The sequence below is a fragment of the Actinomadura rifamycini DSM 43936 genome, assembly GCF_000425065.1.
GTDB classification, from domain to species: domain Bacteria; phylum Actinomycetota; class Actinomycetes; order Streptosporangiales; family Streptosporangiaceae; genus Spirillospora; species Spirillospora rifamycini.
In genome coordinates this window covers 111,583-223,720 of record NZ_AULB01000011.1, presented here as the reverse complement: position 1 = coordinate 223,720, position 112,138 = coordinate 111,583, and the positions used below count along the sequence as shown (strand labels likewise).

Sequence of the window (112,138 nt, the reverse complement as noted above, 5' to 3'; positions counted from 1 at the left end):
GCGGCCGAGGCCGGGGACCCGGTCGGCCGCCGCACCGCGCCGCTCCGTCCGTCCGGCGGACGGTCGGCGGCCGCGGCGTCCGGGAAGGGCGGGCGCGCGAAGGGGGCGCCGAAGGGCTCCGCGAAAGGCTCGGCCAAGAGCGGCGCGAAGGGCGCGAAGGCCACCGGGAAGGGCTCGCGGCGGGGCCTGCTGCCGGTCCGCGAGCAGGTGCACCAGGCGCTGACGCTGCTCGGCGTCCCGTCCGCCCCCAAGCTCGTCGGAACGGTCTACGCGGCGTTCTTCCCCGGCGAGATCGCGGCGGGCCGCCTGTCGAGCCTGCGCCGCGACGAGGAGCGCTCGTTCCGCACCGCGCCGTACGCCCGGCCGTACTACCTGTGCGCCGCGCTCACCGCGGACCTGCTCGCCCCCGCCCGCGGCCTGCTCACCGTGAGCACGTGGCCGCTGGAGCGCCGCATCGTGGGCCCGCTGAGCCCGCGCACCGATTTCCTGACGTCCGCGATCCGGCTGGCCGAGCACGCCGATGCCCGGCGGACCGGACGCGGCGAACCGAACCCCGACGTGCAGCGGCTGCTGTGGCGTTTCGCGTCCAACATTCCCGGTGCGGTCGACGGTACGGTCGGTACAGTCGATCCGGCCGTGCTCGCCGAGGCCGCCCGGGAGGAGCTGGAGGTGCACCGGGAGGCGGACCGGCGGCGGCGCGAGTCGGCCGCCGGGCGCGCCCTGGACCGGCTCGACGACGCGGAACGGCTGTTCGGCAGCCGGCTGCGGGCCCTGCAGGACGCCCCACGGCGCCCTGCCGTCAATGGAGAGACGGACCGATGACCGAGACCGCGCCGGACCTGGACCGGCTGCGCGGCGGCGCTCCCCCGCGCAACCATGACGCACGCACGATCGCCGCGCTGACCGGCAATCCCGGTTGCGCCCGCCGCGGGGTGATGGACGCGGCGGGCGTCGACAAGGACGCGGTGGCGCGGGCGCTCGGGTTCCCGGCGCCGTTCGGCCAGTCGCAGTTCGCGATCACGCGCGGCAACGCGTTCGAGGCGCAGGTGAAGGCCGACGGGTGCGCGGAGCTGCTGACGCTGCTGCGCGACCGGCTCGGGCTCGCCGTCCCGGAGGTCGCCTACGACGACCTCGAGGTGGTCGCGGGCAACGAGGGCCGCGAGCTGCGGCACACCCGGACGCGGCGGCTGATCGCACGCGCGCTGGAGTCCGGCGAGGGCACGCTGTTCGACCACCCGCTGCTGCGCCTCGACATCGCCGGGCAGCCCGCCTACCTGGAGCCGGACGTCATCGCGTTCCAGCTCGCCGGGCGCCTGCACGTGATCGAGATCAAGTCGTTCGCGGTCGTCGACGGGCAGGCCGAGCCGGAGCAGGTCGCGGCGGCGGCCCGGCAGTCGGCGGTGTACGTGCTGGCGCTGCGGCGCCTGGTGGAGGAGCTGGGGCACGACCCGGCGCGCGTGTCGCACGAGGTGTTCCTCGTGTGCCCGGAGAACTTCTCGAACCGGCCGACGGCGACGCCGCTGGACGTCCGCCCGCAGCTCGCCGTCCTGCGGCGGCAGCTCGCGCGGATCACCCGCATCGACCGCATCCTGGACGCGCTCCCGGACGACCTGACGTTCGAGCCCGGCGACGCGCTCGCCGAGTCGGTGCGCGCGGTCGAGGCGCGGTACGCGCCCGAGTGCATGGCGGGCTGCGAGATGGCGCTGTTCTGCCGCGACGAGGCGCGGGCGTGCGGGGCGACGGGCGCGCTGGGCCGCTCGGTCCGCGACGACCTCGGCGGCGTGGACGCCATCGGGACCGCGCTGGCGCTCGCCGACGGCGTGCTGACGCCCTCCGACGACCTGGCCGAGACCGCCGAGCAGCTGCGCACCGCGGCCCGGCTGCGCGCCGAGGCACTGGCCGGAGCGGCGCAGGGCGCCGCGTGATCGGCACATGAGCGCGCTGTCCTCGCTCGCCCGCCTGCAGGCGGCGGCCGCCGGGCTCGCGCAGCCGCTCGCCACCGTGCGGCACTGCCACGTCTCGGCGGCGCCGCTGGTGCTGATCCCGCTGCGGCTCGCCGGGGAGGCGGCGGCGCCGCTGGCGATGATGCTGGGCAGCGACCGGGACGACCCCTCGCTGCTGGTCGTCCCGCAGCCGCGCAACCGCGACCTGCGGTTCGCGTTCGCCGCCGAGGCCGCCAAGCTCGTCCTGAACCACATCGAGACCAGCCGCGGCCCGGTGGAGACGCTGGCGCCGAGCAGGTCCGCCGCCAAGTCCGGGGAGATCGAGGAGCGGATCCGGTACGGGGACGCGCCGCAGGTGCTGGTGCCGAACCGCGGCGGCGTCACGTTCCTGCGGCTGCTCGGCCGCTCCACCCGGTTCCGCGGCACGGAGGGCCCCTACGCGGTGGATCCGGCGGTGCCGGTGCTCGGCCGGTGGCTGACCTGGTTCGCCGACCGGTACGACCATCCCGGGTCGTCGCTGCTGCTGGCGATGACGGAGGCGCTGCGGCTGCACTGGGCGACCGGGCAGAGCTCCCTGGAGGACGGGAACCTCGCGGCGCTGCTCGGCTGGATCGACCCGCCGGACGGCATGGACGGCCCGGCCGCCGCCGCCCGCGCCGAGGACCCGGTGACGTGCCCGCCGGCGGGGCCGTCGACCGACCCGACGTTCGACAACGAGGTGCTCGCGCCCGCGATCGCCGCCTACGACCGGTCGAACGGCGCGCCCCGCGCCGAGGAGCGGCTGCGCGCCGCCGTCGCGTCCCAGCTCACCCCCACCTGGGACCTGATGTGGCGGGCGGCCGATGTGCTGCGCGCGCTGCCGGAGGGCGCGAGCGTCCCGCGCCGCTGGGAGCGCGACCGCGACGCGTTCACGTATTACCACCAGACGTTCGGCGAGGCGTATCCTCAGGCGCGCCGCGACACGCCCGTCCGGGCGGCGCGGCGGCTGCACGACCTGGAGCGCGCGCAGGACGCCTACGAGGCGCAGCGGGCGTTCGACGACCCGCTGGTCATGGCCGAGCACCGGCTGTCCGGGCAGGCGTTCGGCGGCGTCGTCACCGAGTGCGACCCGACCCGCCTGGACGAGACCGGCAAGCGGCCGAAGCTGCGCCCGTACCTGCGGGTCTCCACCGAGGACCCGGTCCGGCTCGACGTCGGCACGACCGTGTGCAACGCGGCGCGGCCCGCGCTGAAGGGGAGGATCGTGGAGTTCGGCACGGGGGGCGTGCTGCTGGAGCTGACCGGCGGGATGGGCCGCAAGCTGACCCCGGAGCCCGGCGTGGTCCCGCAGGTGGGCGAGCGGGTGTGCTTCACGTCGCTGACCGAGGGCTCGTTCGGGCAGGCGAAGTTCCCCGACCGGGAGGACACGCCGTGGACCCACGGCGGGCCGCCCGAGGACTACGTGCCGACCGACGAGGACGCCGAAGAGGAATGGTCATGACCACGGGCGAGACGACGGACCGGATCGCGCCGGGGACGCGCCGCCTGACGCCGGTGCCGTCGCCCGCCCCCGCGCCCGCGGGACGTCCGGACGGAGGGGCCGCCGGGGTCCCGGCGGAGGACCCGGGGAAGGCGGCGGCCCGCGTCGTCGACGCCGTCCTGGCGGACCTGTCGGGCGCCCACCGCGGCGTCGTCGTCGACTCCCCGCCCGGCGCGGGCAAGTCCACGCTGGTGGTGCGGGCCGCCGGGCACCTGGCGGACGCGGGCGAGCGGCTGATGATCGTCGCGCAGACGAACGAGCAGGTCGACGACCTCATCGAGCGGATCGCCGACGCGCATCCGCGGCTGACGATCGGCCGCCTGTCGGCGTCGCAGTACGTGCCGTCCGAGCGGGTGCTGGCCCATCCGCAGGTGCAGGTGCGGCAGAAGGCGGGGGACCTCGCCGAGCAGGCCGTGGTGATCGCGACGGCCGCGAAGTGGGCGACGCTGTCGGACGGCTCGTGGCCGTGGGCGATCGTCGACGAGGCGTACCAGATGCGCTCGGACATGCTGCTGCGCATCGCCGGGCGGTTCGAGCGGGCGCTGTTCGTGGGCGACCCCGGCCAGCTCGACCCGTTCTCCACGGTCGAGGTCGAGCGCTGGGCGGGCCTCGCGTGGGACCCGATGCGCAGCGCCGTGTCCGTCCTGCTCGCCCACAATCCGGACCTTCCGGTCCACCGGCTGCCGGTGTCGTGGCGGCTGCCGGCGTCGGCGGCGCCGGTCGTCGCGGACGCCTTCTACCCGTTCACGCCGTTCCGGGCCGGGACGGGCCCGGACGACCGGCGACTCGAGTTCTCCGCGGGCGGCATGGGCACCACCTACGACCGGGCGCTGGAGGAGGCCGCGGCCACCGGCTGGGCGCTGTTCGAGCTGCCCGCGCGGCACACGCTGCGCACCGACTCCGAGGCGGTCCGGGCGACGGCGGCGCTGGCCGTCCGGCTGCTGCAGCGCGGCCCGGTCGCGCACTCGGAGAAGGGGACGGCGCAGGTGGACGCGGCGCGCGTCGCGATCGGCGCGGCGCACCGCGACCAGGTCACCGCGATCCGCGCGGCGCTCGGCCCGCACGGCGCGGGGATCACCGTCGACACCGCGAACCGCCTGCAGGGCCGCGAGTACGACGTCACGGTCGTCCTGCACCCGCTGTCGGGCCGCCGCGACGCCACCGCGTTCCACCTGGAGTCGGGGCGGCTGTGCGTGCTGGCGTCGCGGCACCGGCACGCGTGCATCGTGGTGGCGCGGGCGGGCATCCCCGAGCTGCTGGACGCCCACCCGTCGGCCGAGCCCGTCCACCTGGGCGTCCCGGTGAAGTTCCCGGACGGCTGGGAGGCGAACCAGTCGGTCCTCGCGCACCTGGCCCGGCACCGGGTCGCGGCGGGCTGACGGGCGGGCCGACCGGCGGGGCGGCGGCTACGCGGGCCCGGCGGTCGCGGCCCAGCGGCCGCCGTGCCGGGTGATCGTGATCGGGTGGTCGAAGCACTCGCTGACGGACTCGGTGGTGAGCACGTCCGCGGCGGCCCCGGACGCCAGCACCCGCCCCTCCCGCAGGAGCAGGGCGTGGCTGGTGCTGGTCGGCAGTTCCTCCAGGTGGTGGGTGACGAGCACGGTCGCCAGGTCGGGCCGGTCCGCGCGGAGCCGGTCGATGCTCGCGAGCAGCCGCTCGCGCGCGGCGACGTCCAGGCCGGTGGCGGGCTCGTCGAGGAGCAGCAGCGGCGGGTCGGGCAGCAGCGCCCGCGCGATCAGCGACCGGCCGCGCTCCCCCTGCGACAGGTTCGGCCAGCGGGCGTCGGCGCGGTGCGCCAGGCCCAGCAGCGCGATCAGCTCGTCGGCGCGGCGCAGCTCGCCGGCGGACGGCGTCCAGCGCGGCACCGGCTCGATCGTGCCGGTGGCGCCGGTGAGGACGATCTCGCGGACCGTCCGCGCCGACTCCAGCGGGTGCCGGGGGTTGACGTGGCCGATCATCCTGCGGAGCCGCTGCACGTCGACGCGGCCGAGGCGGTGGCCGAGGATCTCGGCGGAGCCGCGCGTGGGATGGGCGTAGGCGCCGAGGATGCCGAGCAGGGTGCTCTTGCCGGCGCCGTTCGGGCCGAGCAGCGCCCAGTGCTCGCCGCGCAGCACCGTCATGCTCACCCGGTCGAGCAGGAGTCGGCGCTCGCGGACCAGATCGATCTTGTCGGCGTTCAGGACGACACCGGGCGCGGCGGGGGGCATCGGGACCTCCGATCAGGGTGCGGGCGCGCGGGGAGGGGCATGGAACACCGGGTCGCGGGGACGCGGACCGCGGGGCGCGCCGGAGCGGGACGGACGCGGGCGGAGGCCGGGATCGCCGGGCGCGGGCGTCGGGGAAGATCTCCAACTTATCCGCACCGCCCGGCACCCGGGTACAACGGGAGCCTCCGGACGGATACTGTGAGAGCCGGTGCCTCAGCGATCAGGGGAGGGACATGGAGGACATCGGCTTCATGTGCGCCCGCTGCGGCGGCGAGGTGCACGACGTCACGCACAACCGCGAGGGATCGCTCGACGGCGTCGGCTACCGCCACAACCGCAGGGTGGAGCCGTGGGACCACGAGCTGGAGCTCGCGGTGGGCGAGCCCGCCGCGCAGGACCGGGCGTGCGACTTCTGCGGGGGCCCGGAGACGAGCTGGCTGTACTACCCCACGCTCGACCCCGAGGACACCGACATGTTCGAGGTCGAGCTGGACACCACGCACCTGTCGGACGACGACACCGCGGTCGCCGTCCTCAACATGCTGTACCCGTGGTACGCGTGCGACACGTGCTCGGTGCTCGTCGCCGACCGCAACGTCGACCGGCTCATCGCCCGCGCCCTGGACCGCACGCCCGTCCGCCCGGACGGGCCCGTGGACGAGGAGACCGTCCGAGCGCGCCTGCGGGGGTCGCTGTCGGTCTTCTTCACCACCCGGCCGGGCCGCCCGCAGCCGTCGCGCGCCGTCTGAGCCGCCGCCCGCCGTCCGGCCGCCGCCCGCCGGACCGTTCCGCCGTCGCGGACGGGGTCGGCGCTTCGGACGTCCGACCGGCTCATTATGATCGGTCCCGTTTTTGGGGTGGATCGTGAGCACGGGGGAAACGGCAAGTGATCATCGAGAGACGGTTCCACGGCCCGGACGAGTCGGGCAACGGCGGCTACGTGGCGGGGCTCCTGGCGAAGCGGGTGCCCACCGACACCGTCACGGTGACCCTGCGGCGGCCTCCGCCGCTGGACACCGAGCTGACCGTGACGGCGGAGGACGAGCGGTGGCACAGCGTCCGGCTGTGGGACGGCGAGCGGCTGGTCGCCGAGGCGCTGGCGGGCGCGATCGTGGTGCCGCCGGTCCCGGGCGTCCCGTTCGAGGAGGCGGAACTGGCCGCGGAGAAGTACCGGGCGGCGGGGAACAACCCGTTCCCCGGCTGCTTCGTGTGCGGCCCGGACCGCGAGCCCGGCGACGGGCTGCGGCTGGAGCCGGGGGCGGTCGCCGAGGACACGGTCGCGGCGCCGTGGACGCCCGAGGAGGCCCCCGCGCGGGAGCTGGTGTGGGCCGCGCTGGACTGCCCGGGCGCCTGGTCGTTCGACGTCGCCGCCCGGCCGGCGGTGCTCGGCACGATGACCGCGCAGGTGTCCGACGTGCCCGCCGCCGGGGAGCGCTGCGTCGTCATGGGGGCGACGCGCAGCCGCGAGGGCCGCAAGACGCACACGGCGACGGCGCTGTACGGGGCGGACGGCCGGCTGCTGGGCCGCGCCGAGCAGATCTGGATCGAGATCGACCCGGAGCGGTTCGGGAGCTGATCCGGGGCCCGGCGGCCGGGCGTCCGTGCCGCCGGGCGGGCCCGCGGGCGCGGGTCACGGGCCGGTGAACAGGGGGTCCTCCCGGTCCGAGCCGTTCACGGCGCGGCCCTGGTCGGCCTGGAGTCCGTTCTGGGCCCCGGTCTGCGCGCCGTTCTGGCCGGGCAGCGGGTAGGAGGCGGCGCCCGGGGCCCCGTGCGGCCCGGTGCCGCCCTGGACGGTGCCGCTTTGGACGGGGCCGCCCTGGACGGGGCCGCCGATCGGCGGCGGGCCCGGGGGCATGCCCGGCACCTGCGGGCCGTGCGGGGGCGCGCCGTTCTGCATGGCGGTGCTCTGCATCTGCCCGCTCTGCAGCCGGCCGCCCTGCGGGGCGCCCGGCGACAGGGTGCCCTGGGTGAACTGGTCCACCTGGCGGCGGGCGCGGTCGGCCTCGGCGCGGGCCGCGTCGCGCTCCTCGGCCAGCGCGGTGAGCGCGGCCTGCTGGTCGGCGACCGACTGCGACAGCTGCCGCAGCTGCGTCGCCTGGTCGTTCAGCCGGCCGGTCAGCTCGTCCCGTTCGGCCGCCGCGGCCTGCGCCTGCGCCTGCGCGGCGTCGCGCTCCTTGACGGCCTCGTCGGCGCGGGCCTGCACGCGGACGACCTCGGCCTCGGCCTCGGACTGGGCGCGCAGCGCGGCGCTGCGCTCGGCCTCCGCCTTGCTGGCGGCCTGCATCGCGCGCTGCCGCTGCGCCTCGGCGTCCCGCATCGCGTTGCGCAGGTCCTCGGCACCCTGCTTGGCGACGGCCGCCTCGACGCGCTGCGCCTCGGCGCCGCTCTCCGCCTCCGACACCTTGGCGTGCAGCTCGACGAGCTCGGCCCGGGCGCTCTCCAGCGCCGCCAGCAGCTCGGCCTCGCGGGCGGCGACGCGGTCCCGCTCGCTCTCGGCGGCCAGCTTCGCGGTCATCGACTGCTGCGCGATCTGGTGCGCCTCCTCCCATGCCTGCTGGGCGGCGTCCCGCTTGGCGGTCGCGAGCCTGGCCTCCTCGCGGGCCCGCTCGGCGTCCCGCTCCGCGTTCTCCGCGCGGTGGCGGGCGGACGTCGCCTCCTGCCACGCCTCCTCGGCCCGGCGCTGCGACGCGTCCCGCTCGCTCTGCGCGACGGCGAGCTCGCGGGCGGCCTCGGCGCGCACCTCGGCGACGCGCCGCTCCACCCCGGCGACGCTCAGCTCGGAGGTCAGCGACTCGGCGAGCACGTCGGCGGCCTTCTCCAGCCGCTCGACCATCTCCCAGGTGGAGGCGACGTGCCCGGTGAGGCCCGGCGCGTCCCGGCCGCGCTCCCGGCGCTCGCGCGCCTCGCGGGCGCACGTGCCGTCGTCGTCCTGGCAGTAGCGGACGACGCGGGTCGCTCCGACCGGCTGCGGCACGGGGCGCCCGCAGTTCGCGCACGGCCACACCGCGACGGGGTCTCCCATGCGGGCCACCGCGGTCTCCCCCGATCCCCCGGACGCGCCGACGTCGCCGCCCGGTCCCCGGGGGACCGCGGCAGAAGACGTCGCGGCCGTCTCCTGCGGGCCGCTATTGTCGCGCTCTTGGCTGTTAGGCATGGAATGAACGATACGCACTAGTCGGCGTGGCCGCAGTGACTTGGGTGGCAGTTGTGGGGCCGCCACGACGCACCCGGCGACGGAAAACGGCCCGGGCCGCCGACCGGACGGCCCGGGCGCCGCCCCGCCGCCGCCGCGACGTCCCGTGGTCAGGGCCGGAAGGCGTCGGTCGCCTCGATCAGCCGGTGCCGGACGCCCGGTTCGGACCCGCCGTGCCCCGCGTCCTCGACGATGTGGAACTCCGCCTCGGGCCACGCCCGGTGCAGCTCCCACGCCTGGTCGGGCGGGGTCTTCATGTCGTAGCGGCCGTTCACGACGACGGCCGGGACGTGCCGGATCCGGTCGACGCCCGCGAGGAGGCCCTCGGGCGGCAGGAACCCGCCGGCGGCGATGTAGTGCTGGCTGATGCGCGCGAACGCCAGCACGGCCGAGTCGTCCAGGTCCGGCGGCGCCAGGGGCAGCAGCGTGTTGGCCGCCGTCTCCCAGTCGATCCACGCGCGGGCCGCGGGCGTCCGGACCGCCGGGTCCGGGTGGTGGATGCGGCGGCCGTAGGCGGCGACGAGATCGTCCCGCTCGTCCGCCGGGATGGCGTCGCGGAACGCCGCCCACTCGGCGGGGAAGAGCCGCGCCGCGCCGCCGGGGGCGAACGCCCACGCCTCGTCCTCGGGGCGGACGAGGTAGACGCCGCGCAGCACCAGCTCCGTCACCCGGTCGGGGTGCGCCTGCGCGTAGGCGAGCGCGAGCGTGCTGCCCCAGCTTCCGCCGAAGACGAGCCAGCGGCCGATGCCGAGGTGCTCGCGGAGCCGCTCCATGTCGGCGACCAGGTGCGGGGTCGTGTTCCGCTCCAGCGGGACGGACGGGTCCCCGGCGTGCGGGCGGCTGCGCCCGCAGCCGCGCTGGTCGAACAGCACGACCCGGTAGGCGGACGGGTCGAAGAACCGGCGGTGGTCCGGCAGGACGCCGCCGCCCGGCCCGCCGTGCAGGAAGACCGCCGCCTTGCCGCCGGGGTTCCCGCAGACCTCCCAGTAGATCTCCTCGCCGCCGCCGACGTCGAGGAATCCGGACTCATGGGGCCGAACCGCCGGATAGAACTCCCGCAACTCCATGGTCAAGTCGTATCGCCGCGTGATCACCGGTGCAACCGCCTACCATCGCGGCATGACGGCGATCAGGTGCACGCAGTGCGACGGCGCGGAACTGGACCCGGGGTTCATCGAGGACGCCGGCGAGCACAGTAAGGGCTACGCCCGCTGGATCCCCGGCCCGCTGAAGCTCGGGGTCCTCGGCGGCGCGAAACGCTTCGGCAAGGACCGCTGGCGCATCGACGCGCACCGGTGCCGCAAGTGCGGCCACCTGGAGATGTTCGCCTCCGCCCAGGCGTGATCCGGCGTCCCCGCCCCGGCGCCCGGGGCGGAGGACGCGGGTCACAGCTGCGCCATGGCCTTCCGGATGCGCTTGTCCGACACGGGGTAGCGCGTCCCGAGCTGCTGCGCGAACAGGCTCACCCGGAACTCCTCGATCATCCACCGGACGTGCCGCACCGGCTCGTCCTCGCGGCGCGCCGGATGCAGCCGCTGCAGCGTCCGGCGGTACTCCTCCTTGAGCGCCTCGACCTGCCCCGCGAGCAGCCGGTCCCGGTTCGGGTTCTCCGGCAGCTTGTCGAGCCTGGCCTGCAGGGCGCGCAGGTAGCGGACGAGGTCGGGCAGCCGCGCCGCGCCCGTCGCGGTGACGAACCCGGGCCGCACCAGCGACTCCAGGTGGCCGCGCGCGTCCGACAGCGCCGGGACGAGCGTGATGCTCTTCGTCCCGCGGATGCGGCGGTCGGCCTCGTGCGCCTCGGCCAGGATCCGCTCGACCTGCGCGACGATCCGCGCCGTCGCGTCGTGCAGGTCGGCGCGGACCCGGTCGTGCAGGGCGCGGAACCCGGCCTCGTCCCAGGCGGGCCCGCCCGCCTCGGCGATGAGCAGGTCGGCGGCGGCGGTGACGCAGTCGTCGAACAGCGCGGCGGTCGAGCCGTGCGGGTTGTGGCTGAGCGCCAGCTTGCCCTGGTTGGTGAGGCGGCTCTGGATGAGCTTCACCGGCGACGGCGCGTTCAGCAGGACGAGGCGGCGGGTGCCGCGCCACATCGCGCGGCGCTGCTCGGCCTCCGTCTCGTACATGCGGACGGCGACGGCGTCGCCCTCGTCGGTCAGCGCCGGGTACGCCTTGACGTCGTACCCCGCCTGCTTCCGCTCGTAGGTGCGGGGCAGCTCGCCGATCGTCCAGTCGGTGAGGCCGGTCCGCTCGACGGTCGACGCCGCCTTCGCCAGGGTCCCCCGCACCTTGCCCGCGAGGCGGCGCTTCAGCTCGTCCAGGTCGGTGCCCTCGCCGAGGGTGCGCGCCCCCTTCCGGCCGGGCTCGCCGCCGACGACGCGGAACGTGATCCGCAGGTGGGCGGGCAGGCGCGAGGGGTCCCACGCCTCCCGCGCCACCGGGACGCTCGTCAGCGCCGTCAGCTCGCGCTCCAGCGCGTCCAGGAGCGGTTCGCTGCGCGGCGCGACCCGGTCGAGGACCTTGCGGGCGTAGTCGGGCGCGGGCACGAAGTTGACCCGCAGCTGCTTGGGCAGCGACCGGATCAGCTCGGTGACCAGTTCGGCGCGCAGGCCGGGGACCTGCCACTCGAAGCCGTCCGGGCGGACCTGGTTGAGGACCTGCACCGGGATGTGGACGGTCACGCCGTCGGCGTCCGCGCCCGGCTCGAACTGGTACGTCAGCCGCAGCCGCAGCGGGCCCTGCTTCCACACGTCCGGGTAGTCGGCCTCGCTGACCCCGTCGGCGGAGTCGTTGATGAGCATCGACTTCTCGAACCCGAGCAGGTCGGGGTCGGTGCGGCGCGCCTTCTTCCACCAGGCGTCGAAGTGCCGGCCCGACACGACGTCCGCGGGGATCCGGGCGTCGTAGAAGTCGAACAGCGTCTCGTCGTCCACGAGGATGTCGCGGCGGCGGGCGCGGTGCTCCAACTCCTCGACCTCGTCGAGCAGGGCCCGGTTGTCGTGGAAGAACCTGTGGTGGGTCTCCCAGTCGCCCTCGACGAGCGCGTGCCGGATGAACAGCTCGCGCGACAGCTCCGGGTCGATCGAGCCGTAGTTGACGCGGCGGTCCGCGACGATCGGGACGCCGTAGAGGGTGACCTTCTCGCGCGCCATGACCGCGGCCTGCTTCTTCGACCAGTGCGGCTCGCTGTAGCTGCGCTTCACCAGGTGCCCGGCGAGCGGCTCGACCCACTCGGGCTCGATCTTGGCGTTGATCCGGCCCCACAGCCGGGACGTCTCGACGAGCTCGGCCGACATCACCCAGCGGGGCGGCTTCTTGAACAGCGCGGACCCGGGGAACACGGCGAACTTCGCGCCGCGCGCCCCGATGTACTCGTGGCCGCGCCGCGGTTTCTCGCGCTTGGCCGGGTCTCCGCGTCCCGCCCGCTCGGACCGTCCGGGCGCGTCCATCAGCCCGATGTGCGACAGCAGGCCGGACAGCAGCGACACGTGGACGCGGTCGGGCGCGGCGTCGGCGTCGTTCAGGGTGACGCCGAGGGACTTGGCGACCTGCTTGAGCTGGCCGTGCAGGTCCTGCCATTCGCGGATGCGCAGGAAGTGCAGGAACTCGTTCTTGCACATGCGGCGGAACGCGCTGCCCGACAGCTCCTTCTGCCGCTCGCGCAGGTAGTTCCACAGGTTCAGGTAGGCGAGGAAGTCGGAGGTCGGGTCGGCGAACCGGCGGTGCTTCTCGTCGGCCGCCTGCTGGTGCTCGGCGGGCCGCTCCCGCGGGTCCTGGATGGACAGCGCGGCGGCGATGACGAGGACCTCGCGGACGCAGCCGTTGCGGTCGGCCTCCAGGACCATGCGGGCCAGCCGCGGGTCGATCGGCAGCTGCGCGAGGCGGCGGCCGAGCGGGGTGAGGCGCTTGCGCGGGTCCTTCTCGGCCGGGTCGATCGCGCCCAGCTCGTGCAGCAGGTCGACGCCCGCCTTGACGTTGCGGCGGTCCGGCGGCTCGACGAACGGGAACGCGGCGATGTCGCCGAGCCCGAGGGCCGTCATCTGCAGGATGACGGACGCGAGGTTCGTGCGCAGGATCTCGGGATCGGTGAACTCCGGGCGGGACTCGAAGTCCTCCTCGGAGTACAGCCGGATGCACACGCCCTCGGAGACGCGGCCGCAGCGGCCCTTGCGCTGGTTCGCCGACGCCTGCGACACCGGCTCGATCGGGAGCCGCTGCACCTTCAGCCGGTGGCTGTAGCGGGAGATCCGGGCGGTGCCCGGGTCGACGACGTACTTGATGCCGGGGACGGTCAGGGACGTCTCCGCGACGTTCGTCGCCAGGACGACGCGGCGCCCGCGGTGCGGCTGGAACACGCGGTGCTGCTCGGCCGCCGACAGGCGCGCGTACAGCGGCAGGACCTCGGTGGTCCCCCGCTGCCGCGCGAGGTGCTTGGTCAGCGCCTCCGCGGTGTCGCGGATCTCCCGTTCGCCGCTGAGGAACACCAGCACGTCCCCGGGGGCCTCGCGGCCCAGCTCGTCCACCGCGTCGATGATCGCCTGGATCTGGTCGCGGTCCGGGTCGGCGGACGGGTCGTCGGGGTCGGTGACCGGCCGGTACCGGACCTCGACCGGGTAGGTGCGGCCGGACACCTCCACGATCGGGGCGTCGCCGAAGTGCCGGGAGAACCGCTCCGGGTCGATCGTCGCGGAGGTGATGATCACCTTGAGGTCGGGGCGCTTCGGCAGGATCTCCCTGATGTACCCGAGCAGGAAGTCGATGTTGAGGCTGCGCTCGTGCGCCTCGTCGATGATCAGCGTGTCGTACTGCCGCAGCAGCCGGTCCGTCTGGATCTCGGCGAGCAGGATGCCGTCCGTCATCAGCTTGACGAGCGTGTCGTCGCTCGACCGGTCGGTGAACCGCACCTTGTAGCCGACGGCGTCGCCCAGTTCGGTGCCGAGCTCCTCGGCGATACGGTCGGCGACGGTGCGGGCGGCGAGCCGGCGCGGCTGCGTGTGGCCGATGGACCCGAGCACGCCGCGGCCCAGCTCCAGGCAGATCTTCGGGATCTGCGTCGTCTTCCCGGACCCCGTCTCGCCCGCGACGATCACGACCTGGTGGTCGCGGACGGCCGCGAGGATGTCGTCCTTCTTCTGCGAGACCGGCAGCTCGGCCGGGTAGGTGATCGCCGGGACGGCGGCGCGGCGCCGCTCGACACGGCGCTCGGCGGCCGCGACCTCGGCGGCGACCTCCTCGGCGACCTTCGCCCGCCGCGCGGCGTCCTTGATCTTCTCGGTGCCGTCGATGCGGCGGCGCAGCCTGCTGCGGTCGCGCGTCATCAGTTCGGGCAGGCGCGCGCGCAGGTCGGCGAGCGGCGATCTCACAGGCGTCCTCATAACCGTTGACAAGGATAGGCCGCGGGCGTCGCGCCCCTGCCTCGGCCAGGTCTCATCGGGCGCCGCCCTCGGAACCTATGCACGGTAGCCGGACGGCTCCCGGCGGAGCGATCCATTTTTCCCGCGGCGCCCGAACCACAACGCGTCCACGGGCGCCGCCATTCCCTCCACGGCGGGGCGTACTTAAATCATCACGCAACGTAGTGCGCGGAAGCCTCCGATGAGTCACCATGGGTAGACGTGAGCACACCCAGCGCCGCCGGCCGCTACCGGATCGACCGCCTCCTCGGGACGGGCGGGTTCGCGTCCGTGTGGCTCGGCCACGACCCGGACCTCGACGCCCCCGTCGCGATCAAGATTCTCGGCGAGCACTGGACGCTCCACGCCGACGTGCGGGAGCGGTTCGTCCAGGAGGCCCGGCTGCTGCGCCGCGCCGACTCGCACCGGCTCGTGCAGGTCTTCGACATCGGCGAGCTGCCCGGCGGGCGCCCGTACTTCGTGATGACCTACGCCGACCGCGGCACGCTGGAGGAGCGGCTCGCCGCCGACCCGTCCGGCGGCCCGTCCGCCGGGCCGGACGCCGGGCCGGGCGCGCTCGCGGACGCCCTGGCCCTCGCCCGCGAGATCGCGCGCGGCGCGCAGGACCTGCACGACCTCGGGATCGTCCACCGGGACCTCAAGCCGTCGAACGTGCTGCTGCGCACGGCGCCGGGCGGCGGCGAACGCGTCATGATCGCCGACCTGGGCATCGCGCGGACCGGCGACCACCTGTCCAGCCTGACGCTGCCCGCCGGGTCGCCCGGCTACATGGCGCCCGAGCAGACCCAGGTCGACGGGGCGCCCGACCACCGCGCCGACGTCTACGGGCTCGGCGCCCTCGCCTACCACCTGCTCACCGGGGAGCCGCCCGGCGCCCCGGTCCGCCCGCCGGGCGAGGTCCGCCCGGGGATCCCGCCGGAGGTGGACGCGGCGGTGCTGCGGGCGCTCGAACCCGACCGGGAGCGGCGCTGGCCGACGGCGGCCGCGTTCGGGGCCGCGCTGGAGGGCCTGGAGATCCCCGAGGGGGGCGAGGTGTCCGAGGGCGCCGAGGTTCCCGAGGGGGCGGCCGGGCCGCTCCCCGCCGCCTCCCCGGCGTCCGGCCGGGACGCGCCGCGGACCGTCCCGGGCGCGGGCTCCCCGCGCCGCCGGCGCCGGGCCGTCCTCGCCGCGGCGGGCGCGCTGGCCTGCGCCGTCGCGGCGGGCGCCGCGTTCTGGGTGGTCGGCGAGGCGGGCGGCGGCGCGGCGGCGACCGGCGCGGCCGGCGCCGCCGGCGCGCGCTGGTTCCGGCCCGGCTCCGACGTGCCGGAGGAGTACCGCGGCCTCATCGTCGAGGCCGGGGAATGGTGCGAGATGCCCGGGCTGAGCCCGGCGCTGATCGCCGCGATGCTCAAGGCGGAGAGCGGCTTCGACCCGCACCTGGCGGACCCGGCGAAGGACGAGTACGGGATCGCCCGCTGGACGCCGCGCGTCCTCGTGCACTGGCAGCCCGGCGGCCTCGACAACCCCGAACCCCGCCCGGCGGAGATCACGCCGGAGCTGTCGATCCCGGCGATGGGCCGCTTCCTGTGCTACTGGGGCAAGGACCTCGAAGGCGTCCCGGGCGATCCCGCGCTGAACCTCGCCGCCACGTACCGCACGTCGTCCGAGACGGTGGTCAAGGCGGGCGGCGTCCCGGAGGAGCAGCGGGCCTACGCGGAGCGGGTCCGCCGCTACCTGGCGGACTACCGGCCGCGCTGATCGGCGGGCGCCGCCGCCCAGGCGCCGGCGGCGGCCGCCTCCTTCACGTACTCGGCGAACGGGCGGGGGTCCCGGCCGAGCGCGCGGCGGACGCCGTCGCCCACCCGGTCCCCGTCGCCGTCGCGGAGGGTCGTCAGCAGGCCCGCCAGCATCTCCGCGAACGCGGCCGGCACCCCCAGCGACTCCAGCATCGCGGTGAACTCCGGCACCTCCACCGGCGTGTACCGGATCTCGCGCCCCGACGCCTCCGCGATCATCCGCACGGCGGCGCCGAACGTCAGCGGCTCCGGCCCCGACAGCTCGTACACCTCCCCCGCGTGGCCGGCGCCGGTGAGCGCGGCGACGGCGACGTCGGCGATGTCCCCGGCGTCCACGAACGCCTCGCGCCCCTCGCCGGTGGGCAGCGCGAGCGCGCCCGCCAGCAGGGGTTCGCGGAAGAAGTCCTCGCTGAAGTTCTGCGCGAACCACGCCGGGCGCAGGATCGTCCACTCCGCGCCCGACGCGCGGACGGCGCGTTCGGCGGGCTCCTGGGCGGGCTGCGGCCCGCCGCCGGCGCCGCGCGCCGCGAGCAGCACGAGCCGCCGGACGCCCGCCGCGACGGCGGCGTCCGCGAACTCGGCGACGGCGTCCTGGTCGACGCTCTCGTTCATCGGGACGAGGTAGACGGCGCGGGCGCCGTCCAACGCGGGGCCCCAGGTGTCCCGGTCGGCCCACTCGAAGATCGTCCCGGTCGAGCGGGACGCGGCGCGGACGGGGACGCCGAGGGCGGTGAGGCGGGCGGTGACGCGGCGGCCGGTCTTGCCTCGGGCGCCGAGTACGAGAATCGGTGATTCGGTCATGCGCCCAGCACACCAGCGGGCGCCGAGACGTTCCATGGCCGTGCGTCTCGAAGGCATGTGAGATCGTCTCGGCATGGACCTTCTGGACGACCTGCTGGCCGGGGTGCGGGCCCGCGGGGCCGTGTACTGCCGCTCCGTGGCGCAACCTCCGTGGGCGGTGCGCTTCGCGGCGCCCGCGCCGCTGTCGCTCGCCACGATGCTCCGGGGCACCGGCTGGATCTCCCGCGACGGCGGGGAGCCGGTGCGGGCCGGGCGGGGGGACATCGTGCTGCTGCGGGGCGGCGCCCCGATCGTCGCCGGGGACCGGCCGGGCGCCGAACCGGAGATCGTGGTGCTGGACGCCGACCGCTGCTACGCGGTCGACGGCGGCCCCGCGACCGCCGGGCACAACTTCCGGCTCGGGCCGCGCACGTTCGGGCTCGTGCCGGACGGCTCGGACCTGTTCGTCACCGCCGAGTACCCGATGCGCGGCGACGTGTCCGAGCGGCTGCTGGAGGCGCTGCCCCCGCTGGCGGTCGTCCCGGCGCGGCCGGACTTCGCGCCGCTGCTGGACCTGCTGGCGGTCGAGGTCGCGCGGGAGGAGCCGGGCCAGCAGATCATCCTGGACCGGCTGCTGGACATGCTGCTGGTGCGGGCGCTGCGGGCGTGGTTCGCGCGGCCGGACGCCGAGCCGCCCGCCGGGTACCGGGCGCTCGGCGACCCGCACGTCGGGCGCGCGCTGCGGCTGCTGCACGAGAGCCCCGCGCGGCCGTGGACGGTGGCGGAGCTTGCGGCCGAGGCGGGGCAGTCGCGGGCGGTGTTCGCGCGGCGGTTCGCCGAGCTGGTCGGCCGCCCACCGCTGGCCTACCTCACCGAGTGGCGGATGACGCTGGCCGCCGACCTGCTGCGCGAGCCCGGCGCGACGGTGGCGTCGGTGGCGCGGCGCGTCGGGTACGCCGACGGGTTCGCGTTCAGCAACGCGTTCAAGCGGGTTCGCGGCGCCGCGCCGAGCAGCGTGCTGCGCGACGCCGCGAACGCCTGACCCGGGGCCGGCGGGCGGTCCGGGGTCAGGACGCGCCGTAGACCGGCTCGGGGGCGGGGGCCTGCGCGAGCAGGCCGGCGACGACCTCGCCGACCTCGGCCGGGTCCCAGCGGGCGCCCTTGTCGGCCGTCGGGCCGTGCCGGAAGGCGTCCATCACGCAGATCTTGCCGCCCTCGGCCTCGAAGACGCGGCCGGTGACGTCGCGGGACCCGGCCGAGCCGAGCCAGACGACGAGCGGGGACACGTTCTCGGGGGCCATCGCGTCGAACTCGCCCTCGCCGGGCGCGGCCATCGTCTGCGCGAAGACCTCCTCGGTCATCCGGGTGCGGGCGGCGGGCGCGATCGCGTTGACCGTCACCCCGTACCGGCCCAGCTCGGCGGACGCGACGAGGGTGAGGCCGACGATGCCGGCCTTGGCCGCCGAGTAGTTGCCCTGCCCGACGCTGCCGAGCAGACCGGCGCCGGACGAGGTGTTGATCACCCGGGCGTCCACGGGGCGGCCCGCCTTGCTCTCGGCGCGCCAGTGCAGGCCCGCGTGCTTGAGCGGCAGGAAGTGGCCCTTGAGGTGGACGCGCATGACCGCGTCCCACTCGTCCTCGGAGAGGTTGACGAGCATCCGGTCGCGCAGGAACCCGGCGTTGTTGACCAGGACGTCCAGCCGCCCGAACGTCTCGACGGCGGTGCGGACGAGCGCGGCGGCGCCGGCGTCGGTGGCGATGTCGTCGGTGCTGGCGACGGCCTTCCCGCCGAGCGCCTCGATCTCCCGGACGACCTCCTGCGCGGGGCCGCCGGCGGCATCCCCGGTGCCGTCGCGGGCGACGCCGAGGTCGTTGACGACGACGAGGGCGCCCTGCCGGGCGAACTCGAGGGCGTGCGCGCGGCCGAGGCCGCGGCCGGCCCCGGTGACGGCGACGACGCGGTCCTTGCAGATCATCGTGTCTCCTTGTTCACGGTGGCGGCGTCCAGGAAGGCGGGGCGCTCGCCCCCGCCGTGCAGCAGCATCTCGGTGCCGGTGACGTAGGAGGCCAGGTCGGACGCCAGGTAGACGCAGGCCCCGCCGACCTCGTCGGGGGTGCCGAGGCGGCCCATCGGGACGGTGCGGCCGACGGCGGCGATGCCCTCCTCGTCGCCGTAGTGCAGGTGCGCCGTCTCGGTGCGGATCATGCCGAGGATCAGCGTGTTCACCCGGACGTGCGGCGCCCACTCGACGGCCAGGGACCGGGTGAGGCTGTGCAGCCCGGCCTTGGCGGCGCCGTAGGCGGACGTCCCGGGCGACGGCCGGACGCCGCTGACGCTGCCGATGTTGATGACCGAGCCGCCGGTGTCCAGCTCGCGCATCCGCGGGTAGGCGGCCCGGGCCATGAGCAGCGGCGCGGTCAGGTTCAGCTCGATGATCTTCGCGTGGGTGCGCAGCTCCCCGTCGGCGAGGGGCAGGAAGGGGCCGCCGCCCGCGTTGTTGACGAGCACGTCGACGCGGTCGAGCCCGTTCATGAACTCCTCGACGGCCTCCGGCTTGCGCACGTCCAGCGAGACGAACCGCGCCGCGCGTCCGTCCGCCTCGGGCAGCGCGTCGGGGTCGCGGCGGCCGACGGCCACCACGTCGGCGCCCGCCGCCAGGAAGGCGCGGCTGATGCCCGCGCCCACGCCGCGCACGCCTCCGGTGACCACGACGGTCTTCCCGCTCAGGTCCAGCGTCAGTGACATCCCACCACCTCGGGCATCCCGCCTCCTTTTGCACCTCTGCTACGGTCAGTTCTAACAAATGTTTGGTGGAAAGGTAGCGCATGGGAGTCTCCACCACGACCCGGGACGGGGTCGCCGAGATCGTCGTGGACGCCCCGCCGGTCAACGCGCTGACCGTCGCGGGCTGGCACGAACTGGCGGACGCGGTGCTCGCGGCCGGACGGGACCCGCAGGTGGGGGCCGTCGTGCTCCGCGCCGAGGGCCGCGGCTTCAACGCGGGCGTCGACATCAAGGAGATGCAGTCCACGGAGGGGCACACCGCGCTGGTGGGCGCCAACCGGGGCTGCTACGCGGCCTTCGCGGCCGTCTACGACTGCGAGGTCCCGGTGATCGCCGCGGTGCACGGGTTCTGCCTGGGCGGCGGGATCGGGCTCGCCGGCAACGCCGACATCGTGATCGCGTCGGACGACGCCTACTTCGGGCTTCCCGAAGTGGACCGGGGCGCCCTCGGCGCCGCGACGCACCTGGCGCGGCTCGTCCCGCAGCACCTGATGCGCGCGATGGTCTACACGTGCCGCAACGTCACGGCGGACGAGCTGCACCGGCACGGATCGGTGCTGGAGGTCGTCCCGGCGGACGGCCTGCGCGACAAGGCCCTGGAGGTCGCCGCGAACATCGCCGCCAAGGACCGGTACGTCATCCGGCGCGCGAAGGAGTCGCTGAACGGCATCGACCCGGTCGACGTCAAGCGCAGCTACCGCTTCGAGCAGGGCCTCACCTTCGAACTGAACCTCGTCGGCGCGGGCGACGCCCACCGCGACGCCTTCGTGGCCAAGGGAGCGAAATGAGCAAGGTGACCACGGTCGAGGAGATCGTCGGGTCGCTGGAGAGCGGCATGACGCTCGGCATCGGCGGCTGGGGGTCGCGGCGCAAGCCGATGGCGCTCGTCCGCGCGATCTGCCGGTCGTCCCTGACCGACCTCACCGTCGTGACGTACGGCGGCCCGGACGTCGGGCTGCTGTGCGCCGCCGGGAAGGTGCGGCGCCTCGTCACCGCGTTCGTGACGATGGACTCCGTCCCGCTCGAGCCGCACTTCCGGCACGCGCGCCAGACCGGCGCGATCGAGCTGACCGAGTACGACGAGGGCATGTTCATGTTCGGGCTGTACGCGGCGGCGCACCGCCTGCCGTTCCTGCCCACCCCGGTCGGCCTCGGCTCGGACGTCATGAAGGTCAACCCGGAGCTGCGGACCGTCCGGTCGCCCTACGAGGACGGCACCGAGCTCGTCGCCGTCCCGGCCCTGCGGATGGACGCGGCGCTCGTCCACCTGAACCGCGCCGACGCCCGCGGCAACGCCCAGTACCTCGGCCCCGACCCCTACATGGACGACCTGTTCGCCAAGGCCGCGGACCGGACGTACGTGTCGTGCGAGCGGCTCGTCGACACCGCGGACTTCGCCAAGGAGGGCCCGCCGCAGTCGCTGCTGATCAGCCGGTCGCAGGTGGCGGGGGTGGTGGAGACGCCGAACGGGGCGCACTTCACCGACTGCGCGCCCGACCACGGGCGGGACGAGGCGTTCCAGAAGCTGTACGCGAAGGCGGCGGCCGATCCGGAGCAGTGGGCCGCGTTCCGCGACCGCTTCCTGTCCGGTGACGAGGCCGCGTACCAGGACGCCGTCCGGGCCTGGCGGGAGGAGAAGTGATGGCGACCAACGAGACGGCCGCGACGACGGACGCGGCGACGGACGCGACGCGGGCGGAGGTCTGCGCGGTCGCGTGCGCGGAGCTGTTCCGCGGCGACGGGGAGATCGTGGCGGCGGCGGTCGCCGGGTTCGTGCCGATGCTGGGCTCCCGGCTGGCGCGGTCGACGTTCGAACCGGACCTGCTGACGACCGACGGCGGACCGTCGCTGAGCGCGGACCCGCTCCCGCTGGGCGCGCCCGCGGACGTCGTCGAGGGCTGGCTGCCGTTCCGCGACCACCTGTGGCTGGTGCTGAACGGGCGGCGCCACGTGGTCATGGGCCCGAGCCAGATCGACCGGTACGGCAACACCAACATCTCGTGCATCGGCGACTGGGAGCGCCCCTCCCGGCAGCTCCTCGGCGTCCGCGGCGGGCCGGGCAACACGCTGCTCAACACGACGAGCTACTGGGTGCCCAAGCACTCGACGCGCGTGTTCACCGAGCGGGTCGACATGGTCAGCGGCGTCGGCTGGGACCGCGGCGCGCACGAGATCCGCGCGGTCGTGACGAACCTGGCCGTGCTCGACTTCGACACCCCCGACCGCCGCATGCGGCTCCGCTCGGTGCACCCGGGGGTGGCCGTCGACGACGTCGTCGCCGCGACCGGGTTCGAGCTGGTCGTGCCGGACGGCGTCCCCGAGACGCGGCTCCCGGACGCCGAGGAGCTGCGCGTCATGCGCGACGTCCTCGACCCGAAGGGGCTGCGCGAGCGCGAGGTCCCGTCGTGACCGGGACCGGGCAGGTGCTCGACACCCCGCTGACCCGGCTCACCGGGGTGCGGCACCCGGTCGTCCAGACCGGCATGGGCTGGGTGGCCGGGCCGCGCCTGGTGACGGCGGTCGCGAACGCGGGCGGCCTCGGGATCCTCGCGTCCGCGACGATGACGCTCGACCAGCTCGCGACGGCGATCGGCGAGGTCAAGGACCGGACGGACGCGCCGTTCGGCGTCAACCTGCGGGCGGACGCGGGCGACGCGGGCGACCGCATCGACCTCCTCATCAAAGAGGGGGTGAAGGTCGCCTCGTTCGCGCTCGCCCCGAAGAAGGAGCTGATCGCCAAGCTCAAGGACGCCGGGCTCGTGGTGATCCCGTCGGTGGGCGCGCGGCGGCACGCGGAGAAGGTCGCCGGCTGGGGCGCGGACGCCGTCCTGGTGCAGGGCGGCGAGGGCGGCGGGCACACCGGCGCCGTCGCGACGACGCTGCTGCTCCCGCAGGTCGTGGACGCCGTCGACATCCCGGTGATCGCGGCGGGCGGGTTCTTCGACGGCCGCGGCCTCGCGGCGGCGCTGTCGTACGGCGCCGCGGGCGTGGCGATGGGCACCCGGTTCCTGCTGACCTCCGACAGCTCGGTGCCCGACGCGGTCAAGCAGGTGTACCTGGAGACCGGCGAGACCGTGGTGACCCGGCAGGTCGACGGGATGCCGCACCGGGTGCTGCGCAGCGAGCTCGTGGACGGCCTGGAGTCGTCCGGCCGGGTCGGCGGGCTGCTGCGGGCGCTGCGCAACGGCGCCCGGTTCAAGAAGCTGTCCGGGATGTCGTGGCGGGAGATGGTCGCCGACGGGAAGGCGATGAAGCACGGCAAGGACCTGTCCTGGTCGCAGGTGCTGATGGCCGCCAACACGCCGATGCTGCTGAAGGCGGCGATGGTGGACGGCCGTCCCGATCTCGGCGTCATGGCGTCCGGGCAGGTCGTGGGCGTGATCGACGACCTGCCGAGCTGCGCGGAGCTGATCGGCGCGATCGTGGCGCAGGCCGCGGAGCGGATCGCCGCCCAGCAGGGCCTCCTGGTGCGCTAGGGGTCGCCGTCCGCGCGGAGACCGCGCAGCACGGCCGCCAGGCCCCGGCGGAACTCCTCGTCGGGGGCGATGGTGCGGGCGTGCCGCGCGGTCTCGGCCATGCGGGGGAACTCGTCCGGCGGCAGCTCCGCCATGGCGGCCGTCCCCTCCCCCGACAGCGGGCCGAGGTGCTCCATCTGCACCGCGCCGATCACGTAGGCGAGCAGGGCGCGCAGCGCGACGGCCCGCGCGCGCCCCTCCAGTCCCGCTTCGGCGAGGATCCCGAGCACGGTCTCCGACCAGCGCAGCACGCCCGCGGAGCGGTGCCGGTGGACGAGCGTCAGCGGAACGGTGCCGGGGTGCGCGCCGACCGCGTCCCGCACCCGCCGCGCCATCTCCTCGACCCGGCCGCGCCACGGGCCGGGAGGCGGCGGCGCGGGGTCGACCGCGCCGAGCACCAGCTCGACGACGAGGCGTTCCAGCTCCTCGCGGTCGCGCACGTACCGGTAGAGCGCCATCGTGCTCATCCCGAGCTCCTTCGCCGCGGCCCGCATCGACAGGGCGGCGAGGCCGTCCCGGTCGATGACGGCGAGGGCCGCGGCGGCGACCCGGTCCGGGGTGAGCGAGCGCGGTCGGGGCATCGCCCGAGCGTACGGCACCCGCTCACCGCGGGCGGGCGCCCGGAACCGCCCCCGCCCGGCCTGCCCGCCGCTCAGTACCGGCCGCCCACCGCGGACGGCAGCGCGTCGAGGTCCGCCAGGTCCGCGGCGGTGAGGTCGAGGCCGGCCGCGCCCGCGTTGTCGCGCAGGTAGCGGGTCTTCTTCGTGCCCGGGATCGGGATCACGTGGTCGCCCTGCGCCAGCGTCCACGCGATCGCGACCTGCGCGGGCGTGGCGCCGTGCCGCGCCGCGACCTCCCGGACGGCGTCGACGATCCGCAGGTTCGCCCGCAGCGCCTCCTCCTGGAAGCGCGGGTTGGCGGCGCGGAAGTCGGTCTCCTCGAAGTCCGCGGCGGTGACCGTCCCGGTCAGGAAGCCGCGGCCGAGCGGGGAGAACGGGACGAACGCGGCGCCGTTGGCGGCGCACCAGCCGACGACGTCGCCGGCGTCGCCCGCGCCCGCGACGCCGTCGCTCGCGCCGCCCGCGGCGCCGCCGGGGACGCCGAGCGCGTCGCGCGTCCACAGCGACAGCTCGGACTGGACCGCCGCGACGGGGTGGATCGCGTGGGCCTCCGCCGCCTGCGCGACCGTCACCTCCGACAGGCCCAGGTGCCGGACCTTGCCCGCGGCGACCAGCTCCGCCATCGCGCCCCAGGTGTCGGCCAGCGGCACCTCCGGGTCGACGCGGTGCAGGTAGTACAGGTCGATGACGTCGGTGCCGAGGCGGCGCAGGCTGTCCTCGGCGGACGACGCGACGTGCTCGGGGGTCCCCCGGCGGACGATCCGCCGGGACGCGAGGTCCTCGACGACCAGCCCGGTCTTGGTGGCCAGCACCGCCTCGTCCCGCCGCCCCGCCAGCGCGCGGCCGACGAGCGTCTCGTTGTGCCCGTCGCCGTACGGCTGGGCGGTGTCGAGGAACGTGACCCCGAGATCGAGCGCCTCGCGGATCAGCGCCGCGGACGCGTCGTCGTCCCGCTCGGACTCGGCGTACGCCCAGCTCATCCCCATGCAGCCCAGCCCGACGGCGCCGACGGGGGTGCCCGCGAACTCGCGCTTCCTCATGTGCTCTCCTCTTCGTGCTCTACGGGACGACCGTCACGCGACGGCCCCGACGAGGCCGCCGTCCACGATCAGGTCCTGGCCGTTGACGTACGCGGCGTCCGCCGACGCGAGGAACGCCACGGCGCCCGCGACCTCCTCGGACGTGCCGATCCGCCCGGACGCCACCTGCGCGCGGGTGCCCTCCACCTCGTCGGCGGGGATGGCGGCGCGGAACATCGGAGTGTCGATGTACCCCGGGCTGACCGCGTTGATCCGGATTCCGCGCGGCCCGAGTTCGGCGGCGAGGGTGCGGACCAGGCTCTGCACCGCGGCCTTCGTCGCCGAGTACAGGGACGCGGTCGGCAGTCCCCGGTGCAGCGTCCAGGACGCGTTGATGACGATCGAGGCGTCGGCCGCCAGCAGCGGCAGCGCCTTCTGGATCGTGAAGTAGACGCCCTTGAAGTTGACGTCCACGGTGCGGTCGAATTCGGCCTCGGTGACGTCCGCGGTCGGGCCGAACGCGCCGACCCCCGCGTTGGCGAACAGCACGTCCAGGCGTCCGTGGCGGTCGCGGACGGCGTCCATCAGCGCGTCCAGGTCGGTGAGGCTCGCGGCGTCGGCGCGGACCGCGAGGACCCGCTCCCCCGCGCCCGGTGCGGCGCCGTCCAGCTCCTTGGCCGCCGCGTCCAGCCTGCCCTGGTCGCGGCCGGTCACGACCACCCGCGCCCCCTCCTCCAGCAGCCGCCGCGCGGCCGCCAGGCCCATGCCGCTCGTCCCGCCCGTGATGAGCGCGACCTTGCCGTCGAAACGTGAGTCGTTCGTCATGCCGACGATGCTGCCGGGGCCCCGGGGAACGCGGCAGAGTCCGCTTATCGTGGGTGTGGCACCACCACCCTCGGCCCGCCTCAGCTCGCGGCGGCCAGGCGCCGCCGGGCCATGAGCCGTTCGAGGCGCTCCTCGGTGCCGGTCCCCGGCCGGGGGTTGTGGAGCACCAGGTCCTGGCCGGGCCGGTCCGCCAGCGGCAGCAGCGTCGACTCGAACACCAGCTCCCCCGCCTCCGGGTGCAGGACGGCCTTGACCGCCTGCGCCCCCGTGCTCACCTCGTGCCGCGCCCACAGCTCGGCGAACTCCGGGCTGACCGTGCCGAGGTCGGCGACGATCCGGGCGAACTCGGGGTCGTCGGGATGGCGGGCGGCGTCGGCGCGGAACCGGCCCACCACGCCCGGGGCCGCCGCCTCCCAGTGCAGGTGCTGCCGCCGGTAGCGCATGCTGGTGAAGAAGGTGACCAGGCAGTTGTGGTCGGTGTCGCCGTACCCGAACACCTCGCGGGCCGCGTCGTTGATCGCGACGAGGTCCCAGTGCCGCCCGCGGATGTACGCCGGGCGCGGCGACCACGCGTCCAGCAGCCGCCGCAGCTCCGGGGTCACCGGGACGGCGGGGCCGGCGGCGGCGCGCGGCGGGTTCAGGCCGGCGAGCAGGTAGAGGTGCTCGCGCTCGGCGCGGTCCAGCCGCAGGGCGCGGGCGACCGCGTCGAGGACGTCCCCGGACACCTTGATGTCGCGGCCCTGCTCCAGCCACGTGTACCAGGACACCCCGACGCCCGCGAGCACCGCGACCTCCTCGCGGCGCAGGCCGGGGGTGCGGCGCCGCCCGCCGGACGGCATCCCGACGTCGGCGGGCGTCACCCGGGCGCGGCGGGTGCGCAGGAAGTCGCGCAGTTCGGCGCGGCGGCGGTCACCGCCGGAGGACGTCTCGGGCATGCAGTCACGATAACCACCCGCTCCCCGAAGCGCAGCGGAGATCAGGGGGGCCGATCAGCCAGTTGTGCCAGATGGCGGCGTTGAGGGCGCAGACGCGCCGGCGCAGCCAGGCCGGGAAGACCGCGGCCTGCGGTGCGGGTTCGTCTTGGCGGACGGGCGGATGAGGACCTGGCCCAGGTCGGCGGCGGCCTCCTCCGCACCGGCCCCGGCGAACCCCTTGTCGCACACGATCGGGCATGGTCCCGGCGCAGGCGGCCGGGCGTGCAGCAGGTGGATCGCCTGCTTTGGTTCTTCGGGATCCTTGGCGGAGCCGGGCGACCGTCCCGGCGTCGCGGCCCAGCTCGGCGAGCACCGCGTCGGTGTGCTCGCCGAGCGCCGGGACCGGGTCCATCCGCGGCTCGGTCCCGGCGAGGGCGATCGGCGGCAGCAGCGCCCGGATCGTCCCCACCGGCGAGCCGACCTCCCGCCACCGGCCGCGCTCGGCGAGCTGCGGGTGGGCGACCAGGCCGTGCCCGTCGTTCAGCGTCGCGTTGGGCACGCCCGCCTCGTCCAGGCGCCGCAGCAGCTCCTCCCGGCCGAGCCGCGCGGTGACGGACGCGACGAGCGCGTCGACCTCCGCGCGGTTGCGGACCCGCGCCATGTTCGTCGCGTAGTCGGGGTCGGACACCAGCTCGGGGCGGCCGAGCACGCCGGTGGCGAGGGCCGCCCAGCCCGCGTCGCTCTGCACGCCGATGACGACGTCGGCGCCGTCGGCCGTCGGGTACGCGTCGTAGGGGGCGATCACCGGGTGGCCCAGCGTCGAGCGCGGCGGCACGGCGCCCGTGTAGAGCGTCGTGTACACCGTCTGGCCCATCCACTCGGCCACCGCGTCGAACATGCTCACCTCGACCGACGCGCCCTCCCCGGTCGTCCCGCGCCGGACGAGCGCCGCGAGCGCGCCCGAGAACGCGTACATGCCCGCGGCGATGTCGGAGACGGGGGTGCCCGCCTTCACCGGCGTCTCCGGGGTGCCGGTGACCGAGATCAGCCCGGCCTCGGCCTGGACGAGCATGTCGTAGGCGCGCTTGTCCCGGTAGGGCCCGCTCGCCCCGTACCCGGACATGTCGACGACGATGAGCCGGGGGTCGCGCTCCCGCAGCCGCGCGGCGCCGAACCCGAGGCGGTCGGCGGCGCCGGGCGCGAGGTTCTGCAGGAACACGTCGGCGCCCGCGATCAGGTCGTCCAGGATCGCGCGGCCCTCGTCGGTCTTGAGGTCGACCGCCACCGACTCCTTCGAGCGGTTCAGCCAGGCGAAGTGGGTGCCGAGCCCGCCGCGCACGCCGGCGTCGTAGGCGCGGGCGAAGTCGCCGCCGTCCACCTTCTCGACCTTGACGACGCGGGCGCCGAGGTCGGCGAGCTGCCGGGACGCGAACGGCGCCGCGACGGCCTGCTCCAGCGCGACGACGGTGATCCCCTCGAGAGGCAGCACCCGCTCAGTCCTCCAGCAGCCGGCGACCGATGATCATCTTCTGGATGTCGGCGGTGCCCTCGCCGATGAGGAGCATGGGCGCCTCCCGGTACAGCCGCTCGATCTCGAACTCCTTCGAGTACGCGTAGCCGCCGTGGATCCGGAAGGACGCCTCCACGACCTCCTTGCAGTACTCGCCCGCGAGGTACTTCGCCATCCCGGCCTCGAGGTCGTTGCGCTCGCCCGAGTCCTTGCGCCGCGCCGCCATCACCACCATCTGGTGGGCGGCCTCGACCTTGGTGGCCATCTCCGCGAGCCGGAACAGGACGGCCTGGTGCTCGGCGATCGGGCGGCCGAACGCCTCGCGGCGCCGCGCGTAGTCGCGGGCCAGCTCGTAGGCGCGCATCGCGACGCCGCAGCCGCGGGCCGCGACGTTCACGCGGCCGACCTCGACGCCGTCCATCATCTGGTAGAAGCCGCGGCCGGGCTCGCCCCCGAGGATCCGGGACGACGGGACCCGGTGCGCGTCGAACACCATCTCGGTGGTGTCGACGCCCTTGTAGCCCATCTTCTCGATCTTGCGCGGGATCGTCAGGCCGGGCGCGACCTCCCCGAACCCGGGCGTCTTGTCGACGAGGAACGTCGTCATGCCGCGGTGCCCCGCGTCCGGGTCGGTCTTGACGAGGGTGGCGACGAGGTTCGCGGACGCGCCGTTGGTGACCCACATCTTCTGGCCGTCGATGACGTGGTGGTCGCCGTCGGGGACGGCGCGGGACCGGATCGCGGAGACGTCGGAGCCGCAGTCGGGCTCGGACATGGAGAAGGCGCCCCGGATCTCGCCGGCGGCCATCTTCGGCAGGTAGTGCGCCCGCTGCTCGGGGGTGCCGTGCCGGTCGATCATCCAGGCCACGATGAAGTGGGTGTTGATGACGCCCGACACGCTCATCCAGCCGCGCGCGAGCTCCTCGACGACGAGGGCGTAGGTCAGCAGGGACTCCCCGAGCCCGCCGTGCTCCTCGGCGATCGTCAGGCCGAACAGCCCGAGGTCGCGCATGCCGTCCACGATCGCCTGCGGGTACTCGTCGGCGTGCTCGAGGGCGGTCGCGACGGGGAGGATCTCCTTGTCGACGAACGCCCGCACGGTCGCGAGGATCTCCCGCTGCTCGTCCGACAGCCCGTGGGTCTGCCGAAGCCGGTCCGCCATCCTCACCTCCACGTCGGCAATTTTTTATACGATATTGGCGCCGATGACGGAAAGGAAGACCTCCCGGGCCGGCCTCAGCCGGCGCCGCCGTCGTCCCAGAACCCCCGCCCCTCCAGATGCACGACCAGCAGCGTCCCGGCGTGCCGGATGTGGGCGCGCATCGCCTGCCGGGCCGCGTCGGCGTCGCCCGCCCGCAGCGCGGCGAGGACGAGGTGGTGGTCGTCCACCGACGCCTGGCTCCAGCCGTCGATGCTGGAGAAGAACCGGCGGGGCGCGTACCGCACCACGAGCTGCAGCAGCCAGGCCGTCTTCGGCGAGTCCGCGCACAGGTTGACCGTCCGGTGGAACCGGTGGTTCGCCCGCTCGATGCCCTCGGCGTCGCGCGTCCGGGACGCGTCCTCCAGCAGCTCCTGCGTGCGCGCGAGCTCGGCCAGCTCCTCCCCGGTGATCTTCTCGGCGGCGCGGGCGGCCAGCTCGCCGGCGAAGTACGCCTGCGCCTCGAAGAGGTCCTGGACGTCCCGCCGCGACAGCGGCGCGGGCATGAACCCGCGGCGCGGCACCAGCGTCACGAAGCCCTCGCCGCGCAGCGACAGCAGCGCCTCGCGGACGGGCGTGACGCTGATCCCGAGGTCGTCGGCGACCCGCTCGAGGCGGAGGAACTCCCCGTGCCGCACCCGCCCGGACATGATCAGCTCGCGGACGTACGCGGCGACCTCGTCGCTGAGCTGGCGGCGCCCGCCGAGCGAGCCGCCGGGCGGCGAGCCGGGCGGGGCGCCGCCGGCGCGGCTCTCGCCGGGGATGGGCACGGTCATCGCCTCCGGGACGGGTGTCGGGAGCTCACATTATGGACGACCCGCGTTGACAGCGAGGCAGTCGCCTATCAAATATATGAAACTGCATTCTCGGGTCGGCGAGGCGAAGGAGACGCGGCGGTGTTCGAGCTCAGCGCGGAGGAACGCGCCATCGTGGAGGTCGTCGCGGACTTCGTCGACCGGGAGGTCCGCCCGGCGGCGCGCGGGCTGGAGCACGCGAACGCCTACCCGGAGCGGCTCATCGAGCGGATGAAGGAGCTGGGCGTCTTCGGCCTCGCCGTGCCCGAGCCGTACGGCGAGGCCAAGGTGTCGAAGGCGTGCTACGCGCTGGTCACCGAGGAGCTCGCCCGCGGCTGGATGACGCTCGCCGGGGCGTTCGGCGGGCACACGGTGGTCTCGCACCTGCTGTCGGTGTTCGGCACCGAGGAGCAGAAGGCCCGCTACCTGCCGCGGATGGCGACGGGCGAGCTGCGGGCCACGATGGCGCTGACCGAGCCGTCCGGCGGCTCCGACCTGCAGGCCATGACCACGGTCGCGCGCCGCGACGGCGACCGGTACGTGGTCGACGGCGCCAAGATGTGGATCACCAACGCGCGCCGGTCCGGGCTCATCGCGCTGCTGTGCAAGACCGACCCGGACGCGACGCCCCGGCACCGCGGGATGAGCATCCTGCTGGTCGGGCACGGCCCCGGGCTGACCGTGTCGCGCGACCTGCCCAAGCTCGGCTACAAGGGCGTGGAGAGCTGCGAGCTGGCGTTCGACGGGTACGAGGCGCCGCTCGACGCGGTGCTCGGCGGCGAGGAGGGGCGCGGTTTCGCGCAGATGATGCGCGGGCTCGAGGTCGGACGCATCCAGGTGGCGGCGCGCGCGCTGGGCGTGGGCCGGGCCGCCCTCGAGGACTCGCTGCGGTACGCCCAGGAACGCGAGTCGTTCGGCAAGCCGATCTGGGAGCACCAGTCGGTCGGCAACCTCCTCGCCGACATGGCCACCGAGCTGCGCGCCGCCCGCCTGCTGACGCTCGACGCGGCGGCCCGGCTCGACGCGGGCGAGCGCTGCGACATGGAGGCGGGCATGGCGAAGCTGTACGCGTCGGAGGCGGCGATGCGGATCGCGCTGAACGCCGTCCGCATCCACGGCGCGGCCGGCTACTCCACCGAGTTCGACGTCGAGCGCTACTTCCGGGACGCGCCGCTGATGATCGTCGGCGAGGGGACGAACGAGATCCAGCGGAACGTGATCGTCAAGCAGCTCGTGGACCGGCACCGCATCTGACCCGGCGGCCCGGACCGGACGTCGGCCCCGGGCAGGGGCGCACGGGCGGGCGGACGCTCAGGAGAACGTCGCGGTCATCGCGGTGACGCCGCCCGGCGCCTCGATCGACAGCGTCCCGTCCGGGCCCCCGGCCGCCGCGAACGGCTGCCCCGCGAAGACCGGCCTGCGGGCGCGGAACGCCAGCTCGCGCACCCGCACGCCCGCTCGGCGCGGCAGCTCCAGGCACAGGATCGCCAGCAGCGGGCCGTGGACGACGAGTCCGGCGTGGCCCTCGACGGCGGTGGCGTACCGCTCGTCGTAGTGGATGCGGTGGGCGTTGTAGGTGAGGGCGCTGAACCGGAACAGCAGCACGGGGTCGGCCGCCATCGGCAGCGTCCAGGGCGCCGCGACGGCCGGGGGCTCGAACGACGGCCCGGCCGGGGGTTCCGCCGGGGGCGCGGCCGCGTCGCCGCTGCGGTAGACGAGGTCCTGCTCCTCGACCGCGATCTCGGCGCCGTCCCGCAGGAACGTGTGCCGCACGGTGACGAACAGCAGCTCGCCGGTGCGTCCCGCCTTGACCGCCGTCGCGGCCAGTTCGTCCCGCCGGGTGACGGTGTCGCCGACGCGGAGGGGTTCGGCGGCGCGGAACCTGCCCCCGGCGAACATGCGCCGCCGGTCGGGGATCGGCGGGAGGAACCGCCCGTCCCGGGGGTGCCCGTCGGCGCCGAGCTCGCGCTGCGCCGGCCGTTCGAGGAAGTGCAGCCACTGCCACAGCGGCGGCAGCTCCTCCCCCGGCGGCGGGACGTCCAGCACCCCGGCCAGCGCCGCCGCGGGCGCCGCGCCGATGACCTCGGTCGTCTCCCGCGCCTCCGGCGCCCATCCCGCGACGTCGATCACCGGCCGCACCCCTTTCATATATTTCATAGGGGATTATGCCGAACCGCCGCGGCGACCGCGGCGCACGGGGGCGGCCCGGGACGGCCGCCCCGCGGGCGCCGTCCGTCAGAGGCGTTCGATGATGGTGACGTTGGCCTGCCCGCCGCCCTCGCACATCGTCTGCAGGCCGTAGCGGCCGCCGGTGCGCTCCAGCTCGTGCAGCAGCGTCGTCATCAGCCGGGCGCCGGTCGCGCCGAGCGGGTGGCCGAGCGCGATGGCGCCGCCGTTGGGGTTGACGATCGCCGGGTCGGCGCCGGTCTCCTTCAGCCACGCCAGGACGACCGACGCGAACGCCTCGTTGATCTCGACCGCGTCGATGTCGCCGATCGTCATGCCCGTCTTCTTCAGCGCGTACGCCGTCGCGGGGATCGGCGCCGACAGCATCCGGATCGGGTCCTCGCCGCGCGCGGAGAGGTGGTGGATGCGGGCGCGGGGGGTGAGGCCGTGGTCCTTGACGGCCTGCTCGGAGGCGATCAGCAGGGCCGCGGAGTTGTCGGAGATCTGCGACGAGACGGCGGCGGTGAGGCGGCCGCCGTCCACCAGGGTCTTCAGCCCCGCCATCTTCTCCAGGGACGTGTCGCGGCGCGGCCCCTCGTCGTGCTCGACGCCCTCGAACGGGGCGATCTCGCGCGCGAAGCGGCCCTCGTCGATGGCGCGGATGGCCCGCTGGTGCGACTCGTAGGCGAACCTCTCCATGTCCTCGCGGGACAGGTCCCAGTCGCGGGCGATCATCTCGGCGCCGTTGAACTGCGACACCTCGCCGTCGCCGTAGCGCCGGACCCAGCCCTTGGACCCGACGAACGGGCCCTGCGTGAAGCCGAGCTGCTCGCCGGCGATCATCGCGTAGGAGATCGGGATCTGCGACATGCTCTGCACGCCGCCCGCGACCACCAGGTCGGACGTCCCGGACAGGACGGCCTGGGCGGCGAAGTGCACGGCCTGCTGCGAGGAGCCGCACTGGCGGTCGACCGTGACGCCGGGGACCTCCTCGGGCAGCCCGGCGGCCAGCCAGCAGGTGCGGGCGATGTCCCCGGCCTGCGGGCCGACGGTGTCCACGCAGCCGAACACCACGTCCTCGACGGCGGCCGGGTCGACCTTCGCGCGGTCCATCAGCGCCGTCAGGGCGTGCGCGCCCAGGTCGGCGGGGTGCGCTCCGGCGAGCCCGCCGCCGCGCCGCCCGACCGGCGCGCGGACCGCTTCGACGATGTACGCCTCGGCCATGGTGTCTCCTTCGTGGGGCCTTCGTGGAGGCTGGGGGTGCTGAAAGGCGGGTAAGGGTGGGGGGCGGTACGGGTCAGCTCGCCTTGATCCCTTCCAGGAACATGGCGAGGTACTGCTTGGCGATGTCGTCGGCGGACAGCCGCCCGCCGGGCTCGTACCAGTTCGCCGCCACCCAGACGGTGTCGCGGATGAACCGGTAGATCAGCGCCCGGTCGAGGTCGGCGCGGAACGCGCCCTCCTTGACGCCCCGGTCGAGGAGCGACAGCCACATCTCCTCGAACCGGCGCTGCGAGTCGAGCAGGTACCGGAACCGCTCGCCGGTCGCCAGGTGCTTGGACTCGTTCTGGTAGATCACGACGGCGGGGCGGTGCCGGTGGATCGAGCGGAACGACTCCACGACGATGCCCTCGAGGGTGTCGCGGGCGCTGCGGCCCTCCGCGAGGACCCGCTCGTACCCGGCCCACATCTCGTCCAGGAAGGTCGAGAGGATCTCGTCGGCCATCGACTCCTTGGAGTCGAAGTGGTAGTAGAGGCTGCCGCCGAGGATCCCGGCGGCGTCGGCCACCTTCCGGACGGTGGTCGCGGAGTAGCCCTGGGAGGCGAACACCTCGGCGGCCGTGGCGAGCAGCTCGGCCCGCCGCACCGCGCGGGCGGCCGCGGTGCCCTCGGAGTCGCGCCGTCGTGGACTCATGGGTTGCGCACTTCCTACGGGTGCTGGGAGGAGACGGAGACGACCTCTCCGGTCATGTACGAGGAGTAGTCGCCGGCGAGGAAGACGATGACGTTGGCGACCTCCCACGGCTCGGCGTAGCGGCCGAACGCCTCCCGGCGCGTCAGCTCGTCCAGCAGTTCCTCCGAGGTGACCTTGACCAGGTGCGGGTGCATGGCGAGGGACGGCGACACGGCGTTGATCCGGACGCCGAAGTCGGCGGCCTCCAGCGCCGCGCAGCGGGTGAGCGCCATGACCCCGGCCTTGGCGGCGGCGTAGTGCGACTGGCCGCGCTGCGCCCGCCAGCCGATCACCGACGCGTTGTTGACGATCACGCCCGAGCCCTGCCCGCGCATGATCCGCAGCGCCGCGCGGGTGCAGCGCATGGTGCCGTTGAGGGTGATGTCGAGGACGCGGTCCCACTGCTCGTCCGGCATGTCGACGAGGTCGGCGGTACCGCCGAGGCCCGCGTTGTTGACGGCGACGTCGACGCGCCCGAAGCGTTCGACGGCCAGGTCGTACAGGGCGCGGACCTGGTCCTCGGACGTGACGTCGCAGGGCAGGGACGCGACGCGGTCGGCGCCGAACTCCGCGGCGAGCTCCTGCTCGGACGCGGCGAGCCGCCGCTCGTGCGCGTCCGAGATCAGCACGCGGGCGCCCTCCTCCAGGCAGCGGCGGGCGGTGGCGCCGCCGATCCCGGCCCCGGCGGCCGCGGTGATGACGACGGCGCGGTCCTTCAGCAGGTCGTGGCCGGGAACGTAGGGGGGCGGGGTCATCCGCGGGCCTCTCTCGGGAGCCCGAGCACGCGCTCGGCGATGATGTTGCGCTGGATCTCGTTCGACCCGGCGTAGATGGTGTCGGAGCGGGAGAACAGGAACAGCCGCTGCCAGTCGTTGAGGTCGTACGGCTCGCCGTCGGCGACGAGGCCGGCGGCGCCGAGGACCTCCATGGCCAGCTCGCCGAGCTCGCGGTGCCAGGTGCCCCAGACGAGCTTGGAGATGGACGACTCGGGCCCGGGCGCCCCGGCGGCGACGCCGGCCATCGTCCGCACGGCGTTGAGGCGCATGATCTCCAGGCCCATGTGGGAGCGGACGAGCCGGTCGCGCAGCAGCGGGTCGTCGATCGCGCCGGTGCGGCGGGCCAGGTCGAGGACGCCCTCGAACTCGCGGCGGAAGCCGACCTGCTGGCCGAGGGTGGCGACGCCGCGCTCGAAGCCGAGGGTGGCCATCGCGATCTTCCAGCCGTCGCCGGGCGCGCCGACGATGTTGGCGGCGTCGGTGCGGGCGCCGTCGAAGAAGACCTCGTTGAACTCCGAGGTGCCGGTGAGCTGCACGATCGGCCGGATGTCGACGCCGTCCGCCTTCATCGGCACCAGCAGGTAGGACAGGCCCTTGTGCCGGGACGATCCGGGCTCGGTGCGGCAGACGACGAAGCACCAGTCGGCCTCGAGCGCCAGCGAGGTCCACACCTTCTGCCCGTTCACGACCCAGGCGCCGTCCCGGAGTTCGGCGCGGGTCTGGACGTTCGCGAGGTCGGACCCGGCGTCGGGCTCGGAGTAGCCCTGGCACCACAGTTCCTCGACCGCGACGATCGGGGGCAGGAAGCGGGCCTTCTGCTCCTCGGTGCCGAACGCGATGATCGTCGGGCCGAGCAGGTTCTCGCCGATGTGGTTCACCCGGGCGGGGGCGTCGGCGAGCGCGTACTCCTCATGGAAGATCACCTGCTGCCGGAGGCTCGCGCCGCGGCCGCCGTGCTCCTTCGGCCAGCCCACGCAGGTCCAGCCGGCGGCGGCCATGTGCCGCTCCCAGGCCAGCCGCTCCTCGTGCGCCTCGTGCTCGCGGCCCGGGCCGCCGAGCCCGCGGGCGTGCGCGAACTCGCCGGCCAGGTTGGACTCGAGCCAGTCGCGGACCTCGGCCCGGAACGCCCGGTCCTCGGGGGACTCGTTCTCGTTCACGTGGCGCACTCTACCAAACAGTTGTTAGAAAGAATCGCCCTCCAGGGCGGGTGCGGCGTCCCGCCCGGCGGCGGCGGGCCGGGCCGCGGGGGCCGCGGGTCGCGCCGTCCCGCGGGCGGCCTCGCGCGCGAGGCGCCCGCGCCGCGCGCGCCTCCGCTCCGCGCGGTCCCGCGCCGGGGCCGTCCGTCCGGTCGGCGCGGGGTCCCCCGCCGGGACCGCCGGGAGGTCGCGGTGCAGCAGGTCGAACAGCCGGTCCCAGTGCGCCAGCACCGCCTCCGGCCGGAACCGCCGGACGGACGCGCGCGCGTTCGCCCCCAGCTCGCGGCACAGGTCGGGGTCGTCCATGAGCCGGCCGAGCGCCTCGGCGAACGCCGCCGTGTCGCCCGGCGGGACCAGCAGCCCGGACGCCCCGTGCCCGGGCGCCCCGTCCCCGGGCGGCGCCTCTTCGAGCAGGGCGCGGACGCCGGGCGCGCAGTCGAACGCCACCGTGGGCAGCCCGTACGCCATGGCCTCCAGCACCGACATCGGGAACCCCTCGGCCCGCGACGGCAGCGCGAACACCGACACCTCCACCAGGGCGTCCTCGACGTCGGCGACGACGCCGCGGAACTCCACGGTGTCCGCGAGGCCCGCCTCGGCGGCGCGGCGCCGCAGCGCCTCCTCGTCCGGTCCGGTGCCGTAGACGTGCAGCCGCCAGCCCGGGCGCCGCTCCCTGGCCCGCGCCCACGCCTCCAGCAGCAGGTCGACGCCCTTCTCGTCCGACAGCCGCCCGACGCAGGCGACGGCCGGCAGGTCGAGCGTCGGGTACACCGTCGGCTCGACGTGCAGCGGGTTCGGGACGTGGCCGGCGTTGGTCATGCCCGCGCGGGCCCACGCGTCGGCGTCCTCCGCGGTCAGCGCGAGCAGCCGGTCCGCGTGCGCGTAGTGCTCCCGGACCCGGCCGTAGCGGGACGAGCGCCGCGTGGCCTCGAACGACTCGTGCGTCATCCCGACGACCCGCAGGCCCGAGGTGTCGGCGAGCCGCACCCACTCCATCGCCCACACCTGCGCGACGATCACGACGGCGCCCGGGCGGGCCGCGGCGAGCAGCCGGGAGAGCCGCGCGGCGCCGCGCCGCTGCGCGGCCGAGCGCCACGCGTCGCGCCCCCGCGCGGCCGGGTCCAGGCGGGCGCGCGGCGAGCGCGGCGGGAGGGCGAGGGCGGGCGGCCGCCACCGGCCGTGCAGCGCCGCCACCCGGTACGCGCCGGCCGGGTCGTGCGCGGCGGGCCCCTGACCGGCGGTGATCCCGACGAGCGTGACGCGGTCGCCGCGCTCCGCGAACAGCCGCGCCGTGTGGTGGGCCCACCGCTGGACGCCCCCGACGCCGTCGGCGCTGTTGCAGACGACGAAGACGTCCCGCCCGGCGGTGCCCCCGCCGGTCTCCCTGCCCGTCAGCATGCCCGCCCCCGATCGGCGAAGTAGCGTTCCACGACCGTGCGCGCCGCCGTGCCGCGGTCGTGCTCGCCGAACCGCGCGGCGAACGCCCGGCGGCGGGGCGCGTGCACCGCCTCCGCCGCGTCCAGGTCCGCGAGCGCGGCGACGAGTTCGTCCGCCGTCCGGGCGATCGGCCCGGGCGCGTCCCGCTCGAGGTCGACGTACCCGCCGCCGGGGTCGCCCCCCTGACCGGGCGGGACGTCCGGCAGGTGCAGCACGATCGGACGGTCCAGCAGCGCGTAGTCGAACATGATCGACGAGCGGTCGGTGATCAGCGCGTCCGCGAGCAGCAGCAGCGGGGTGACGTCCGGCACGTCGCCGACGTCCCGCATGTACGCGCGCGCGGACGGCGGGAGGCCCGCCCGGCACAGGTAGTGGGGCCGGAGCAGCAGCACGAACTGCTCCCCCAGCTCCCGGGCGAACACGTCCGGGTCGATCGGCGGCTCCAGCGTCCGGACCGGGCGGCCCCGGGGGCCGGTCGCGAACGTCGGCGCGTACAGCAGCACCCGGCGCCGGTCCCCCTCCAGCCCGAGCTCTCTGCGCAGCTCGGCGACCTCGGCGGCCGTCTCCGGATCGGCGTCCGCGCCGCGGACCAGCGGATCGTTGCGGGGATACCCGGCGGGCAGCGCCTCCGCGCGCACGCCCAGGGCCGGGCACAGGGTGCGGACGTCGTGCTCCGACCGCACCAGGAAGCAGTCGTAGCGCTCCACCATCCGGCGGAGCCGGTGCCGGCCGCCCGCGGGGCCGCCCTTGAGCCGCGGCTGGTCGAGGCCCATCAGCTTGACCGCCGAACCGTGCCACGTCTGGATGTAGGTGGTTTCGGGCCGCTTGCGCAGGCCGTCCGGGAAGCCCTGGTTGTCGACCCAGAACCGCGCCCGCGCGAGCGCCCGGTAGTAGGCCCACGAGCCGCGCCGGACGAGCCGCGCGTCGGGCGGGAACCCCTTCGGCGAGGACCGGTAGGACCACACCGCGTCCACCGCGAGTCCGGACCGGCGCAGCTCACGGTAGATGTACTTGGGGTTGTCGGAGTAGGACCGGCCGAGGTGGCTCTCGAACACCGCCAGCCCGGGCCGCACCGGAAGCCGCGTCAGGACCCGGTTGAACACCGCCGTCTTCGTCCGCCGCGACGTCAGCGCCCGGCGCGCCGACCGGTGCAGCCGCCGCGCGCGCCGCCACGAGCCCCGTCCCGCCGGGGTCCCCGCCGCGCCCCGCACGACCGCCCCCGCGAACCGCGCGCCGCGGCCGCGCCCGTCCAGGACGAACGACAGGTGCCCGGCCGCGGTCACGTGCGAGCGCAGGACGTCCCCGGCGAGGCGGGTCAGCCGCGGCCGCACCGGAAGGTCCACGTCGTTCAGCGGGGGCGAACCGGTGCCGCTCCCCGGGCGGGTGACCATCGTCTCGCCGTTCACCGTGACGCGCAGCCGCACGTCCCACAGCCGGTCGACGAAGCCGATCGGCCGGACGCACCGCCGCGGGTCGAACTCCGCCCGCCAGACCAGCCGGTCGCCGCGGTGCTCGACGTCCGCGCCGACCCGCGCCGCCGGCGCCCGCCCGCGGCGGTCCCGGAACACCAGCACCGCCGACAGGTCGGCGTCCGGCGGCACCCGGCCGAGCGGGTTCAGGACGTGCCCGGCGATGCGGGCGCAGCCGTCCCGGACCTCCAGCCGCGTCACCGTGTTCCCCGGGCACAGCTCCCGCAGCGGCCGCAGGTGGAAGCCGAACCCCGTGACGTCCAGCACGCGCCGCCCGAGCCCCCCGCGCGGCGGGCGCGCGCCCCAGTAGATCCGGCCGTCCCGCTCCGCCAGCGGCGCGCCCAGCACGGGGTGGTCGGGCCGGTGCTCGGCCGCGGCCAGCGCCGCCGCGTGGTCGCCCTCCCGGATCAGGTACGCGGCGGCCGCCGCCATCGGGTTGGCGTCCTCGAACGCCCGCGGGTCCAGCTCGGCGACGTAGCCCGCCGCCAGGTCGAGGAACCGCGCCCGGTGCCCGGGGTCGCGCCCCCGCAGCTCCCGCAGGTACAGCAGCAGGTCGTGGTTGAGGAACTTGACGTCCTTGGCGCGCTTCAGCCCGTGGGCGCCGCGGAGCGCGAACAGCATGTCGATGCGGCGGTGGATCTCCAGCCGGTCCGCGAAGTTCGCGAGCTCGGCGCGCCGGTTGGAGATCGACAGACCCGCCGCGGCGTCCTTGACCAGCCAGTTGTAGACCCGGTGCGGGATCAGCGCGGTGCGCCGGGCCGCCAGGTACGCCTCGGCGGTGAACAGCAGGTCCTCGTAGTGGAGGCGCTCGACGAACCGCAGCCCGTGCTCGTCCAGGAACTCCCTGCGGTACGCCTTGTTCGTGGACAGCGTGTCGTACAGCAGATCGGGGTTCTCGCTGAGCGAACCGTAGACGGCGCTGCGCTCGTACAGCCACGGATACCAGGGGCGCATCCGGTTCTTCGCGTCCGGCGGGCGGTTCAGGAACACCCTCGTGCACAGGCCCGAGACCAGGTCCGCGCCGGTCTCCTCGCCGGCGGACACCAGGTTGAGGCACGCGTGCCGGTCCAGCAGGTCGTCGCTGTCGAGGAACATGACGAACCGGCCGTCCGAACGCTCGACCCCGGTGTTGCGGGGACGGCCGCACCCCCCGGAGTTCACCGGCAGGTGCACGGCCCGGACCCGGCCCGGATGCGCGGCGGCGAGGCGCTCCGCGACGTCCCCGGTGCGGTCGGTGCTCGCGTCGTCCACGATCACCGTCTCCACGGAGCGCAGCGACTGCGCCAGCGTCGAGGCGACCGCCCGGGGCAGCCGCCGCGCATCGTTGTAGGCGATCACCACCACACTGACATCCGGGCGCACCCGCATGGGCCTCCCTCCGCTCCTCCGCGTGCCAGGGATTCCTTTCCAGGAACGGCGGAGGGAGGTCCAAGCGCGGCCAAAGCCTGTCAATGGTTCGCATTACCGTGCGAACGCCGAAGGCGCCCGGCGGAGCGCCGGGCGCCTTCGTGATCGGCCGGTGCCGGTCGATCAGGCGTACTCGGGGTAGCCGTAGCCCACGATCTGGCCCTTGTCGCGGACCCTTTCCTCGACGGCGTTGTTGCTGTTGCCCTCGATGGTGCTGACGGTGCCGTCGCCGTTGTCCTTCTCGACGATGCCGACGTGGTCGATGTCGCCGATGGAGCCGTCCGAACCGGCGCCCCAGTCGAAGAACACGATGGCGCCCGGCTTGGCCTTCTGGCCCCAGCGGCCCTGGTCCTCGAACCACTTGGCGTGCGACACGGTGTAGGCGTCCCAGCCCATGCCCTTGACACCGGTCTCCGCGCTGAGCCACGACACGAACATGTCGCACCACGCGGCGCCGTTGTAGGCGTCCACCGAGAAGCCGCCGCTGCTCGCGGCCGCCTCGGCGCGCGGCGTCGACGTCCACCACTCGTGGAACTTGGTCATCTTGCCCGGGCCCTCTTCCTCGATGCCGACCTGCTCCTTGGCGAGGTCGATCACCTCGGACGCCTCGACGGCGCGCGGCGGGACCTTCCAGCCCTCGGCCTTGGCCTCGGCCAGGCTCATCGTCGAGGACGACGCCGGCTCGGCCCTCTCCGCCGCGGTGTTCGTGACGGCCGCGGCCTTCTCGACGGTCGGGCCCGCGGCCTCGGTGGCCGCGCTCGCTCCCGCCATGGGGTTGAACACCGACAGCCCGACGGCGCCGGCCAGCACCGCGCCGACGGCGACGCCGACGGCCCGGTCCTCGGGGGTCACGCGCTTGATCGCGAGTTCGGGGGCCAGCCGCTTGACCGCGGACTGGGGGTTCAGGCGCTTCACGGACTCGGTAAGTCGATCGAAACGACCGGTCATGCAGGGAATCTCCTTGTCTCCCATGACGCCTACCGGGTTAGCTGACGGATTCGGGCATGGAAGAGCCCTACGGCGCGCTCGAAACGCGCCGATTCACCCCAGAAACTTGGGTCCCCGGCTCCGCTGCGGCCCTCGTGGACCTGCGCGGACTCGGCCTTCACGCCGCGCGTGCGGCGCTGGATTGTCGGATTTCTCTGAGCGACTGCTCTTGAAGGGGCGCGCGTGCATGGCGCGCGTCGCGTGCGTGGACCGCTCCGCGACCGGCGGCCGCGCCCCTGGCACGGCCGGTACAACGCGTGGATCGCGCTGCGAGATTCGGGTTGAAGGTACCAACCTTCAGAAAGAAAGCAAACCAGGCCAAAAATGATCTTTTCCCTGGTCAAGCGGCCTTCAAGGACATCCCAACGCTCACCCGCGGGCCGTTCTTCCCGATCTTTATCGGCGGTCCCGGAACCCTTGGCGCACAGGGGTTGCCGGGCACCGCCGTCCGGCGCCCCCGGAGATCGACGAGACGCCCGGCGCGGCGGCCCGGCACCGCCCCCCGGGCCGCCCACCGCCGCCTCGGCTGTGCCCTAAGTCACACCATCGCATCGACGCAGGTCAGAGGCGGCGTCCGTCACTCGACCCGGAGCGCGAACAGGGTGGTGTCGTCCGCCGCCCGGTCGTGCTCCATCCGCGCCAGCACCTCGTCGAGCGCCACCTCCGGACGGCCCGACCCCTCCTCCAGGATCCGCGTGAGCCGCTCGATGCGCTCGTCCAGATCCGCGTCCCGGCGCTCCACCAGGCCGTCGGTGTACAGGAAGACCATGTCGCCCCGCACCAGCGGAGTCTTGATCGTCGTGTACTCCCACCCCGGCATCGCACCCAGCATCGGATCCCGGACGACCTCGAGCGGCCACGCCCGCCCGCCCCGCACGAGGATCGGCGGCGGATGCCCCGCGCACGTCCACTCCATGACGCCCCGGCCCGAGTCGAAATGCCCCACGATCGCGGTGCCCGTCGCGGGCGGGTCCATCGTCCCCACCAGCTCGTTCAGCCAGCCCACCAGCCGGCCCGCCGGCTCCCCGGTGAACGCGAGCCCCAGCAGCCCGTTCCGCGTCCGGGCCATCGCCGCCGCCGCGGGCAGCCCGTGCCCCGCCGCGTCCCCGATCGCGAACAGGCCCCGTCCGTCCGGCATCCCCCGCGTCGCGAACCAGTCGCCGCCGATCCGCGCCGCGCTCTCCGCCGCGAGGCTGCGCAGCGCGATCCGCACCCCCGGCAGCCGCTCCAGCTCGCTCTCGTCCGGCAGGATCGCCCGCCGCAGCGTCACCGCGACCCGCCGCTCCTGCGCCGTCCGCGCCTGCTGCTTCAGCATCTGCCGCCGCGTGTCCGCCAGCGCCCGCTCCACGCCCCGCCGCCGCGTGATGTCCTGCGACACGATGTTCACCGACACCGGCAGGCCCGCGTCGTCCAGGACCGGCTCGGCGAACACCCAGAGGTGCCGCGGCCGCCCGTCCGCCCCGATCACCCGGTGCTCGGCCTCCACCGGCTCCCGCCGCGAGAACAGCGTCTGCAGGGCCTCCTCCACCAGCGGCAGATCGTCCTCGGCCACCACCTTCGGCAGATCGTGCGGCATCGGCGGCACCTCGTCCTGCGACACCCCGTAGTTCGCGAGCATCTGCGGCGTCCACGACGCCTCGCCCGTCACCAGGTCCCACTCCCCGAACCCCAGCTGCGCCAGCCGCTCCACCCGCTCCAGCCGCCGCGCCAGCCGGTCCTCCCTGCTGTGGTAGCGCCAGACGACGCACACCCCCGTCGGCACCCGGACGCACCGCACGCTCATCCGCGACGTCCGCGACAACCCGCTCTGCGCCGTCGTGTACATGATCGAATCGCGCTTCAGCGTCCCCGCGCCGTCGAGGACCCCCACGTACTCCTCGAACACCCCCGTCAGGGCCGCACCCGGATCCGTCTGCAGCAGCCGCCGCCCCGTCAGCTTCTCGGCGCCCCGGCCGAACAGATCCCTCGCCTGCTCGTTCAACCGCGCGTACAGGAAGTCCGCGACATTCCCCTCGGGCCCCCGCACCGGCACGAGATGCGCCGCCGAGTCCAGCGCGCCGTCCAGCACCGCCCGCGCGACCGGATCGTCCGGCAGTCCGGCCAGGATCTCCCGATCGCCCCCGGTGTCCTCCGCGGTGACCCGCCGCAGCACGTCCTCGGCCTCCGACACCACCGCCCGCCGCGTCCGCGCCACCTCCGCCCGCGGCGCCCGCCGCGCCGCCGCGACGGCCTCCGCCGCCCCGGCCCCGACGTCCTTGACCACCAGCGCCGCCGCCTCGGCGAGCTCCATGTCCAGGTCGCGCGCGAGCCAGATCAGGTGCTGCAGCGCCTCCCCGGGCGGCACCCCGAGCCTGCGCGCCAGCACGACCCGCGCCTCGGCCAGGATCGCGCGGTCATGCGCGGCCCCCCGCAGGTCCTCAAGGTCGGGCACCGCCGCGTGCACCCCCGGCGCGCGCGGCCCCTCCGCTTCGGCCAAGCCACTCCCCCGTTCGGCACGGCATGCCCCGAGAGAAAAAAGCTACATACGCCAACGAAGGACTATTCGTCCCTTTCCGGGTCTCCTACCCGTATCTTTAACCCGGTTTTCCCTGGATGCCCGAACTTCACCCGTTCCAGTGACCCTCCGGGGACCAACCCCTACCCCACCGAGTGACCCGCGTCACACCCCGCACCGTCCAGGCCGTCCCACCGCCACCCTCGGCCTTCGGATTCCCGGTACGCACAACCCCGCGGACTGCGCTAGAGTAATCAACGCCCGCCGAGACAGGCAGGCACCGGGACGTAGCGCAGTTTGGCAGCGCACTTGACTGGGGGTCAAGGGGTCGTGGGTTCAAATCCCGCCGTCCCGACAGAGCTCAGAGGCCGGTTCTCCACCACGGAGGACCGGCCTTCTTGATCGTCCGTTAGCCGCTCGTGAGCGAATCAGAGCGTCCTCACCGCCCCCGGTTCACACGGCACCGGATGCGCCTCAGGTTCAACGTCCGCGAGCAGCGGTGTTCACTCGCTCCGACCGAGTGTGGGGTCCATGACGCCACGCATGGTGACTGCCATGTGAGCCGTCCCGCAACCGCTAGTTCTCCGCTCAGCAGAGCGAAGGCCCTGCTGAGGTCCGTCTCGTCCGCCGGGCGGAGGACCGCCGTCCGCGCCACAGCCCGTTTCGGACAGCGCCGGATCGCGACGAGCCCAGCAAAGATATTCGCAGAAAGCGCGAGGTGGCCGTCGCCCTGGGCCTTGTTGCCGTTAGTCCGATGGCGCTGTCGGAGCCTGCGAGAACGCCGCCGCATTGTGGACACGTGCTGGCGACGCTTGTCTCCGAGCCATCAAGCCTGTCGAGCCTCGCCGAAGGTGGGAGGCTGATTTGTGCTGCGGCTGCGTCCCGCTGAGCGAACCCCATAGCAAGGAGGTCCGCAATGCCCTTTCTCATCACCCAGGTGGTGGTCCTGGCACTGGTGTGCGGCGTGAATCTGGTCTTCACGCTGGGAGTCGTCCGGCGGCTTCGCGAGCACACCTGGCTGCTGAACGACGAACGGCGCCGCCCCAGGCCGAACATGGGCGACGTGCCCGCCCCGTTCAGCGCCACGACCACCGACGGCCGGACGGTGTCACGCGAATCGCTGCCCGAGTTCGTGCGCTACGCGGCGGCCTTCCCCGGCGGCCGCGAGCATGTCCTCGCCGTCGTGAACGGGCCGGCCGAGGACGTCGAGGAGTCCCGCGAACGGCTCGCCGCGACCGCGCAGGTGATCACAGACCTGCCGGACGCCGTCCCGGCATGACCGGCCGCCTGCGGAGACTGCGGGCGGAGTTCCGCGACGCCCCGGCCGCCCTTCTCCTCGCCGTGCGCGCCGCTCCCACGCATGTCGCGCTGTGCGTCGCGGACGGTCTGGCCGCCGGGGGAACGCCCGTCGTGGTCGCCTGGCTGACCAAGACGCTAGGAAGGCGGCTACCGGGCATCGCCTGGAGCGGGTCTCGGCCCCGACCCGCGGCTTCCGGCTGCGCCCGGTGCACAGTGGCCTGTGCCTAGGCGTCCCGGACGGCTCGACCGGCGAGGGCTCCGCAATCCAGCAGCTCCCCTGCGAGCCCACCGGGGGCGGGCAGGTCTTCCGGTTCGACCCTGACAAGCCCGCGCCGGGATGAGCCCGATGGGACGAGATTCATGGTGAGGTGCCCCGTGCTGTGAGGTCGTCCTGCGGCAGCGTGGACGGCGTCGGTTTGGGCCGCTGGAGGAGCGCTACGGCGTCCTTCACACGGCCGAGATCGATGAAGTGCCAGGCCAGGACGGGCCCGACGACATCTTCGTCCGGTTCGAGGAGGGCGATGGCCTCCTCGGTGCGTCCGGCGTCGGCCAGCAGCTCGGCGATGGCCCAGGTGTCGTGCTCGGGATGCGCCATCGCCAGGTCGATCGCCTCGTCGCGGCGGCCGCACGCGACCAGCAAGGGGAGCCTTATCCGGAAGAACTCCCAGCCCTCTTCGCCGTCGCGCTCCTTGAGGGTGTCGAGGTAGGCCAGTCCGTCCTCGGGGCGGCCCTGGTCGGCATAGTGCGTGCACAGCATGTCGATGATCCAGTCCTCCGCACCACCGGAGGCGTCCGCGAGCGAGCGCAGCACGTCCGTCGCCTCGTCGCCCCGCCCGTGCCGCACCAGCAGCTCCGCGAGACGAACGGCCCCGTGGTTCCTGCGGAAAAGTGAACCTCCCGGCTGCCGGTACACCGCGATCGCGCCCTCCACGTCACCACGCTCCTCCAGCACCTCCGCAAGACACTGCGCGGCGGTCCCGAGAGACTCGACCGCCGCGTACGCACGCAGTTCCTCGATCCGGTCCTGCCGGGCCAGCAGGTCCGCAAGCTGGTCCCGATCGTTGACCGAGGTGGTTTCCCGGGTGCGCAGCAGGTCGATCGCCTCGTCGACGCGGCCCTGGCGTTCACGGATCGCCGCGAGCAGGTCGACGGCGTTGGAGGGTTCGATGACGCGGCGGCGGTACGTCGGGTCGTCGCAGGTCCGCGGCTCCTCGATACGGGCGGTCAGGAGTGTGGCGGCGTCGTCGTCCCGGCCCGCGCCTCCGGCGATGTCGACCAGGGCGGCGGCCAGCCACCCGTCCCCGACGTGCGGGCGCAGCAGGTCGAATGCCTCATCGCCCTTGCCGTGCCGGGCGAGCAGGAGCGCGAAGAACCTCAGCGCCGACCGCTTCCCCGCCTCCGCGTGCGGGCGGGCCAACGCGATGGCCTCGTCGCTCCTGCCCCACTCCTCCAGCATCCCCGCCACCGCCTCGACGGCCGTCCACCACCCGGTGGCGACATACGGGGCCAGCACCTCCAGCGCCGCCGCCCGCCGCCCCCGTTCGGCGAGCAGCCGGGCCTGTTCACGAGCGCAGAACCACTCCCCGCGACCGGCCTGGAACTCCACCTCATCGGTATGGCCCAACTCGACGAGCCGCGAGACCACATACGAAGGAATGCAGCCGGAAAGTGTTCTGGCCCGGTAATCGAGATCAGCGGCGTCCACGGTAGGGGACCCTAGCCCCGTCTCGTCCGGTGAGTGATTGCTTCTCGAGGGGCCGTGTGTCGGTGGGGGTGGGCAGGATGCGGCGTATGTTCAGTGGACTTCATGACATCGACTGGTCGTCGATGGTGCATGCGTACGGCTCGGCCGAGGAAGTTCCGGGGCTTTTGCTGGCGCTGCGCTCTTCGGATGAGGAGGAGCGGGATAGAGCTCTCAGCAGGTTCTACGGCGCGGTTCATCACCAGGGCGATGTGTATGCCTGCACGGTGGCGAGTCTGCCGTTTCTCTTCGAGCTGGCCGACGACACCGCGACGCCTGGACGGGACGACGTCGTCGAGTTGCTGGTGAGCATCGGGTCGGAAGCCGTTGGGCGCGGTGACGTGGAGTATGTCGGCCACATCGATTTCGCTGGGGCCGCGAGGGTGGTGCGTGGCCGCGCGGAGACGTTCGTGGGGTTCGCGTGCGATCCCGACGTTCGCGTGCGCCGGGCCGCGGTGCCGGGGCTCGGGCTGTTCGTCGACGACGTCGCCCGGGCCTCGGAGGTCCTGCGCGGTCGGATGGCGGACGAGCCGAGCTTCGTCGTGCAGTCGCTGATCGTCGAAGCGATGGCGAACCTGGCCCTTCGCCTGCCGGAGCACGCGGAGGAGGCGACGGCGTGGTTCGCGGCGCTGGCCGCCGATCCGCACGCGGTCCCCGAGACCAGGCTCGCGGCCGTGGTCCAGCGGGCTCGCTGCGCGCCCGGGCAGGTGGACGAGGGCACCGTCGCGGCCGCGATCGAGCTGTTGCGGGAAGCGGATGTCGGTGGGGCGGAGGAAGCGTGGGGCTCCCCGCCTCGACCGGCGGTTCCCGGCGACGGGCCGCCGCAGATCGTCGCCGCCTTCGAGGACCTCGAACGGCATCGTTCGGTCCACTCGCCCACGACGGATCTGCTGCGGACCTTCCACGGAACCTTGGCGGAGAGGGTTCCGGCGCGCACGACGCTTCTGGCCGAGCAACTGCGCAGCCGCGATCCCGGGGCCCGCCTGGACGCCATCCGGATGAGCAGGGAGCTCATGGCGGGCTGGCGCGGAGACCACGCGCGGCTCGTCATGCTCGTCGCCGAGCACCTCGGCGCGTCCCACCCCCAGGTCGCCGCGGAGGCGGCGGCCGCGTTGAACTCCTGCCATGCGATCGCGGAACCCGCTCGGGAGGCTCTGGCGGCGTACGTCGGGGGACCGGACGGCTGGTGCTCGGCTCGGCCGCACGTGCGCAGGGGCCATCAGGAGGCCGTCCAAGCGCTGGCTCGTCTCGGTGATGTGCGGGCGGTGCCGAGCCTCGTCGCGGCGCTGGACGGCGGAGAGGACGGCTGGCGGGCGGTGCAGGTCGCCGGGAGGCTGCCGCAGGCCGCTGAGCGGCTGGTCCCCCTCGTGTGCGACCACTTGAGGAGTCTCGACCTCGCCCACTACGCGGTCGACATGAGTGCGCGCTCCGCTCTGTCCGCCCTGGTCGGACTCGCCGACGGCGCCGTCGAGGCGATCGCTGAGACCCTCGACGCGGCGGTGGCTCGTGAGCTGTGGTCGATCGCGAGCTCGGCCCTCGACGCGCTCGCGGCGTTCGGCCCGTCCGCGGCTCCCGCGCTGCGGACGATCCGGCCGCTGATCGCGCACGGCGCCGCGCGTCCCGCCGCCGTCGCCGCGCTGTGGGCCATCGGCGGGGATCCGGACGAAGTCGTCCGGCCGGCGCTCGGTCTGCTGGACGACCGCGCCGTCGGGATCGGTAAGGCGACCGACGTGCTCGCCGGGATCGGCCCTCACGCGCGGGAAGCACTCCCCCGGCTGCGGGACCTGCTGGCCGACGGCGACGAGTGGAACCGGGTCTCCTGCGCGAACGCTCTGTGGGAAATCGGCGGCGTTCCGGAGGCGCCGGTGGTGCTGGACACTCTTCTGCAAGCCTGGGGGCAGAACCCTTTCACCGCCAACGAGGTCGTCGCCTGCCTGGAGCGGATGGGTGACGCCGCAGTCCCTGCCGTGCCTCAGCTTCGGGCCGAGCTGCTCCGGCCGGAGCGCCGCGGCAGATTCGGCAGCATCGACGACGATGAGGAATTGCAGCGGATCTGCCGCGTCCTCATCGAACAGCTCGTTTGAAAGAGGCCCCTAAGGCGGGTGCTCGGGGCCTACGATGATTGGCCGTGTCCTATGGCAGGAGGCCGGGTATGGCATCGGACGAGCAACTCTCGGACTTGGGGATCGATCCGAACGTCCCCAGCGTCGCGCGGATGTACGACTACTACCTGGGCGGTAAGGACAACTACGCGTCCGACCGGGAGGCGGCGGAACAGGTGCTCGCCGCGATGCCGTACGTGCTGGAATTCACCCGCGCCAACCGGGGGTTCCTCTCCCGGGCGGTCACGATGCTGGCCGAGCGCGGGGTGCGGCAGTTCCTGGACATCGGGTCCGGGCTTCCCACCCAGGAGAACACGCACCAGGTCGCGCAGCGGGTGGCGCCCGGCTCGCAGATCGTCTACGTCGACAACGATCCGATCGTGCTCGTGCACGGGAGGGCGCTGCTGGCCGACGGTCCCGGGACCACGGTGCTCCAGGCGGACCTGCTCCGTCCCGAGAGCATCGTGGACCACCCCGAAGTGCGGGAGCGGTTCGACTTCTCCCAGCCGATCGCCGTGCTGCTCTTGGCCGTCCTGCATTTCGTCCCGGACGAGGCGCGGCCCGGGGAAATCGTCGCGCGGCTGCTCGAGCCACTGGCGCCCGGCAGCCACCTGGTCCTTTCGCACGGGTTCCTGGGAAAGCAGGACGCCGACAAGGAGGGCGCCGTGCGGGACCAATACGGCCGGACGGGCGCCGGCGACATCATTCCGCGGACGCGTGACGAGCTCCTCGGGTTCTTCGAAGGGACCGAGGTGCTGCCGCCCGGTCTCGTTCCGGTGCGCGACTGGCGTCCGGACGCCGGTTTCTTCGAGCCGGACATGAGCAGGACGGGCTTTCTCGGCGGCGTCGGGAAGGTGCGCTGATGGCTCCGCGGGTGCTGCCGATGGATTTCCTGCTTTCGGAGGAGTTCGCCCGCGACCCGTACGCGCTGTACGCGGAACTGCGCGCCGAGGGGCCCGTGCACCGCATCGATTTCCCTCCGGGCGCCGACGCGTTCCTCGTGGTCGATCACGAGCACGGTCATGCGGCGCTGAACGATCCGCGGCTGTCGAAGGACACCGCGCACAGCTCCGTGCCCGTGGATCCCGCGCCGTACTTCGGCGGCACCATGCTCGGCATGGACCCGCCCGACCACACGCGGCTGCGGCGGCTGGTCGCCAAGGCGTTCACGCCGCGGCGGGTGGAGGCGCTCCGGCCCCGTGTCCAGGACATCGCGGACGGCCTGCTGGACGGCCTGTCCGGGACCGTCGACCTGCTGGAGGCGTTCGCGGTCCCGCTGCCCGTCCAGGTCATCTGCGAGCTGCTCGGCGTTCCGCCGGAGGACCGCGATGAGTTCCGCGCCTGGACGACCGTGATGACGGCGCCGGCGCACGGCGCGGCGGCGCTCGAGCGGCGGCGGGAGGTCGCCGGGCTGTTCACCGGGTATCTCGCCGGTGTCGTCGCCGAGCGGCGTGCCCGGCCGCAGGACGACCTGATCAGCGGGATGGTCGAGGCGCGCGACGGGGACGCGGCGCTCACCGATTCCGAGCTGCTGAACACGATCGCGCTGCTGCTCATCGCGGGGCACGACACGACCGTGAACCTCATCGGCAACGGCGTCCTGGCGCTGCTGCGGGCACCGGACCAGCGGGAGCTCCTGCGGTCAAGGCCCGAGCTGCTGCCGTCCGCGGTGGAGGAGCTCCTGCGCTTCGACGGGCCGATCGAGCGCGCGAGCCAGCGCATCGCCGTGGAGGACATGGAGATCGCGGGAGTGCGCGTCCCGCGCGGGTCCTGGGTGCACGTCTCCCTGGGGGCGGCCGGCCGCGACCCCGGTGCCTTCGACGATCCGGGCCGGTTGGACGTCACCCGCGCCCCGAACCGGCACCTCGCGTTCGGGCACGGGCCGCACTTCTGCCTGGGGGCGCCGCTCGCGCGCCTGGAGGGCCAGGTCGCGATCGGCGGCCTGCTGGAGCGGTTCCCCGGCCTCGCGCCGGCCGTCCCGCCGTCCGAGCTGCGCCGGCACCGGGAGGGATCGATCGTCCGCGGCCTGGTGTCCCTCCCCGTGCGGCTCTGATCGCGCCAGGGCCGGAGGTCGAAGAAGGCCTTGACGCGGGGTTCGCGGTAGTCGATGTCGTCCTCGTCGTGCCGGACGCCCCGGCGCCGGGCGTGCTCGTAGTACGCGGCTTCGCGGCGCAGCCGGTGCCGGACGAGCCGGACGGCCTCCGGACGACCGTGGCGCCGCCGACTCCTCTCCGCCGTACAGCCGTACCGGCTCGCCTTCGATGGGCCGTCCCCGCGCTTCTCGTACCGCGTGCCGCATGGGCTCGGTCAGGGGAGTGTCGACGAAAGGCACCTTGCCCTTCTACAGCGGCGCGGCCGGCGCACCGGGTTTTCGCGGCGCGGCGGGCCGCCGACCGCGGGTCGGGCGGCGGCCGCGCGCGAGGACGTCAGTCCCGGTGTCCGGGGGTGTTGCGGACGAAGTCGGTGACGAGCCGGTTGAACTCGTCGGCGTGCTCGATCATCGCCCAGTGCCCGCACCGGTTGAGCAGCACGAGCCTGCTGTCGGGGATGTCGGCGAGCAGGCGGAGCGAGTTCTCGAAGGGGACGACCCGGTCGTCGCGGCCGTGGATGAGAAGCGTGGGGACCGCGATGCCGGGGAGCAGTTCGGGCTTGGCCCAGATGGGGAGGGGCGCGCCCGCGGGCAGCCCGTCGACGTAGTTGCGCAGGTGTTCGGGACGGGCGAGGGCCGCGGCCGAACGGGCCCGGCACAGTTCCGGGGTGGCGAACCGGGCCGTGTCGAAGCACATGATCTCGACGAGCCTGCGCATGTTCTCCGGGCTCGGGTCCCGGTAGGTCTCGATGAGGACCTTCAGGCCCTCGGACGGGCCGCCGCCGGGGGCGAAGAGGCCGGGCGCCCGGCCGACGGGCGGGCCCATGGTGACGAGGTGCGTGATCCGGCCGGGGTGCTCGGTGGCGAGCCGCAGCGCGGTCTGCCCGCCCATCGAGTTCCCGACGAACGCGGCCTTCCCGATGCCCAGGGCGTCCAGGAACTGGATCGCCGCGTCGACGTGGTCGAGGCGGTCGACCGTCGCCGGGTCGGAGTCGCCCCAGCCGGGCATGTCCACGGCGTACACGTGGAAGTGCCGGGCCAGCGCCTCGATGTTGGCGGAGAAGTTGCTCCAGCCGGTGGCGCCCGGTCCGCTTCCGTGCAGGAGGACGAGGGGGTGTCCGACGCCCGCCTCGTAGTAGCGGAGCGTCCACTCCTTCGTCCGGACGGTGCGGGCGGTGTCTTCTTGGGTCGGCGCCATCAGTGCAGGTCCTTTCCGGATGCGCGGGCGAGCAGGTCGGCGACGGTCTCCGGGGGGCGGTGCCCCCAGCTGTGCAGCCGGTCGAGCGTTGCGACCTCCCAGGTGGCCTCGTCGACGAGCAGGCCGCCCCAGCCGTACTCGACGCTGAAGCCGGAGGGCGTCCGCACGTAGAAGCTGAACATGCGGTCGTTGGGGTGCATGCCGAGGGTCATCTCGAAGGGGCGCCCGGCGTCCATGCAGCGGTCGTAGGCCGTGCCGACGTCGCGGATGTCGGCGACCTCGAGCATGAAGTGGTGGGTCCGCTTCGTGTGGGGCATGTCCCCGAACGCGACGGAGTGGTGGCGCGGGTTGCAGCGCAGGAAGGTCAGGTCGGCGACGGCGCCCGGCGCGAGCTCCTCGACGATGCGGTCGGACACGCGGAAGCCGAGCAGGCCCTCGTAGAACTCCAGGTAGGTCTCGCGGGCGGTCCCCTGGGCGAGCAGGACCTGGTGGCCCGCACCGCCCGCGCCGGTGACGAACCCGCCGAGCAGGACGTCGGAGCGGAACGGGGTGTCGGCGTCGGCGAAGCCGGTGACCAGCTCGATCCGGTTGCCCATCGGGTCCGCGGTCACGGCGACGCGGTCGACGCGGCGGGACGCGGCGAGGTCGGGGCCGCCCTCGGCGACGGCGACGCCGGCGGCCGTCAGCCGGCGGACGATCGCGTCGAGGGCGGCGCCGTCCTCCACCTCGTAGCCGCTGGCCGCGAGGTCGTCGGCGGGGCCGCGCCGCACGGACCAGCGGTACGCCTTGGCGTCGGTGCGGAGCTCGAGCGCGTCGGCGCTCCTGCCGGCGAGCTGCATGCCGAGCAGGTCGACGGTGAAGTGCTCCCAGTCGTCCAGGTCGCTCGCCTCGTAGACGACGTACGCCAGTTCCTTGATTCCGGTCATGGGGTCGTGCTCCTCGTTCTCGGTGTCGGTCAGGCCGGGACGGCGAGGCCGGACGGGTCGGCGGCGGCCACGAAGCGGTCGGGGCGCACGGCGACGGCGCGGGCGCGGTACCGGGCCAGCCACGGCAGCAGGACGTCGTCGAGGTCGACGAGGTCGTCGGCGCTCCGGGTGTAGGCCGTCCTGGGGCGGACGGCGACGTAGCGGGCGCCGAGCGCGTCCCATCCCGCCTTCTCTTCGGGCGCGAGCAGTCCGGCGGGGTCGGTGTCCGCGCCGAGCAGGACGAACCCGTCGCCGAGCAGGTCGTCGAGCCGCGCCATCCGGCCGGTGGCGTCGCCCGCGACGGGCTGCGGGATCATGCGGCCGACGGCGGAGGCGTCCCCGACGGGGCCGCGGAGCCGGCCGGCCGCGAGGACCGGCGGGGCGATCAGCGGCGGCTCGAAGGGGGTGACCGGACGTCGCGGTCGGGCCACCAGCGCTTGACGCGGCAGTCGATGACGATCCACCGGACGTCGAGCGTGTCGCCGAGCAGCCGGGCGCCGATCATGCCGCGGACGGCGCTGCCGCCGCCGTCGGCGCCGATCGCGTAGCGGGCGCGGAAGGCGCGCCGCTCCCCCGTCGCGGCGTCGGCCGCCGTCACCGTGACCCCGTCGGCGTCCTGCTCCAGGCCGACCGCCTCGGCGCCGTAGCGGACGTCGACCAGGCCGCCGTACTCCGCGGCGCAGGCGCGGAGCTCGGCCTCCATGGTCGGCTGGTAGATGTTGTAGAAGCGGGTTCCGGCGCCCAGCGTCGACGGCGGGTGCTCGACCCGCATGATCTCGGTGCCGTCGTAGGTCGTCCAGCGCAGCGCCCGCTGCGGTTCGATGACCGCGGCGATCCACTGGTCGATGCCGAGGCTCTGGAAGATGCGCATCGTCCAGTCGTTGACGGTGACGGCGCGTGCCCGGGGGTAGATGGCCTCGTCCCGCTCGAACGCGAGGACCGAGACGCCGTGCCGCGCCAGCGTGAGCGCGGCGGTCACGCCGGTGGGGCCGTAGCCGACGATCGCGACGTCGGCGTCGAAGTGCTGGGGCATGCGGGCTCCGGGTGGCTTCTCACAAGTTTTGGACCGATCGTTCGGTACGATCGTGGCCATCGTCACACGCTGACCTGCGAGGCGTCCATGAGATTCCGCTGTGCAGAACGGGGGCCGGTGCCCGGACGCCGGGGATCTATGCTTCACCCGTGGACGGCGAGAAGAGCGGCAACCGGCGCGGCCGCAGGTCCCGGGAGGAGATCCTGGACGTCGCCTCCCGGATCATGGCGGAGCGCGGGTACGCCGCCACGTCGCTGTCGGTGCTGAGCCGCGAGACCGGCCTCCCGAAGAGCGCGGTGTACCACCACTTCCACTCGAAGGCCGGGCTGCTCTCGGCGGTCATGGCGCGCGGCGCCTACGAGTTCTTCGCGGCGATGCGGCGGGCGCAGGCGGGCGGTCCCGAGGGGGGCACGCCGCGCGAACGGCTGACCTGGTACCTCGTGCGCACCGGCGAGGCGTTCATGGCGCGTCCGGACTTCCTGCGCCTGCACCTGCTCCTGGTGATGAGCGCCGAGGCCGCGGAGGCCGAGGTGGACGCCATCGTCGAGCGGGTGCGGCGGGACGGCCGCGCGCACATGAACGCGATGATCGCGGCGTCCTTCGCCGAGGAGGGCGAGGAGGCCGCCCGGGCCGTCGCGGACGAGCTGGAGTACTTCGGCATCGCCGGGTTCGACGGAGCGTTCGTGGCGCTGCAGGCCGAACCGGACCGCGACCTCACCGCGCAGATGACGCTGCTCGCCGAGGCCATGGCGGCGCTCGGGGAGGCGCGGCTGGCCGCGCTGCGCGCCCGCACCGCCGCGCCGCGCTGATTCCGGCCGTCCGCGCCCGGGTCCGCCGGCGGCGGGGTCGCCTAGCCTGGGGAGCGGCCCGAGTCCGGGGAGGTGGGGCCCGCATGACCGAGCGCAAGCCCGTCGGCATGGGCTTCGAGACCTGGATCGACCGGCAGATCCGCCAGGCGCGGGAGCGCGGCGACTTCGACGACCTGCCCGGCGCGGGCAAGCCGCTCACCGGTCTCGACCGGCCCTTCAGCGTGGAGCGGTGGGCGGTGGACAAGGCCCGCCGCGAAGGGCTGGACACCGAGGCCATGCTTCCCGAGCCGCTGCGGCTGCGGAAGGAGGTCGACCGGCTGCCCGGCACCGTCCGCGGACTCCGCTCCGAGCGGGAGGTCCGGGAGCTGGTGGGGGATCTGAACCGGCGGATCGCCGAGTCGCTGCGGCGGCCGTCCGAGGTGCCGGTCGTGGTCCGGCGGGTCGATCCGGACGCCGTCGTGGAGCAGTGGCGGGACGCGCGCGCCCCGGCGGTGGAGGCTCCCGCGACGGAGGCCCCCGCGGCGCCGGGCCCCGCACCTGCCGGGCGCGGGCGTTCCCGGCGCCGCGCCTTCCCCTGGCGCCGCAAGCCGCGGGACTGAGGGCCCGAGGGCCGCGCCGCGGGCGGGACGGACCGGGCTTCAGCGGCCGAGTCCGGCGAGCAGCTTCTCGCTCTCGGTCCAGAGGCGGGCGGCGGCGCCTCGCCCCCGACCGGCCCGAGTCGGCGGCGGCGCTGGACGCCGTCGCCCGCTTCGTCGCGCGCTTCGCCGGACCTGCGGGCGCAGGACGCCCGGTGGCCGCCGCCGATCACGGATCCCGCCCCGGCCGCGCACAGTAGAGTGCTTCCTGCGCGACGTCGGAGACGTCCGTCCGGTCGGCACCGGCGGCACACGCACGGGATGCCGCCGCCCCCCGCGAGGTCCGCGAGCACCGCCCGACCGCGTTCACCGTGCCTCCGGACGGCGACGCGCGCGGCGTCGGAGGAACCGCACTGCGAAGGAGCCGTCGAGCATGGGCGCCCACCACGGCCACGGGACGGCCGAGCACCCCCACCGGCCCGCGTCCCGCTCCGCGGTCCGCGCCGTCCTGGCCGCGATCGTCCCGCTGGCGCTGGTGACGCTGGCGGCCCTGCTGTGGATGTGGCCGTCCTCCCCCGAGGCTCCGGGCGGCCCGGCGGCCGTGCAGCTGGAGAAGGTGCCCGGGACGGTCGTGCGGGTCGATCTCAAGCCCTGCCCGGAGGTCGCGCCGCCCGGCGGCGCCCCCATCGACGCGGGCGGTGCGGGCGAGGAGGCGCCCCCGACGGATCCGCGGCGGTGCGGGACCGCGCACGTCGAGCTGACGTCCGGGCCGACGGAGGGCCGGGTGGTGAGCGCCGAGCTTCCCAGCGGCCCGGGCACCCGGGTGTTCACGGCGGGCGACGACGTGATCCTGCTGCACCTGCCCGCCGACGGCGGCCAGGGCCCGTCCTACCAGCTGTCCGACCACGACCGCTCCGGCTCGCTGTGGCTGGTCGGCGCCGCGTTCGTCCTCGCGGTGATCGCGTTCGGCCGGTGGCGCGGGCTGACGGCGCTCGTCGGCCTGGCCGTCACGTTCGCGCTGCTCCTGTGGTTCCTGATCCCGGCGATCCTGGACGGGCGACCGCCGCTGCTCGCGGCGATCGTGTGCGCGGCGGCCATCATGCTCGCGGTGCTGTACCTCACGCACGGGTTCACGATGTCCACGTCGATCGCGGTCATCGGCACCCTGGGCAGCCTCACCCTCACCGGGGTGCTGGCGATGGCCGCGATCGACCTGACCAGCCTCACCGGCATCACCGACGACAGCTCGCTCTACCTGGACCTCAGCTACCGGATCAACACGCAGGGGCTGCTGCTGGCCAGCGTGATCATCGGTTCGCTGGGCATCCTGGACGACGTCACCGTCACGCAGGCGGCGACGGTGCGGGAGCTGGCGCACGCCAACCCGGCGTACTCGCTCCTGCAGCTGTACCGCGCGGGCGCGCGGGTGGGGCGGGCCCACGTGGCCTCGGTGATCAACACGATCATCCTCGCCTACGCCGGCGCGTCCCTGCCGCTGCTGCTGATGTTCAGCGTCGGCAGCCAGCCCCTCGGCGAGGTGATCACCACCCCGGTCATCGCGCAGGAGATCGTCCGCAGCGCGGCGGGCACGCTGGGGCTGATCGCCGCGGTGCCGCTGACCACGGCGCTCGCCGCGGTCGTCGCCACCCGCCGGGACCGCTCCGATCCGGTGGGTGAGCCCGGCGCGGCCGCTCCCCCGCCGGCCGAAGGCCCGGGCGCCCTCGCGGACGCCTTCCCGGACGAGCGGCCGGCGAAGGGGCGCCGCGAGGAACGCGTGGACCACGAGTTCTGGGGCGACTGAGCCGGCGGCCCGCTCCGCTCAGCGGCGTTCCGAAGCCGGGGCCGGGTCGCGCAGTTCGCGGCGGAGGATCTTGCCGGAGACGCTTTTCGGTAGTTCGTCCTCGATGAGCACTTGCGCCGGGGCTTTGTAGACGGCCAGCCGTGCGCGGCAGTGCTCGCGCAGCTCGTCGCCGGTGACGGCGGCGCCGGGCCGGAGGCTGACGTGGGCGCGGACGGTCTCGCCGCGGTAGGGGTCGGGGACGCCGACGACGGCCGCTTCCCGCACGGCCGGGTGCTCGTACAGGACGTCCTCGACCTCGCGCGGCCAGATCTTGTAGCCCGCGGCGACGATCATGTCCTTCTTGCGGTCGACGAGGTAGACCCAGCCGTCCGCGTCCATGAAGCCGACGTCGCCGGTGAGGAGCGTGCCGCCGGGGAAGGACGCGCGCGTCTGCTCCGGGTTCCGCCAGTAGCCCGCGGCGACCTGCGGGCCCGCGACGGCGAGTTCGCCGACCTCGCCCGGCGGCAGCGGTTCTCCGTCCTCGCCGCGGATCTCGACGCGGACGCTCGGCCAGGGCACGCCGATGGCGAGGGCCCCGGACGCCGCGTCGACCGGCGCGCGGGCGCCGAGCGGCACGGCGACGGCGGCCGCCGTGGTCTCGGTGAGCCCGTAGGCGTTGTGGACGTAGACGCCGAAGGCGTCCTCGAAGCGGCCCACGGTCGCGGACGGCACCGGGGCACCGCCGCTGAACGCCTTGGTCAGGGAGCCGAGGTCGTGCTCGCGGGTCGCGGGCTCGTCGAGGAGCGCGATGAACGCGGTGATGGACCCGATGGTGAACGTCGGCTTGTAGCGTTCGACCAGCGCGGCGGTGGTCCTCGGCTCGAACCGGTGGGTCAGCACGAGCGGGAGGCCCGCGCCGAGGCCGAGCGCCAGGTGCATGACGAGCCCGGTGATGTGGAACAGCGGCGCGGTCGTGAGGATCGAGTCGCTCTCGTCCAGCCGGAACCAGGCGCGGCACGCCGCGACCTGGCAGGCGAGGTTGCGGTGGGTGTTGACCGCGCCCTTCGCCGGCCCGGTGGTGCCGGACGTGTAGCTGAGCAGGGCGGGCTCGTCCGGTCCGGGAGCGGCGGAAGTGCGGGGCGTGCCGCCCTCGTCGAGGATCGCCAGGACGTCGTCGGGCCGGTCGCCGTCCGGCCACGGGCCGACGGGGTCGGCCGCCAGTGCGGCGGCGCCGGAGTAGAGGACGGCCGCATCGGGCAGCGCCTCGACCGTCGCGGCGGCCTCGGGATGCGCGATGAGGACGCGGGCGCCCGAGTCGGCGAGCAGGTGGCCCAGCTCCCGCCGCTTGTACATGGGGTTCACCGGGACGACCGTCGCGCGCAGTTTCCACACCGCGAGGACGGCCAGGACGCAGACCGGCGTGTTCTGCAAGGCGATCGCGACGCGGTCGCCCGCGCCGACACCGCGCCGTTCGAGCCCGGCGGCGAGGGCGTCGCTGAGCCGGTCGGTGGCCGCGCGGTCGAGGGTCGTCCCGAAGTAGTGCAGCTGCGGGGCGTCCGGACGTTCGGCGGCGCGCCGCCGGAACAGCGCGACGACGTCGCCGGCCTCGGGGGCGATCTCGCCGGGCACTCCCGGCCCGTACAGCTCGCGCCAGTTCATACGTGGCTCCCTCCGGGCACGGGCGGCTCGCCCCGGGCGCCTTCTCCGCTCCGCCCGGATCGCCCCCGTCACGATAACGCCGCGCCGGGCGGACGCAAGGGCGCGGGAACCGCCACCAAAGTGGGCCGCGCCCGCATACTTCGGTCGCCGCGCCCTAGACGGATGGCGGACGATCCGCCCGGCCGCCGGATCGGAGACTGTCGCCCATGAGCAACGAACACGCAGGCAGGAGGCGGTTCCTGGCGGGCGCGGGCGCGCTCGGGGCCGCGGCGGTGGCCGGACGGGCCGGGGTCGCGCTCGCGGGGACCGGGGAGGCGGCGCCGTCCGGCGGACGGCGCGGGCTGCGGCATCGCGGGGTGTGCTACGCCGTCGAGGACGGCGAGACGCCGGAGACGGGGTGGGACGCCGCGCGGATGCGCGCGGACCTGCGGGTCATCGCCGGGGACCTGCACGCGAGCACGGTGTCGGTGTTCGGCGACGGCGTGCGGCGGCTCACGGCCACCGCCGAGGAGGCCGCCGACCGGGGGCTGCACGTCTGGCTCCAGCCCCGCCTCGCGGACCGGCCGCACGAGGAGATCCTCGACCACCTCGCCGAGACCGGACGGGCGGCCGAGCGGATGCGGCGCCAGGGAGCGCGCGTCCACCTCAGCGTGGGCTGCGAGTTCCTCCTGTTCGTGCCGGGGATCGTGCCGGGCGAGAGCGCCCTGGAGCGCATCGAGAACATCATGAGCGGCAACTACGACCCGGCGGTGACGGCCGAGCGGCTGCGCGAGTTCATCGCGCGCGCCGCGGCCACCGGCAGGTCCGTCTTCCGGGGCGCGCTCACCTACGGGGCCGCGAGCGACGAGGCGGACGAGAGCGTCGACTGGGGCCTGTTCGACCTCGTCTCCGTCAACTACTACGGGTACCACTCGGGACGCACCGGCTACGTGCGCGACCTGCGCCGGTACCGGCGGTTCGGCAAGCCGGTCGCGATCACCGAGTGCGGCACCTGCACCTTCGAGGGCGCTCCCGAGCACGGCGGGATGGGCTGGGACATCGTCGACTACGACAAGCCGCGGCCGGAGATCACCGCGGACGTGCGGCGCAGCGAGCGGGCGCAGGCCGCCTACCTGGGCGACGTGTTCGACGCCTTCGAGTCGATGGGCCTGTACTCGGCCACCATCTACAACTTCGTGGCGCCGGACTCCCCGCACCGGCCGCAGCGCCGCTTCGACCTCGACCTCGCGAGCTACTCGCTGGTGAAGCCGATCTGGGAGTCGCCGGAGCGGCCCGGGGACTGGCACTGGGAGCCGAAGGAGGCGTTCCACGCGATGGCGCGGCGCTTCGCCCGGGCGGGCGGCGCGGACGGGCGTCAGCCGGGCGCGGGCGGCGCGGGCGGGACCCCGTAGACCGTCAGCCAGATGGTGCGGGCGAGCGTGCGGGCGATCCGCTCGTCGCCCGCGCCCTCGTCGTGGTGGCAGTGCGCCGAGATGGTCCGTTCCACCGTCCAGATCAGCACCCGCGCGGTGGTCGGGGCGTCCAGCTCCGGGTCGACGGTCCCGGCGCGCAGTTCGGCGTCGAGGCGCGCCTGGACGACCTCGGTGAAGCGGCCCATCCGGTCGCGCCAGAAGTCGGCGACGTCGGGGTCGTACCCGGCGACCTCGCCCAGGGCGCGCAGGACCCGGCGGTGCTCGCGGTAGGCGGCGATCATCTGCCGCATGGCGTGGGCGACGCCGTCGACGCCGTCGGCGTGGTCGGCCCGCCACCAGGTGACGGCCTCGCCGAACAGCGCCTCGACGGCCTCCTCGGCGAGCGCGATCAGCAGCCGGCTCTTGTCCGGGAAGTGCAGGTAGAAGGTGGACCGCGCCACCCGTGCGCGCTCGGCGATGCGCTGCACCGGCAGCTCGGTGTAGGGCGTGCCGTCCGCCATCATCTCCGCGGCCGTCCGCAGCACGCGGCTCCGGACGTCCTCGCGCCGCTCCCGGACCTTCCTGCGCGGCTGGGTGGTGGAGGCCATGACGGCAGGGTACCGGCGGCGGGCGCCGGCGTCCGGGGCCAGGATCGGACAGTGTGTCGACACACTGCTTGACAGCCTCCGGAGACCGAATCACACTCGGTCCACGGCTCGCCGGAGGGGGCCGGACGTCACGGAGGGCTCAGCCGAGGAGGCTCAACGTGGTACGCCGCTCCACCGCCCGCCGCTCCGCCGCCCGCCGCTGCACCGCCCGCCGCGCCGCCGCGGCGATCGTGCTCGCCGCCGCCGCGCTCGTCCCGCTCACGGCCGGTCCGGCCGCCGCGCGGCCCGCGCCGGCCGACGCCGACTCCTGGATCCCGCGCACCGACATCGCCCGCTCCGACCTCACGCAGGTGCCCGGCAAGCTCGCCGAGCCGTCCGACGACGGCCCGCACCCCGGCTCCACGACCGAGTGGTGGTACGTCCACGTGATGGACCCCGCGACGCGCCGCACCTTCATCGCGATGCTGTTCACCGAGCCCGTCCCCGCCGCGCTGATCTTCTGGTATCCGGAGGAGGGGCCGAAGACGGTGCTGCCCGAGCCGGTCGCGAAGGTGACCGCGATGGACGGGCCCGTCGTGGAGAGCAGCGCGGGAAGCCTGGTGTGGGATCCCGGCCGCGGCGCCTACCGCCTGCGGTGGCACGGCCTGTTCGCCAAGGCGGACATCTGGTTCGAGGACGCGCTGCCGGGGGTGACGGGCGGGCCGATCGCCTACGACGGCCAGACGATGTACTGGACGTCGCCCGTCGCGACGAGCCGGGTGCGCGGGTGGCTCCAGCCGCCCGGGGCCTCGTCCCCCGTCAGTGTGACCGGATGGCGCGGCTACCACGACCACAACTGGGGCCGGTTCAACGTCGCCGACCAGCGCTACTCGGGATGGGAGTGGGGCGTCTCCCACGAACCGGACGGCTCGGCGACGCTGCTCGGCGGCGTGGTGAAGGGCGACGGGACCTGGCAGGGCGTGGTGGGACGGGTCACGGCCCGCGAGACCTACGGCTGCATGGCGACGATCGAGCTGTCGGACTGGCGGACGTCCGGGCTGTTCAGCTACCCGGACACGACCACGCTGTCCTGCCCGTCCTCGCTGCTCGCCACGCCCCAGGGGCTGCGGGGGGCGCGGCCCGGGATCCGCACGAGCTTCCACGTGGTGGACCCGTTCATCCTCGACTTCGGGCTGCTCGCGCTGCCCGAGTCGCTCGGCCGGACCGTCCCCGGATCGCTCGGCCTGATCGAGCACATCCGCACGCTGAAGGCCCGGCTGCCGCAGTCCTGACCGTGTCCCCGACCGGACGCGCCGCCCCCGAACCCCCGAGGAGATCGCCATGAGCAGGCCGCACGGGCGTCCCGCCGGAACCGCTCCCCCGCCGTCCGCCGCCGTGTCGCGGCGCCGCGTCCTCGCCGGTTCGGCCGCCGCCGGCGCGGGCGTCCTGCTGCCCGCGCCCGCCGCCCGCGCGGCGGCCGGGCGGGACGGCCGGACGGTCGCCGTGCTCGGCGGCGGCATGGCCGGGCTGGCCGCCGCCCACGAGCTGGCCGAACGCGGCTTCGCCGTCACCGTCTTCGAGCGCAAGGCCCTCGGCGGCAAGTCGCGCAGCATCCCCGTCCGGGGCACCGGCGCGGACGGCCGCCGCGACCTGCCGGGCGAGCACGGGTTCCGCTTCTTCCCCGGCTTCTACCGGAACGTGCCGGACACGATGCGGCGCATCCCGTTCCCCGGCAACGCGAACGGCGTCCACGACAACCTGCTGCCGCTCACCGCGGCGCGGATCGCCCGCAACGGCGGCCGGTCCGACATCACCGTGCCCGAACCGGCGGCGCCCGGCGGCCTCGATCCGGAAGTGCTGCGGGAGACCGCCACCGGCCTCGTCGAGCAGGCCGCCGCCGTCCCGCCGGCCGAGCTGGCCCTGTTCGTCAACCGCTTTGTCGTCTACCTGACCAGCAGCGACGAGCGGCGGTTCGGCGAGTGGGAGCGCGTCCCGTGGTGGGAGTACGTCCGCGCGGAGGGCGCGTCCGCGGACTACCGGACGATCGTGGCGCGGTTCCTGACGCGCGGGCTGGTGGCCGTCAAGGAGCGGATCGCCAGCACCCGGACGGTCGGCGCCATGGGCGAGGCGTTCGTGCTGTCGGGGCTCGGCCTCGGCGCGGACGGCGGCCTGGCCCGCATGCTGAACGCGCCGACCAACGAGGCGTGGATCGACCCGTGGGTGCGGTACCTGCGCGGACGGGGCGTGCGGTTCGCGGTCGGGCAGTCGGCCGAGGCGCTGGAGACCGGCGGCGGGCGCATCCGGTCGGTGCGGCTGGTGGACGCGGCGGGCCGCCGCCGGAGCGCCGCGGCGGACTGGTTCGTCTGCGCGGTGCCGGTCGACCGGGCCCGCGCGCTGCTCTCCCCGGCCGTCCTCGACCTCGCACCGGGGCTGGCGTCGTTGCGCGAGCTGCGCACCGAGTGGATGAACGGCCTCCAGTTCTTCCTGCGGCGCACGCCCGGCGGCATCGGCCAGGAGGTGAACTTCATGGACTCGCCGTGGCAGATCACCGCCGTCCTGCAGAGCCGCATCTGGGATCGCGACTTCCCCCGCGACTACGGCGACGGGGAGGTCGCCGACTGCCTCTCGCTCGACATATCCGACTGGGACACCCCGGGGATGCTGTACGGGAAGCCCGCCAAGAAGTGCACGAGGGCGCAGATCGCCGAGGAGTGCTGGGCGCAGATGAAGGACCACCTGGAGGACACCGGCAGGTCCGTCCTGCCCGACGGCATGCTGCACTCCTGGGTCCTCGACCCGGCGATCGCGTGGCACCCGCCCTCCGGCGGCAACGTCAACGACGAGCCGCTCATGGTGAACACCGTGGGCAGCTGGGAGCACCGCCCGGAGTCCCGGACCGCGATCCCGAACCTCTTCATGGCCGGCGACTACGTCCGCACGAACATCGACCTGGCGACGATGGAGGGCGCGAACGAGTCCGGGCGCGCCGCCGTCAACGCCCTGCTGGACGCGGCGGACTCCCCCGCCGCGCGCGTCCCGGTGTGGCGGCTCCACCGGCCGCCCGAACTGGACGGCCTCAAGGAGATCGACGCCCGGCGGTTCCGCGCCGGGCGCCCCAACCTCTTCGACACCCGGTGAGGCGGCCGGCCGTCCCGCGGCCGCGGTGACGGTCCGGGCCCCGGAACCCGGTGGCCGGGTTCCGGGGCCCGGGTCACCGGCGCGCTCAGCAGGTGTCGAGCAGGCCGGCGAGGGCGTCGCGCTCCGCCGCGTCGACGGTGAGGCCGTACCGCCACTTCACGTCGATCCACGACCGGGCGTACATGCAGTGGAAGGCCGCGCGGGGCGGCGTCCACTCGGCCGGGTCCTGGTCGCCCTTGGACTGGTTGACGTTGTCGGTGACCGCCCAGAGCTGGGAGCTGCCCAGGTCGTTCGCGAACGTCCGGCGGCGGGACGTCGTCCAGCTCGACGCCCCGGAGCGCCACGCCTCGGCGAGCGCCACCATGTGGTCGATGTCGATGTCGGACGGCTGCCGCCACGTGGCCCCGTCGTAGGGGCTGTACCAGGAGCCGCTCGTGGGGTAGCAGTCCGAGCCGACCGCGACGTTCTCGCCGTCCCGCTTGAGGACGGCCTCGCGGGTACTGCAGGAGTCGCCCTGGTCGATCCAGTGCGGGAACTTCTCGCGGTCGTAGCCGGTCATCGAGCCTTCGGCCCGGACGGTGAGTTCCGCGAGGTGGGTGCGGGCGGTGGTCTCGCCCGGAGGGGGCGGCGGGGCCGCCGAGGCGGGCGGTGCCGCGGCGACGAGGACGGCCGCGGCGGCGGCCGTCGCCGCGGCGGCGGCGGGGAGTCTTTTCATGGGAGACCTCTCGACGGGGGGTTTCAGCCGCAGCGTCTCCTAAGTCCGTTATGGACAAACATCAATGCGCAAAACGGGAAATGTCTGACCGTTAACGAGGCGTGAGCGACCTCGTGCGATGAGAAAGAAGGGGAATTCCAGCCCTCAGAACGGGCGAAATTCGGCCCGGCCGATATCCGGTCGGCGGGCCGGGTGGAGAGAAGGGGGCGCGGACCCGCGCCCGGAACGGCCGGTCACGCGGGCCGGGTGCCCGCAGGTGTCGGTGCGACTACCGAGGGTAGGTGTCCACGAGCCCGACGCTTCCGGAGAACGGGGAGTCCGCAATGTCGAAGCCGCCGCTGCCGCGGGAGGCCGGCGCACTGCTCGCCAGGCCCAACCCGTGCGTCATCGCCACCGTGCGCTCGGACGGCGCGCCGGTCTCCACGCCGACCTGGTACCTGTGGGAGGACGGCCGGGCCGTCGTCAACATGGACGAGGGCAGGGTGCGCCTCGGGCACCTCCGGCGCGACCCGCGGGTCTCCCTCACCGTCCTCGACCGCGAGGACTGGTACACCCACGTGACGCTCATCGGCCACGTCACCGAGATCCACGAGGACGCGGACCTGCGGGACATCGACCGGCTCTCCCGCCACTACACCGGCGAGCCCTACCCCGACCGGACGCGCGCGCGGTTCACCGCGTGGGTCCGGGTGGACCGCTGGCACGGCTGGGGCAGGCTGAAGGACAGCGACCAGGCGTCGTCCTGATCGCCGTCCGTTCCGTCGTCGGTTCCGTCGTCGGTTCCGTCGTCGGTTCCGTCGTCCGTCAGCCGGAGAGCAGCGCGGGGGCGAGGCGGCGCCACGCGTCGCGCGGGAAGGCGTCCTGGTCGGCGGTGAGGACCTGGACGCAGACGTGGTCGGCGCCGGCGGCCCGGTGCTCGTCCACCCGGTTCTTGATCGCCTCCTCGTCGCCCCACGCGATGAGGGCGTCGAACAGGCGGTCGCTCACCGACTCCACGTCCTCGGACGAGAACCCGGAGCGCAGCAGGTTGTTGGCGTAGTTCGGCAGCGACAGATAGCCGCGCAGCCAGCCGGTCCCGATCGCCCGCGCCTCGTCCCGCGTCCCGCACAGGATCGCGGTCTGCTCCGGGAGGACGAGCGGGCCGTCGCCGAGCGCCTCGCGGGTCCGGCGGGTGTGCTCCACCGGGACGAGGTAGGGGTGCACCCCGCGGCTCCGCTCCTTCGCGGTCTGCTGCATCTTGGGGCCGAGCGCGGCCAGCACCCGGCTCGCGGCGGGCACCGGCGGCTCCGCCGCGTCGAGCCCGTCGAGGAAGGACGTCATCGCGGCGAGCGGCCTGCGGTACCGGCCGGCCTCCTTCGCGTCGACCAGCGGGGCGTGGCTCACCCCGATGCCCATCAGGAAGCGGTCGCCGTGCGCGGCGGTCAGCGACGCGTGCGCGGCGGCGGCGTCCGCCGGCGCGTGCATCCACAGGTTCAGGATGCCGGTCGCGACGACCGTCCGGTCGGTCGCCTCGAGGAGCCCGCCGACCGCGTCGAACAGCGGTCCGCCGACGTCCGGGATCCACAGCGCGGCGTACCCGAGCTCCTCGAGTTCCGCGGCGGCCTCCGCCGCCTCGCCGCGGTCGCCGTACCGCAGCTGTTGACTCCACACTCCGACGCCGGAAATCTCCACGTCACCCATCCCTTTCGGTCGCGGTCGTGATGATCACGCTACTCGCGCGCGGCCGCGGCCCGGGCGGTCGCCCCCGCCGCGCCGGGGGCGCCGGTCAGGCGAGCCAGCGGCCGTCGCGCATCAGCTCGCGGCCGCGCAGCTCGTTCTCCTCGCGCCAGGCCAGGACGCGCCGCGGCGCGACGCGGAACCAGCGGTACGGCGCGGACTGCGCGCGCGGGTCGAAGCCGGTCCGCGCGGCGAACCGGTCGGCCCGCTCCCGCGGCAGCGCGTCGATCTCGAGGACCTCGACCTCGCCGTCGATCACGGTCACGTCGCGGGTGGGCCCGAGGCCCAGCCGGACGGTGCGGGACGCGGCCAGGTTCCGGCCGGTGCGGCTGTCGCGCGGGGTGGCGAGGATGAGCCGCTCCCCGTCCCAGTCGAACGACAGCGGCACCAGGTGCGGCAGGCCGTCCGGCGACGCGCTCGCCACCCAGACGTCGACGTCGCGGGCCAGGCGGTGCTCGGTGTCGCGGCGGCGCTCGGCGCGGGAGCGGAAGGCGGCGGTGGACGTGCTGGTCATGGTCACTCCTGGGGTCGGGGCCCGGCGGGCCGGTCGTTCGCCGTGGCACCAGCATGTCGCGGCGGGCGTCCGGGCGCCTCCGTGCCGACCACGGAAAGGACCACGGAAAGCGGGCCGGACGGCGGGGCCGGTCAACCCTCGACGCCCGTGCCGCCGTGGGACGCCCCGACGGGCTCGGACTCGGGCGACCCGTGCTGCCGCAGGAAGAAGAACGGGGACAGGCCGTTGTCGTAGAGGAACCCGGCGATCCGGCCGCGCCCCTCCGGACCCCACGCGCGCCCGCGCCCGGTCGCCCCACACCTCGGCCCCGGCCGCCTCGCTCCCCGCGAGGCCGAGCCGCAGGATCTGCCGGTCGCACCGGGCGCCGGCCGTCTCCAGCCCGTCGACCGCCCGCGGGACGAGCGCGGCGCGCACCAAGCCGGCGGCGGTGCGGTGGTACGCGACCGGCCGCGAGGAGTTCCGTCCAGACAGGACCAACGGAACGTTTCGCCGATACCCTTCCGGTAAATGATCACACCGGCTCCCGCTAGGAAGCGACCTTCATGACCGAGAACCCCCCAGCGGACCTGCGCACCGACGAGCCGCATCCGGCCCGGGTGTACGACTTCTACCTCGGCGGCAAGGACCATTTCGCGGCCGACCGCGCCTTCGGCGGGCAGGTGCTGCAGATCTGCCCGCAGCTGCGGCCGCTGGCGCGGGCCAACCGCAGGTTCCTGGCCCGCTCCGTGGCCGTGCTCGCGCGCGAGCACGGCGTCCGCCAGTTCCTCGACCTCGGCACCGGGCTGCCGACGTCGCCCAACCTGCACGAGGTCGCGCAGGGCGTCGCGCCCGAGTCCCGCGTGGTGTACGTCGACAACGACCCGATCGTGCTCGCCCACGCCCGCGCGCTGCTGACCAGCCGTCCGGAGGGGGCGACCGCCTACATCGACTCCGACGTCGCCGACATCGACCGCATCATGCGGGAGGCGGCCCGGACGCTCGACTTCGGCGAGCCGGTCGCGGTCAGCGCGCTGGCCCTGTTCCACTTCCTGCCCGACCCCACGCCCGCCGAGCTGCTGGCCCGCCTCCGCGACCGGCTCGCGCCGGGCAGCTTCCTGACGATCAGCCACGTGCTCCCGTCCCTCCAGGACGTCGCGACGGCGTACCAGGGGACGATGGGCCTCGGGACGCTGCGCGACCGCGACCAGATCACCGCGCTGTTCGCCGACTTCGAGCTGCTGGAGCCCGGCCTGGTCGACCCGTTCCGCTGGCGGCCCGAGCTGGACCCCGCCGAGCGGGAGCCCGGCGACGAGATCGAGGGTCTGGGGGCGTGCGGGGTCGCCCGCAAGCCCGGGAGGTGACCCGGCGGCTCACCGCGCCCGCGGGCCGGCGCCCCCGTCCTCCGCTCCGGTCCTCGCCGGTGTGATCGCGCGGAGGCAGAACGCCGTGACGCGTTCCACGTCGCCGTCCGTGGGTTCGGTGCCGCCCCACACGTAGTCCGCGAGCAGGCCGAAGGTCGCGTGGGCGGCGAGCGAGGCGTCGAGGAGGGGGTCGTCGCTGCCGAGTTCGCGGAAGGGGCCGGGCAGCAGTTCGGCGAGGCGGCCGCTGGCGACGGGCGGTTTGGAGCCTGCCGGTTCGCTCAGCGCCCCCGCGTTCCACAGGACCGCGCGCGTCGTGGCGGCGATCTCCTCGCGGGCTTGGGTGAACACGCCGCCGACCCAGGCCCGCACCCGCCGCTCCGGGGTCGGCTCCTTGGCCATCCGGTGCGCGACGTAGCCGTGCAGGCGTTCGGTGCCGTCCTCGAGCAGCGCGGCGACCAGCGCGTCCTTCGAGCGGAAGTGGCGGTAGAACGCCTCGTTGGACAGCCCCGCGGCGCTCACGATGTCCGCGACGCGCGGGCGCGACGCCGTCCCGCACTCCCGCATGACCTCGAGCGCGGCGTCGAGGAGGCGGCGCACCTCGCCGGCGTAGGCCGCGCCCCGCTTGGCCAGGGTGCGCCGGGCGATGCGGTCCGCGACGTCGTCCGACCGGCCGGGAAGATGATTCTCGCTCACACGAATGGGATTCGTGCACCGGGCGGGGCGGGGCGCAACGCCCGCCCGCGGCGCCCGGGGGCGAGCAGGCGGGCCGCCCGCCCCCGGACGTTCGGCGCCCGCGGGGCCCCGGGAGGTCAGTCGTCCTGGCCGACGTCGAACTCCCAGTGCCAGGGCTCGTACGGGTTGCTGTAGGCCCAGGCCGGGTGGATCCAGCCGTACTCCTCGGCGTTGTCCTCCAGCCACTCGAACTGCGGCGTGCCCTCTTCCTCGACGCCGCCGCACAGGTCGGCGGCGATGCCGAGCCCGTGCTTGCTGTTGCCGGGCGCCGCGGCCATGCCCGCGGGCATGCTCGCGTACAGCTCCGCCTGCCGCTCGTAGCTCCGGTAGGAGCTGCGGACGCACATCTCCTCGCCGAACCGCTCGTGGTAGGCGGCGTTCAGCTCGTAGAACGCGGCGGCGGCGTCGGCCCGGAGCGACTCGTCCTCCTGCGGCAGCGGGCACAGCTCCTCGTCCGGGATGCGCCCGTTGCCGTGGTCGAGGTCGGCGGCCTCCTTCGGCTTGCAGTCGGCCGGGAGCTTCGGGGGGCCGCTCTCGCGCTCCTCGGGGGCCGCCGACGGCGCGGCGCGGTGCGCCGAGAGCGCCGCGGCGCGCCGGTCGCCGCCGGGGTCCTCGTCGCCGCCCGACGACGCGAGGGCGAGGGACCCGGCGAAGATGCCCGCGAGGGCCATGCCGGCCAGCGGGGCGGTGACTTTCGTTGAAATGGCGTGCCGACCTATCACGGCTGCTCCTTCCATGCCGCCTACCGGGTTAGCTGACGGATTCGGGCATGGAAGACGCCCTACGGCGCCTCGTGGCGAGGCGCCGATTCACCCCTGCGAAGCGACGCGGACCGGCCGGTCCGGGCGTCGATCGCGCTGGTTCCCCGGCTCCGCGCGGACGCGGACTCGGCGTCGCCGCCGTCCCCCGCACGCACGCGCGCCGGGGTGACGCGGACACTGATCGATGGTCTGGGCGCCCCTCCGGGCGCCGATGTGGGCATGACGGTACCAAAGCCCCAAAAGACCGCAAATGGGAGGCCAAGTCCGCCCCACCGGCGGCGGTCAGCCCCGCAGGTAGCCGATGACGAGGTCGGCGAGCTCGTCCACCATGCGCTCGTGCGGGACGGGCGGGCGGTCGAGCACGTACCGCACCGAGACCGAGCCGACGATCTCGGTCAGCATCCACAGCGTCGTGTCGACGTCCAGGTCCTCGCGGAAATCGGACCGGTTCAGCAGGAGCTGGACGCGGACCAGGTCGGTCAGCCGCCGCTGGAGCCCCGCGAGCTTGTCGAACGGGCCGAGCCGCGGGATCTGCTCGACGATGATGCGCAGCAGGTCGGCGTGCTCCTCGAAGAGCCGGATCTGGACGTCCAGGAGGGCGCGGCCCGCGACCGGCCACGGCTCGGTCATCGTGGCGTCGATCTGGGCGCCGAGCCGCTCGGTGAGGTGGTCGGCGAACCGGTCGACCACCGCGACCATGATGGCGTCCTTGTTCGGGAAGTACTGGTAGAGCGATCCGTTGCTGATCCCGGCGGCCGCGGCGATGCGGTTGGTGGACGCGCCGTCGTACCCGCGTTCGGCGAGAACGCGAGTGGCGGCGTCCAGGATCCCCTCGACCGTGCGGCGCGACCGGTCCTGCCGGGGGACCCTCCGGGGCGTCAGTCCAGGTGGGCGGCTCATGCGGCACCTCACAGCGAACGCGACTTGTAAGCGACTACTTATTCGCGTTCAACTTATCCCGTAGCCCCCTGCGCGCGGAAGGAAGAGACGAGGAGATGACGACCGAGCAGTTGACGACCGGGCGGTCGGCGACCGAGCAGCCGGCGACCGGGCAGATCGTCCCGGCCGCGGAGCGCGGCCGGGAACCGGTCCCCTTCGGACCGGGCTCGATCCTGTGGGACACGATGGGCCTGTACAGCTCCGCGGTCGCGGGCAACAGCGTCTTCATCCTGCAGACGATGCACCCGGCGATCGGCGCCGTGGTGGACCGGCTGTCGAGCTTCCGCACCGACCCGGTGGGACGCGCCATGCGCAGCTTCGCGTCGGTGCAGACCTGGGTGTACGGCGGGCAGGAGGCCATCGACGAGGGCCGCCGCCTCCGGGAGATGCACAAGCCGCTCAGCGCGGTCGACGAGGACGGGAACCGGCACCACGCGCTGTCCGCCGAGCCGTGGGCGTGGGTGCACCTGACCGGCTTCTACGCCGCGGTGACCGCGTCCCGCTACTTCGCGCCGGAACCGATGGGCGACGAGGAGCAGCGGCAGGTCTACGAGGAGTTCCTCGACCTCGGCCGCATCCTGCGGGTGCCCGAGCGGATGTTCCCGGCGACGGTCGCCGACTACTGGGACTACTTCGACGACATGGTCGAGAACACGCTCGTCCCGCACAAGGTCGCCCTCGAAGTCCTCGACAGCATGGACAAGGTGCCCCCGAACGTCCCGGCGCGGCTGCGGCCGATGGTGGCGCCGCTGAGCCTCGTCGGGGGCAGGCTCGGACGGCTGATCACGGTCGGCACGCTGCCGCCGGCGGCCCGCGACAAGCTCGGCCTGTCCTGGTCGGCGTCGGACGAGCGCCGCCTGCGCGCCGTCGCGGCGGTCATCGGCCGCGGCACGCCGCTGCTGCCCGAGCGGCTCCGCTACATGCCGATCGCCTACCGGGCGCGGGAGGCGGCGCGGGCGCAGGAGAAGCTGCGCAAGGTCCTCGCCGACCGCCCCCTCTGACCGCCCCGCCCACCGGGCCGGCCGCCGCGTCACGCGCGGGCGTAGCGTTCGGCCAGGCGGGCGCGGTGCCGCGCGGGCGTCCCGAACAGGGAGCGGTTGAGGGCCGCGCGCTTGAGGTACACGTGGACGCCGCTCTCCCACGTGTACCCCATGCCGCCGTGCAGCTGCATCGCCTTCCCCGCGACCTCGACCGCGGCCGCGCAGGCGTACGACTTCGCCATGGCGGCGGTGACGGCGGCGTCCGGCCCGCCGTCCGCCGCGACCGCCGCGGCCACCAGTTCGCGGGCCACCGACACCCGGACGAGCATGTCGGCGCACGCGTGCTTCACCGCCTGGAACGACCCGATCGGACGGCCGAACTGGCACCGGACGCCCGCGTGCGCGACGGTCGCGTCGAGCATCGCCTCGGCGAGCCCGAGGCTGTCGCAGGCGACGGCGACGGCGGCGCGGTCGCGCAGCCGCCGCGGCGCGTCCGGGACGCGGTAGCGGTGCACCGCCCCGGGCCGGACGGCGACGCCGTCGGCGGTCACGCGGCCGAGGCTGCGGGTGGCGTCGAGGACGGGGCGGTCCTCGATGCCCAGGTCGGCCGCGGCGACGTCGACGACGACGGCGCGGCCGTCCGGGTCCAGGGCCGGGACGAGGACGCGGTCCGCGGCGGCGGCGTCGAGGACGAACCCGGCCGAGCCGTCCAGCCGCGGCCCGCCGCCGCGCGGCCCGTCCGCGACCCGGAACGCCTCCGCGCCGGCGATGCCGTCGGCGTCCATCGCGACGACGGGGACGGCGGTGCCCGCGACGGTCTCGCGGAACAGCCCGTCGCGGGCCGGGCCCGGGCGCAGCAGGCCGAGCGCCCCGATCGCGAGCGCCGCCACCGACGGGTACGGGCCGGGCGCGGCGGCCCGGCCGATCTCCCGCAGGACGACCGCGGCCTCGGCGAACGTGCCGCCCGCGCCGCCGAACGCGGCGGGGACCTCCAGGCCGGTCCAGCCGGCGGCGGCGACGGCGCGCCAGTCCGCCCGCCTCGCGAGCAGCCCGGACGCGGACGCGCGCAGCTCGTCGTGGAACTCGGACAGGTCGGCGGTCATCGGCCCTCCCCCGGTTCGCGGGGCAGGCCGAGGCCGCGCTCGCCGATGATGGTGCGCTGGATCTCGCTGGTGCCACCCGGGATCGTCCACTCCCATGAGGCGATGAAGTCCAGCGGCCAGGCGCCCGACTCCCACCCGCTCGACAGGGGTTTGCGCAGGTCGGTGTGGCCGGTCAGCCCGGCTGCCTCGGCGCCGAGGTCGGTGATGCGCTGCAGCAGCTCGCTGTAGAGCAGTTTCACGATCGAGGCGTCCGCCGGGCCGTGGCCGCCGCTCGCGACCAGGTTCGCGCAGAGGGCGCGCAGCCCCGCCAGCTCGGTCTCCAGGGCGGCGAGCCGGTCCGCGGTCGGCGGGTCGTCGAGCGCGCCGGTCCGCCCGCACAGGCCGACGAGCCGGCGGAAGCCGCCCGCGAGGCGTTCGGCGAGTTCGAGCATGGTCATGCCGCGTTCGGCGCCGAGGGTCCGCTGCGCCACGCGCCAGCCCCCGTTCTCGGGCCCGATCCGGTTCGCGGCGGGGACGGCGACGTCGTCCAGGAAGATCTCGCAGAAGTGCGCCTCGCCGGTGGCCTGCCGGGTGGGGCGCACCTCGATGCCGGGCGTCCGCATGTCCATGAGGAAGTAGGAGATGCCGTGCCGCTTCGGCGCGTCCGGGTCGGTGCGGGCCAGCAGGAGGCACCAGTCGGCGTGCGCGGCGCCGCTCGCCCAGCACTTCTGCCCGTTGACGACGTAGGCGTCGCCCTCCCGGCGCGCGGACGTCCGCAGCGCGGCGAGGTCGGATCCGGCGTCGGGCTCGGAGAATCCCTGCGCCCAGATCTCGCCGTCGAGGATCGCGGGCAGGTGCCGGCGGCGCTGGGCGTCGGTGCCCGCCGCGAGCAGCGTGGCCGCCGCGTGGTGGATCGCGACGAACGCCAGGACGAGGCGGGGCGCGTCGTGGGCGGCGAGTTCCTCGTAGAGGACGGCCTGCTCGGCGACGGGCATCCCGCCGCCCCACGCGGCGGGCCAGTGCGGGACGGCGTACCCGGCCCGCCGCAGCTCCTGGAACCACTCCTTCTGGAAGGCGGCGAACTCCTCGTCGGGGACGCCGGTCTGGGCGCGCCGCCAGTCCTTCGGGACGTGCTCCCGGCACCAGTCGCGGACGCCCGCCCGGACGTCGTCGAGGCGGGCGGCCGTCACCGGTCGCCGCCCGGGAACAGGCCGGTCAGGCCCCGGCGCCCGATCCGGCGGGTCAGCCGGTCCGCGGTCGCGGACGGGCCGAGGGGCAGCCGCCGGATCGGGCGGCTGTAGCGCGACAGCCACGACAGCGGGGACTCGTCGCAGAAGCCGACGGCGCCGTGCAGCAGGTGCGCGGTGCGGAACACGGCGTCGGCCGCCTCCAGCGCCGCGAGCCGCAGCGCGAGGGCGTCGTCCAGCGCTTCCGGCAGGTCCGCCTGGACGCTCCACAGCGCGTACTTCGCGAGGGCTTCGACGCCGCTCCGCTCCACCTCAACATCGGTGAGCCGGAACCGGACGCCCTGCTGCTCGGCGAGCGGCCGCCCGAACTGCTCGCGGGCGAGGACGTGCGCGCGGGTGAGGCCGACCGCGCGGTCGAGCATCCCGAGGAGCGTCCAGCACGGCAGGACCAGGCCGAGCGCGACGTCGCCCGCGCCGTCCGCGTCGAGCGGGCGGACGTCGAGCCCGGTGACGAACGCGGACGCGCGGGGCCCGCCGGCCTGCGGGAAGGGGGCGGCAGTGCCGCGGCGCCCGTCCAGCGTCACCGCGGTCCAGCGCAGGCCGAGCCCGGCCGCGGGGGCTTTGGGGGCGGCGCCGGCGACGACCGCGAGCGCGTCGGTGTCCAGGTCGGCGGGGCGGGCGAGGCGTTCGGCGACCGGGTAGGGGACGGCCCAGTGCCCGGCGGCGCGGCACAGCGCCGCCGCGGCTTCGAGGTCGGCGGGGTCGCGGCGCGGTTCGAGGTCCCACGCGCCGAGGGCGTCCAGCACCGGCGCGACGCGGTCCGCCCGGCGGGCGGGTTCGCGCTCGGCGTCCCGGACGAGCGCGTCGCCGCCCGCGGCCCCGAACGCGCGGACCGCCTGCCGCCCGTACTCGGCGGCCTCCTCGCTCGGTTCGGTGTTCACGGCGCCGCCAGCAGTGCGCGGGCCAGCAGCATCCGCTGCACGTCGATGCTCCCGGAGGCGACGGTCGAGGCGTGCGCGTACGTCCGGTGGTCCTCGACGGCGCGGCGGAACCGCGCGGCCTCGGCGTCCGCGCCCGGGTCGCCGTCCGGGGCGGGTTCGGTGCACTCGGCGATCTCCGCGAGGACGTCGGCGCTGTCCTGGTCGAGCCGGGTCACGGCGATCCGGTAGGCCGCCGCGTCGGCGGGCGCGACCCGGCCCTCGTGCTGCACGGCGACGACGCGGTAGGCGAGCAGGCGGGCGCGGCGGCAGTGCGCCAGCATCCGCGCCCACCGCACCCGCAGCTCGGCGGGCAGCTCGTCCCAGGCGTCGCCGAGGACGCGCGGCGCGGCCTGCAGCAGCCGCTCGCAGCGCGCGTAGCGGGCGATGCCGACCCGTTCGAACGACAGGACCTCCTGGACGACCGCCCAGCCCTCGCCGGCTTCGCCGAGCACGGCGCCGGGGCCGACCCGCACGTCGTCGAGGAACACCTCGTTGAGGTGGTGCGGGCCCAGCAGGGCGCCGATCGGACGGACCTCGACGCCGGGGGCGCCCATCGGCACGAGGAAGATCGTCAGCCCCTGCTGCCGCCGTTCGCGGCGGGCGGTGCGGGCGAGCAGGAAGCACCACTGCGCCATGGTCGCGTAGGAGGTCCAGACCTTCTGGCCGGAGATCACCCAGTCGTCGCCGTCGCGCCGGGCGGCGGTGCGCAGCGCCGCCAGGTCGGACCCGGCGTCGGGCTCGCTGAAGCCCTGGCACCAGACGACCTCGCCGCGGGCGATCGGCGGCAGGTGGGCGCGGCGCTGCGCCGCGGTGCCGTGCCGCATGATCGTCGGCCCGACCCAGTTGACGCCCATGTACTGGGCGCCGCGCGGTTCGTGGTGGGCCCACATCTCCTCGCGGACGACCGTCTGCTCCCAGTGGGAGGCGTCCCGCCCGCCGTACTCGGCGGGCCAGGCCGGGCAGAGCAGGCCGCGCTCGGCGAGCAGGCGGCAGAACTTCTGGGCGGTCTCGAGGTCCGCGGGGTCGTCGGTGAAGGCTCCGAGGTAGCCGGGCGGGACGTGCCGCGCCACCAGCCCGCGCAGCTCGTCGCGGAGCGCGGCGGCGGCCGGCCCCATCGTGAAGTCCATGCCCGTACGGTAAGTTAACCTTATAAGGATTGCAATACTCGCAATCCAGTGCCGGACACTATACTCGCGGCATGCATTGGGATCCCGAGGAGCGGACTGCGTGACGCCCATCCGACAGACCCGCGTCCCGCAGCGCCGCATCGCCGAGACCGTCGCCGACGAACTGCGCGGCCGGATCCTCGCCGGGGACGACTCGTACCGGCTGCCCACCCAGGACCATCTCGTCCAGGAGTTCGGCGTCAGCTACCCCTCCGTCCGCGAGGCGCTGCGCATCCTCGAGACCGAGGGGCTGGTGACCGTCCGGCGCGGCAACGTCGGCGGCGCCGAGGTGCACCGCCCGGACGGCGCGTCCGCCGCGTACCATCTCGGCCTCGTCCTCCAGGGCGGGCGGGTCACGCTGCGCGACCTCGCCGAGGGGCTGCAGACGCTGGAGCCGATGTGCGCCGCCGAGTGCGCCCGCCGCCCCGACCGCGGGGAGGCGGTCGTCCCCGCGCTGACCGCCAACATCGACGCCTCCCGCGCGCTGGTCGGCGACGGCCTCGCCTTCACCCGCACGGCCCGGGAGTTCCACGACCTGCTGGTGTCGTTCACGCCGAACGCGACGGTCCGGTACATCGTCAGCAGCCTCGTCGCGCTGTGGTCGGCGCAGGAGGTGACGTGGGCCGAGGCGCTGACCCGCCGCGGCGAGTACCCGTCCCGCGAGGAGGCGGAGAGCGTCGTCGGCGTCCACGGCCGCATCCGCGACGAGATCGCCGCCGGGCGCCACCGGGAGGCCGGGCGGCTCGCCCGCGCGCACGTGGCCGCGACGCAGGAGCTGCTCCTGGACCGGTTCGACGACGACGTCGTCAACGCGTCGTCGGCGCAGGCCCGCCAGGCGATGCAGGCCAGCCGCGGCACCCGCGTCTAGCGCGCGGTCCAGCCCCCGTCGACGACGATCGTCTGCCCCGTGACGTAGCTCCCGGCGTCCCCGGCGAGCCAGACGACGGCGCCGACGACGTCGTCCGGGGCGCCCTCCTTCGGCAGCGGCGTGTTCCGGCGCAGGTACTCCGCGCCGCGCTCGCTGCCGTAGAGCGGGCCGGTGATCTCGCTGCGGAAGAACCCGGGCGCGACCGTGTTCACCCGGATCGAGTGCCGCGCCCACTGCACCGCCAGCTCCGCCGTCAGCCCCGACAGCCCCGCCTTGCTCGCCGCGTAGGACGCCTGGGGGATGCCGGGCACGCCGACCCGGCCGCTGATGGACGAGACGTTGACGATCGTCCCGCGGCCCGCGTCCCGCATGTGCGGGAAGCACGCCTGCGCGAGCGCCATCGGCGCGACGAGGTTGAGGTCCAGGGTGCGGCGGACGGCGTCGAGCGGCTCGGCCTCGGCGCGCTCCTCGGTGAACATGCTCCCGGCCGCGTTGACGAGGATCTCCGGCGGCCCGAGCCCTTCGGCCGCCGCCGCGACGACGGACCCGGCGCGCGACGGGTCGGACAGGTCGCAGGCGACGGCGAGCCCGCCGGTCCGCGCGGCGAGCGCGTCGAGCCGGTCGCGGCGGCGGGCGACCGCGGCGACCCGGGCGCCGAGCGCGGCGAGCGCCTCGGCCACCGCCGCGCCCAGCCCGGACGACGCCCCGGTCACGATCGCGACGCGGCCGTCGAGCCCGAACATCCGCGCGGCGGCCCCGCCGGGCCCGCTCACCGGCCCGTCCACGTGTGCGCTCCCGCCTCGCGGTGCCGTTCGACCAGGTCGGGCAGCCCGGCACGCTGCACCTTGCCCATCGCGTTCACCGGCAGGGTCTCGACCCGGACCCAGATCTCGGGCACCTTGTACGGCGCGAGTTCGGCGCGGCAGGCGCCGGCGAGCGCCGCGACGTCGGGCGGGGGGCCGGTGCCCTCCAGGACGGCGGCCACCCGCTGCCCGAGGCGGTCGTCGGGCACCCCGCACACCGCGACCCGGCCGACGTCCGGGTGCGCGCCGAGCACCCGCTCCACTTCGAGCGGGTAGACGTTCGCGCCGCCCCGGACGATGACGAGCTTCTTGCGGTCGAGGACCGTCACCCAGCCGTCGGCGTCGACCGTCCCGATGTCGCCGGTCGGGACGGGGCCGGGGGCGGGCGGGGGGTGGGCCGGGGGGGGGGGGGCCGGGGGCGGGCGGGCGGACGCCGCCGTCCGCCCAGTGCCCGAGCATCGGCCGCCACGCGCCCGCCCACGGGCCGCCGGTGACCGGGCTCAGCCTCAGCTCGCCGAGCCCGCCCGGCGGCAGCCGCCCGCCGTCGTCGCCGTACGCGGCGACGTCGAGGTACGGGAGCGTCCGGCCGCTGGCGCGGGGGCGCCACTCCTCCCCCGGCGGGTCGATCGAGACGACGGTCGGCGCTTCGGTCAGCCCGTAGGTGGCGCGCGGGACGATCCCGTGCGTCGCGGCGAACGCGCGCCGCACCGCGTCGGGGGTGTCGCCGCCGCCGCTCCACACTTCGCGCAGCGCGGAGAGGTCGAGGTCGGGGCGCCGGGCGAGGTCGTAGAGCTGCGCGGGGGCGGCGTTCCACACCGTGACGCGGTGCCCGGCGATCCAGGCGGCGATGCCGTCGGCGTCGCGCCGGTCCATCACGACCGAGCAGCCGCCCGCCTGCGCGGTGAGCAGCGTCGACAGCACCATGAGGTTGAGGATCGTCAGCGGGAAGCTGTCGCCCTTGCGCAGCTCGGGGCCCCACCCGCGGGTCTCGACGAGGGCCCGGCCGGGCAGCAGCAGGGTGCGGTGGCTGTGCACGACCGCCTTCGGGCGGCCGGACGTCCCGCTGGTGAACGCGATGCCCGCGGGCGCGTCGGCGTCCGCCTCGGCCGGGGGCGCCTCCGCGCCGCGCTCCAGGAGGTCGGCCCAGCGGTCGGGGTCGACGCGGGTCGGCGCGGTGAGGGCGCAGCGCGGACCGGCCAGCACGACGGCGGGGTCGCAGAGGTCGTGCAGGTCGCGCTGCTCGGCTTCGGCGAGGGCCTCCCCGATGCCCGCCCAGATCGCGCCGATCCGCTGCGCGCCGTGGAAGGCGGCGACGATGTCGAGGTCGTTGGGCAGGCAGGCCGCGACCCGGTCGCCCGGCCGCACCCCGAGGGACCGCAGCGCGCCCGCGGCGCGGCGCGCCCGGTCGTCCAGGTCGGCGTAGGTCCAGGCGCCGGAGGCGGCCTCGACGGCGGTGGCGTGCGGACGCTCCGCGAGTGCGGCGTCCAGGACCCGAGCGATCGTCCGGCTGCTGCTCACCCGATGTTGATATCACTATCCTTACAAGTATTCTACCTTTAGCCCGGATCGGGACCGTTCCGGCCGAGACCGCCGCGGAGGCTCGCAGGATGAAGCACACAGGCCCGCTGTCCGGGGTGCGCGTCGTCGACCTGACGTCGATGGTCATGGGCCCCTACTGCACGCAGCTCATGGCCGACATGGGCGCGGACGTCGTCAAGGTCGAGCCGCCCGCGGGGGACGACACCCGCTACATCTCGGTCGGGCCCGAGCCCGGCATGTCGGGCGTCTTCGTCAACGTGAACCGCGGCAAGCGCGGCGTCGTCCTCGACCTGCGCACCCCCGAGGGCGCCGACGCGCTGCGCCGCCTCGTCCGGACGAGCGACGTGTTCGTCCACTCGATGCGCGGGCGGGCCATCGCCGCGCTCGGGTTCGGGTACGCGGACGTCGCGGCCCTCAACCCGTCCATCGTCTACACCAACTGCTACGGCTACGGGCGGAGCGGCCCGGACGCGGGCCTGCCCGCCTACGACGACACCATCCAGGCGGAGTGCGGCCTGCCATCGGCGCAGGAGGCGCTGGCGGGCGAGCCCGGGTACGCGGCCACGATCCTGGCCGACAAGGTGGCCGGGATGACCGCGCTCTACGCGACCATGGCGGCGCTGTTCCACCGGGAGCGGACGGGCGAGGGCCAGGAGGTCGAGGTCGCCATGTTCGAGACCATGGCGGCGTTCATGCTGGTGGAGCACGCCAACGGCGCGATGTTCGACCCTCCGCTCGGCCCCGCCGGGTACCCGCGGGCGCTGGCGCCGAACCGCAGGCCGTACCGCACGAAGGACGGGCACGTGTCCGCGCTCGTCTACAACGACAAGCAGTGGGCGGCGTTCGTCGGGGCGGTGCGCCCGGCGTGGGCGGACGAACGGTTCGCCACCCTCGAACGGCGCGCGGAGCAGATCGACACCGTCTACGCGCTGCTGGAGAAGACGTTCCGCGAGCGGACGACGGGCGAATGGCTCGGACTGCTGCGGTCGCTCGACATCCCGGCCGCGCCCGTCCGCACCCTCGACGAGCTCTTCGACAACCCGCACCTGAACGCGGCCGGGTTCTTCGAAACGGTCGAGACGCCGAACGGGCCGGTTCGCTTCCCCGGCGCCCCGGCCCGGTTCTCCCGGACGCCCGGCCGGGTCGCCGGGCCCGCGCCCCGGCTCGGCGCCCACACCGCGGAGGTCCTGGACGGACTCGGCCCCGGCCCCGCCTGACCGCCCCGCCCCCACCGACCAGGGAGACGCATGGACTTCACGCTCACCGACGACCAGCGCCGCATCCGCGAGGCCGTGCTGGAGCACTGCGCGCGGTTCCCCGACGAGTACTGGCTCCGCCGCGACCGCGAGGGCGTGTTCCCGCACGACTTCCACGCGTCGATGGCGGAGTCCGGCTGGCTGGGCGTCGCGATGCCGGAGGACGTCGGCGGCGCCGGGCTCGGCATCGCCGAGGCGGCCGTCATGATGCAGGCGGTCGCCGAGTCCGGCGGCGGCATGGCGGCCGCGTCGAGCGTCCACGGCCCGGTGTTCAGCATGCAGCCGGTGAACCTGTTCGGCACCGGGGAGCAGCGGCGGCGGATGATCCCGCCGGTGCTCGCCGGGGACCACCGCATCTGCTTCGCGGTGACCGAGCCCGACGCCGGGCTCGACACGACCCGGCTGCGGACCCGCGCGGAGCGCCGCGACGGCGGCTACCTGGTCAACGGCGAGAAGATCTGGATCTCCGTCGCGCAGGTCGCGGACAAGATGATGCTGCTCGCCCGCACCACACCGCTCGACCGGGTGGAGCGCAGGACGGACGGGCTGTCGCTGTTCTTCACCGACCTCGACCGGTCGAAGACCGAGGTCCGCAAGATCGACAAGATGGGGCGGCACGCCGTCGACTCCAACATGCTGTTCCTCACCGACCTGTGGGTCCCGGAGGAGGACCGCATCGGGGCGGAGGGCGACGGCTTCGAGCTCATCCTGCACGGCCTCAACCCGGAGCGGATCCTGCTCGCCGCCGAGGCCGTCGGGCTCGGCCGCGCGGCGGTCCACCGCGCCGCACGCTACGCGAACGAGCGCGTCGTCTTCGACCGTCCGATCGGGATGAACCAGGGCATCGCGCACCCGCTCGCGAAGTGCTGGGCGCAGCTGGAGGCCGCGAACCTGATGGTGATGAAGGCCGCCGCGATGTTCGACAAGGGCCTGGACTGCGGCGTGGAGGCGAACGCCGGCAAGTACCTGGCCGCCGAGGCCGGCTTCGAGGCGTGCCACACCGCGATGCTGACGCTCGGCGGCATGGGCTACGCGCAGGAGTACCACGTCGAGCGCTACCTGCGGGAGATCCTCATCCCGCGCACCGCGCCGGTCAGCCCCCACATGATCCTGAACTTCCTGTCGGAGAAGGTCCTCGGCCTGCCCAGGTCGTACTGAGGAGACGTCGTACTAGGAGACGGAGCACGCATGTTCGGCGCACGTTCCTGGCTGTTCGCCCCGGGCGACAGCGAGCGGAAGATGGAGAAGGCCGCCGCGGGCGCGGCGGACGTCGTCCTGCTCGACCTGGAGGACGCCGTGGCCGAGGAGGCGAAACCCGCGGCCCGCGCGGCGGTCGCGGCCTTCCTCGCGGCCCGCCCCGAGGACGAGCGGGGGCGGCTGTGGGTGCGGATCAACCCGCTCGACGGCCCGCACGCCCTCGCCGACCTCGCGGCGGTCGTCCCGTCCCGGCCGGGCGGCGTCATGCTGCCCAAGGCGCGGGGACGCGCGGACGCGGAGACCCTCGACCACTACCTGTCCGCGCTGGAGACGGCCGCCGGGACCGAGCGCGGGACGACCCGCGTCATCGCCCTCGTGACCGAGACCGCCGAGGGCATGTTCACCACCGGCACCTACCAGGGCGCGCCGCGGCTCGCGGCCATGACGTGGGGCGCCGAGGACCTCGCCGACGCCGTGGGCGCAAGCGGGAACCGCGCCCCCGACGGCGCGTACACGTTCACCTACGAGCTGGCGCGCAGCCTGTGCCTGCTCGGCGCGGCCGCCGCCGGGGTCGCGCCGATCGAGACCATCCAGGGCGACTTCCGCGACCTGGACGGGCTGCGGGCGCGGGCCGCGCGGGTCCGCCGGGACGGCTTCCGCGGCATGCTCGCCATCCACCCCGACCAGGTCCCGGTGATCAACGAGGCGTTCACCCCGACGGAGGACGAACTCGCGGAGGCCCGCGAGATCGTCGGACTGTTCGAGGCCGCCCCCGGCGCGGGCGTCGTCGCGCACCGGGGCGCGATGCTCGACCGCCCGCACCTGGCCCGCGCGCGGGCGCTGCTGGCCGCCGGGGAACGGACGTGAGGACGGTCGGGGACGTCCGCGACCTCGACCTCGCGGCGGTCCTGCGGCCCGGCGACCGCATCGTCGCCGGGCAGGCGTGCGGCGAGCCGACGTCGCTGATCGCGGCGCTCATCGAGCAGGGCCGCGGCATCGGCGGCCTGTCGCTCTTCATCGCGACGAGCTTCTCCGGGCTGCTCACGCCGGACGCGGCGGAGTCGTTCGCGGTGTCCAGCATGGGCGCGATCGGCGCGCTGCGCTCGCTCAGCAAGGCGCACCGGCTGACGGTCGTCCCGTGCCACGTCAGCCAGGTCGGCCCGCTGATCGAGGCGGGCGCCATCGGGTGCGACGCCGCGTTCGTCCAGGTCAGCCCGCCCGACGGGGACGGGAACCACAGCTTCGGGCTCATCACCGACCACGTGCGGGCCGCGGTCGCGAAAGCCCGTGTCGTCGTCGCCGAGGTGAACGACCGGGTCCCCTTCACGCGCGGCGAACTCCTCCACGCGTCCGAGATCGACGTCGCCGTGCACGTGTCGCGCCCGCCGGTCGAGGTGCCGCCCGCGCGGATCACCGCGACCGACGGGGCCATCGCGGCACACGCCGCCGCCTACATCGGGGACGGCGCGGTCGTGCAGACCGGCGTCGGCGCCGTCCCCGACGCGCTGCTGCGGCTGCTGCGCGACCGCCGCGACCTCGGCGTGCACTCCGGGATGCTCGGCGACGGCCTCGTCGAGCTGATCGAGGCGGGCGCCGTCACCAACGCGCGCAAGCCGATCGACCGGGGCGTCTCGGTCACGGGCGCGCTCATCGGCACCGCCCGGCTCTACGCGTTCGCGCACGACAACCCGCTGATCCGCATGACCCCCGCGTCGTACACGCACGACGCGGGGGTCCTCGCGCGCCTGGACGGCCTCGTCACGATCAACTCGGCGATGGAGGTCGACCTGACCGGCCAGGTGAACGCGGAGCAGAGCGGCGCGTCCTACGTCGGCGGCACCGGCGGCCAGGTCGACTTCGTCCGCGCCGGGGCGCGCTCGCGGGGCGGGCGCGCCGTCACCGCGCTGCCCGCCACCGCCCGGGGCGGCACGGTCAGCCGGATCACCGCCGCCCTGTCCGGCCCGGTCACCACGGCGCGCAGCGACGTGGACGTCGTCGTCACCGAGTTCGGCGCCGCCGAACTCAAAGGCCGCGGCCTCGCCGAACGCGCCCGCCGCCTGGTCGCCATCGCCCACCCCGACTTCCGGGAGGACCTGGACCGCGCGGCGCACGCCATCCGGAAACGAGGGTTCTGAGGGGCGGCCGGGGCGACGTCACGCGGGGGCGCCGAGCGGCGGGTGCTCCAGCACTCGCGGCTTGTACTCGACCAGCTGGATGCCGCCGTCGAAGGTGCGGTGCCCGATCATCTCGAGGGCGACGTCCGGATAGCCGTCGTAGATGCGTTCCGCGCCCGTGGCCCCGGTGATCACCGGGAACATCACGACCCGGAAGCGGTCGACGAGCCCGGCCCGGAGCAGGGACCGGCACAGGCTCAGGCTGCCGATCGTGCTGAGCGGCCCGGAGCCGCTCGACTTCATGGCGCGGACGGCCTCGACGGCGTCTTCCCGGACGAGCGTGCAGTTGGCCCACGCCAGCGGCTCGTCGAGCGAGGAGGAGAACACCACCTTGGACGCCCGCGTGAGCTCGTCGACGGACTGCTCTTCCTCGGGCCGGAACTCGTCCTGCCCGGCCGGGACCTCCCCGGCGGCGAAGCCCGACATGAGACGGTAGGTGTTCGCTCCCATCAGGTACGTGACCTCGGGCTGCTCGCCGAGCCACGCGAGGTACTCCGGCCCCTCCAGGCCCCAGAATCCGGGCCACCCCTCTCCCGACGCGTAGCCGTCGAGGGAGGTGATGAAGTCGACGAGAAGCTCTGACATGGCGGTGTCCTTTCCTCGGCTGTCACGGGGTCGACCGGCCGGGAGCCGCGAACTCATCGGACGCGGCGCCCGCAACGACGGTCCCTACCCGCGCGATCCCTGATTCGGCTCCCGGTAGCGCTCGTACTCGCGGGCGAGCAGCCCGGACGGCATCGCGGGCCACCGGCTCAGCGCGCCCGTGTCGCGGTCCACGACCAGCACGGGGCTAAGGTCGTCGGCCGCGACCTCGGCGGGCCGCACGATGAAGCCGTCCCGGAACTCCTCGACCGACAGCGGCACCGGCCGCCCGCCGAGGCAGGCGTCCGCCCGCCGCCACGCCTCCGCCCGGTCGACGGGCGCCGGACGGACCGCGTACGCGGCGAGGACGTCCGCGACCCCGTGCAGCGTCCAGCACTCGGCCGTCCCGCACCCCCGGCAGATCGGCGCGCCGTCCGGACCGCCGCCGGGCCGGTGCGCCGACAGGACGCACGTCAGCGCGGCCGTGCACGCCAGCGTGAGCCGCCGCGCCTCCAGGACGAACGCCCGGGTGTGCGGGTCGAGGCCGGCCCCGGCCGCGAACCTCTCGACGGCCCGGTCGTCCGCGCGCATCGCGGCCGCCATCGCGGAGCGGACCCGCCGATGGACCTGGTCGTGGGTCCACGCCACCGGGCCCCTCACGCCGACCACTCCCCCGCGAACACCGCCGACACCGTGCGGCCACGGTCGTCGCCGCACCAGGTCCAGCTCGCGGCGAGGAGGGCGATGGTGTGCAGGCCGCGCCCGGACTCGTCCAGGTCGCCGGCGGTCCGGCACACCGGCTCGCCCGGCCCGCCCTGGTCGGTGACGGCGACGCGGACGCCGTCCCGCCCGTGCGCCAGCTCGACGGCGAACCGGCCGCCGCACTGCCCGGACCGGGTGTGCCGGAGCGCGTTCACGACGAGTTCGTCGGCGGCGAGCAGGACGTCGTCCAGGTACGGGCAGTCGGCCAGCAGGCAGCCGACGAACCGCCGGACCGCGCGGGCCTGCTCGGGACCGCCGGGGAACGAGCGCCGCCAGCGCAGCGGCGCGGGCCCGGCTTCGAGAGACGGCGACGGAGACATGATCGATCACCTCGGTTCACGGGTGGAGACGATGTTGCGGATCCATCGGGTCACCCCTTCTTCCACGAGCCCATCGTCACAGCCGGTCACCACCCGAGCACGAGTAATCGCTTGAAAGGCGCCGCCAGAGAGCTGATCGGGGCGATCAGATTCCGGGCGACCAGGCTTCCGCGCCGCAAAAATCTGAATGTGCGAAAGTTGCTCGCCCCGATGTTCGACCCCACCACCCCTCTGACCTGGCCTTTTTTGGAGACGACCACCTCCGCGTGACCAATCCGGTTGCGAGACTTGACCAGATGCACAAAGTTATGGAGCTGTACGCAGCGTGATGATCACAGGTCATCACGGCCCGACATCCGTTCAGGGGGGAGCGGAAATGCCGAGTGCCTACCTTCGCCGCCGACGGCTCGCCGTCGAGATGCGCAAGCTGCGCGAAGAGCGCGGCGTGACCGTCGAGGAAGTCGCCGGACGCATCTATCTGTCCAAATCCAAGATCACCCGGCTGGAGAACGCCCAACTGCGGCCCGAACTCGCCGACATCATGAGCATGCTCGACATCTACGAGGCCACGCCTCAGCAGCAGGAGAGCATCCTGCGCCTCGCCCGCGAGGCGGCACAGCGGGGCTGGTGGGACGGCTACGGCATGTCCATGGGCCCCCGCCAGAAGATCGCCGCCGACTTCGAGAGCAGCGCCCAGACCATCCGCAGCTACGACCAGACCGCTATGCCGGGAGTCCTGCAGACTCGCGAGTTCCTGGCCGCACTGATCGAACTCGACCAACTCCAGGGGACGCTGGAGTATGTACCGGAGCGGTTGATCGAGGCCCGCGAACACCGTCAGCAGGAACTGCTCCGGCCCGACGGCCCCACCTACGAAACCATCCTCGATGAGTGCGTCATCCACCGACTGGCAGTGCCACCGGACGTGAAGGCGGCACAGATACGACACCTGGTCTCTACGACCGAGAACGAGGAACGCATCACCTTCCGGGTGCTCCCCCACGACGCCCTGATTCCGGGTGGGCTCCTTCCCAAGTCCTCCTTCTACCTCTACTCATTCGCCGACCCCGGCGATCCACCCACAGCCGTGGTCGACACCGTCACCACCGACTTCATCCTTACCCAGCGCAAGGAACTGACGAGATATAACAAGATGTACGACCGTCTACGTGAGGTCGCCCTGTCCACGGAGGACAGCATCACCTTCCTCAAGCAGGTGGCCGACGGTCTCACCGACGAGGCAGGATCGAAATCATGACCAACCACTACACCAGCTGGCGCAAATCACGCCACAGCGACCCGAACGGCCATTGCGTCGAGGTCGCCCGAGCCGCAGACGGCACAATCGGCGTCCGGGACTCCAAGGAAGATCACGCCGCCCCCATTCTTGAACTCACGCGCGCGGAGTGGAGTGCGCTCCTCTCTCACCTGCGCACGCCATGACCGCGCACTACACCGGCTGGCGAAAATCAAGCCACAGCAACCCCAACGGCGAATGCGTCGAAGTCGCCCGAGCCGCAGACGGCACAATCGGCGTCCGGGACTCTAAGGCGGCGCCCACCTCACCGGTCCTTGAGATGACACGTGCGGAGTGGAGGGCCTTCCTCTCCCGGGTCCGCTGAACCACGGGGCGGGCCGTCCTCTGATGGTCGGGGGCGGCCCGTTTGCCGCGCTACTCGGGGGTGTAGGGCTTGAAGGGTATGCGGCGGTCCATCCATGACTCGTCGAGCAGCTTGCCGGGTGCCTCACCCTGGACGAGGTCCAGGAGGAGGTCCGTGGTGAGCAGGTCGTGCGTCTCCCACACGTCGCCGTTCCGGTCCGAGATCCGGATCGGGTACGTGTCGGGCGCCGCGCCGGGTGAGACCTGCCAGTAGAGCGTGACGCCCGTGCCGGTCGAGGCCCAGGGCAGCAGCCGGGTGTCGGGGGCGAGGTCGTCGGGCGGTGCGACGACCTCGTCCTCGAACAACTCCTGGAGCTGCTCGAACTCCCGCCCCGACTCTTCGAGGTCGACGTGGGCGAAGCCGGGGCCGGGCGCGGGGACGTGGAGCCTCACGAAGTCGAGCCAGAGTCCGCCGCCACCGGCGTCGAGCAGGTCGCGGTAGTCGCGGGGGACGGGCGTTCCGAGCCGCCGCCCGACCCGTTCCCAGTCGAACGGGCCGGGCGGCGGCGCGAGGCGGGCCGCGTCGATCAGCCGCCGGGCACTGGACGTCATGCGACGCATGATCGCACCCGCGGCGGGCGCCCGTCAGGCGGGGCCGTGGCCGAGGATGCTCTTGACCTCCAGGTAGTCGTGGAAGCCGTACTCGCCCCATTCGCGGCCGTTGCCGCTCTTCTTGTAGCCGCCGAACGGGGCGTGGAAGTCGAACCCGTCGTTGATCGCGACGGATCCGGCGCGGATGCGGCGGGCGACGGCGCGGGCCTGGGCGAGGTCCTCGCCCGCCACGAAACCGGACAGGCCGTACTCGGTGTCGTTGGCGATCTCGACCGCGTGGTCCACGTCGTCGTAGCCGAGGATGGTGAGGACCGGCCCGAAGATCTCCTCGCGGGCGACGGTCATGTCGTTGGTGACGTCCGCGAACACCGTGGGCTTGACGTAGAAGCCCTTGTCGAGGCCGTCCGGACGGCCGGTGCCGCCCGCGACCAGGGTCGCGCCCTCGTCGATCCCCTTCCGGATCAGCGCCTGGATCTTCTCGAACTGGGCACCGGAGACGACGGGGCCGATGCCGAACTCCCCGTTGGGGTCGCCGACGGTGACGCCGGACGCCGCCTCGCGGGCGGCGTCGATCGCCTCGGCCATCCGGGCGCGCGGCACCAGCATGCGCGAGGGGGCGCTGCACGTCTGCCCGGAGTTGTTCATCATCGTGCCGACGCCCTTCGCGACGTTCTCGGCGAGGGAGCCGTCGTCGAGCACGATGTTGGGCCCCTTGCCGCCCAGTTCCTGGGTCACCCGCTTGACGCCGGGCGCGGCGCTGCGCGCGACCTCGACCCCGGCGCGCACCGAGCCGGTGAACGACACGAGGTCGACGCCGGGATGCGCGGACAGCGGCGCGCCGACCCCCGGACCGTCGCCCTGCACGAGGTTGAAGACGCCCGCGGGGACACCGGCGGCGTCCAGGATCTCGGCGAAGACCTGCCCGCTGAACGGCGAGTTCTCGGACGGCTTGAGCACCATCGTGCAGCCGGTCGCCAGGGCGGGGAACACCTTGACGGCGATCTGGTTCAGCGGCCAGTTCCACGGGGTGATCAGGCCGCAGACGCCGATCGGCTCCTTGACGATCAGCGTCTCGCCGCGCTGCTCCTCGAAGACGAAGCTTTCGAGGAGTTCGATCGCGGTCGTCAGGTGCCCGAGCCCGAGCTGCACCTGGAAGCCGCCCGCGAGCGCGGCGGGCGCGCCCATCTCCTCGGTGAGCGCCGCGGCGAGGTCGCCGATCCGCTTCCGGTACTCGCCGAGGATCGTGTTCAGCAGCTCCAGCCGCTCGTCGCGGGTGGACGCCGACCAGCCGGGGAACGCGTCCCGGGCGGCGGCGACCGCGCGGTCGACGTCGGCCGCCGTCCCGGCGGCGACCCGGCCGCAGACCTCCTCAGTCGCCGGGTTGACGACGTCCAGGGTCCGGTCCTCCGCCGGGTCGGTCCACCGGCCCCCGATGTAGAACGTCAGGTACTCGCGCATGACTCGCCTTCTCTCTCCCGGGGGCTGCACGGGACATCGGTCACTGCATCCCCTCGGCGTACCAGGTGCGGAACTCGGCGTAGCTCGGCATCTCCTCGGAGTTCGCCTTCGGGTCGACCGCGACGTGGACGACCGCCGTCCTCCCGCTCGCGAACGCCCGCTTGATCGCGGGCGCGATGTCCTCGTCGCGCTCGACGTACTCGCCGTGGCAGCCGAAGCCCTCGCCGACCTTGTCGAGGCGGGTGCCGGTGCTCCAGTGCACGCCGGTCTCCCGCGACCCCTGCCCGAAGGTGCGCTTGTAGACGCCGACCTCCAGGCCCCACGCGTAGTCGACGGCCACGACGCAGACGAGCGGCAGGTTCAGCCGCGCCGCCGTCTCCAGTTCGGCGATGTGGAACATGAAGGACGAGTCGCCGGTGACCAGCATGACCGGGCGCCGCCCGCCGTCCGCGACGGAGGCGCCGACGGCGTAGGGCAGGCCGGTGCCGAGGTGGCCGAAGTTCTGGTTCCAGATGACGTCGTGCGGTTTGGCCTGCGAGTACGTCCACTGGAAGATGGTCGTGGCGCCGCCGTCGCGGACCATGATGCCGTCCGCCGGGAACACCTTCGTGGCCTCGACGACCAGGCGGGCCGGGTGGACGGGCGACATGCCGGACGGGGCGGAGTCCGCGAGGCCGGCGAGCCGCTCGGCGTCCTCCCTGATCCAGCCGGCGAGTTCCGGGGACGGCTCGCGGGGGGTGTCGCCGAGGGCCTCGGCGAGCTGCGGGACGACCGCGCGCAGGTCGCCGACGAGCGGCACGTCGATCGGGCGGTTCACGCCGATCGCCTCGGGGTCCTGCTCCACGAGGATCCACGTGCGGTCCGCCTCGTTCTCGGCCCAGTGCCGTCCGCGCCCGTAGTGGACGGGCTCGCCGAGTTCGGTGCCGAGGGCGAGGCACAGGTCGGACTTCACGACGGCGTCGACCGCCGACGGGGAGAAGCCGTAGGGGAAGGTGCGGTCCTCCAGGCCCGCGATGTAGGAGGTGCCGCCGGACGTCTGGACGACCGGGCACGCCATCTTCTCCGCGAGGGCCCGGACCGACGCACCGGAACGGGACGTGTGGACGCCGTGCCCGACGAGGATGACCGGCTGCTTCGCGGCGCCGATGAGCCGGGCCGCCTCGGCGACCCGCTCGGCGCCCGCGGTCTGGCCGACCAGGCGGTACCGCTCGGGCGGCGCCGCCGGGGGGACGTCGAGCTCCTCCTGGATCACGTGGGCCGGGTACTCGATGTACGCCGGGCCGGGGGTGCCGGTCAGCGCCTTGCGCAGGGCCTCGCGGACGATCTCGTCGGTCTGGTCGGCGTACTCGATGCTGGCCGCGTACTTGACCGACGGCTCGAACAGCCCGGACTGCTTGACGAACTGGATGCGCCCCCGCCGGACCCGCTGCTCGGTGATGCGGGCGCGCTGCCCGCCGAGGAAGATCACCGGCGAGTTCTCGACCTTGGCGCACTGGACGGCCGGGGCCATGTTCGCCATGCCGGGGCCGAGCGTGCCGATGCACACGGCGGCCTTGCCGGTCATGCGCGCCACCGCCTCGGCCATGAACCCGGCGGACGCCTCGTGGTGCGGCGCGACGACGTTCCAGCCGCGCTCCTCGGCGAGGTGGAACAGGTGCACGAAGTTCGGGTCGGGGATGCCGAAGATCGTGTCGATGCCCTCGGCCTCGAAGAGGTCCAGGATCCGCTCGTAGACCTTAACCGGCATGCTCGCTTCCCTTCGTGGCCATCGCGAAGCTCCTCGCGATGTGGTCGTTGTGCGCCGACGGGACGACCGGCAGGATCCACGGGGCGGCGGTGTCGCGGATCGCGCCGATCCGCTCGCCGACCTGCTCGACCGTCCAGGACGGCCGGTACTCGCCGGGCGTCTCGGCGATGAAGGCCCGCGCCACCCGGCCCGCGATCGCCACCAGCATCTCGCCGGTGACCGAGCACGACTCGTGCGCGAGCCACCCCACGGCCGGGGCCGCGAGGTCCGGGCCCATGGGCGGGTAGGCGGAGGTGTCGATGCCGTCGGCCATCCGGGTGACCGCGGCGGGGACGACGACGTTGCACTTCACCCCGGCGTCGGCGCCTTCGAGCGCGACCACGTTGGACAGGCCGATGACGCCGGCCTTGGCCATGGCGTAGTTCGCGACCCCGCGGTTGCCGTACAGCCCGCCGATCGACGAGGTCAGCACGACGCGGCCGTAGCCCGCGTCGCGCATCGCGGGGAACGCGGGCCGCACGACGTTGAACGCGCCGCGCAGGTGGACGTCCAGGACGGCGTCGAGGTCCTCGTGCGTCATCTCCGCGAGCGGTGCGGGCCGGTGGTTCCCGGCGTTGTGGACCAGGGCGTCGACGCGGCCGTAGCGGTCGAGCGCCGTCCCGACGATCGCGGCGCCGCCCTCGGGCGTCGCGACGGAAGCGGTGCACGCGACGGCCTCTCCCCCGGCGGCCTCGATCTCCCGGACGACCTCGGCGGCGGGCCCCGGGTCGGTGCCGTCGCCGCGCATCGTCCCGCCGGGGTCGTTGACGACGACCGCCGCGCCGCGCGACGCGAGCAGCAGCGCGTAGGCGCGGCCGAGGCCCCGGCCCGCGCCGGTGACCACGGCGACGCGGCCGTCGAATCTCAACTCGCCGCCGGTCATCGGCCGCCCGCCCCGCCGTCCGCGTCCCCGTCCGCGTGTCCGTCCGCGTTTCCGTCCAGGACGAGCCCGTCCATGGCGCCCGCGTCGCGCCAAGCCCGCAGCAGCTCCTCCATGGCGAAGAAGCCGGGCCCGTAGGGTTCGCCGAGGTGCGACCGGATGTTCCGCTCGCCTTCGTTGTTGTAGTAGCCGGGCGTGCATTCGCGGATGAACCGCACGTTGTCGATGGCGTTGTCGCGGATCGTGGCGCACCACGCGTCCTGCGCCTCGGCGGTGGGTTCGAGGGTCGCCGCGCCGCGCGCCCGCGTCTCGGCGATGAGGTAGGCGATGTGGTCGGCCTGCTGCTCGAACATCGCGGTCGTGCTGGCGGTCACGCCGCCCTGGAGGAACCCGGTCCACAGCAGGTTGGGAAAGCCGTGGCTGGTGATGCCGTGCAGGGTGCGGTAGCCGCCGGACCAGTGGTCGTAGAGCGACAGGCCGTCCCGGCCGGTGAACGGCTCGATGGCGAGCCGCCGGTCCAGGTCGGTGGTGATCTCGAAGCCGCTGGCGAAGACGATGCAGTCGACCTGGTGCTCGACGCCGCGGGCGACGATGCCCTTGGGGGTGATGCGCTCGACGCCCTTGCTGCCCGAGACGTCCACGAGGGTGACGTTCGGGCGGTTGAAGGTCGGAAGGTAGTCGTCGCTGAAGCCCGGGCGCTTGCACAGGAAGCGGTAGTAGGGCTTCAGCGCCTCGGCCGTCTCCGGGTCGTCGACGATCTCGTCGACGCGGTCGCGCATCCGCTGCATCGCCCGGTAGTCCTGGATCTCCCGGAGCTCCATGAACGTCCGCGGGTCGGCGAGCGCGTCCCAGCCGCCGGTGGCGTCCAGGTGGGCGGCCAGGTTCCGGCTGACCTCGGTCCAGCCGTCGCAGACCAGGTCGGGCTGGCCGGGCGCGAACGCCTCGAAAGCGGCGGTGTGGAAGTTGCGCTGCCGCTCCTTCTGCCAGCCCGGCTCCAGCGTCTTCACCCATGCGGGATCGGTCCTCGCGTTGCCGCGCTCGTGGATGTACGACGGGGTGCGCTGGAAGACGTACAGGTGCTCGGCCGAGCGCGCGAGGTGCGGGATCACGCCGATGCCGGACGCGCCGGTGCCGACGATCGCGACCCGCTTGCCGGCGAGGCCGTCCATGCCGCCGTCCATGTCCCCGCCGGTGTAGGCGTAGTCCCAGCGCGCCGAGTGGAACATGTGCCCCTCGAACTCGGTGATGCCGGGGACGCCGGGGAGCTTCGGCCGGTTGAACGGCCCCTGGCACATGACGACGAAGCGGGCCCGCAGGTCGTCGCCCCGGTTCGTGGCGATCCGCCAGCGCCGGATCTCCCCGTCCCACCGCATCGACTCGACCTTCGTACCGAAGACCGCGCCGTCGTAGAGGCCGAAGTGCCTGCCGATGCGGCGGGCGTGCTCGAAGCACTCCCGGCCGGAGGAGTACTTCTCCACCGGCATGTAGCCGGTCTCCTCCAGCAGCGGCAGGTAGCAGTAGCTGTCGGTGTCGACCTGGATGCCGGGGTAGCGGTTCCAGTACCAGACGCCGCCGAAGTCGCCGCCGAGCTCGATGATCCGGCAGTCCTCGACGCCCGCCCGCTTGATCCGCGCCGCGGCGATGAGGCCCGCGAAGCCGCCGCCCAGGACGGCCGCCTCGATGTCGGCCGAGATCGGTTCGCGGGGCGCGGCGGGCGTGTAGGGGTCGGCGTCGTAGTAGTCCCCGAACTCGCCCTCGGCGGCGAGGTACTGCCGCTGCCCCTCGGGACGGAGCCGCTTGTCGCGCTCGGCCAGGTACCTGGCCCGGAGCGCCGCGTGGTCGATGTCGGGTGTCTGTGTGGGTTCGCAGTCGTGCATGCGTCCTCGGCTCGGGGCTCGGGGCTCGGGGCTCGGGGGGCGGGTCAGGCGAGGTCGCGCGGTTCGCCCGTCCCCATGTACTTCGCGAGGTTGTGGTGCAGGTTCACGACGCTGCGCTCGCGGTACGGGTTGGGCTTCGGGCCGGTGAAGCCGCGCGACTTCAGGCCCTTCTGGACGGCGGCCATGTTCGAGAAGTCCTGCGGCAGGACGGTCCGCCATCCCGGGTCGTCCTCCGGGGTGTGGACCCACTCGGTCTCCGGCTCCTCGCCGGGCGGGAACAGCTCGTAGACGGCGGCCTCGAAGATGCACTTGTCCGGGTCGTGGCCGTACGGCCGGAACCGGTAGCAGAGCATGTTGTTCGGCGCGTGCCCGATCTGGAAGTTCGGGAAGATCTGCCAGGCGGTGCCGGCCTTCGCCACGGCCTCCGGCGGGACGGTCGGCCAGATCACGCCGCGCTCGGCGTCCTTGCGGCGGGCCGAGTCCAGCCAGTGCCGCAGCACCTCGGGGCCCGGGGTGCCCTCCGGGACGTCGTCGACCAGCTCGCGGGCCGCCTGCACGAGCGTCCAGGTGGTGTTGGTGTTGGCGTTCTCCCAGGTGAAGTTCTGCAGGTCGGCCGTCGCCTTGCGCGGGTCGTCGCCGGAGCCGAGCCGGACCTTGCCCTGGTTCTCGTCCATGTTCTTGGGCGCGTCGTAGCCGATGTTGCTGTGCCTGCCGTGCGACCTGGCCCAGCCGAGGAAGCCGCCGAACTCCATGAACTCCGGGTGGGTGTAGGGGACGTGGTACGTCTCCATGAACGCCTCGAAAGCGACCTTCCAGTTGCAGTCGAAGACCAGCCAGCGCCGCCACCGGTACCGCATGTTCTCGAGCCGGAACGGGTCCAGCAGGGTCGCGGCGGGCTCCAGGTAGTCGCGCAGCGGCTCGCAGTCCGGGTCCAGGTTGATCCAGAGCCAGCCGCCCCAGGTGTCGATGTTCACCCGGCGCAGGGCGATCCGCTCGTCGGTCAGCCCGCACGGCCAGTCCTCCCGCTCGGGGACGTGCGTGCACGCGCCGTCGAGGTCGTAGCGCCAGCCGTGGAAGCCGCACACGAACCCCCGGCCGCGGCCCCGGGCGTCGTGCGCGCCCGGCGGGACGTCGACGAGCCGCCGCCCCCGGTGCGAGCAGACGTTGTGGTACGCGCGGAACCGGTCCTTCGCGGTGCGGACCACGATGACCGAGTCGTCGAGGATGTCGTAGGTGAGCCAGTCGCCGACCTCGGGCAGCTCCTCGACGCGGGCGGCCTGCTGCCACACCTTGGCCCACAGCCGGTCGCCCTCGGCCCGCGCGTACTCCTCGGAGACGTACGCCTCCACGCCGATCGTCATGGGCTCCGACAGCGGCTCGGCCGGTGCCCGGGTGTTCTCGAGGGTTTCGCTCATGACGTGCTCCAACTCCGTCAGGAGATGCTCGGGGGTGGGCGGGCGACGCGGCCCGGCTACTGCGTGATGGCCGCGCGGAACGACTCGTCCTTGAGGAAGAGCGTGGTGTTGTCGGCGGCCAGGTGGCTCCACTTGAGGTTCAGGCCGCCGTCCACGAGGATCGTCTGCCCGGTGATGTAGCTCGACAGGTCCGACAGCAGGAAGAGGATCGGCCCGGCCTGCTCCTCCGGGCGGCCGCGCCGACCCATCGCGATGGCGCGGCGGTCGCGCTCCGGGTCCTCGTCGACGTAGGTGCCGGACGCGGGCGTCTCGGTCACGCCGGGCGCGACGGCGTTCACCCGGACGCCGTCCAGGGCCAGCTCGACGGCCATCGTGCGGGTCGCCGCGACCAGCGCCGCCTTCGCCGTGCCGTAGCCGACGTGGTAGGGCGCGGTGTTCATGCCGCTGATGGACGAGATCGACACGATCGAGCCGGGGCGGCCCTGCGCGCGCAGCTCCGCGGCGACCGCGCGGCTCATGAAGAACATCGTCTCGAGGTTCTGCGCGAACAGCGCCCGCCAGTCCTCGCGGGTGACGCGGGTCGCGCGCATCCACGTCTCCGGGGCGGCGCCGCCCGCGACGTTGACCAGCCCGTACAGCTCGCCCGGCGCCTTCACCGCCGCCTCCATCGCGGCGGCGACGCCCTCGTCGGTGGAGGCGTCGGCGGCGACCGGCACGACCGGGAGCCCCGCCGCGGCGAGCGGCCCGACGTGCTTCTCGAGGTTCTCCGGGGAGCGGCTCACCGCGACGACGGTGGCGCCGGCGCGGGCCGCCAGCCGGGCCACCGCGGTGCCGATGCCGCCGCCGCCCGCGCCGGACACGATGACGACGCGGCCGTCCAGGCCCAGGAAGTCGTGGGACGTCATGACTCGGTTCGGCCTTCCCGTCGGAGTGCGAGGACGCTGCCCTCGGCGTCGCCGGAGACGTAGAGGGCGCCGTCCGGTCCCGCGGCGATGCCCGCGAAGAGGCCCTGCGGACCGGAGAACGGCATCAGCCCCTTGAGGGGCTTGGGGGGCGCGCCGAGCGGGGCGCCCACCGGCAGGTCGCGGGCGATCACGGTGCGGGTCCCGGCGTCCGGGTCGATCTCGACCAGCGATTTCGCGCCCGCGTCGACGACGGTGAGGGTCCCGCCGCGGACCAGGACGCCCTGCGGCTCGGCCAGGCCGTCCGCCACGGTGGCGGTGCCGGAGCCGGTGATCGCGACGACGCGCCCGGCGCCGGACTCGGAGACCAGGCAGGCGCCGTCCGCGCGGAACGCGACGCCCATCGGCCGGTCCAGGCCCGACGCGAGGGTCGTCACCTCCCCGTCCCGCACCGACACGACGCGGCCGGTGCCGAGTTCGGCCGCGACGACGGCGCCGTCCGGCGCGACCGCCACGCCGTAGAGCCGGTCGAACGGGTCGTCCTCCCCCGCCAGCACCCGGTGCTCGGCGCGGGCGGGGTCCCACCGGGCGATCCGGCCGTTGGAGGTGGTGACGACGACCGCGCCGCCGCCGACCGCGCCGATCCCGCGGACGTAGCCGGGCCAGCCGGGGCTGAAGAGCATGCCGAGGACCGCGGGCTCCCCACCCGGCCGGAGGCCGTAGACGTAGGTGCCGTCGGCGACGTAGAGGGTGCCGTCGGGGCCGACCGTCAGGTCCAGCGGCCAGGTCAGGCCGCCGGGCAGCACGTCCCTGGTGCGGCCCGGGCCGAGGATCTCGGTGATCCGGCCGGTGAAGCTCGAGACGAACAGCCGGTCGCCCGCGAACGCCAGGTTGTCCAGGCCGGGATCGAGCGCCGCCAGGACGGTGCGCTCGCCGGTGCGGGGGTCGATCCGCAGGACCTCCCCGGTTGCGGCCTGCGTCGACACGATGCGGCCCTCGGCGTCGAACTTGACCGCGTCCGGGACGCCCAGGTCCCCCGCGACCCGCTCGGGCTCCCCGCCGTCCGGGTCGACGCGCCAGATGTCGTTCGACCCCAGCACCGGGTAGTACAGCAGGCCGTCGGGCCCGGCCTCCATGGCGTTGGGCATCGGCAGGTTCTCCAGCAGCACGCGGGGGGCGCCGCCGTTCAGGTCGATTTCCAGCAGGCGGCCGCCGACCCGGCACTCGTCGACGAACAGCCGCCCCCGGTGGAAGGTGATGCCGTTCGCGCCCGGCAGGTCGTCGCGGAGCACGCGGGTGCGGCCGTCCGCGCCGCGCACGCTCACCCGCCCGTCGTAGTACTCGGTGGCGTAGAGGTCGCCGGCGGCGTCGAAGGCGACGTCGTCGGGCGCGACGATTTCGGAGCCCTGCGCGCTGACGGTCTCCAGCGCGCCGGAGTCGACGTCGAGCGCGCTGATCCGGCTCCCCGCGACCTGGGCCACGTACACGCGGCCGTCCGGGCCGGTGCGCAGGCCGTTCGCGCCGAACAGCCGGCTGGGCGGGCAGAGCCGTTCGAGGCTCCACCCGTCCGCGAGGCCGGTCGGTGCCGCGCCCGTATAGCGCGCCTCTCGCATCACGATGGCCCCTCCCGAGCTATCAATACTTGCAAGGAATGTAACGCTTGCCCTCACTGATCACAAGACTCCTCTCAGCAAGCGAGAACCGTCCTTCCGTCCCATCGCCGGACCGCCCGGTGTCCGCCCGGCGCGAGCCGCACACCGGGGCTTGACGGCGGATCCGGACCGTGCAAGCCTCATGCTCACTTGACGAGAATGATGTTCTTGCTACGAGGAATCGGCACCGACCGGCGCCGGTGACCGCCGTGGAAACGCACGGCGGAGAACCGGCCGATCCCGCTTCGCGGCGGCCGCGGCGAAACGCCGGAACGGCGTTCACCGGCCGCGCATCGCTGCCCGCGCACCACCGGCCGCACATCCGCGGCGTCCTTTTCGATTTCCTGCCCGGAGCCGCCTCCGGCCAGGTCAACGGCCCGTGAAGCGGGCCGGGCGGGGCGAACGGTCCCGGCGCGTCCGTTTTCTCGCGGCTTTCAGGAAGGACGGTTTCGCCAATGTTCTCGGCGATCCTGATCACCGAAGACGGCTCTCCCCGGGCCCAAGTGACGCGCCTCGACGAGGCCGACCTGCCGGACGGCGATGTCCGCGTCGACGTCGAATACTCCACGCTCAACTACAAGGACGCGCTCGCCATCACCGGCGCCTCCCCCGTCGTGCGCGCGTGGCCGATGGTGCCCGGCATCGACCTCGCGGGCACCGTCGCCGAGAGCGCCCACCCGGACTGGAAGGAGGGCGACCGCGTCGTCCTCAACGGGTGGGGCGCCGGCGAGAGCCACTGGGGCGGGCTCGCCCAGAAGGCCCGCGTGAACGGCGACTGGCTCGTCCCGCTGCCCGCCGTGTTCGGCTCCCGGCAGGCCATGGCGATCGGCACGGCCGGGTACACCGCGAGCCTGTGCGTGGCCGCCCTGCTCGACCGCGGCGTGCGTCCCGGCGGGGGCGAGGTGCTGGTGACGGGCGCGACGGGCGGCGTCGGCGGCGTCGCGATCGCACTGCTCGCGCGGGCCGGGTTCACCGTGGCCGCGTCCACCGGGAAGGCGGCGGAGGCCGGCTACCTGCGGCGGCTCGGCGCGGACACCGTCGTGGACGCCGCCGGCCTCGCCGGTCCGGGCAGGCCGCTGCAGAAGGAGCGCTGGGCGGGCGTCGTCGACACCCTGGGCAGCCGCACGCTCGCCAACGCCTGCGCGCAGACCCGCCGGGACGGCGCCGTCGCCGCGTGCGGGCTCGCCCAGGGCATGGACTTCCCCGCCTCCGTCGCCCCCTTCATCCTGCGGGGCGTGTCGCTGCTCGGCATCGACAGCGTGTCGGCGCCCCGCGCGCGGCGCACGGCGGCATGGGACCGCCTGGCGCGCGACCTGGACCCGGACGCGCTGGACGCCATGACCGAGGAGATCGCGCTCGGCGAGGCCGTCGCCGCGGCCGGCCGGTTCCTCGAACGGCGGGTCCGCGGCCGCATCGTCGTCGACGTCAACCGGTGAGGGAGCGGTGATGAGCACGAATCCGAACGGGTCCGGGACCCCCGGGCTCGACCTGTCCGACGTGGCGCACCGCCTCGGGCAGCCGATCGGCGGCGGGCAGCTGTGGGAGCCGTGCGGCGCGTCCGACATCCGCCGCTGGGCCATGGCGATGGACTACCCCAACCCGCTGCACTGGGACGAGGAGTTCGCCCGCGCGTCGAGGTTCGGCGGGCTCGTCGCGCCGCAGTCGATGGCGGTCGCGCTGGACTACGGGCACGGCGCGGCGCCCGCGTGCGTGGGCCGCATCCCCGGCAGCCACCTCATCTTCGGCGGCGAGGAGTGGTGGTTCTACGGCACCCCCGTGCGGCCCGGCGACACGCTCTTCCAGGAACGCCGCTTCCACGACTACAAGGTCGCCGAGACGAAGTTCGCCGGGCCGACGATGTTCTCCCGCGGCGACACCGTCCACACCAACCAGCACGGCGCCCTGGTGGCCCGCGAGCGGTCCACCGCGATCCGCTACCTGTACGAGGAGGCGCGGCGGCGCGGCATGTACGAGGACCGGCTCGGTCCGGTGAAGAGCTGGACGCGGGCGGAACTCGACGAGATCGCGAAGATCCGGCACGACTGGCTGATGTCGAACCGCGCGGGCGCCTCCCCGCGGTTCGACGAGGTCGAGGTCGGCGACCGGCTGCCGCGCCGCGTCATCGGGCCGCACAGCATCGCGTCCTTCACCACCGAGTACCGCGCCTTCCTGTTCAACATCTGGGGGACGTTCCACTGGGTCGCGCCCGACGGCGTCGACGACCCGTGGGTCCACCAGGACCCGGGCTGGGGCGAGGACTTCGCGTTCGACGAGGAGGGCGCCCGGATCGACCCGCGCAAGCGCGACGGGCTGTACGTCGGGCCGTCCCGCGGGCACATCGACGCCGAACGGGCCGGCGAGGTCGGCATGGCGCGCGCCTACGGCTACGGCGCCACGATGGGCGCCTGGTGCACCGACTACCTCGCCTACTGGGCCGGGACCGACGGCATGGTCCGGCACTCCAAGGCCGACTTCCGCGGCCCCGCCTTCGAGGGCGACGTGACGTACCTCGACGCCGAGGTCAGCGGAAAGGACACGGACACGGCGTGGGGGGTGCCGCTCGTCCGGGTCGACCTGCGCCTCACGAACCAGGAGGGTTCCGTGCTGGTGACCTGCACCGCCGAGGTCGAGCTCCCGCTCTAGTCCCCTGCCGCGTCAAGGAGATCGCCGATGGGCGCTCAGACCCCCTCCCCTCCCCCGATGCCCTCCCTCGCGTCGGGGCCGCCGCTCGACTCCGAACCCGGCCTCGGGCCGCTCACCCTGCCCGGGTTCCTCCGCGAGACGACGTCCCGGTACGGCGAGCGCGAGGCGCTCGTCATGCGCACCGGCGCGGGCCCCGGCACGGGCCCCGGCGCGGACGCCGGCGCGGACGCCGTCCGCTGGACCTACACCGACCTGTGGGAGCGCTCGCTCGGCGTGGCGCGCGCCCTGCGGGCGTGCGGCCTGGGCAAGGACGGCCGCGTCGGGGTCCTGATGACGAACCGCGCCGAGTGGCTCGCGGCCGTGTTCGGCACGTCGCTCGCCGGGGGCGTGGCCGTCCCGCTCAGCACGTTCTCGACGCCGCCCGAGCTGGACCACCTGCTCCGGGCGTCCGGCGTCTCGGTCCTGCTGTTCGAGCGGACGGCCGCGAAGCGCGACTTCGCGGCCGTCCTCACCGGGCTGGAACCCGGCATCGGCGCGGAGGCGGCGCCGCTGCGGTCGGCGCGGTACCCCTACCTTCGGCACGTCGCCGCGGTCGGCGAGGCCGCGCCGGGCATCGAGGGCTGGGACGCCTTCCTGGCGCGCGGGGCCGCCGAGCCGCGCGGGGCGCTGGAGGCGGCGGCGGACGCGGTGCTGCCGAGCGACACCGCCGCGCTGTTCTTCTCGTCCGGTTCCACGAGCCGCCCGAAGGGCATCGTGAGCGCCCACCGCGGCATCGCCGTCCAGCTGTGGCGGTTCCGGCGGATGTACGGCGTCGGTCCGGACGACGAGGTGCGCACCTGGACGGCGAACGGGTTCTTCTGGTCCGGCAACTTCGGCATGGCGATCGGGACGACCCTGGCCGCGGGCGGCTCGCTCGTCCTGCAGCCGACGTTCGACCCCGCCGAGGCGCTCGCGCTGATGCAGGCGGAACGGGTGACGCTGCCGCTGGCCTGGCCGCACCAGTGGGCGCAGCTCGAGAGCGCCCCCGGCTACGCCGGCGCCGACCTGAGCAGCCTGCGGTTCGTGGACCGCGGCACCCCGCTCGCGAAGCATCCGACGGTGTCGTCGCGCTGGTCCGAGCCGGGCCGCGCCTACGGCAACACCGAGACGTTCACGATCACGACGGCCTATCCGGCGGAGACGCCGGAGGACGTCCACGCGGGCAGCAGCGGGGTGCCGCTCCCGGGCAACACCGTCAAGATCGTCGACCCGCTCACCGGCGCGGTCGTCCCCCGCGGCGAGCGCGGCGAGATCTGCGTGAAAGGCCCCACGCTGATGCTCGGGTACCTCGGCGCGCCCCTCGACGAGACGCTCGACGCGGAGGGGTTCTTCCACACCGGCGACGGCGGCCGCCTGGACGGCGAGGGCCGGCTGCACTGGACGGGCCGGCTCACCGACGTCATCAAGACCGGCGGCGCCAACGTCTCGCCGCGCGAGGTCGACGCCGCGCTCGCCGCGCACCCCGCGGTCAAGGCGGCGCACACCGTCGGCGTCCCGCACGAGACCCTCGGCGAGGTCGTCGTCGGCTGCGTCGTCCCGCGCGACGGCGCGCCCCGCGACGCCGCCGCGCTGCGCGCCTTCCTGCGGGAGAGCCTGGCGAGCTACAAGGTGCCGCGCCACGTTCTGTTCTTCGCCGAGGACGAGATCCCCCTCACCGGAAGCTCCAAGGTCAAGACCGGCGACCTGCGGAAACTCGCGGCGGACCGGCTGGACGCCCGGAGCTGAAACCCCGGCCAGAGGCCGGCTCCGATGCCCGGAGCCGGCCTCCCGCCGTGCGCCTCCGCGCCCCGTCACTCGGCCGTGATCGCGCGTTCCGGGCAGTTGCGGACGGCCGCGTGCACCCGCTCCTCGTGCTCGGCGGGGACCTCCGGCACGCGCACCACGGCGTACCCGTCGTCGCCGAGGTCGAAGACCTCCGGGCACGTGGAGCAGCAGACGCCGTGCCCCGCGCAGCGGTCCTCGTCGATCGTGACCTTCATCGGCTCCCGCCCTCCTTCGGCGTGAACTCCAGGTACAGGCTGGTGAGCCCGCGGAGGATGTAGGTCGGGACGTACTTGTACCTGCGCTCGTCCGCGGGGCCGTGCTTCTTCTCGGAGACGCGGATGTCGGACGTGCGGTCCAGGATCCGCTCGATGGCGGCGCGCGCCTCGGCGCGGGCGAGCGGCGCGCCGGGGCAGGTGTGGATGCCGCGCCCGAACGCCACGTGGTGGCGGGCGTTCGCGCGGGCCGGGTCGAACCTCCCGGGGTCCTCGAACTTGCGGGGGTCGCGGTTCACTCCCCCGTTCACCACCATGACGGTCGTCCCGGCCGGGATGTCGACGCCGCCGACCGTGGTGGGGACGCGCGACAGCCGGAAGTCGCCCTTGATGGGGCTCTCGTGGCGCAGCGTCTCCTCGACGAAGTTCTGGATGCGCGAGCGGTCCTCGCGCAGCCACGCCTGCACGTCGGGGCGTTCGGCGATCACCTTGAGCGCGGAGCCGAGCAGCCGGACGGTCGTCTCCTGCCCGGCCGCGAACAGGTTCGCGGCGACCCGCGCCGACTCGATGGGTTCGGGGACCGAGCCGTCCGGGAACGTCGCGGCGGCGATGCCGGTGAGCACGTCGCCGCGCGGCTCCCGGCGGCGGTCCTCGATGTAGGCGGCGAAGCGCTCGTACAGGAACGCCAGCGGCGTGTGCGCGAGGCCCCCGTCGTCGGTGCCGCCGATCGTGCCGGTGTTCTCCTGGAGGTCGAACTGGGCCCGGAACTCCGGCAGGTCCGCGTCCGGGACGCCGAGGAGGTCGGCGATGACGAGCAGGGTGAACGGCCCGGCGAACCCGCGGATGAACTCGCTTTCCGTCCCGTCGAGCCACGTGTCGAGCAGGCCGTCGGCCAGCCGCTCCATCTGCTCCTCGTTCTCCTTGAGGCGCTTCGGGGTGAGCAGCTTCATCAGCAGGCTGCGGTGCGCGGTGTGGACGGGCGGGTCCAGCGTGGGGAGCTGGTCGCTCATCGGCAGCTCGTCGCGGTGCTCCTCGATCAGCGCGGTGACGTCGTCGCCCTCCAGCGGGACGGGGAAGCCCGGGAACGGGCCGGTCACCGAGAGGCACGAGGAGAACGTGTCGGAGTCGTGCAGCACCTCGACGGCCTCGTCGTACCCGGTCACCATCATCACGCCGTGGTTGGGCTCGCGGTGCACCGGGCACTTGCCGCGCAGGGCGTCGAAGTAGGGGTAGGGGTCGACGTTGAGCGCGCCGCCCCGGAAGAAGTCGGCTCTGTCGAGGTCGTCCGCCATCGGATCGGCTCCTGTTCGCGAGACGGAGGCCGGTCGCGGCCTCCGGAGGTGGAAGGGTCGGACGCCCGCGCGGTGCCGTGCCCCGCGCGGGCGGGTCACGCGGGCGGCCGGGCGGGCCTGACCTGCGGACGGCTGCGCGGCAGGCCGAGGTGCCGCTCGGCGATGATGTCGCGGAGCACCTCGCTGGCCCCGCCGTAGATGGTGGTGACCGTGGCGGCCCGGAACTCCCGCTCGAACGCCCCGCCCGCCGGGGCGTCCGGCGCGCCGGGCGCCAGCAGGCCCTCGGCGCCCAGGACGTCCAGCGCGTCGGCGAGGTGGCGCTGGTTGGACTCGCTCCAGTACAGCTTCCGCATGGACCCCTCGGGGCCCGGGACGCCGCCCTTCGCGGCGTGCCAGTCCATCCAGCCGCCCAGCAGCCGGGACACCTCCTCCTCGACGGCGATCCGGCCGATCCGCTCGGCGACCAGCGGGTCGTCCAGGACGGGCGTCCCGTCGGGGCGGCGCGCGTCCCGCGCCCACGCGGCGAGGTCGGCGGCGATCGCGTGGTCCACGGACGCGGGCCCGCCGACGCCCCGCTCGTACACCAGCGCCACCCGCATGACGTCCCAGCCCCGGTCGACCTCGCCGATCAGGGCGGTGCCGGGGACGCGCACGCCGGTGTAGAACGTCGCGTTGGTGACCTGGCCGCCGAGCGTGCGGATCGGCCGGCACTCGAACCCGGGGGCGTCCGTCGGGACCAGCAGCAGCGACAGCCCGGCGTGCTTGGCCGCGTCCGGGTTCGTCCGGGCCAGGACGAACACGTGGCTGCAGACCTGCGCGGTGCTGGTGAACATCTTCTGGCCGTCGACGACCCACGCGTCGCCGTCGCGGACCGCCGTCGTCTTCGCGGCGGCCACGTCCGACCCGGAGTCGGGCTCGCTGTAGCCGAGCGCGACGAGGATCTCGCCGCGCAGCGCGCCGGGCAGGTAGCGGCGCTTCTGCTCCTCGGTCCCGACGTGCAGGATCGTGTGCAGCACCATCGACGTCGTCGCCCACCCGTCGAAGTGCAGGCCCGCGCGGGCGCACTCCTCGAAGACGGCGCGCGCGTAGTCCGGGTCGACGTCGCCGCCGCCGTACTCGGCGGGCCACCCGGCGGCGAGGATGCCGTCGCGCGCGAACCGCGCGTGCAGCTCCATCGTCTGGTGGCAGCCGCTGCGGCGCTGCTCGCCGGCCCACTCGGGGCGGACGTTCGCCTCGACCCAGGCGCGGGCGGCGGCGCGGTGCTCGGCCAGCTCGTCGGATTCGCGGAAGTCCATCGTCACACCCCTGCCGTGGTCGGGGACGCCGCGCCGAAGAGGCGGCGCGGCAGGCCCGCGTAGGCCGCGCGGCGGTCGCCCGCCACGAGCGGCCACGCCTTCGCGCGCCGGAAGTACAGCTGCACGTCGTACTCGAGGGTGTAGCCGTAGCCGCCGTGCATGTGCAGGCTGTCGGCCGCCGCGGCGTACGCGGTGTCGGCCGCGAACAGCAGCGCCATCGTCGCCAGCTCGCCGGCGTCCGGCGTCCCGGCGTCGTGCGCCCAGGCGGCCTTGTAGGCGAGCAGCCGCGCGCCCTCCAGCGCCGTCGCGTCGTCGGCCAGCCGGTGCTGGACCGTCTGGAAGCCGCCGATGAGGATGCCGAAGGCCCGGCGCTCCAGCACGTACTCGACGCCGAGTTCGAGCACGCGGGCGGCGAGGCCGGTCAGGGCCGCGCCGGTCAGCGCCTCCCAGCGGCGGACGGCGCCGGCGTGCGCGGCCGCGGCGGCCGGGCCCTCCGCGAGGACGACCGTCTCGCCGCCGTCCAAGGGAAGGTCGGCGATCGGCATGGAGCCGAGGTTCGGGACGGCCCGGTCCCGTGCGGGCGCCGCGCCGTCCGGGCCGGGCGCCGCGCCGTCCGGGCCGGGCGCCCGGGTCGCGACGAGCGCCCCGTCGCGCAGCGCGACCACCACGTCGGCCACCGCCCCGGCGGGGACGAGCCGGGCGACGCCGCCGGCCGCCGGCCGCAGCGCGAGGGTCGGCAGGAGGTCGCCCGCGACGGCGCGCGCCGTCCACGGGTGGTCCGGCGCGGCCTCGGCCAGCAGGGCGGTCGCGGCGGCGGCCTCCACCAGCGGGACCGGCGCCAGCGTCCGGCCCAGGCACTCGGCCGCGACGGCGAGCTCCAGCAGTCCGGCCCCGCCCCCGCCCAGGCCGGCCGGGACGGGGACGGCGGGCAGGCCCATCTCCACGACCTTGCGCCACAGGTCGGGGTCGAACCCGAGCGGTTCGGCGGCGCGCACCACGGCCGGGGGCGATTCGCTGTCGAAGAAGTCGCGGAGGCTCGCGCGCAGGGCCTCCTGGTCATCGGTGAAGGCCAGGTCCACCAGGCGCCACCCCCACGTCGGGCCGGAGGAGCACACTCCGACATCGATGTTCTCGATAGCGAGATTAGTATTCTCACTTAGCCAGAGCAACCCTCCGTGAGGGGCTGCCGGTCCCCCGCTACGCGGAGATCTCGTCCACCAGCCCCCACGCCAGGGCGGTGCGGGCGTCGAGCGCCGCGCCGGTGAGCGCCAGGTACAGGGCGCGGTGCCGGCCGATCCGGCGCGGCACGCTCACCGTCCCGCCCGCGCCCGGGATCAGCCCCATCGCGAGCTCCGGCAGGCGGAAGACGGCGTCCGGACGGGCGACGACGCGGCCCGCGAACGCGGGCAGCTCGACGCCCGCGCCCACGCAGGCGCCGTGCACCCGGGCCTCGGCGCGGGCCGCGAGCCGGTGCAGCGGGCGTCCGGCTCCGGCGCGGGTCCGGACGTGGTGGGCGGTCGCGGGATCGGGGGCGGTGCCGAACTCGTCGAGGTCGCCGCCGGAGCAGAACGCGGGCCCCGCCCCGTCGAGGACGACCCGCGCGACCCCGTCGTCGAGCAGCGCCACCCGCAGGGCGTCCACCAAGGCGTCCCGCACCTGCCGCCCGTAGGCGTTGCGGCGCTCCGGCCGGTTCAGCGTGATGTGCAGGACGTCGCCCGCGCGGTCGACGAGGACCGGCTCGGCGGCCTCCGGCGGGAGCGGGCGCGGGCCGCGGGCCGCGAGCCACCGCGCGAACTCCGCCCCGCCGAGCAGGGTCGAGTAGGCGAACGACTCGACGTCCAGGGCCGCGGGCACCGGCAGGCCCTCGGTCGCCCGCAGCACCTCGCGCAGCACCAGCGCGGCCCGCGGGTTCGCCGCGACGGCCCGGCCGATCGCCGCGAGCCGCTCCCCCGGGTCGGCGGCCGCCACGCTCTCGCGCCCCGCGCCGGCGGCGGCGGTGAGGGTGAGGTCCAGCGCCCGGGCGAGCGCCGGGTCGGCGTCGCCCAGCCCGACGAGGAGCCGGTCGCTTCCGCGCGCCGCGCGCACCGCCCGTCCGAGCAGCGCCGGGGAGCCGCCGCCCGCCAGGTCGACGGCCACGAGCGGGTCGCACGGGGCGCCGTCCGGGCCGAGCGTCGGCGCGTCCGCCGCGCCGTCGGCGAGGTCCTCGATCGAGACGATCACGGGTCTCCCTCCGGTCGGGGCGCGTCGGGCCGCAGAGTGTATCGTCGGCCCATGTCCGTGCGGGCCGAGTGGGCGGCGAGCGGCGTGGTCGCGCTGACCGGCCGCCCGGACGGCCCGCCCCTGGTGCCGCCGGGACGCGGCGCCGCGGCGGCCCGGGAACTCGCGGAGACGCTGCCGGTGCCGGTGGACGGCCCCCGGCTGCTGGCCGAGCGCGCCGCCTTCACCGGGCACCGGCGCGGCGGCACGGTGTCAGCGGGCGGCGCCTGCCGCCTGCTGCCGACCGCGGACGGGTGGGCCGCCGTCTCCTGCGCCCGCCCCGACGACCCCGCGCTGCTCGGCGCGATGATCGGCGCGGAGACCGGACCGGACCCGTGGCCCGCCGTGGCCGCGTGGCTGCGCGCGCACACCGGCGCCGAACTGGCGGAGCGCGCCGGGCTGCTCGGTGTCGCGGCCGGGCCCGTCGGGGCGGCGCGCCGCCGCCCGCGCGTTCCGGCGCCGCTGCCGCCGCGCCCCGTCGAGGGCCTGCTCGTGGTCGACTTCAGCGCGCTGTGGGCGGGACCGCTGTGCGCGCACCTGCTCGGCCTCGCGGGCGCCCGGGTCGTGAAGGTCGAGACCCCGTCGCGCCCGGACGGCGCCCGCCGCGGCGACCCGGAGTTCTACCGGCTGCTGCACGCGGGCCACCGCTCGGTCGTCCTCGATCCCGGCACGGCCGCGGGACGGGACGCCATGGCGGCGCTGGTGGACGCGGCCGACATCGTCGTCGAGGCGTCCCGGCCGCGCGCGCTCGCCCGGTTCGGCCTGGACGCGGACGCCGCCGTCGCCGCCGGGACGACCTGGGTGTCGATCACCGCGTACGGGCGGGACGCCGACCGCGTCGGCTTCGGCGACGACGTGGCCGCCGCGGCCGGGCTGGTCCGCCGCGAGCCCGACGGGACGCCGCTGTTCTGCGGCGACGCGATCGCCGACCCGCTCACCGGGCTCACCGCCGCCGCGCTGGCCGCCTCGGCGCCGCCGGGCGGCGGGGGCGTGCTGTGGGACGTCGCCATGTCCGACGTGGTCGCGGCGACGCTCGACCCCGGCGACCCCGGGGAGCCCGCGGCCGCCGTCCGGCACGGCGACGGCTGGGCCCTCGACACTGGAACGGGCCCGCTCGTGCCCGTCGCCGAGCCGGTCCGCCGCCGCGTCGACGGCACGGCGCCCGAACCGGGACGGGACACCGCCGAAGTCCTCCGCGAACTCGGGATCCCCGTTCCGTGACCGGCCCCCTGCTGCTGCGGGACGCGGAGGTCGACGGGCGGGTGCGCGCGGACGTCCGGGTCGCGGACGGCAGGATCGCCGAGGTCGGCGCCGGGCTGGTGCGGCGGGCCGGCGAGCGGACGGTCGAGTGCGGTGGCGGGGCGCTGCTGCCCGGTCTGTGCGACCACCACCTGCACCTGCACGCCATGGCCGCCGCGGAGCGGTCGGTGCCCTGCGGGCCGCCGCACGTCACCGCGCCGGACGGGCTCGCCGCGGCGCTGCGCGGCGCGGCGCCCGACGCGCACGGCTGGATCCGCGGGACGGGCTACGCCGAGGGCGTCGCCGGGCACCTCGACGCCGCGGGCCTCGACGCGTTCCGCGCCGACCGTCCCGTCCGGCTCCAGCACCGGAGCGGCGCGCTGTGGACGCTGAACTCCGCCGCCGTGCGCGCGGCGGGCCTCGCGGCGGGCGGCCATCCGGGCATCGAGCGCGGCGCGGACGGGGCGCCGACCGGACGGCTGTGGCGGGCGGACGCCTGGCTCCGCGGCCGGCTGCCGCCCGCGCCGCCCGCCGACCTCGCGGGGGTCGGCGCGCGGCTGCTGCGCTGGGGCGTCACCGCCGTCACCGACGCGACCCCCGACCTGGACGGGACCGCGCTCGCCGCGATCGGGGCGGCCGTCCGCGGCGGCGCGCTCCCCCAGCGCGTCCACCTCCTGGGCGTCCCGCCGGAGGGCCCCGCCGAGCCGCTCCCCCCGCGCGTCACCACCGGCCCGTACAAGATCGTCCTCGCGGACTCCGGGCTGCCGCCGCTGGACGGCCTCGTCGCGCGGATCGGGCGCGCGCACGCGGCGGGGCGCGCGGTCGCCGTCCACTGCGTCACCCGCGAGGCCCTGTTCCTGCTGCTGGCCGCGTTCGACGAGGCGGGCACGCGGCCGGGCGACCGCATCGAGCACGCCGCGCTCGTCCCGGCCGAGACGGCGGACGGGCTCGCCGCGCGGGGGCTGCGCGTGGTGACCCAGCCGGGGTTCATCACCGACCGCGGCGACGACTACCTCCGCGACGTCCCCGCCGCCGACCGCCCGGACCTGTACCGGTGCGCGGGCCTCCTCGCGGCGGGCGTCCCGGTCGGGCTGTCGAGCGACGCCCCGTACGGGCCCGCCGACCCGTGGGCCGTCATGGACGCGGCCGTCCGGCGCCGCACGCGGTCCGGGGCCGTCCTCGGGGCGGGCGAGGCGATCGGCCCGGCGGCGGCGCTGCGCGCCTACCTCGCCCCGCCCGGCGAGCCGGGCGGGGCGCCGCGCCGCGTCCGCGCGGGCGCGCCCGCCGACCTGGTCCTCCTGCACGCGCCGCTCCGGGACGCCCTCGGGTCGCTCGGGGCCGGCGCCGTGCGCGAGGTCTGGGCGGGCTGACGCCCTCCTCCGCACCCGCTTCTGAACTCCACCCTTCCCTCTGCGGCTAGTTATGCTCTAGCTTTACAAGAACGTCATTCTTCATTACGAGAACGTGACTACGGGCGGCCGCGGCGGCGGCCGGGCGAAGGGACGGGGATGGGCTTCGCGGACGAACTGTTCGACCTGACCGGAAGGGTCGTCCTGGTCACCGGCGGCAGCCGGGGCCTGGGCCGGGAGATGGCGTTCGGCGCCGCCCGCTGCGGCGCCGACGTCGTCATCGCCAGCCGGGACCTCGGCGCCTGCACCGCGGTCGCCGCGGAGATCGAGGCGGAGACCGGGCGCTCGGCGCTGCCGTACGGCGTCCACATCGGGCGCTGGGACCGGCTGCCCGGGCTGGTCGACGCCGTCTACGACCGGTTCGGGCGGCTCGACGCGCTGGTGAACAACGCGGGCATGTCGCCGGTCTACGACTCGCTCGCCGACGTCACCGAGAAGATGTTCGACTCGGTGATGAACCTCAACCTCAAGGGGCCGTTCCGGCTGTCCGTGCTCGCCGGCGAGCGGATGGCCGCGGCCGGCGGGGGCTCGATCGTCAACGTCAGCTCCACGGGGTCGATCCGCCCGCGCCCGGCGATCGTCCCGTACGCGGCGGCCAAGGCGGGCCTCAACGTCCTCACCGAGGGCCTGGCCAAGGGGCTCGGCCCCCGGGTCCGGGTGAACACCCTGATGGCCGGGCCCTTCGCCACCTGGGCGACGCGCGGCTGGGACGAGGCGGAGCTCGCCGAGGGCGTGCGGCCGCACGCGCTCCAGCGGATCGGCCACCCCGCGGAGGTCGTCGGCGCCGCGCTCTACCTGGTCTCCGACGCCTCCAGCTACACGACCGCCGCGACCCTGCGGGTCGACGGCGGCATCCCGTGACGGCCGCGCGCCCCGCCCGCCCGGCACGGAACCCGACGAAAGGAACGAACGGCATGTGGGATTTCAGCACCGATCCCGAGTTCCAGGAGAGACTCGACTGGGCGGACCGGTTCGTCCGGGACGAGATCGAGCCGATCGACGCGCTCTTCCCGGGCAACGACGAACCCTACGACCGCGACAGCGAGGTCTTCCACGAGGTCGTCCGGCCGCTCCAGGCGCGCGTGAAGGAGCGCGGGCTGTGGGCGGCGCACCTGTCGCCCGAACTCGGCGGCATGGGGATGGGCCAGGTCAGGCTCGCGCTGCTCAACGAGATCCTCGGCCGGTCGCAGTGGGCGCCCATGGTGTTCGGCACGCAGGCGCCCGACTCGGGCAACGCCGAGATCCTCGCGCACTACGGCAACGAGGAGCAGCGCCGCGCGTACCTCGAACCGCTCCTGGACGGCCGCATCGTGTCGACGTACGCGATGACGGAGCCGACGGGCGGCGCCGACCCGGGGTCGTTCACCTGCCGGGCCGTCCTCGACGGCGACGCGTGGGTGATCGACGGCGAGAAGTGGTTCGCCTCGAACTACCCGTACGCCGCGTTCGTCATCGCCATGGTCGTCACCGACCCGGACGTCCCCGTGCACCGGGGGTCGTCGATGCTGCTCGTCCCGCGCGGCACGCCCGGGATGGAGATGGTGCGCCGGACTGGCCTCGGCGGCGAGCCCCTCGGCGAGGGCGCCCACGGCTACCTGCGGTTCACCGGCTGCCGGGTGCCGCGCGAGAACCTGCTCGGCGAGCCCGGCACCGGGTTCGCCATCGCGCAGAAGCGGCTCGGCGGCGGGCGGCTGCACCACGCGATGCGCTCGGTCGGGCAGTGCCGCCGCGCGATGGAGATGATGATCGAGCGGATCGCGAGCCGCGACACCCGCGGCGGGCCGCTGTCGCGGCAGCAGGCCGTCCGGCAGGCGCTCGCCGACACCTGGATCCAGCTCGAGCAGTTCCGGTTGCAGGTCCTGCACGCGGCATGGCGGGTCGACAAGGCGAACGCGAGCGGCGACCCGGGCGACGCGCGGGCCGCGCGGCTGCACATC

Annotated in this window: 99 protein-coding genes, 1 tRNA gene, 3 pseudogenes and 2 riboswitches (2 of these 105 running past the window's edge); of the genes and pseudogenes, 43 read left to right on the top strand and 60 right to left on the bottom strand. The window is 74.5% G+C overall.

Annotated elements, in window-relative coordinates; all coding sequences use genetic code 11:
• The 4 genes in view from H505_RS49775 to H505_RS0111340 are tightly spaced (at most 7 nt apart) and all read left to right on the top strand, a layout consistent with a single transcriptional unit that may run on beyond the window.
• Window positions 1–822 carry the 3' portion of a hypothetical protein gene (locus H505_RS49775; protein WP_026402083.1) on the top strand. Its footprint begins 180 nt before the window's first position, so the window shows 822 of its 1,002 coding nt (coding positions 181–1,002); the start codon falls outside the window, past its left edge; it ends in the stop codon at window positions 820–822.
• Complete coding sequence (locus H505_RS0111350) at window positions 819–1,925, top strand: hypothetical protein (protein WP_026402082.1); 1,107 nt, start codon at window positions 819–821, stop codon at window positions 1,923–1,925. Before H505_RS49775 ends, H505_RS0111350 begins: the two co-directional genes overlap by 4 nt.
• A 7-nt stretch (window positions 1,926–1,932) precedes the next feature.
• On the top strand, window positions 1,933–3,423 hold the full coding sequence (locus tag H505_RS0111345) for a hypothetical protein (RefSeq protein ID WP_026402081.1): 1,491 nt from the start codon (window positions 1,933–1,935) through the stop codon (window positions 3,421–3,423).
• A complete protein-coding gene (locus H505_RS0111340) occupies window positions 3,420–4,841 on the top strand; it encodes an AAA domain-containing protein (protein ID WP_084550107.1) in 1,422 nt (473 codons plus the stop codon). Before H505_RS0111345 ends, H505_RS0111340 begins: the two co-directional genes overlap by 4 nt.
• A 27-nt stretch (window positions 4,842–4,868) precedes the next feature.
• Here the strand turns inward: H505_RS0111340 and H505_RS0111335 are convergent, their stop codons facing one another.
• On the bottom strand, window positions 4,869–5,669 hold the full coding sequence (locus tag H505_RS0111335) for an ABC transporter ATP-binding protein (RefSeq protein ID WP_026402079.1): 801 nt from the start codon (window positions 5,667–5,669) through the stop codon (window positions 4,869–4,871).
• Between the two features lie 233 nt (window positions 5,670–5,902).
• On the opposite strand from H505_RS0111335, the gene H505_RS0111330 reads away from it, so the two are divergent.
• Window positions 5,903–6,418: a hypothetical protein gene (locus H505_RS0111330; protein ID WP_026402078.1), complete on the top strand. Its 516-nt coding sequence runs from the start codon at window positions 5,903–5,905 to the stop codon at window positions 6,416–6,418.
• 137 nt (window positions 6,419–6,555) lie between these two features.
• Window positions 6,556–7,245, top strand: coding sequence for a hypothetical protein (locus H505_RS0111325; RefSeq protein ID WP_026402077.1), 690 nt, complete (start codon window positions 6,556–6,558; stop codon window positions 7,243–7,245).
• 54 nt (window positions 7,246–7,299) lie between these two features.
• Here H505_RS0111325 and H505_RS41240 read toward each other — a convergent pair whose 3' ends face one another.
• Window positions 7,300–8,823, bottom strand: a complete 1,524-nt coding sequence (locus tag H505_RS41240) for a coiled-coil domain-containing protein (RefSeq protein WP_245592487.1) — start codon at window positions 8,821–8,823, stop codon at window positions 7,300–7,302.
• A gap of 149 nt (window positions 8,824–8,972) precedes the next feature.
• Window positions 8,973–9,923: a prolyl aminopeptidase gene (gene pip, locus H505_RS0111315; protein ID WP_199747585.1), complete on the bottom strand. Its 951-nt coding sequence runs from the start codon at window positions 9,921–9,923 to the stop codon at window positions 8,973–8,975.
• A 58-nt stretch (window positions 9,924–9,981) separates the two neighbouring features.
• Between pip and H505_RS0111310 the strand changes: the two genes are divergently transcribed.
• Window positions 9,982–10,206 (top strand): hypothetical protein, encoded by a 225-nt coding sequence (locus H505_RS0111310; RefSeq protein WP_026402075.1) that lies wholly within the window; start codon window positions 9,982–9,984, stop codon window positions 10,204–10,206.
• Window positions 10,207–10,247: 41 nt separating this feature from the next.
• Here H505_RS0111310 and hrpA read toward each other — a convergent pair whose 3' ends face one another.
• A complete protein-coding gene (hrpA, locus tag H505_RS0111305) occupies window positions 10,248–14,231 on the bottom strand; it encodes an ATP-dependent RNA helicase HrpA (protein WP_026402074.1) in 3,984 nt (1,327 codons plus the stop codon).
• A 240-nt stretch (window positions 14,232–14,471) separates the two neighbouring features.
• On the opposite strand from hrpA, the gene H505_RS52330 reads away from it, so the two are divergent.
• Window positions 14,472–16,007 (top strand): protein kinase domain-containing protein, encoded by a 1,536-nt coding sequence (locus tag H505_RS52330; RefSeq protein ID WP_051300537.1) that lies wholly within the window; start codon window positions 14,472–14,474, stop codon window positions 16,005–16,007.
• Here H505_RS52330 and H505_RS0111295 read toward each other — a convergent pair.
• Window positions 15,992–16,846, bottom strand: coding sequence for an NAD(P)H-binding protein (locus tag H505_RS0111295; RefSeq protein ID WP_026402073.1), 855 nt, complete (start codon window positions 16,844–16,846; stop codon window positions 15,992–15,994). The two genes, H505_RS52330 and H505_RS0111295, sit on opposite strands and share 16 nt — an antisense overlap.
• A gap of 73 nt (window positions 16,847–16,919) precedes the next feature.
• Here H505_RS0111295 and H505_RS0111290 point away from each other — a divergent pair, with 73 nt between their 5' ends.
• Window positions 16,920–17,867: an AraC family transcriptional regulator gene (locus tag H505_RS0111290; RefSeq protein ID WP_026402072.1), complete on the top strand. Its 948-nt coding sequence runs from the start codon at window positions 16,920–16,922 to the stop codon at window positions 17,865–17,867.
• Window positions 17,868–17,892: 25 nt separating this feature from the next.
• Here H505_RS0111290 and H505_RS0111285 read toward each other — a convergent pair whose 3' ends face one another.
• Both H505_RS0111285 and H505_RS0111280 read right to left on the bottom strand, forming a co-directional pair.
• The gene (locus tag H505_RS0111285; RefSeq protein ID WP_026402071.1) at window positions 17,893–18,801 is read right to left on the bottom strand and encodes an SDR family oxidoreductase; all 909 of its coding nucleotides are present in this window, start codon (window positions 18,799–18,801) and stop codon (window positions 17,893–17,895) included.
• Window positions 18,798–19,571, bottom strand: coding sequence for an SDR family oxidoreductase (locus tag H505_RS0111280; protein WP_026402070.1), 774 nt, complete (start codon window positions 19,569–19,571; stop codon window positions 18,798–18,800). Before H505_RS0111280 ends, H505_RS0111285 begins: the two co-directional genes overlap by 4 nt.
• 80 nt (window positions 19,572–19,651) lie before the next feature.
• Between H505_RS0111280 and H505_RS0111275 the strand changes: the two genes are divergently transcribed.
• From H505_RS0111275 to H505_RS0111260, 4 genes are read left to right on the top strand one after another with little or no spacing between them, the layout of a single operon-like run.
• The gene (locus H505_RS0111275) at window positions 19,652–20,398 is read left to right on the top strand and encodes an enoyl-CoA hydratase family protein (protein WP_026402069.1); all 747 of its coding nucleotides are present in this window, start codon (window positions 19,652–19,654) and stop codon (window positions 20,396–20,398) included.
• Window positions 20,395–21,252 (top strand): CoA transferase subunit A, encoded by an 858-nt coding sequence (locus H505_RS0111270; RefSeq protein WP_026402068.1) that lies wholly within the window; start codon window positions 20,395–20,397, stop codon window positions 21,250–21,252. Before H505_RS0111275 ends, H505_RS0111270 begins: the two co-directional genes overlap by 4 nt.
• Entirely contained in the window at window positions 21,252–22,019 is a 768-nt protein-coding gene (locus H505_RS0111265) for a CoA-transferase subunit beta (protein WP_034517543.1), read from the top strand. Before H505_RS0111270 ends, H505_RS0111265 begins: the two co-directional genes overlap by 1 nt.
• Entirely contained in the window at window positions 22,016–23,086 is a 1,071-nt protein-coding gene (locus H505_RS0111260; protein WP_026402066.1) for an NAD(P)H-dependent flavin oxidoreductase, read from the top strand. Before H505_RS0111265 ends, H505_RS0111260 begins: the two co-directional genes overlap by 4 nt.
• On the opposite strand, the gene H505_RS0111255 is transcribed toward H505_RS0111260, so the two are convergent.
• From H505_RS0111255 to H505_RS41225, 8 genes and pseudogenes are all read right to left on the bottom strand, one after another.
• Window positions 23,083–23,706: a TetR/AcrR family transcriptional regulator C-terminal domain-containing protein gene (locus H505_RS0111255; protein WP_026402065.1), complete on the bottom strand. Its 624-nt coding sequence runs from the start codon at window positions 23,704–23,706 to the stop codon at window positions 23,083–23,085. The two genes, H505_RS0111260 and H505_RS0111255, sit on opposite strands and share 4 nt — an antisense overlap.
• Window positions 23,707–23,777: 71 nt before the next feature.
• Window positions 23,778–24,785 (bottom strand): aldo/keto reductase, encoded by a 1,008-nt coding sequence (locus H505_RS0111250; RefSeq protein WP_026402064.1) that lies wholly within the window; start codon window positions 24,783–24,785, stop codon window positions 23,778–23,780.
• A 33-nt stretch (window positions 24,786–24,818) separates the two neighbouring features.
• Window positions 24,819–25,589 (bottom strand): glucose 1-dehydrogenase, encoded by a 771-nt coding sequence (locus H505_RS0111245; protein WP_026402063.1) that lies wholly within the window; start codon window positions 25,587–25,589, stop codon window positions 24,819–24,821.
• Window positions 25,590–25,669: 80 nt separating this feature from the next.
• Entirely contained in the window at window positions 25,670–26,524 is an 855-nt protein-coding gene (locus tag H505_RS0111240) for a helix-turn-helix transcriptional regulator (RefSeq protein WP_026402062.1), read from the bottom strand.
• Between the two features lie 4 nt (window positions 26,525–26,528).
• Window positions 26,529–26,827, bottom strand: a pseudogene (locus H505_RS52695) (hypothetical protein); the annotation flags it as partial.
• Between the two features lie 67 nt (window positions 26,828–26,894).
• Window positions 26,895–27,992: pseudogene (locus tag H505_RS41230) on the bottom strand (CaiB/BaiF CoA transferase family protein); the annotation flags it as partial.
• A gap of 4 nt (window positions 27,993–27,996) precedes the next feature.
• Window positions 27,997–29,175, bottom strand: coding sequence for an acyl-CoA dehydrogenase family protein (locus H505_RS0111230; RefSeq protein WP_026402061.1), 1,179 nt, complete (start codon window positions 29,173–29,175; stop codon window positions 27,997–27,999).
• A 74-nt stretch (window positions 29,176–29,249) separates the two neighbouring features.
• Window positions 29,250–29,987: a GntR family transcriptional regulator gene (locus H505_RS41225; RefSeq protein WP_084550105.1), complete on the bottom strand. Its 738-nt coding sequence runs from the start codon at window positions 29,985–29,987 to the stop codon at window positions 29,250–29,252.
• Window positions 29,988–30,107: 120 nt separating this feature from the next.
• Here H505_RS41225 and H505_RS0111220 point away from each other — a divergent pair, with 120 nt between their 5' ends.
• Window positions 30,108–31,259, top strand: a complete 1,152-nt coding sequence (locus H505_RS0111220; RefSeq protein WP_026402060.1) for an acyl-CoA dehydrogenase family protein — start codon at window positions 30,108–30,110, stop codon at window positions 31,257–31,259.
• Between the two features lie 57 nt (window positions 31,260–31,316).
• On the opposite strand, the gene H505_RS41220 is transcribed toward H505_RS0111220, so the two are convergent.
• From H505_RS41220 to H505_RS52325, 9 genes are all read right to left on the bottom strand, one after another.
• Window positions 31,317–32,135: an HTD2 family dehydratase gene (locus tag H505_RS41220; RefSeq protein ID WP_084550127.1), complete on the bottom strand. Its 819-nt coding sequence runs from the start codon at window positions 32,133–32,135 to the stop codon at window positions 31,317–31,319.
• A gap of 105 nt (window positions 32,136–32,240) precedes the next feature.
• Entirely contained in the window at window positions 32,241–33,395 is a 1,155-nt protein-coding gene (locus tag H505_RS0111210) for an acetyl-CoA C-acetyltransferase (RefSeq protein ID WP_026402059.1), read from the bottom strand.
• Window positions 33,396–33,468: 73 nt separating this feature from the next.
• On the bottom strand, window positions 33,469–34,086 hold the full coding sequence (locus tag H505_RS0111205; RefSeq protein ID WP_026402058.1) for a TetR/AcrR family transcriptional regulator: 618 nt from the start codon (window positions 34,084–34,086) through the stop codon (window positions 33,469–33,471).
• Window positions 34,087–34,100: 14 nt separating this feature from the next.
• Window positions 34,101–34,880 carry an SDR family oxidoreductase gene (locus tag H505_RS0111200; RefSeq protein ID WP_026402057.1) on the bottom strand — a complete coding sequence of 260 codons (780 nt, stop codon included), beginning with the start codon at window positions 34,878–34,880 and terminating at the stop codon, window positions 34,101–34,103.
• Window positions 34,877–36,058, bottom strand: a complete 1,182-nt coding sequence (locus H505_RS0111195; RefSeq protein ID WP_026402056.1) for an acyl-CoA dehydrogenase family protein — start codon at window positions 36,056–36,058, stop codon at window positions 34,877–34,879. Before H505_RS0111195 ends, H505_RS0111200 begins: the two co-directional genes overlap by 4 nt.
• Window positions 36,059–36,082: 24 nt before the next feature.
• Window positions 36,083–37,495 carry a glycosyltransferase gene (locus tag H505_RS41215; RefSeq protein ID WP_064743585.1) on the bottom strand — a complete coding sequence of 471 codons (1,413 nt, stop codon included), beginning with the start codon at window positions 37,493–37,495 and terminating at the stop codon, window positions 36,083–36,085.
• Window positions 37,489–40,371: a bifunctional glycosyltransferase/CDP-glycerol:glycerophosphate glycerophosphotransferase gene (locus tag H505_RS0111185; protein ID WP_026402055.1), complete on the bottom strand. Its 2,883-nt coding sequence runs from the start codon at window positions 40,369–40,371 to the stop codon at window positions 37,489–37,491. The genes H505_RS41215 and H505_RS0111185 overlap by 7 nt, the downstream gene beginning before the upstream one ends.
• 162 nt (window positions 40,372–40,533) lie before the next feature.
• On the bottom strand, window positions 40,534–41,325 hold the full coding sequence (locus H505_RS0111180; RefSeq protein ID WP_051300536.1) for a CHAP domain-containing protein: 792 nt from the start codon (window positions 41,323–41,325) through the stop codon (window positions 40,534–40,536).
• A gap of 45 nt (window positions 41,326–41,370) precedes the next feature.
• Window positions 41,371–41,524, bottom strand: a riboswitch (cyclic di-AMP (ydaO/yuaA leader).
• A gap of 450 nt (window positions 41,525–41,974) precedes the next feature.
• Complete coding sequence (locus H505_RS52325; RefSeq protein ID WP_281173420.1) at window positions 41,975–43,873, bottom strand: PP2C family protein-serine/threonine phosphatase; 1,899 nt, start codon at window positions 43,871–43,873, stop codon at window positions 41,975–41,977.
• A 299-nt stretch (window positions 43,874–44,172) separates the two neighbouring features.
• On the opposite strand from H505_RS52325, the gene H505_RS0111170 reads away from it, so the two are divergent.
• Together H505_RS0111170 and H505_RS0111165 are read left to right on the top strand one after the other, a co-directional pair.
• Window positions 44,173–44,246 (top strand) — tRNA-Pro (locus H505_RS0111170).
• A gap of 561 nt (window positions 44,247–44,807) precedes the next feature.
• Window positions 44,808–45,170 carry a hypothetical protein gene (locus tag H505_RS0111165; RefSeq protein ID WP_026402053.1) on the top strand — a complete coding sequence of 121 codons (363 nt, stop codon included), beginning with the start codon at window positions 44,808–44,810 and terminating at the stop codon, window positions 45,168–45,170.
• Between the two features lie 378 nt (window positions 45,171–45,548).
• Here H505_RS0111165 and H505_RS0111160 read toward each other — a convergent pair whose 3' ends face one another.
• Window positions 45,549–46,814 (bottom strand): tetratricopeptide repeat protein, encoded by a 1,266-nt coding sequence (locus H505_RS0111160; RefSeq protein ID WP_211238455.1) that lies wholly within the window; start codon window positions 46,812–46,814, stop codon window positions 45,549–45,551.
• A 167-nt stretch (window positions 46,815–46,981) separates the two neighbouring features.
• On the opposite strand from H505_RS0111160, the gene H505_RS0111155 reads away from it, so the two are divergent.
• From H505_RS0111155 to H505_RS0111145, 3 genes are all read left to right on the top strand, one after another.
• Window positions 46,982–49,015, top strand: coding sequence for a hypothetical protein (locus H505_RS0111155; protein ID WP_026402051.1), 2,034 nt, complete (start codon window positions 46,982–46,984; stop codon window positions 49,013–49,015).
• 68 nt (window positions 49,016–49,083) lie between these two features.
• On the top strand, window positions 49,084–49,896 hold the full coding sequence (locus H505_RS0111150) for an SAM-dependent methyltransferase (protein WP_026402050.1): 813 nt from the start codon (window positions 49,084–49,086) through the stop codon (window positions 49,894–49,896).
• Window positions 49,896–51,086: a cytochrome P450 family protein gene (locus tag H505_RS0111145; protein WP_125611427.1), complete on the top strand. Its 1,191-nt coding sequence runs from the start codon at window positions 49,896–49,898 to the stop codon at window positions 51,084–51,086. The genes H505_RS0111150 and H505_RS0111145 overlap by 1 nt, the downstream gene beginning before the upstream one ends.
• Before the next feature lie 373 nt (window positions 51,087–51,459).
• Here the strand turns inward: H505_RS0111145 and H505_RS0111140 are convergent, their stop codons facing one another.
• The 4 genes from H505_RS0111140 to H505_RS50980 are packed head-to-tail and all read right to left on the bottom strand — an operon-like array spanning window position 51,460 to window position 54,318.
• Entirely contained in the window at window positions 51,460–52,320 is an 861-nt protein-coding gene (locus tag H505_RS0111140) for an alpha/beta fold hydrolase (RefSeq protein WP_026402048.1), read from the bottom strand.
• Window positions 52,320–53,246, bottom strand: coding sequence for a VOC family protein (locus tag H505_RS0111135; protein WP_026402047.1), 927 nt, complete (start codon window positions 53,244–53,246; stop codon window positions 52,320–52,322). The genes H505_RS0111140 and H505_RS0111135 overlap by 1 nt, the downstream gene beginning before the upstream one ends.
• A 29-nt stretch (window positions 53,247–53,275) precedes the next feature.
• The gene (locus H505_RS50985; RefSeq protein WP_051300535.1) at window positions 53,276–53,716 is read right to left on the bottom strand and encodes a hypothetical protein; all 441 of its coding nucleotides are present in this window, start codon (window positions 53,714–53,716) and stop codon (window positions 53,276–53,278) included.
• Window positions 53,671–54,318, bottom strand: coding sequence for an FAD-dependent monooxygenase (locus H505_RS50980; protein WP_051300534.1), 648 nt, complete (start codon window positions 54,316–54,318; stop codon window positions 53,671–53,673). Before H505_RS50980 ends, H505_RS50985 begins: the two co-directional genes overlap by 46 nt.
• A 149-nt stretch (window positions 54,319–54,467) precedes the next feature.
• On the opposite strand from H505_RS50980, the gene H505_RS0111125 reads away from it, so the two are divergent.
• From H505_RS0111125 to H505_RS41200, 3 genes are all read left to right on the top strand, one after another.
• A complete protein-coding gene (locus H505_RS0111125; RefSeq protein WP_026402046.1) occupies window positions 54,468–55,127 on the top strand; it encodes a TetR/AcrR family transcriptional regulator in 660 nt (219 codons plus the stop codon).
• An 83-nt stretch (window positions 55,128–55,210) separates the two neighbouring features.
• A complete protein-coding gene (locus H505_RS0111120) occupies window positions 55,211–55,726 on the top strand; it encodes a DnaJ family domain-containing protein (protein WP_026402045.1) in 516 nt (171 codons plus the stop codon).
• Between the two features lie 409 nt (window positions 55,727–56,135).
• On the top strand, window positions 56,136–57,503 hold the full coding sequence (locus tag H505_RS41200; RefSeq protein WP_064743584.1) for a YibE/F family protein: 1,368 nt from the start codon (window positions 56,136–56,138) through the stop codon (window positions 57,501–57,503).
• Window positions 57,504–57,521: 18 nt separating this feature from the next.
• On the opposite strand, the gene H505_RS0111110 is transcribed toward H505_RS41200, so the two are convergent.
• Window positions 57,522–59,141, bottom strand: a complete 1,620-nt coding sequence (locus H505_RS0111110) for a class I adenylate-forming enzyme family protein (RefSeq protein ID WP_026402044.1) — start codon at window positions 59,139–59,141, stop codon at window positions 57,522–57,524.
• Window positions 59,142–59,347: 206 nt separating this feature from the next.
• Between H505_RS0111110 and H505_RS41195 the strand changes: the two genes are divergently transcribed.
• Window positions 59,348–60,532, top strand: a complete 1,185-nt coding sequence (locus H505_RS41195) for a hypothetical protein (RefSeq protein ID WP_051300533.1) — start codon at window positions 59,348–59,350, stop codon at window positions 60,530–60,532.
• Here H505_RS41195 and H505_RS0111100 read toward each other — a convergent pair.
• Window positions 60,496–61,140: a TetR/AcrR family transcriptional regulator gene (locus H505_RS0111100; protein ID WP_026402043.1), complete on the bottom strand. Its 645-nt coding sequence runs from the start codon at window positions 61,138–61,140 to the stop codon at window positions 60,496–60,498. The two genes, H505_RS41195 and H505_RS0111100, sit on opposite strands and share 37 nt — an antisense overlap.
• Before the next feature lie 158 nt (window positions 61,141–61,298).
• Here H505_RS0111100 and H505_RS0111095 point away from each other — a divergent pair, with 158 nt between their 5' ends.
• Together H505_RS0111095 and H505_RS0111090 are read left to right on the top strand one after the other, a co-directional pair.
• Window positions 61,299–62,411, top strand: a complete 1,113-nt coding sequence (locus tag H505_RS0111095; protein WP_026402042.1) for a hypothetical protein — start codon at window positions 61,299–61,301, stop codon at window positions 62,409–62,411.
• Window positions 62,412–62,460: 49 nt separating this feature from the next.
• Window positions 62,461–64,257: a hydroxysqualene dehydroxylase gene (locus tag H505_RS0111090; RefSeq protein ID WP_026402041.1), complete on the top strand. Its 1,797-nt coding sequence runs from the start codon at window positions 62,461–62,463 to the stop codon at window positions 64,255–64,257.
• 85 nt (window positions 64,258–64,342) lie between these two features.
• Here H505_RS0111090 and H505_RS0111085 read toward each other — a convergent pair whose 3' ends face one another.
• Window positions 64,343–64,972: an HNH endonuclease family protein gene (locus tag H505_RS0111085; RefSeq protein WP_026402040.1), complete on the bottom strand. Its 630-nt coding sequence runs from the start codon at window positions 64,970–64,972 to the stop codon at window positions 64,343–64,345.
• A 323-nt stretch (window positions 64,973–65,295) separates the two neighbouring features.
• Between H505_RS0111085 and H505_RS0111080 the strand changes: the two genes are divergently transcribed.
• The gene (locus H505_RS0111080; protein WP_026402039.1) at window positions 65,296–65,718 is read left to right on the top strand and encodes a PPOX class F420-dependent oxidoreductase; all 423 of its coding nucleotides are present in this window, start codon (window positions 65,296–65,298) and stop codon (window positions 65,716–65,718) included.
• A 58-nt stretch (window positions 65,719–65,776) separates the two neighbouring features.
• Here the strand turns inward: H505_RS0111080 and H505_RS0111075 are convergent, their stop codons facing one another.
• Together H505_RS0111075 and H505_RS0111070 are read right to left on the bottom strand one after the other, a co-directional pair.
• Window positions 65,777–66,622 carry a TIGR03620 family F420-dependent LLM class oxidoreductase gene (locus H505_RS0111075; RefSeq protein ID WP_245592486.1) on the bottom strand — a complete coding sequence of 282 codons (846 nt, stop codon included), beginning with the start codon at window positions 66,620–66,622 and terminating at the stop codon, window positions 65,777–65,779.
• A gap of 115 nt (window positions 66,623–66,737) precedes the next feature.
• Window positions 66,738–67,202 carry a pyridoxamine 5'-phosphate oxidase family protein gene (locus H505_RS0111070; RefSeq protein ID WP_026402037.1) on the bottom strand — a complete coding sequence of 155 codons (465 nt, stop codon included), beginning with the start codon at window positions 67,200–67,202 and terminating at the stop codon, window positions 66,738–66,740.
• 542 nt (window positions 67,203–67,744) lie between these two features.
• On the opposite strand from H505_RS0111070, the gene H505_RS0111065 reads away from it, so the two are divergent.
• Window positions 67,745–68,542: an SAM-dependent methyltransferase gene (locus H505_RS0111065; protein WP_026402036.1), complete on the top strand. Its 798-nt coding sequence runs from the start codon at window positions 67,745–67,747 to the stop codon at window positions 68,540–68,542.
• 9 nt (window positions 68,543–68,551) lie between these two features.
• Here the strand turns inward: H505_RS0111065 and H505_RS41190 are convergent, their stop codons facing one another.
• The 3 genes from H505_RS41190 to H505_RS0111050 all read right to left on the bottom strand — a co-directional run bounded on the left by H505_RS41190 (window position 68,552) and on the right by H505_RS0111050 (window position 70,935).
• The gene (locus H505_RS41190) at window positions 68,552–69,235 is read right to left on the bottom strand and encodes a TetR/AcrR family transcriptional regulator (protein WP_034517539.1); all 684 of its coding nucleotides are present in this window, start codon (window positions 69,233–69,235) and stop codon (window positions 68,552–68,554) included.
• 116 nt (window positions 69,236–69,351) lie between these two features.
• Complete coding sequence (locus H505_RS41185; RefSeq protein ID WP_026402035.1) at window positions 69,352–69,945, bottom strand: M15 family metallopeptidase; 594 nt, start codon at window positions 69,943–69,945, stop codon at window positions 69,352–69,354.
• A 54-nt stretch (window positions 69,946–69,999) separates the two neighbouring features.
• Window positions 70,000–70,177: riboswitch (cyclic di-AMP (ydaO/yuaA leader) on the bottom strand.
• A 140-nt stretch (window positions 70,178–70,317) separates the two neighbouring features.
• Window positions 70,318–70,935, bottom strand: coding sequence for a TetR/AcrR family transcriptional regulator (locus H505_RS0111050; protein ID WP_026402034.1), 618 nt, complete (start codon window positions 70,933–70,935; stop codon window positions 70,318–70,320).
• A gap of 95 nt (window positions 70,936–71,030) precedes the next feature.
• Here H505_RS0111050 and H505_RS0111045 point away from each other — a divergent pair, with 95 nt between their 5' ends.
• The gene (locus H505_RS0111045; RefSeq protein ID WP_084550099.1) at window positions 71,031–71,975 is read left to right on the top strand and encodes an oxygenase MpaB family protein; all 945 of its coding nucleotides are present in this window, start codon (window positions 71,031–71,033) and stop codon (window positions 71,973–71,975) included.
• 29 nt (window positions 71,976–72,004) lie between these two features.
• Here the strand turns inward: H505_RS0111045 and H505_RS0111040 are convergent, their stop codons facing one another.
• The 4 genes from H505_RS0111040 to H505_RS0111025 are packed head-to-tail and all read right to left on the bottom strand — an operon-like array spanning window position 72,005 to window position 76,330.
• Window positions 72,005–73,057, bottom strand: coding sequence for an acyl-CoA dehydrogenase family protein (locus tag H505_RS0111040; protein WP_026402032.1), 1,053 nt, complete (start codon window positions 73,055–73,057; stop codon window positions 72,005–72,007).
• Window positions 73,054–74,226, bottom strand: coding sequence for an acyl-CoA dehydrogenase family protein (locus H505_RS0111035; protein WP_026402031.1), 1,173 nt, complete (start codon window positions 74,224–74,226; stop codon window positions 73,054–73,056). Before H505_RS0111035 ends, H505_RS0111040 begins: the two co-directional genes overlap by 4 nt.
• Window positions 74,223–75,164 carry an acyl-CoA dehydrogenase family protein gene (locus H505_RS0111030; protein ID WP_026402030.1) on the bottom strand — a complete coding sequence of 314 codons (942 nt, stop codon included), beginning with the start codon at window positions 75,162–75,164 and terminating at the stop codon, window positions 74,223–74,225. The genes H505_RS0111035 and H505_RS0111030 overlap by 4 nt, the downstream gene beginning before the upstream one ends.
• Window positions 75,161–76,330, bottom strand: coding sequence for an acyl-CoA dehydrogenase family protein (locus tag H505_RS0111025; protein WP_034517536.1), 1,170 nt, complete (start codon window positions 76,328–76,330; stop codon window positions 75,161–75,163). Before H505_RS0111025 ends, H505_RS0111030 begins: the two co-directional genes overlap by 4 nt.
• A gap of 100 nt (window positions 76,331–76,430) precedes the next feature.
• Between H505_RS0111025 and H505_RS0111020 the strand changes: the two genes are divergently transcribed.
• Window positions 76,431–77,237: a FadR/GntR family transcriptional regulator gene (locus tag H505_RS0111020; protein WP_026402028.1), complete on the top strand. Its 807-nt coding sequence runs from the start codon at window positions 76,431–76,433 to the stop codon at window positions 77,235–77,237.
• On the opposite strand, the gene H505_RS52690 is transcribed toward H505_RS0111020, so the two are convergent.
• The 3 genes and pseudogenes from H505_RS52690 to H505_RS52680 form a co-directional block, all read right to left on the bottom strand.
• Entirely contained in the window at window positions 77,234–77,980 is a 747-nt protein-coding gene (locus H505_RS52690) for an SDR family NAD(P)-dependent oxidoreductase (protein WP_051300560.1), read from the bottom strand. The genes H505_RS0111020 and H505_RS52690 overlap by 4 nt on opposite strands.
• Before the next feature lie 26 nt (window positions 77,981–78,006).
• The gene (locus tag H505_RS52685) at window positions 78,007–78,249 is read right to left on the bottom strand and encodes a hypothetical protein (protein WP_425248248.1); all 243 of its coding nucleotides are present in this window, start codon (window positions 78,247–78,249) and stop codon (window positions 78,007–78,009) included.
• 307 nt (window positions 78,250–78,556) lie between these two features.
• Window positions 78,557–79,558 (bottom strand): annotated as a pseudogene (locus tag H505_RS52680) (class I adenylate-forming enzyme family protein); the annotation flags it as partial.
• A gap of 89 nt (window positions 79,559–79,647) precedes the next feature.
• Here H505_RS52680 and H505_RS0111000 point away from each other — a divergent pair.
• The 4 genes from H505_RS0111000 to H505_RS0110985 are packed head-to-tail and all read left to right on the top strand — an operon-like array spanning window position 79,648 to window position 84,167.
• Window positions 79,648–80,796, top strand: a complete 1,149-nt coding sequence (locus H505_RS0111000; protein ID WP_026402024.1) for a CaiB/BaiF CoA transferase family protein — start codon at window positions 79,648–79,650, stop codon at window positions 80,794–80,796.
• Window positions 80,797–80,826: 30 nt separating this feature from the next.
• On the top strand, window positions 80,827–81,993 hold the full coding sequence (locus tag H505_RS0110995; protein WP_026402023.1) for an acyl-CoA dehydrogenase family protein: 1,167 nt from the start codon (window positions 80,827–80,829) through the stop codon (window positions 81,991–81,993).
• 30 nt (window positions 81,994–82,023) lie between these two features.
• Window positions 82,024–82,899 (top strand): HpcH/HpaI aldolase/citrate lyase family protein, encoded by an 876-nt coding sequence (locus H505_RS0110990; protein WP_026402022.1) that lies wholly within the window; start codon window positions 82,024–82,026, stop codon window positions 82,897–82,899.
• Window positions 82,896–84,167, top strand: coding sequence for an acetyl-CoA hydrolase/transferase family protein (locus H505_RS0110985; protein WP_026402021.1), 1,272 nt, complete (start codon window positions 82,896–82,898; stop codon window positions 84,165–84,167). Before H505_RS0110990 ends, H505_RS0110985 begins: the two co-directional genes overlap by 4 nt.
• 18 nt (window positions 84,168–84,185) lie before the next feature.
• Here the strand turns inward: H505_RS0110985 and H505_RS0110980 are convergent, their stop codons facing one another.
• The 3 genes from H505_RS0110980 to H505_RS47495 form a co-directional block, all read right to left on the bottom strand.
• A complete protein-coding gene (locus tag H505_RS0110980; RefSeq protein WP_026402020.1) occupies window positions 84,186–84,791 on the bottom strand; it encodes a dihydrofolate reductase family protein in 606 nt (201 codons plus the stop codon).
• Between the two features lie 84 nt (window positions 84,792–84,875).
• The gene (locus tag H505_RS0110975; protein ID WP_157432962.1) at window positions 84,876–85,448 is read right to left on the bottom strand and encodes a hypothetical protein; all 573 of its coding nucleotides are present in this window, start codon (window positions 85,446–85,448) and stop codon (window positions 84,876–84,878) included.
• Window positions 85,445–85,870, bottom strand: coding sequence for an ATP-binding protein (locus H505_RS47495; protein ID WP_051300532.1), 426 nt, complete (start codon window positions 85,868–85,870; stop codon window positions 85,445–85,447). Before H505_RS47495 ends, H505_RS0110975 begins: the two co-directional genes overlap by 4 nt.
• A gap of 376 nt (window positions 85,871–86,246) precedes the next feature.
• Here H505_RS47495 and H505_RS0110965 point away from each other — a divergent pair, with 376 nt between their 5' ends.
• From H505_RS0110965 to H505_RS48845, 3 genes are read left to right on the top strand one after another with little or no spacing between them, the layout of a single operon-like run.
• The gene (locus tag H505_RS0110965; protein WP_026402018.1) at window positions 86,247–87,128 is read left to right on the top strand and encodes a helix-turn-helix domain-containing protein; all 882 of its coding nucleotides are present in this window, start codon (window positions 86,247–86,249) and stop codon (window positions 87,126–87,128) included.
• Window positions 87,125–87,313 carry a DUF397 domain-containing protein gene (locus H505_RS48850; protein WP_084550097.1) on the top strand — a complete coding sequence of 63 codons (189 nt, stop codon included), beginning with the start codon at window positions 87,125–87,127 and terminating at the stop codon, window positions 87,311–87,313. The genes H505_RS0110965 and H505_RS48850 overlap by 4 nt, the downstream gene beginning before the upstream one ends.
• Window positions 87,310–87,492, top strand: a complete 183-nt coding sequence (locus H505_RS48845) for a DUF397 domain-containing protein (protein ID WP_084550096.1) — start codon at window positions 87,310–87,312, stop codon at window positions 87,490–87,492. Before H505_RS48850 ends, H505_RS48845 begins: the two co-directional genes overlap by 4 nt.
• 50 nt (window positions 87,493–87,542) lie before the next feature.
• Here H505_RS48845 and H505_RS0110960 read toward each other — a convergent pair whose 3' ends face one another.
• Genes H505_RS0110960 through H505_RS0110925 form a run of 8 tightly spaced genes read right to left on the bottom strand, consistent with a single transcriptional unit; the run spans window position 87,543 to window position 98,013 of the window.
• Window positions 87,543–88,082 (bottom strand): SMI1/KNR4 family protein, encoded by a 540-nt coding sequence (locus H505_RS0110960; protein ID WP_026402017.1) that lies wholly within the window; start codon window positions 88,080–88,082, stop codon window positions 87,543–87,545.
• 33 nt (window positions 88,083–88,115) lie between these two features.
• Entirely contained in the window at window positions 88,116–89,540 is a 1,425-nt protein-coding gene (locus tag H505_RS0110955; RefSeq protein WP_026402016.1) for an aldehyde dehydrogenase family protein, read from the bottom strand.
• Window positions 89,541–89,580: 40 nt separating this feature from the next.
• On the bottom strand, window positions 89,581–91,287 hold the full coding sequence (locus H505_RS0110950; RefSeq protein WP_026402015.1) for a thiamine pyrophosphate-binding protein: 1,707 nt from the start codon (window positions 91,285–91,287) through the stop codon (window positions 89,581–89,583).
• The gene (locus tag H505_RS0110945) at window positions 91,277–92,209 is read right to left on the bottom strand and encodes an SDR family NAD(P)-dependent oxidoreductase (protein WP_026402014.1); all 933 of its coding nucleotides are present in this window, start codon (window positions 92,207–92,209) and stop codon (window positions 91,277–91,279) included. The genes H505_RS0110950 and H505_RS0110945 overlap by 11 nt, the downstream gene beginning before the upstream one ends.
• A complete protein-coding gene (locus tag H505_RS41170) occupies window positions 92,206–94,083 on the bottom strand; it encodes a flavin-containing monooxygenase (protein WP_051300531.1) in 1,878 nt (625 codons plus the stop codon). The genes H505_RS0110945 and H505_RS41170 overlap by 4 nt, the downstream gene beginning before the upstream one ends.
• A gap of 44 nt (window positions 94,084–94,127) precedes the next feature.
• Window positions 94,128–95,498 (bottom strand): aromatic ring-hydroxylating oxygenase subunit alpha, encoded by a 1,371-nt coding sequence (locus H505_RS0110935; RefSeq protein ID WP_026402013.1) that lies wholly within the window; start codon window positions 95,496–95,498, stop codon window positions 94,128–94,130.
• A 56-nt stretch (window positions 95,499–95,554) separates the two neighbouring features.
• Window positions 95,555–96,403 carry an SDR family NAD(P)-dependent oxidoreductase gene (locus tag H505_RS0110930; protein WP_026402012.1) on the bottom strand — a complete coding sequence of 283 codons (849 nt, stop codon included), beginning with the start codon at window positions 96,401–96,403 and terminating at the stop codon, window positions 95,555–95,557.
• Window positions 96,400–98,013: an SMP-30/gluconolactonase/LRE family protein gene (locus H505_RS0110925; RefSeq protein ID WP_034517534.1), complete on the bottom strand. Its 1,614-nt coding sequence runs from the start codon at window positions 98,011–98,013 to the stop codon at window positions 96,400–96,402. Before H505_RS0110925 ends, H505_RS0110930 begins: the two co-directional genes overlap by 4 nt.
• A 494-nt stretch (window positions 98,014–98,507) precedes the next feature.
• Between H505_RS0110925 and acuI the strand changes: the two genes are divergently transcribed.
• Genes acuI through H505_RS0110905 form a run of 3 tightly spaced genes read left to right on the top strand, consistent with a single transcriptional unit; the run spans window position 98,508 to window position 102,459 of the window.
• Complete coding sequence (acuI, locus tag H505_RS0110915; protein ID WP_026402009.1) at window positions 98,508–99,488, top strand: acrylyl-CoA reductase (NADPH); 981 nt, start codon at window positions 98,508–98,510, stop codon at window positions 99,486–99,488.
• A 10-nt stretch (window positions 99,489–99,498) separates the two neighbouring features.
• Window positions 99,499–100,695 carry an FAS1-like dehydratase domain-containing protein gene (locus H505_RS0110910; protein ID WP_026402008.1) on the top strand — a complete coding sequence of 399 codons (1,197 nt, stop codon included), beginning with the start codon at window positions 99,499–99,501 and terminating at the stop codon, window positions 100,693–100,695.
• 27 nt (window positions 100,696–100,722) lie between these two features.
• Complete coding sequence (locus tag H505_RS0110905) at window positions 100,723–102,459, top strand: class I adenylate-forming enzyme family protein (RefSeq protein ID WP_211238451.1); 1,737 nt, start codon at window positions 100,723–100,725, stop codon at window positions 102,457–102,459.
• Window positions 102,460–102,524: 65 nt separating this feature from the next.
• Here H505_RS0110905 and H505_RS0110900 read toward each other — a convergent pair whose 3' ends face one another.
• The 5 genes from H505_RS0110900 to H505_RS0110880 all read right to left on the bottom strand — a co-directional run bounded on the left by H505_RS0110900 (window position 102,525) and on the right by H505_RS0110880 (window position 107,517).
• Window positions 102,525–102,713: a ferredoxin gene (locus tag H505_RS0110900; protein ID WP_026402006.1), complete on the bottom strand. Its 189-nt coding sequence runs from the start codon at window positions 102,711–102,713 to the stop codon at window positions 102,525–102,527.
• On the bottom strand, window positions 102,710–104,002 hold the full coding sequence (locus H505_RS0110895; protein ID WP_026402005.1) for a cytochrome P450: 1,293 nt from the start codon (window positions 104,000–104,002) through the stop codon (window positions 102,710–102,712). Before H505_RS0110895 ends, H505_RS0110900 begins: the two co-directional genes overlap by 4 nt.
• A 95-nt stretch (window positions 104,003–104,097) precedes the next feature.
• Window positions 104,098–105,297 carry an acyl-CoA dehydrogenase family protein gene (locus tag H505_RS41165; RefSeq protein WP_034517532.1) on the bottom strand — a complete coding sequence of 400 codons (1,200 nt, stop codon included), beginning with the start codon at window positions 105,295–105,297 and terminating at the stop codon, window positions 104,098–104,100.
• 2 nt (window positions 105,298–105,299) lie between these two features.
• Window positions 105,300–106,376 carry an acyl-CoA dehydrogenase family protein gene (locus tag H505_RS0110885; protein WP_026402004.1) on the bottom strand — a complete coding sequence of 359 codons (1,077 nt, stop codon included), beginning with the start codon at window positions 106,374–106,376 and terminating at the stop codon, window positions 105,300–105,302.
• Between the two features lie 118 nt (window positions 106,377–106,494).
• On the bottom strand, window positions 106,495–107,517 hold the full coding sequence (locus H505_RS0110880; RefSeq protein WP_026402003.1) for an enoyl-CoA hydratase/isomerase family protein: 1,023 nt from the start codon (window positions 107,515–107,517) through the stop codon (window positions 106,495–106,497).
• Between the two features lie 51 nt (window positions 107,518–107,568).
• Here H505_RS0110880 and H505_RS0110875 point away from each other — a divergent pair, with 51 nt between their 5' ends.
• From H505_RS0110875 to H505_RS0110860, 4 genes are all read left to right on the top strand, one after another.
• Window positions 107,569–108,774 carry a CoA transferase gene (locus H505_RS0110875; RefSeq protein ID WP_034517531.1) on the top strand — a complete coding sequence of 402 codons (1,206 nt, stop codon included), beginning with the start codon at window positions 107,569–107,571 and terminating at the stop codon, window positions 108,772–108,774.
• The gene (locus tag H505_RS0110870) at window positions 108,771–110,162 is read left to right on the top strand and encodes an amidohydrolase family protein (RefSeq protein ID WP_026402001.1); all 1,392 of its coding nucleotides are present in this window, start codon (window positions 108,771–108,773) and stop codon (window positions 110,160–110,162) included. The genes H505_RS0110875 and H505_RS0110870 overlap by 4 nt, the downstream gene beginning before the upstream one ends.
• A gap of 138 nt (window positions 110,163–110,300) precedes the next feature.
• Window positions 110,301–111,062, top strand: coding sequence for an SDR family NAD(P)-dependent oxidoreductase (locus H505_RS0110865; RefSeq protein ID WP_026402000.1), 762 nt, complete (start codon window positions 110,301–110,303; stop codon window positions 111,060–111,062).
• Between the two features lie 53 nt (window positions 111,063–111,115).
• On the top strand, window positions 111,116–112,138 hold the 5' portion of the coding sequence (locus tag H505_RS0110860) for an acyl-CoA dehydrogenase family protein (RefSeq protein WP_026401999.1). It continues 303 nt past the right edge of the window; the window shows 1,023 of its 1,326 coding nt (coding positions 1–1,023); its start codon is at window positions 111,116–111,118; the stop codon falls past the right edge of the window.

Excerpts from the sequence above, each read along its gene's own strand:
- H505_RS0111350 (WP_026402082.1), top strand. The coding sequence starts at position 819 with ATGACCGAGACCGCGCCGGACCTGGACCGGCTGCGCGGCGGCGCTCCC.
- H505_RS0111345 (WP_026402081.1), top strand. The coding sequence starts at position 1,933 with ATGAGCGCGCTGTCCTCGCTCGCCCGCCTGCAGGCGGCGGCCGCCGGG.
- H505_RS0111340 (WP_084550107.1), top strand. The coding sequence starts at position 3,420 with ATGACCACGGGCGAGACGACGGACCGGATCGCGCCGGGGACGCGCCGC.
- H505_RS0111335 (WP_026402079.1), bottom strand. The coding sequence starts at position 5,669 with ATGCCCCCCGCCGCGCCCGGTGTCGTCCTGAACGCCGACAAGATCGAT.
- H505_RS0111330 (WP_026402078.1), top strand. The coding sequence starts at position 5,903 with ATGGAGGACATCGGCTTCATGTGCGCCCGCTGCGGCGGCGAGGTGCAC.
- H505_RS41240 (WP_245592487.1), bottom strand. The coding sequence starts at position 8,823 with ATGCCTAACAGCCAAGAGCGCGACAATAGCGGCCCGCAGGAGACGGCC.
- H505_RS0111310 (WP_026402075.1), top strand. The coding sequence starts at position 9,982 with ATGACGGCGATCAGGTGCACGCAGTGCGACGGCGCGGAACTGGACCCG.
- hrpA (WP_026402074.1), bottom strand. The coding sequence starts at position 14,231 with ATGAGGACGCCTGTGAGATCGCCGCTCGCCGACCTGCGCGCGCGCCTG.
- H505_RS0111295 (WP_026402073.1), bottom strand. The coding sequence starts at position 16,846 with ATGACCGAATCACCGATTCTCGTACTCGGCGCCCGAGGCAAGACCGGC.
- H505_RS0111290 (WP_026402072.1), top strand. The coding sequence starts at position 16,920 with ATGGACCTTCTGGACGACCTGCTGGCCGGGGTGCGGGCCCGCGGGGCC.
- H505_RS0111285 (WP_026402071.1), bottom strand. The coding sequence starts at position 18,801 with ATGATCTGCAAGGACCGCGTCGTCGCCGTCACCGGGGCCGGCCGCGGC.
- H505_RS0111280 (WP_026402070.1), bottom strand. The coding sequence starts at position 19,571 with ATGTCACTGACGCTGGACCTGAGCGGGAAGACCGTCGTGGTCACCGGA.
- H505_RS0111275 (WP_026402069.1), top strand. The coding sequence starts at position 19,652 with ATGGGAGTCTCCACCACGACCCGGGACGGGGTCGCCGAGATCGTCGTG.
- H505_RS0111270 (WP_026402068.1), top strand. The coding sequence starts at position 20,395 with ATGAGCAAGGTGACCACGGTCGAGGAGATCGTCGGGTCGCTGGAGAGC.
- H505_RS0111265 (WP_034517543.1), top strand. The coding sequence starts at position 21,252 with ATGGCGACCAACGAGACGGCCGCGACGACGGACGCGGCGACGGACGCG.
- H505_RS0111255 (WP_026402065.1), bottom strand. The coding sequence starts at position 23,706 with ATGCCCCGACCGCGCTCGCTCACCCCGGACCGGGTCGCCGCCGCGGCC.
- H505_RS0111250 (WP_026402064.1), bottom strand. The coding sequence starts at position 24,785 with ATGAGGAAGCGCGAGTTCGCGGGCACCCCCGTCGGCGCCGTCGGGCTG.
- H505_RS0111245 (WP_026402063.1), bottom strand. The coding sequence starts at position 25,589 with ATGACGAACGACTCACGTTTCGACGGCAAGGTCGCGCTCATCACGGGC.
- H505_RS0111240 (WP_026402062.1), bottom strand. The coding sequence starts at position 26,524 with ATGCCCGAGACGTCCTCCGGCGGTGACCGCCGCCGCGCCGAACTGCGC.
- H505_RS0111230 (WP_026402061.1), bottom strand. The coding sequence starts at position 29,175 with ATGGCGGACCGGCTTCGGCAGACCCACGGGCTGTCGGACGAGCAGCGG.
- H505_RS41225 (WP_084550105.1), bottom strand. The coding sequence starts at position 29,987 with ATGACCGTGCCCATCCCCGGCGAGAGCCGCGCCGGCGGCGCCCCGCCC.
- H505_RS0111210 (WP_026402059.1), bottom strand. The coding sequence starts at position 33,395 with ATGGCCGAGGCGTACATCGTCGAAGCGGTCCGCGCGCCGGTCGGGCGG.
- H505_RS0111205 (WP_026402058.1), bottom strand. The coding sequence starts at position 34,086 with ATGAGTCCACGACGGCGCGACTCCGAGGGCACCGCGGCCGCCCGCGCG.
- H505_RS0111200 (WP_026402057.1), bottom strand. The coding sequence starts at position 34,880 with ATGACCCCGCCCCCCTACGTTCCCGGCCACGACCTGCTGAAGGACCGC.
- H505_RS41215 (WP_064743585.1), bottom strand. The coding sequence starts at position 37,495 with ATGCTGACGGGCAGGGAGACCGGCGGGGGCACCGCCGGGCGGGACGTC.
- H505_RS0111185 (WP_026402055.1), bottom strand. The coding sequence starts at position 40,371 with ATGCGGGTGCGCCCGGATGTCAGTGTGGTGGTGATCGCCTACAACGAT.
- H505_RS0111165 (WP_026402053.1), top strand. The coding sequence starts at position 44,808 with ATGCCCTTTCTCATCACCCAGGTGGTGGTCCTGGCACTGGTGTGCGGC.
- H505_RS0111155 (WP_026402051.1), top strand. The coding sequence starts at position 46,982 with ATGTTCAGTGGACTTCATGACATCGACTGGTCGTCGATGGTGCATGCG.
- H505_RS0111150 (WP_026402050.1), top strand. The coding sequence starts at position 49,084 with ATGGCATCGGACGAGCAACTCTCGGACTTGGGGATCGATCCGAACGTC.
- H505_RS0111145 (WP_125611427.1), top strand. The coding sequence starts at position 49,896 with ATGGCTCCGCGGGTGCTGCCGATGGATTTCCTGCTTTCGGAGGAGTTC.
- H505_RS0111140 (WP_026402048.1), bottom strand. The coding sequence starts at position 52,320 with ATGGCGCCGACCCAAGAAGACACCGCCCGCACCGTCCGGACGAAGGAG.
- H505_RS0111135 (WP_026402047.1), bottom strand. The coding sequence starts at position 53,246 with ATGACCGGAATCAAGGAACTGGCGTACGTCGTCTACGAGGCGAGCGAC.
- H505_RS50980 (WP_051300534.1), bottom strand. The coding sequence starts at position 54,318 with ATGCCCCAGCACTTCGACGCCGACGTCGCGATCGTCGGCTACGGCCCC.
- H505_RS0111120 (WP_026402045.1), top strand. The coding sequence starts at position 55,211 with ATGACCGAGCGCAAGCCCGTCGGCATGGGCTTCGAGACCTGGATCGAC.
- H505_RS41200 (WP_064743584.1), top strand. The coding sequence starts at position 56,136 with ATGGGCGCCCACCACGGCCACGGGACGGCCGAGCACCCCCACCGGCCC.
- H505_RS0111110 (WP_026402044.1), bottom strand. The coding sequence starts at position 59,141 with ATGAACTGGCGCGAGCTGTACGGGCCGGGAGTGCCCGGCGAGATCGCC.
- H505_RS41195 (WP_051300533.1), top strand. The coding sequence starts at position 59,348 with ATGAGCAACGAACACGCAGGCAGGAGGCGGTTCCTGGCGGGCGCGGGC.
- H505_RS0111100 (WP_026402043.1), bottom strand. The coding sequence starts at position 61,140 with ATGGCCTCCACCACCCAGCCGCGCAGGAAGGTCCGGGAGCGGCGCGAG.
- H505_RS0111090 (WP_026402041.1), top strand. The coding sequence starts at position 62,461 with ATGAGCAGGCCGCACGGGCGTCCCGCCGGAACCGCTCCCCCGCCGTCC.
- H505_RS0111085 (WP_026402040.1), bottom strand. The coding sequence starts at position 64,972 with ATGAAAAGACTCCCCGCCGCCGCCGCGGCGACGGCCGCCGCCGCGGCC.
- H505_RS0111080 (WP_026402039.1), top strand. The coding sequence starts at position 65,296 with ATGTCGAAGCCGCCGCTGCCGCGGGAGGCCGGCGCACTGCTCGCCAGG.
- H505_RS0111070 (WP_026402037.1), bottom strand. The coding sequence starts at position 67,202 with ATGACCAGCACGTCCACCGCCGCCTTCCGCTCCCGCGCCGAGCGCCGC.
- H505_RS0111065 (WP_026402036.1), top strand. The coding sequence starts at position 67,745 with ATGACCGAGAACCCCCCAGCGGACCTGCGCACCGACGAGCCGCATCCG.
- H505_RS41185 (WP_026402035.1), bottom strand. The coding sequence starts at position 69,945 with ATGGCCCTCGCGGGCATCTTCGCCGGGTCCCTCGCCCTCGCGTCGTCG.
- H505_RS0111050 (WP_026402034.1), bottom strand. The coding sequence starts at position 70,935 with ATGAGCCGCCCACCTGGACTGACGCCCCGGAGGGTCCCCCGGCAGGAC.
- H505_RS0111045 (WP_084550099.1), top strand. The coding sequence starts at position 71,031 with ATGACGACCGAGCAGTTGACGACCGGGCGGTCGGCGACCGAGCAGCCG.
- H505_RS0111040 (WP_026402032.1), bottom strand. The coding sequence starts at position 73,057 with ATGACCGCCGACCTGTCCGAGTTCCACGACGAGCTGCGCGCGTCCGCG.
- H505_RS0111025 (WP_034517536.1), bottom strand. The coding sequence starts at position 76,330 with ATGGACTTCACGATGGGGCCGGCCGCCGCCGCGCTCCGCGACGAGCTG.
- H505_RS52690 (WP_051300560.1), bottom strand. The coding sequence starts at position 77,980 with ATGTTCGGGCTCGACGGCCGCGTCGCGATCGTGACCGGGGCGTCGTCC.
- H505_RS0111000 (WP_026402024.1), top strand. The coding sequence starts at position 79,648 with ATGAAGCACACAGGCCCGCTGTCCGGGGTGCGCGTCGTCGACCTGACG.
- H505_RS0110995 (WP_026402023.1), top strand. The coding sequence starts at position 80,827 with ATGGACTTCACGCTCACCGACGACCAGCGCCGCATCCGCGAGGCCGTG.
- H505_RS0110990 (WP_026402022.1), top strand. The coding sequence starts at position 82,024 with ATGTTCGGCGCACGTTCCTGGCTGTTCGCCCCGGGCGACAGCGAGCGG.
- H505_RS0110980 (WP_026402020.1), bottom strand. The coding sequence starts at position 84,791 with ATGTCAGAGCTTCTCGTCGACTTCATCACCTCCCTCGACGGCTACGCG.
- H505_RS47495 (WP_051300532.1), bottom strand. The coding sequence starts at position 85,870 with ATGTCTCCGTCGCCGTCTCTCGAAGCCGGGCCCGCGCCGCTGCGCTGG.
- H505_RS0110965 (WP_026402018.1), top strand. The coding sequence starts at position 86,247 with ATGCCGAGTGCCTACCTTCGCCGCCGACGGCTCGCCGTCGAGATGCGC.
- H505_RS48850 (WP_084550097.1), top strand. The coding sequence starts at position 87,125 with ATGACCAACCACTACACCAGCTGGCGCAAATCACGCCACAGCGACCCG.
- H505_RS48845 (WP_084550096.1), top strand. The coding sequence starts at position 87,310 with ATGACCGCGCACTACACCGGCTGGCGAAAATCAAGCCACAGCAACCCC.
- H505_RS0110960 (WP_026402017.1), bottom strand. The coding sequence starts at position 88,082 with ATGACGTCCAGTGCCCGGCGGCTGATCGACGCGGCCCGCCTCGCGCCG.
- H505_RS0110955 (WP_026402016.1), bottom strand. The coding sequence starts at position 89,540 with ATGCGCGAGTACCTGACGTTCTACATCGGGGGCCGGTGGACCGACCCG.
- H505_RS0110950 (WP_026402015.1), bottom strand. The coding sequence starts at position 91,287 with ATGCCGGTTAAGGTCTACGAGCGGATCCTGGACCTCTTCGAGGCCGAG.
- H505_RS0110945 (WP_026402014.1), bottom strand. The coding sequence starts at position 92,209 with ATGACCGGCGGCGAGTTGAGATTCGACGGCCGCGTCGCCGTGGTCACC.
- H505_RS41170 (WP_051300531.1), bottom strand. The coding sequence starts at position 94,083 with ATGCACGACTGCGAACCCACACAGACACCCGACATCGACCACGCGGCG.
- H505_RS0110935 (WP_026402013.1), bottom strand. The coding sequence starts at position 95,498 with ATGAGCGAAACCCTCGAGAACACCCGGGCACCGGCCGAGCCGCTGTCG.
- H505_RS0110930 (WP_026402012.1), bottom strand. The coding sequence starts at position 96,403 with ATGACGTCCCACGACTTCCTGGGCCTGGACGGCCGCGTCGTCATCGTG.
- H505_RS0110925 (WP_034517534.1), bottom strand. The coding sequence starts at position 98,013 with ATGCGAGAGGCGCGCTATACGGGCGCGGCACCGACCGGCCTCGCGGAC.
- acuI (WP_026402009.1), top strand. The coding sequence starts at position 98,508 with ATGTTCTCGGCGATCCTGATCACCGAAGACGGCTCTCCCCGGGCCCAA.
- H505_RS0110910 (WP_026402008.1), top strand. The coding sequence starts at position 99,499 with ATGAGCACGAATCCGAACGGGTCCGGGACCCCCGGGCTCGACCTGTCC.
- H505_RS0110905 (WP_211238451.1), top strand. The coding sequence starts at position 100,723 with ATGGGCGCTCAGACCCCCTCCCCTCCCCCGATGCCCTCCCTCGCGTCG.
- H505_RS0110900 (WP_026402006.1), bottom strand. The coding sequence starts at position 102,713 with ATGAAGGTCACGATCGACGAGGACCGCTGCGCGGGGCACGGCGTCTGC.
- H505_RS0110895 (WP_026402005.1), bottom strand. The coding sequence starts at position 104,002 with ATGGCGGACGACCTCGACAGAGCCGACTTCTTCCGGGGCGGCGCGCTC.
- H505_RS41165 (WP_034517532.1), bottom strand. The coding sequence starts at position 105,297 with ATGGACTTCCGCGAATCCGACGAGCTGGCCGAGCACCGCGCCGCCGCC.
- H505_RS0110875 (WP_034517531.1), top strand. The coding sequence starts at position 107,569 with ATGTCCGTGCGGGCCGAGTGGGCGGCGAGCGGCGTGGTCGCGCTGACC.
- H505_RS0110865 (WP_026402000.1), top strand. The coding sequence starts at position 110,301 with ATGGGCTTCGCGGACGAACTGTTCGACCTGACCGGAAGGGTCGTCCTG.